The organism is Acinetobacter gerneri DSM 14967 = CIP 107464 = MTCC 9824, assembly GCF_000368565.1.
Taxonomy (GTDB): Bacteria; Pseudomonadota; Gammaproteobacteria; order Pseudomonadales; family Moraxellaceae; genus Acinetobacter; species Acinetobacter gerneri.
Genome location: NZ_KB849533.1, coordinates 18,483 through 107,756 on the forward strand (window position 1 = coordinate 18,483; position 89,274 = coordinate 107,756).

The following is an 89,274-nucleotide window of genomic DNA, read 5'->3' on the forward strand; positions in this document are numbered from 1 at the left end:
TTTGGTGAAATTGACCAATGACCAGTACTGTCAGCAATCGTGGTCACAGTATTACCCAAAGCATTGGTAATGGTCACTGTTGAGCCTGCTTCTGCTGTCCCACTTAAGCCTGCTGCATTATTTGTATCAACTGTTGGTGCATTCGGTGCTGTAAGATCAGCAAGACCTGTTGATACTGGCACACTCACATTTCCTGCTGCATCGGTTGCAGTTACGGTACCTTCAGTGCCATCTGCAATTGGATTTGGAGTGATTGACCAATGGCCTGCACTATCTGCAACCGTGGTCACCGTGTTACCCAAAGCATTGGTAATGGTCACTGTTGAGCCTGCTTCCGCTGTTCCTGCTAAACCTGCCGCATTGTTTTCAGTGACAATCGGTGTATTTGGTGCAATGGTATCTGCGATTCCAGTAGAAATTTCTGCACTGCTATTTCCTGCAGCATTCGTTGCCGTTACAACGCCTTCTGTACCATCTGTAAGAGGATTTGGAGAGATTGACCAATGACCTGCACTATCCGCAATCGTAGTCACAGTATGCCCCAAAGCATCTGTAACCGTGATGATTGAACCGGCTTCGGCTGTTCCGCTTAAGCCTGTTGCATTGTTTTCAGTTACAGTTGGAACATTAGGGACAACATTAGATGGTTTATTTGAATCTGTACTATAATTGCTATCATTGCCACTATTTACAGCAGCCGCAACACCTGCGACTCCAGCAACACCTGCGCCAATCAGCCATGGCAAACCAATCGCCATAGCTGAGTCATGATATAAAAGTGGATCAACTTCATCTATGACTTGATAATAAATCTTTTGATCCAAAGCTTGAATATCATCAAGATGCTGAATCCATAATAATTTTCCATCATCTTCTTTAAATACCAAGCTATTATCTAATGTATTATCACTATTATAATAATCATGGATCGTGAGAATTGACCCATCCTGAAAATATAAAATTAAATCATTTCCATTTTTTTCAATTTTACTTAATTCTTTAACAGAACAGTTCACCAGAACAACTGCATTTTCTTTTAGTTCATATTCTGCTTTAACCCCAGAATCCAATTCAGTATGGGAAGATTTAGAAATAATATTGACTTGGTACATAATAAAAGCACACTTTATTGTTAAAGTTTGATTGTACTTTTAATAAGTAAAGCTATAAAAAGGCTAAAAAAACCATAATAAAAACCTCTACCAGTATTCTTTTTTATTTATAAAAAACAATTAATTAAAATTTTTTTAATTTAATAATGATCATTTTTAAATATTAGTTTTTTAATCATTTTTTATATAATAACATTATGTGAATATTCAAAAATCAATACACACAAAAAATATTAAATATAATTACAACCATCCTAGTAAGCTTTTATCTTAGAATGAAAAAATATAAATCACTTAAAACTTTTTAAAATTTTCTGTTAATAAACTCACAAAATATTTATTTTATTGGTCTAAATTCATATTTTCTTCATATTTTGACTAAATTATACTTATTCATCTTCCGAAAAAAGCTAAATAATTGAATATTCAATTATTTAAATAAACTTATGTATAACTCATAAAGCTCTTTCAAAAGTCAAAAATGACCATTTCTGCGCCATAAAACAATAGCAAAAGACTCTTCTTAGACTTCATCTTGCATTGTAAAAATGAATACTTTTATCGTATTTAGAGAGATAATCAGGGTGGATAAAGATTTTTTATATAATAAATTATCACGAACTGAGAGAACACATTCCTTCCCCTTAAAAAAGGTGAAGGAACAGCTTGTGAGTAAATATGGCTCAAAACTGACTTATGCAAGAAATCTAATCTAAAGTCTCTACTATTTCAAAACCTCAGCATCAACTCATTGATCAATTGGCTTCTTCTTGATTGGTCACACGTAAAACTTCTTCTAATGTGGTTTTCCCAGCTAAAACTTTTCTCAAACCATCATCACGTATAGCACCTGCGTATTGGCGAGCGTATGTTTCCAACTCATATTCAGCAGCATTGCCATGAATCAAACGGCGCATGGCTTCATCTACAGGTACAATTTCATAAATCGCTGTACGTCCTGTAAATCCAAGATGAGAACAATGATCACAGCCATTTGGTACAGGTATTTTTAAGCTTATTTCATTTGAAACAGGTTTAAAGACATCTTTTTCAAAATCATCAGCATCACGCCAAGTCACACAGTTTTGGCATAGTGTTCTTACCAAACGCTGAGCCACCACACCGATCAATGAACTGGATAATAAAAATGGCTCAATCCCCATATCTTTTAAACGGGTAACCGCACCAATGGCGGTATTGGTGTGCAGCGTTGAAAGTACCAAATGCCCTGTCAATGATGCTTGCACAGCAATTTCAGCCGTTTCCAGATCTCGAATCTCACCAACCATGACCACATCTGGATCTTGACGTAGCATGGCTTTTAAAGCACGCGCAAATGTCATATCCACTTTGGTATTGACCTGTGTCTGTCCAATCCCTTCGAGTTGATATTCAATCGGATCTTCGGCAGTGAGAATATTTTTAGAGCCATCATTTAAATCAGAAAGTGCTGCATAGAGTGTCGTGGTTTTACCCGAACCAGTGGGTCCCGTAACCAAGATAATGCCATGCGGACGATGTACCAATTGTGTCAAGCGTTCATAATCACTTGGCATCAACCCCAAATGGGTCATATTTAAACGCCCAGCTTGTTTATCAAGCAAACGCATCACCACTCGCTCACCATGCGAACTTGGCAATGTCGATACACGGACATCCACTTCACGGCCTGCTAAACGTAGTGAAATACGTCCATCTTGGGGAACTCGTTTTTCTGCAATATCCAGTTTTGCCATGACTTTGATACGTGACACCAAAAGTGGTGCGAGTTCGCGACGTGGCTGTACGATTTCACGCAACTGACCATCAACACGTAGACGCACTGATAGCTTTTTTTCAAAAGCTTCAATATGAATATCTGATGCCCCAACTCGAATCGCCTCAGAAAGCAAAGCATTGATCAACCGTACAATCGGTGCATCATCTTCCTGATCCATCAAATCTTCAGTTTCAGGCACTTGATCAGCCAAACTTAACAAATCAGGATGGTCTTCAAGACCTGCTGCCACTTGTTGTGATTCGCCAGTTTCCCCAACATAACTCGAACTCAATAGATGATCAAATTCGGTATCTGTACAAATTTGATGCTGTGCAGCTCGTCCAAGATAACGTCGTGCTTCTTGAATTGCGATTTGTGCGGTATCCTGTTTTCTGACAATAAAAACTTGATCACCTTCGTAACGTAAAAGCACTCCATGCCGTTTCGCAAAACTATAGGGTATTTGTAATTGTTTAAGTACTTGCATTACAACTTATAATGATGATTAAAATTACTTCGAGTGTACTCTATGCTTATGACAGCGTGAAGTCTGTTTTTTGACTGATTAGAGGAATTTAAGGGTTGTCGAAAAAAACTGAACATTTAGAACCTGAGCTACCTGACCTAAAATGGTGGGGTGAGCAAAAATTTGAATTAAACCAGTCCAAAGCTTGGCAATTTGGTTCCTTGCTTTGCAGATTGACTCGCGGTCTACAAGAATGGCGCTTAGAGTATTATCGACCTCATATGCAATATGACTATGAGCAACAATGGAATGCGATCGAGGATGTGCATTTTGCCTTTCCTCAGCCAGTCCATGTTGAACGATATATGTTCAGAGAAACCCACAATACCTTTCAGCTCATGCCTCGCTTGGCTGATCGTTCAGTGGTGATTAAACCTGTCGATCCGATTTATATTCCTGCAGGACAGCGTGGTACCCTGTTTATCAGTACTCCGCTTTGGATTTCAGGTTTTGTGCAAAGTCAAAAAGAGCCCTTGTTTGATCTTCCTGTGATTTTGCCTAAAGATACATGGTTTGGACCTGATAAAAGAAATGGCGAACTGTGTTATGCAACCTCAGTCGATGGTCGTACCGAATTAAATCTATTACGTCCACGTGCATTTCGAGCAGTCACCCCCATTGATTTTCATAATGTCAGTAGCCATCAACTGCGTTTCGATAAAATGAATATCCCAGTGCCAGCCCTGCCCTTATTTTTCAGTGAAAGCACAGGTCGGCTTTGGACCTCACAAATCAAAGTGATTCATGAAGGGTCAGATCGTCCACCTCGTATACGGATTGAAAATAGAACGCCACCGTTAGCAGGTGAAGTTGAATATGTTCATCCTCCGAGAGATCCAGGCGGTATGTTATTTAACATGTTTGATTCATTCTTTTAAGGAGGCAATATGGTCGACAGCAATATCACCAAAGATATTACCAATAGCCTCAAAGGGATATTTACCAATTTCAATACTGATCGAATCAGTGAAATCGTCATTGCGCTTGCACTGTGTTTGTTTGGATTTGTTTTAGCACGAATTATTTCAAATACCTTTATCCGCACCATCGGCTCAAGACTTAATGCACATCAACGCTTGGTCTGGCGACGCGGTATTTTCTATTTTATTTTTATCTTATTTGCCGTTGCCAGTTTAAAAGAAGCAGGATTTAAACTCAGTGTATTTTTGGGTGCGGCAGGGATCTTGACGGTGGCATTGGGTTTTGCCTCTCAAACTTCGGCAACCAACTTGATCAGTGGTCTATTTTTGATTGGCGAAGGTTCATTTGAAGTCGGTGATACCATTCAACTCACGCTCATTCGTGGACATACCATTGAAGGTGAAGTGATTTCGATTGATTTACTTTCCGTCAAATTGCTCACTTGGGATAATGTCTATGTCCGTCTGCCAAATGAACAACTGATCCGTGCGCCTGTGCACAACCTTTCCAAGTTTCCTATACGGCGTATTCCAATTACGATTTCTATCAATTTTCATGAAGATATCAACAAAGTTCGTGAAGTGCTAATGGACGTTGCCAATGACTATCCACTGGTTTTGGCTGATCCTAAACCTAGACTTAGTGTGACGGCTTTTGGTGAATCATCTATAGAACTGTTATTTGCACTTTGGTGTCGTCAAGAAAACTTTATGCAAGTGAAAGATGAAATGCATGAGTTAATTCGAGATCGCTTTGTCGACAATAAAATCGAAATTCCTGTACCAAAAATTGATTTTGTTGATCGCCCAATCACACCGCATAGCGCACTTGAAAATGATGAATTGGATAACTATGCCAATGCCAAAGAAATCAAACGTGAACCCAAGTTATAACCCATAACATTGGGTTTGGATGTTATTTACCTTTCAGCTTAATTCGAACAAGTGACGGCTTGGTTGAATTAAGCTTTTTTATTATCTTAGATTAGGGTAGAGATACAACATTACTCTTCCAAATCAGCTGACTTCACGTCTTAAACTGCTCATTAAGATTACTTATCAAGATCGTTCATCAAGCCGACTCATTTCACGTCTTATATGCTCTTAAAAATAATTCGAAAATAGCTCATTAAGATTACTTATCAAGATCGTTCATCAAGTTCAGGAATCGGTGCAATATATGCGATTACCAGCATTACCGTACCTGCACCCAAGAATGAAATCACGCGCATCAATGTTCCGATATGTGATAGATCTAACAAGACCAATTTCAAAGTCACAATCACTAAAATACTGCCACCCAAAATCCACATCGAACGGATCTGTCTTTTGCTGGCATAACTCATGGTGATCAAAGCCAAACTCACCCAAAGCAAGGTAAAACTTAGTTGAACTGTGGCATCTTGCCAAAGTTCTAAGGCATTGTACGGCGTCCCCAAATAAACATGTAAAGCACGCAACAAGATATAACTACTCAACCAAAGCAAACTTAGCACGATCAATACCGCAACAATGCCTCGGTCCAAACCTGTTTTTAACTGTAACGACAACATCCAAATAAAACTGGCTAAAATCGCGATACTGACCAGATCAAATGGATTGAGTATTGGCAATAAATAGCCTTGAAAAGCTTGTACTGTAAATAATTGCGAACACACAATCCAAATGAGCATCAAGGCCAAACTACTGCGTGCTTGCCAAAAACGATTCCAATCCTCATGCTCTTTTTGCCAAAAACACCACGCAGCAAATGCCAAAGGCAATATCACGACACTGATATAAGGCATACTTGGAATCAAGCACAAACTGGTCAAACTCAAGCTAGATAAAGCACCCAGACTCAAAGCTTCTTTTTCAAAGCGAATACTAGAAACAGGTCTAAGCCAAAATAAAAATAATAACAATCCTGAAACAGCAATCCCAATCTGCTCAAAAGTTGAAGTCCAAACAATCATCCCATTTTGACTATGATCCAAAACGATAATCAATGCCAAAACAAAAACAGGAATCACCCCAATCCATTTGGCAATAAACCACTGCCCGCCCGCTTTGCAAAACAACATGATTTCATTGAGGATCAATAATAGGATACTGATGGTCAGCATGGTCATGGCAAACTGATTTTCAGTTTTAAATTGATCTAACAACAAAACCAACAACATGCTTGAAGCTGCCAACATCAACAAAGCTTGGAAAATGGTGGTCATCGTACTCAGTTGTTTTTGAAATGCTGGACGACTATTGGAAAAGACCACAACAACATAATAACAAAGGCTTAATGTCCAAAACATCAAGCGTGGAAACTCATCCAACTGCACGTAGTAATAAAAACTCGATAACCCTGCGACAACCAATAAACCACTTGCTAGATAGCGACTAATCGTTGATTGGCGGATTAAGGCAAATACATAAATCAATGCCCCTTCCATTGCCCAGCCCATGACGCTCCATTGCTCAGGCAACAAAATCGGTGGAATTAAAGCAATAAAGATCAGCATCAAACTAAAGTAACTTTGCGAAATCAGCTGAATAGATTGGTTATTTTTAGCGAAATAATAAATCACTGCATAGAGCACAGCAAAAGCCAAACTAAATCCTGCTTGCCATGCACTTTCGTGGAAATAAATCAGATAAAGAAAAATATATCCAATGATCGGCGCACCGAAAATCAGGGCGATATCTAAGGCGGGTTTAAGTTTAAATTCTTCTACATCTTTTTTCGCAATCAGTTGACTAAATCTAAAGCTGAGCCAGACAAAAACCAGCGTATGTAAGACCACTAGTCCTGCAAGCTGAAGTCGTTCATGCATATAACCGTGTAGATAAACATAGCCTGCACTGATAAAAATACTCATCAAAAAAGCAATTTGATTGAGGATTTTCCAAGGTCGAAGCGTCGTTAAAATCGCAACAGCCAAATTGATCGCCAAATAATAAGCGACAAACTCCACTGAACTGGCACTTCGCACAGGCAAAGTAAATGGTGCAACATAAGCGATGAGCATTGCCATCATTGCAAGTTCAATGGTGTGCTGTTTCAAACTCATCCACAAAGTGATGAGCATAATGATGCCGAAACAGACACTGGCTAGAGCAAAACTGGCGATCACATGATTGTAATAAGCGAAAAATAAGGTCAAAAACAACCCAGCCAAGCCCAATCCTTCAAGCGCCAAAGCAAAGCTACGGTTTTTGTTAAACATCAACCAGCCGACAAGACTAATCGCAAAACTGATCCCAGCAACGATGAGTAATTTTAAAGCCAAGCTTAATTGCCAATGTTCGGTAGCAAAACGCAGCAATAAAATCAGCCCGATCACCAAAACGATAATGGCGACTTTGAGTACGGGATTGCCTTGGAAAATCCAGTGTTTTATCTGTTCTGCCAAACCTAAATTGTCTTGGTTATTTTCAGATAAGGACGTTTTAACTTGTGTTTTGTCTAGATGAGGAATAGGTTCATTTTCAAGATCAGGCACATGTTGTTGTATTTTTTTTAATTGGTATTCGATCAAACTCAGATAAACTTCCAGTCGTCTCAGCCACCTGAGAAAAAAGAAAATCCATGCCGTTAAACCCAGACCAATTAGCCAGCTCCATTGCATAGATATACCAATCACTGCAATGATAGAGGAGATATATAAAGGAACTTTGGAGGTCAATTGCACCCGAACATTGGCTTGACGAGACATATCGGGAATCGGCTTTTGCAATTGATCAACGTATTGCATAACAGACAATACAAATGCCAATCCACAAATATAGCTGATGATATGTTGATCATAAAACCAAGCAGCAACAGCAACAATCACCAAAATCATTAACCAAATGATTCGGATTTCATTTTGCCCTTTTTGCATTATTTACCATGACTCATTCCTTTAATATTTGCATGGTACAACAACTCAGCTGATTTAAATGCAGTATTTGACTGCTATTGGGTAACAGTTATTCGGTAACAGTCGGCTTTGCAATCTGTGAAAATCTTAAAAATCACGTACAATAAAACGGTTCATAAAATTAGGAAATGCAGAATGCCACCATTTGTCTTGGTTGATGGTTCATACTTTTTATTTCGTGCCTTTCATGCACTACCACCCTTAACCACATCAACTGGTCTGCATACCAATGCAGTTCGTGGTGCAATCAATGCCATTCAAAAATTGATGCGACGCATTCAGCCGACGCATATGGCTGTTATTTTTGATACGCCTGAACCTACTTTTCGCCACAAACTTTCGCCAATTTACAAAGGCGACCGTCCAAGCATGCCTGAAGAATTGGCTGAACAAATTCCATATTTACATGATTTGATTAAAGCTTTGGGTATCCCTTTACATGTGCTTCCTGGGGCGGAAGCTGATGATATTATCGGGACACTGGCAAAACGTGCCGAAGCTCAAGGTTATCAAGTCTTAATTTCCACTGGCGATAAAGACATGGCGCAGCTGGTTACAGATAAAGTCACTTTGGAAGATAGTTTTAAAGACAAACCTATGGATGTAAATGGTGTCTTTGAAAAATTTGGCGTTTGGCCAAATCAAATCATCGATTATCTCACCTTGATGGGTGATGCTTCAGACGGGATCAAAGGTGTACCAGGAGTTGGGGCAAAAACTGCGGCAAAACTTTTAACCGAATATGGCAATATTCCCAATATCTTAGCCAATGTCGACCAAATCAAAGGTAAAGTTGGGCAAAGCCTAAAAGATAATCAAGATGGCATCAAACTCGACCACCAACTTGCCAGCATTATCTGTGATCTTGATATGGGATTGGTCTATGATGATTTAAAATTGAGCCATCCAAATGTCGATGAATTGCGCCGTTTATATACTGAGCTTGAATTCCGTAGAGAATTACAATCATTGGATCACCCAAACAATCCGAACAATTCAAATTATCAACAAACCAGTAAAGCCATCAGCCAGTCTGAACAAGCGGTTGCAAAAGTAGAAACTGATAATCAAGCCACTATCAGCAGTGTGGATGATGTACTTGGCAAAGCCAATTATCATACAGTACTGACTCAAGACGCTTGGGAAAAGTTGTTTAAACGTCTCAGTACTGAAAAACGTTTTGCCATCGATACTGAAACGACAAGCCTTGATTATCGCCAAGCCCAAATGGTGGGTTTCTCAGTTGCTTTTGATGCCAATGATGCTTATTACGTTCCACTTGCGCATGATTATGAAGGTGCGCCAGAGCAACTGAATCGTGATGACATTATCCAACAAATCAAACCAATACTCGAAGATGCAAGCGTTGAAAAAATTGGACATCATTTAAAATATGATGCACATATTTTTGCAAACCATGGCATCGAGTTTAAAGGTTGGTATTTTGATACCATGTTGGCTTCTTATGTGCTCAATGCTGTCGCAACCCGTCATGGTATGGATGATGTAGCACGTTTATATCTCAGCCATTTGACCACAACTTTTGAACAAGTTGCAGGTAAAGGTGCTAAACAAAAAACCTTTAATCAGATCGAGTTAGAAACAGCAGCGCATTATGCAGCTGAAGATGCTCATGTGACCTATCGTCTCTATGAAGTTTTAGATCGTAAACTTAAAGAAATACCACCTTTGATTGATCTTTTACACAATATCGAAATGCCTGTTGCCCGTGTTTTGACGAGCATGGAAGAAAATGGCATTGAGCTCAATTTAGATTTTCTAGAACAACTCAGTGTTGATTTTGCCAATACCATTCAAAACCTTGAAAATGAAATCACTGAACTTGCAGGTGAAAGCTTCAATGTGGCTTCACCAAAACAAGTCGGTGAAGTTTTATTTGAAAAAATGGGCTTAAAAGGCGGTAAAAAAACTGCAACAGGTCAATACAGTACCAGTGAAAGCGTTTTAGAAAAAATTGATCATGCGATTGCAGGATTGATTATTGAATATCGTGGTTTGGCAAAACTGAAAAGTACCTATACTGAAGGTCTATCTAAACAAGCCAATACTGAAACACATCGTGTACACACCAGTTATCATCAGGCATTAACTGCGACAGGACGTTTATCGTCTACTGATCCAAACTTACAAAATATCCCTGTTCGTGAAGAAATTGGACGCCAAATCCGTAAAGCGTTTATTGCGCCTAAAGGACGTGTCTTACTGGCAGCCGATTATTCACAAATTGAACTGCGCTTAATGGCACATTTCTCTCAAGATGAAGCTTTAGTCAATGCCTTCCAACATGGACAAGACGTGCATCGCCGTACCGCTTCCGAAGTTTTGGGAATTGCACTAGAAGATGTCACCAGTGACCAACGTCGTCAAGCAAAAGCAGTCAACTTTGGTTTACTTTATGGTATGTCAGAATTTGGTTTGACACGTCAGCTTGGTTTTAGTCGTGAAGAATCTAGAGCCTATATTGGTAAATACTTCCAGCGTTATCCAGGTATTTTAGAATACATGGAATCTACCCGCCAAATCGCCCGTGAACAAGGCTTTGTCGAAACCATTTTAGCGCGTCGTCTCTATACTCCAGATATTTTGGCGAGCAATAAAATGATCAAGCAAGGAGCTGAACGTGCTGCGATCAATGCCCCGCTTCAAGGCAGTGCTGCGGAAATTATCAAATTGGCGATGATCGCTGTGGATAAAATATTACCAAAAGATCAAGCTAAACTGTTACTACAAGTGCATGATGAATTGGTGTTTGAAGTCGATGAAGCGATTGCTGATGAGCTTGCAACAAAGATCCAAACTACAATGCAAAATGTCATCGAAATTTCAGTTCCTTTAGTCGTTGAAGTCGGCAAAGGATTGAATTGGGATGAAGCACACTAAACTTTTTATATAAATCCAAAATAAAAAAAGCAGATCTTGAGGGATCTGCTTTTTTTTATGGGAAATTGCACATTTTAAAATGTGTTTAATGTCCGATGTAATATCTTAAATTATTCTAAATCTTCGTCTTCATCATCATATACATAGGTCATACAACCCCAACCATCATATTCACCACCGAATTGATGCGCGATTTTAGTGAACCATTCTTCTAAATCATTGATATCGGCATAGTCCAATTCCATATTGATATGAACACTTAAAATCCAAAAATTTGGATCAGTTTCTTCATCGAGATACATGGAAATTTTTTGTTCTTCAAGCAATAAATAGATTGCACATTTTTCAGCTTGATCTTGTTTTTCAAAAGCAATCGAATATTCAACCTCATGTGGTTCGGTCAAATCACTACCATCTTCTTGCATTTGCCACAGAATATCACCGTTATCATTATCAGGAAATTGCTCAAAATCACGTGTCATGGGTGTGTCCTTATTATGTATGGGTCAATGAATGAAAAATGAAGCATAAGAAAATCATTTGAAATAGATTAGCAGACTTTTGTGACAATTAAAGAGATCAAATAGTATGCAAATATGTATATAAATTATTAATTGAAGTTATACGGTAGTTATAAATCATATTTTTGTTATCAACCATATGTCGATACGCGCTAAGGTCATCCGCAACTGTTCGAGGCAGGACTCTATCAATTTAAGAATGTTTCTGCGAACAATTGAATCATTTGACGCAAGTGAACGAGTTTTGCGCTGAGGAAAGTACTCCTCAAGGTGGTTTTCTTGCGCAGTACACTGCTCATTTTCCCGAAAGAAAAGTAGGTCCAGCGGAAGGCTAATCTCTAAATTTAAACTTTAGATAGAAGACCCCGTTGTAACACTCAACATCTTAATCTTTAACTTAAAATCAAAAAGGTACTGTAGCTTCAATCTTGATACTTTCACCCGATAAAGGCTGAGTAAAAGCCAAAAGACTCGCATGTAAAGCCATACGATTTAATGGACTAAGCTTAGGATTTGGATGATATAACTTGTCGCCCGTGATCGGATGACCAATATATTGCATATGCACACGAAGTTGATGAGACCGTCCAGTAATCGGTGTTAAACACACCCGACTAATATCTTGATCGGTAGAATATTCAATTAATTTATATAATGTTTTTGCTGCTTTGCCTAGCTCAAAATGCACAATCTGACGCGGGCGATTTTCCCAATCGGTGATCAATGGAACGTCCACACTGCCTTGCTCTTCAAGTTGACCTTGCACCAACGCAATATAATTTTTTTCAACTGTGCGAGCTTGAAACATTTTGCTGACCGCAACTTCGGCATCACGATGTTTAGCAAACATCAAAATACCAGAAGTCGCCATATCTAAACGATGGGTAATTTTAGCATTTGCAAATTGCTCAACCACACGCAGATAGGCACTATCATGATGCTCTGGCAAACGTCCAGGTACTGATAGCAAACCCGCTGGCTTATCAATCACGACCAAATCATCATCTTCATATAAAATAACCAATGGATCCGTTGGTGGCTGATAGACAAAATCGTCTTGAATAGGCATGGTGATAGGAAACTTAAAAAATCAGTTTGGCAAAATAACAATGCCTTAGATCAGTGTCAATTTTTTAAAACTTAAATGATGGGAATATGTGATTTGAAATGATCATGTGAAAATGCTTTGAATTATTATTGGATTTTATTCTTTAAAATTTTTTAGGGTGTCAAGGGACAACATTTTGTTTTACTTCAACGATTAACACTTTGTAAGTTTTAACCTTTAGCCTATAAACTCTTGATCTATAGCGTCCTAAGCCGAATCGAGACCTTTTGGGCGAGTACTATACTGACTTTATAAGCAACGGATAGCATCTACTCTTTTCGATCCCCATCACACCCTTGAGATATATAATAATCAAATCGCTACGGGATTATTTCCCTAAGATCTAGGCTTTTTCCAAGTTTAAGAAAATTATTTTCATAGATTTATTATTTTTTGGGAATATTTTTCATTACACTAAAAATAATGCTGATTCATTGCATTTTTACAGATTAAATGGAAAATATTTCTTCTAGCCCTAAGGTTATTTGAGCAATATTCATAGTCGATTACACCGCTACAAACTGCATTAATTGGATCAAATTGCCACATGTATCATCTAAAACAGCGATTTTGACAGGTCCTGCCAAGGTGGGTTCTTGGGTAAATTGCACCCCTTGCGCTGATAATTTTTCATACTCCAGTTCGATATCCTCTACTTGAAAGGATGTCGCAGGAATGCCATCTGCTTTGATGGCTGCCTGATAAGTGTGTGCAGCAGGGTGTACATTGGGTTCAAGTAATAATTCTACACCTTCGACTTGCTCTGGTGAAACTAAAGTCAGCCAACGATACTCACCTGCGGGAATATCATGTTTGATCTGAAATCCTAATTTTTCGGTATAAAATTGCAATGCTCGTTCTTGATCATTTACAAAGAGACTGGTCACATATATTTTCATATTATTGATGCTCTATAAGCTTGAGAAAACTTTTCTCGTGAAAGATCTAACATTTTTTATAACATGGAAAGAAAGATATCGTGTTGGTCTAAAGCGATGAATCTGTATTTTTAGTTTTTGTCTTTTACTTTTTGTCTTTTACTATTCTAAATTTTTATAATTTTTCTTTTTCTTTTTCTTATATTCAATCTTAAAAAATCTTTTGGGTGGTAGGAAAAACAACTGTTTTACTTCAACTATCAAAACTTTGTAAGTTTCAATCTTATAGCCTATAAACTTTTAATCTATAGCGTCCTAAGCCGAATCAAGACCTTTTGGGTATGTACTACACTCACGTTGTACGCAACTGGCAGCAAGCTACTCTTTTCGATCCCTTTCACCCTTGAAATAAATATTAGCGAATATCCTTCGGGATTATTTCCCTAAGATTTGCTGATTTTCAGCGATTTCAGGATTTTTTTTCGCCAGACTTGATCAAAACAGGATTTTTTCCCGCATGCATGAAAATTACGATTATTTATTGCATTAAATATGACTTTATAGAGATTTTTTATGCTTCGACTACTCCACAAAATCTAATTCATCAAAATCTTTGATTTGTGATAAATAAATCGGAGCGATCTGAATGTTTGTCCATTGTTCTTTAAATTTTGGCTCTGCTTCATCATCTTTAACGATATTGGTACGTAGCAACTTTTTACCCGTCAATAAATTTACGCTGATTTCACTTTCAATATAAGGTCCATGATTGTTGGATTGTTCATAGCCAATCAGTCTGAGATCTGTATTTTCAAGTCTAAAATTATAATCCCAATAGCCATATCGGCCATGCCCATAATGGACATGCAATCGATTTTTTTCGACAGTGACCCAAAGTTCTGGGGCAAAATATACTCCACCGTCTTCATTTTCTGAGGAGAAGCAACTGAGATTTTTCAGGATCTGTTTATATTTTCCATTTTCATTGAGCAATACGATGATGCCACGGCGATTACGATCCAATTGCCCCCGATCTTCATGATTTATAATGGCTTTAGGATCAGTCGCTTTAACGATTAGAACCAAGTCTTTTTGACCATCTTTGTTGAGATCACCTTCTATCGCTTCGAATAAGTCATATTTTGCAGGAATATATGCTTTGTATTTGATCTTGTCTTTTTCTAGTTTGATTTGTTCTGCACTCGGTGCTTCGGCAAAAGTCGTTTGAGAAATAAAGCTTAGGCTAAGGATGACCGCAACTAATATTATTTTCATCAAAATCGTCCTTATTGGTTGAGAAAATATTTTCTAAGCAGATATGAAGCCACAAAACTCATCGCAATTGCTGTGGCACCAGCCATCATGTTGAGGATTACTTTCATTAGATTCGATAATGTTGAATTGTATATTTTCAAGTTCATTGAAAATGCAAGCGCACCTAAAGCTCCACCGATTGCCCCTCCAACCAAGACCAACAATAATGGCCATCCACACATCAGATAAACTTTTGTAGGATATTTATGTTTTCCGAACCAAGTTGTTTTTTTATCTAATGACATACGTTACTCTTTATAGTCTTTTATTTTTCATGTACATATTTAAATGTTGATTATAAATCAACCACCCCAAAAAACATTTTAAATCATATATTTTCACTAAACAATATGGTGCATTATAAAGTGTGTACCACATTTTCTTGCTTTCTCTTTCTAATCCATCTTACTGCTAAAAATATACAAATGATCACGGCAATCGCCACAACCACAGGCAGAGCTATAGCTAAAACAGAAAGTACAGCAGCACTGACCCATTCGGTGGTTGAAACTACAGGATTTGCCAAACCGCCCGTTGTTGCTGTAGATACCCCACGAGCAGCCACAGTACTCATTTGCACTGCACCTGCTGTACCGCCACCCACGATAATCGCCGCTGCCCAACTGGCAAATTGCGACATTTCACCACTGCTTACCGCCATCGTAGTCAATGTTCCAGCTATCATTGCAGCAGGAGTCGCAACAGTATCCAAAAGATTATCAACCCAAGGGATATAGTAAGCTGCGATTTCACATAGGGTTGCTACAGACAATGCGATACATACCGATGGTAGCGCAAGCCAATGAAAGCCTTTTGAAGGTTCAAATAGTCCTGTCACAGCACCGATGCTCATCACCAACAATGGAACAAACACCCGAAAACCACATGCAGCGCTTAAGCCAATTCCGATACACAAACCTATGATTGTTTCCATCGCGATCTTCCTTTTTGCTGATTAGTTTTTGTTATATGGATATATGTTAAGGATATGGATAATATTAAGGTAACAAAAAAGCCCTATGGGTGATAGGGCTTTTTTTAAAACAGAGAATAGCTGTTTTGTTTGTGCTGCTTAGGCATTCTTGTTGTTGAATTGATTGCCAAGGCATTTGGTACACGGTGGTAAACGATCAGTACCAATTTCTAAGTAGACGCGATGTCCACATTGGACGCAAAAATAGAAGCCTGTTCCGGGTTTTTGACCAGCAGTAACCATTTTTGTTCTCCATAGGTTTTAGAAATGGTAAACCTAGTATAACCCTATTGTGATGAATGTCTATTGGTCATTTCGCCAATTGATGATGGCATAATTGCAAGGAATGATTTCGAGGGGAAATTTTGGTACTTATACTGGTTTTATGATCCAGTTTTCGATTTATTAAATTATTTTGTCATTTTTACATGTTCAAAATATGCTGAATTGCTTTTCTTAAATACTCTAACTTCTAAGATTAATCATCGAGTGGCATTCCATCTTCCCCAAATTCAATACCTCGCTCTTTCAATTTTTCACATGCAGCATGATGAACTACACCTCGTTTATTCATTTTGGGTTCTAACAATCTTCGTAATGTCATCTCGCTAACATTGGCATGATTGACCACTTCTATACGAACACCCCAAAATCTATCGTTTGCAAAGCGGTCGAGTATCTCTGCATCTGCATCAGGATTCATGGCGGCTGTGGCTCGAATCGCTTGATTGGGATCTGTTAAAAAAGGTTCGAGTTCGGCTGTGTTGGCTGCACCACATGCAGCGATATAGCGACGTTCTTCTTCGGCTTTTTGTTCAGGGGATTTTTTGGGCACGGGTGCTCCTTTTATATTTTTGTCTTGTACTTTGTTCTATTGGCATTAACTGATCTGCATTTGGAAATTTCATATCAATATAAATCCTCCCCAACCCTCCTTTAAAAAGGAGGGCGTTTCCCCCTCTTTATTTAAGACGGGTTAGGTGTGGTTTTAAAAGCTGTTTAATTAAATCTTATTCAATACAGAAATATCGTAAAATAATCGATTAATTACAGTTGATTACTCCAATCATTTTACCTGCGCTATCCACTTGATAAGCGGCGGCACCGACCAATAAATCGTACTGAAATAGTATCTCCATTCGCTGATTACCTTCAGCCAATAGCAGAGTATTCATCGTTGCATAACCATCAGTGATTTTATCCAAAGCCTGTCCATTGAGTTTCACTTTATATTCGTATTGATCACTTTTGATTGATAAATCTTCGCCCTGTTTTTGAATTTCACAGATAGATTTATTCTTCTGTACCAGTTTACGACTGACAAAATCTGGCATTAAAGTTTCAGTACAATGGGTAACAAGTTTAGTATTCCCCTGATACGCAACGCCGCTACAAGCGCTATAATTGATTTTTAATCGTACATAATCCTCAGGTGCATAAGGGATTGCACTGATTTTCCCTTCTTTAATTAATGGAACTAATCCATTGTATCCATTGAAAGAAAGTGATTTATTGACCGACTCTTTCAAACTCTCCAATAAATCATAATAGTTTGAATTTAATAAATTTAACTCATCGTCTAATTTATATTGTTTTAACTTTAATTCATTTTTTACTGCATTATTTGCCTGCTCTACGTCCTGAATACTTAGCTGATCAGCAGAGGCATACCAATCCTCTGGTAACTTTTTCGTTGCATGTATTATTAAAATACTCGTCAGCGGATTAATTTTTAATTTTTCATCTGCTTTAGTGATATATGAATAATAAACATCATTTTTAGTTTCAGCTTTGATTTTACAAGGCAACTGACTTTTATCTATTTCACCAGCCCAATCACCATAAATATCTGTAACTGTGGATGTTTTAAACCCCGTGTTATTCAAACACTTTGCTTCTATTTTTGCATTTCCTTGATTAAAAATATCTCCAAACGTATAGAGCGTTCCATTAATTTTCGTATATTCAATACTTGGTTTAGGATTAGGTTTAACCTCCAAATCTGGGCTTGGCTGAGGTGAAGGATTAACTGTAGTCTTTGAATCGGTTTGGGCAGAAGAGGTTCCCCCGGAACCTCCACCACAAGCAGTAAGTAATGAGACAAATAGCAGCGATGAGCCTAATTTGAATAGTGATTTAAAATCTGGGAGAGATGTTTGTTTGTTCATATCCATAACTTTTTGGGAGAGAAATTGTTTGTTTTAATTAATAAAGGTTATGTTTTATGATAAAAAAAAGCTCCTGTAAATACTTACAGGAACTTTTTTAGATATTTTTTTATTTAAACTTATTACTAAGCCACATTCCCTTCCAAGAAGTCCTGTGCAAAGCGTTGCAAAACACCGCCCGCTTCATACACATGCACTTCTTCTTCTGTATCCAAACGACACGTTACAGGTACTTTCACGATTTCATTTTGACCATTGGCATTTGAACGCTCAATCACCAAAGTTAAATCTGAACGAGGTGCGATATTACCAATCACGCTATAAAGCTCAGTACCATCCAGTTTTAAAGTTTTACGATCCGTACCCGCTTTAAACTCAAGCGGAAGTACGCCCATACCCACCAAGTTAGTACGGTGAATACGCTCAAAACCTTCAGCCACAATCGCTTCAACACCTGCCAAACGCACACCTTTCGCAGCCCAGTCACGACTCGAACCTTGACCGTAGTCTTTACCTGCGATCACGATCAATGGTTGCTTACGATTCATATAAGTCTCGATCGCTTCCCACATACGCATCACTTCGCCTTCAGGCTCGACACGTGCTTTTGAACCTTGTTTGATCGTACCATCTGAACGAACCACCATTTCATTGAACAATTTCGGGTTTGCCAAAGTCGCACGTTGTGCAGTCAAATGGTCACCACGGTGAGTTGCGTATGAGTTGAAGTCTTCTTCTGGTACACCCATTTTCGCCAAATATTCACCAGCAGCCGAATCCAAAATAATCGCATTCGATGGAGATAAATGGTCAGTGGTAATATTGTCAGGCAAGATCGCAAGTGGTCGCATGTTCGATAAAGTACGTGGTGCAGCCAATGCACCTTCCCAATACGGTGGGCGACGGATATAAGTACTTTGTGGACGCCAATCATAAAGTGGGCTTGCCGCTTGGACACGCTCACCCAAATCAAACATTGGGATATAAACTTTGTTGAATTGCTCAGGTTTTACAGCAACTTTCACCAATGCATCAATTTCTTCATCTGATGGCCAGATATCTTTTAAGTAGATTGGGTTGCCGTCTTTGTCATTGCCCAATGAATCTGTTTCGATATCAAAACGAATCGTACCTGCAATCGCATAAGCCACCACCAAAGGAGGTGATGCCAAGAATGCTTGTTTTGCATAAGGATGGATACGTCCATCAAAGTTACGGTTACCTGAAAGTACCGCAGTTGCATACAAATCACGATCAATGATTTCTTGTTGAATCACTGGATCAAGCGCACCAGACATCCCATTACACGTGGTACAAGCATAGGCTACGATACCAAAGCCCAGTTTTTCGAGATCATGCAATACGCCAGCTTCTTCTAGATATAAAGCAGCGGCTTTAGAACCTGGTGCAAATGAGGTTTTTACCCAAGGTTTACGAACTAAACCAAGCTCATTAGCTTTACGTGCAAGCAAACCTGCTGCAACTGTATTACGTGGATTTGATGTGTTGGTACATGAAGTAATTGCCGCAATGATGATCGCGCCATCTGGCATTAAACCTTCAGCTTCTTGAGCACGAGCGGCTTCTAAATTGCCTGCAATGCCTTTTTCTTTTAGATCGCTTGTCGATACACGAGCATGTGGGTTCGATGGACCTGCAATATTACGTGTCACTTTAGACAAATCAAACTGAAGAACACGTGGATACTCAGCCTGTTTCATATCCGATGCCCAAAGACCGATTTCTTTGGCATAAGCTTCAACCAATTTCACTTGCTCAGCTTCACGACCGGTCAATGTCAAATAATCAATCGTATTTTGATCAATATAGAACATTGCAGCAGTTGCGCCATATTCTGGTGTCATATTGGAAATCGTCGCACGATCACCGACTGACATGCTGTCTGCACCTTCACCAAAGAACTCAAGGTATGCACCTACGACACGTTCTTTACGTAAAAATTCAGTCAATGCCAATACGATATCGGTTGCAGTGATCCCTGCTTGACGTTGACCAACCAATTCCACACCGATAATGTCTGGAAGACGCATCCAAGATGCACGACCAAGCATGACATTTTCAGCTTCCAAACCACCCACACCCACAGAAATAACACCAAGCGCATCGGTATGAGGTGTATGAGAGTCAGTCCCTACGCATGTATCAGGATAAGCCACACCACCACGATTTTGGATCACTGGAGACATTTTTTCCAAGTTGATCTGGTGCATGATGCCGTTACCCGCTGGGATTACATCGACATTTTCAAATGCAGTTTTAGTCCACTCAATAAAATGGAAACGGTCTTCGTTACGGCGATCTTCGATTGCACGGTTTTTCTCGAATGCATCAGGATCAAAGCCGCCGTATTCCACAGCCAAAGAATGGTCAACGATCAATTGAGTAGGTACAACTGGATTGACTTTTGATGGATCGCCACCTTGATCTGCGATCGCATCACGGAGTCCTGCCAAATCCACCAAAGCGGTTTGTCCTAAAATATCGTGACATACCACACGTGCAGGATACCAAGGAAAATCGTGATCTTGTTTACGTTCGATCAACTGCTTTAAAGATTGTTCTAAAATGGCTGGATCACAGCGGCGAACCAACTGTTCTGCTAAAACTTTTGAAGTATATGGGAGTTTTGCATATGCGCCTGGCTGGATATCTTCTACGGCTTTTTTAACGTCGTAGTATTCGAGCTGGGTTCCTTGCAGCGGTTGACGGTAATTGTTATTCATAGCTTACCTTGCCTCTTGAATGTTTTACTGCGTGTTTATTGTTGAAGTTACAATCTGTATGCAGGCATAGTACACTGCCGAAAACCCATTTCCCAAATCGTTTATATTTCATAAGCTTAGATATAAAAAACGGGGTTTTGGAAACAATTAGTAACAATTGCATTAAAATATTTAAGCGAAATGTGCTTTTTTTGAAAAAATAGCGGAAAATAGCCCTAATTCTTTAGTATTAGATTTAAGATAAGCGAGCAGTTCATGAGCAATTTATCGTTTTCATCATTCACTTTAAACGGCACTGATGCACAAAAATTCCTACAAGGGCAAGTGACTTTAAACGCTGAAGCAATGCCTGAAAATGTCTCCCGTTATACCGCTATTTGCGATTTGAAAGGTCGTATTCACTTTGGTTTATGGCTAAAAAAAATCAATGCTGAATCTTTTTTCATCGTGACCACACAAGATCAAGCAGAAGAATTTGCAAAACATATCAAAAAATATGGCGCATTTTCCAAGATGAAACTTGAAGAAACAGGTACAGTTTTTCCAAGTTTAAATGCTGATACAACTGATTTTTCTGACAGTCAAACTGATATTTCTGCTTGGGAAATTGCAGCGATCCAAAATGGTCAAGCCTATATTGATCAAGCGATTGAAGGTGTATTTCAACCTCAAGAATTGCGTTTGCATCAACGTGAAGGCGTGCATTATGACAAAGGTTGTTATCTCGGTCAGGAAGTGATTGCTCGTCTTTGGTTTAAAGCTAAACCGAAAGCTTGGTTACATGCCATTCAAGGTACAGGCACTGCCCCATCTCAAGCTGAGCAGTTGAATAAAGGCGTACAAGTGGTCAATAGCACTGCCTTTGAAAATGGTTATATTGCCCTTGTGGTTGCTCGTCCTGAGGCTTTGGCAGAACTTGAAGTGACCGTTTTAGATTTGCCAGAAAGTTTAAGTAGTGATGTGGCTAGACCGCAGTAAATCAATAGATTTTAAAATGTTGTGATAAAGTAGCCTCTAAGTTTAGGGGCTTTTTTATGACTGAAAAATTATACTATTGGGCGGAAAATTTAGAAGGTTATATTTCTGATAATGAACAGGATTATGATCAAGTTATAGAAATTAAACGTCTTAATTAAAAACTATAAAGTCCCCTTCTCCCTCACATAATAAATCACACCGCTCTTATCATCGGAAAAATAAAATGATTTTTCATCAATTCGATAAATATCACAAGGACGACCATAGACCTTTTTACCCACTAAAAAGCCATCCATAAAAGTTTCAAGTTTCTGCCCTTTACGCATAATCACAATTTTATAACCATGCCCAATAGATGCATCCGTTGAACCATGCAACGCAACTAAAAATGAGTTTTGGATCGCACTATCGCTACTGCTCTGATCAAAATAATCAAAGCCAAGTGCGGATGAATGTGACGGGAAAGAGGCATAAGGCGCAGGTACATTTTTACAGCCAGATCTTCGTTTAAATTTTGGATCAGCAAAAACTTTAGCATTTGATACATAGCACGACGGCCAGCCATAATCAGCATCAGCCTTAAGTGCATAAAAAGTTTCATCAGGCTTGCCATGACCGAGATGATCGACACCTTGATTGGTCGCAAATAAAAAATTACCGATCCATTTCAAACCGACTGCATTGCGTAAACCTTGCGCATAAATTCGTTGTTTTGAACCATCAGGATTCATTTCCAAAACTGTTGCACGAACTGTTTCTTTTTCAGTGCAGGCATTGCAACTTGAACCGACTGAAATATAAATTTTGCCATTTCCGCCAATAGCGATAGTCCGAGTCAGATGCCAGCCACCATATTTATAACTCAAACCATAATCAGGAAATGTCGCTAAAACTTCGGCTTTGGCTGTAGATTTTAGTTCCCCTCGGCTAAATTTTCGGCGTGTAAGTTGATGTGTTTCAGCGAGATATAACCAATCTTGACCATCAGCATCCGTATAAAACTGTATCGAATTTGGATTTTTTAAACCTGTCATATACGGGATGACTTTCGCAAATTTACCTGTTTCAGCATTCCATTGATCCAAAAGATAAATCGTACCTTTTTGATTATCACTCAAATCATGCATATCGCTCACAAACATTCTTCCATCAGGTGCTTTGGCAAAAAATCGCACACGCTTTAAGCCCTCAGCTGCGGGAATGATCTCGTAGTTTGCTGGCAGATTGAGAGAAAATTGTTTACCACTTTTTAGATTGATTTGATGCGGTACAAGTTTGGGTTGTTCTGCTAAAACGCTCATCGAACAACATAAACTTATCCATAAGATTAAGAATATTTTCATCATTTTCGCCCGTCTCAATTGATCTTTTGGCAACATTTTTTTAAACAATTTTCAAAAAAGCAGCTTTGTTTTTATCTTGCTCGCAATTTCATTATGTTTATATAATACACCAATCATGTGTTATCGCGGCTGCTGAACCCCGATCAACTCATGAGTTTTTAAAATAATGGATACTTACAATTCACTTTTAGATCAACCTCAAATCCAACAACAGCGCCCAGAACGTAATCGAGCTTGGCGACGTAAAACTAAATATTTACACCGTGGTCGAGATCGTCAACAGACTGCACGATTTTGGAAGCCTGAAAAGAATTTTAAACTTCTTTATCAACGCTCATTAAAACAAAAAAGAGCAATGCGCTTAGGTTTTGAATATCCGCGTATTTCTCCACAACAAAGACGGCTCAATGCCCAACAAGACTTTTGGAATGAAACTGTTTGAACTATCTTTTTATCTGTAGTCGAAACCAGTGGCGTAGCCCGACTGCTGAGCGTATCTTTGCAGTCGGCTATGGTCTTTCAACACGTTCTGCGGGCACAAGTCGCCATGCCAAACACACGATTTCTCAAAAGGATATTGCTTGGGCAGACCGCATTTTTGTCATGGAACATAAACACAAACAAAATATCAAAGAAAAATTTCCACAATTGCTTCATCATAAAAAAGTGATCGTACTCGACATCGCTGATGATTATCAGTACATGGATGAAGCACTCATTCAAATATTAAAAGACTCGATGCAACCCTATTTAGATTAAAATTCAAATAGAATTTCTAAATTTAAAATACCAACAACATTTCTACATTTAAAAAACTCTTATTAAAAAATCAGGCGCTCAAGATGTTATTTGATCATTATAAAAAAATATTTCTAGTATTTATATTCATCAGCTTAACTATCATCACCCATGCTGAGATACAGCCAGAGCTATTACAGCAACTTAAAAATGAAAATGTCGTTGATACCACGCATACGCTGACTGACAATCAAATTGGACGGTTAAAACAGCAAAATGAACAGCTATATCAGCAAAAGAAAATTGATCTAAAAATTTTGATGATCCCATCGACGGGTGATCTAACCATTGAGCAATATGCTGATCAGGTTTTTAACAGCATTAAAATAGGTCATGCAAAACTCGATAATGGCTTACTTTTGGTTGTCGCTAAAGATGATCGTAAAATACGTTTAGAAGTCGGTTATGGGCTTGAAGGCGATATTCCAGATATCCAAGCGGCACGTATTATTCGGCATATCATGCAACCTGAGTTTAAAAATGAAAATTATTATCAAGGCATCAGTGATGCTCAACAAAGTATTGAAAAATTAAGCAATGGATTTGTGATTAACGATCACGGAAACTATATCAATCATCAGATTTCGCAAGCGGCATCCTTTTTTTTCACTTGCTTTGAATTGTTATTCGGTGTTCTCATCGCTTGGCTTTGGTTTTATATCTATGACCATGCCTATGGAGATGCTAATGATAGGAAACGTTTAGCATTTGTGCAGAGTATATTATTTGGCTTCATCGTCATTTTTTTTATGTGCTTAATTTTTAAGATAAATTTTTGGTCATTTTTGGGACTCTGTTTACCTACTGCTCTGCTCAGTGCCGTTCTCTTTGCAAAAATACATACACGACCTTATTTTAATCACATTGTATTGGGGGCGATCGCCATATTATTTTCTTTTCTACTGATTTATCTCATCTTTTGTTATTTATTTAAATCCGATGCAGGCACTGTTTCAAATGACTTTATTCATATTGCATCACCCTTCTTCAGTGTGCTTCCAGGCATCCTCATTTTCTATATCATAGGCTTCATTTTTAAGAAAGTTTTTGCTCGAAAGAAAAAACCACCGCACCGACTACCCGATCCATTTCCAAATAATCCACCTAAGTCAGATGCTACCTCATCAAGCAACTCTTCTTCTTCTTCAAGTAGCAGTAGCAGCGACTCTTCTTCAAGTAACAATAGAGATTCAGGAGGTAGTTCTGGTGGTGGCGGTGCTTCTGGGGGATGGTAAGCTTTCGGCTTTACTATCGCTTCAGTTAAAAATCGTGAAAGAGTTTATTCATATCTTTGACAACATATTCTTTAAAATGAAAGGCACGTGCATGTTTTGCATCAAACTTTGCAAGCTGACCATTTTTTTCAAAGATATAAACTCGATCGTCTTTGCTCACCAAAAATTCGCCAGCCAATTTCATCAATAAAGCATCTATTTTTACATCATCTGCAATGCTCTCATCTTGATTTACTTTGTCATAATTACGCTTGATGCCTTTGATAAACATGGCTTGATACTCTAATAACTTCTAAATAAATTTCAATGAATTGTAAGGGAAATGAGTCACAGATGAAATATCATTTTTAGCTTTAAAACGATCAATATAGTGGCTCTCATATTTGCACAAGATTCTAACTTTAAGCCCGCTAGAAAATCTCTACACAGCAACACGTATTGTGATCTTCAAATAAAACTTTATAATCCAAACCAAGCCATGTTGCTTAAATTTAAATCTAAAATAACGCTTATTTTGATCAATCTGCTACTTTTAGCAAACTACGACATTGCGTCATCCTCTTCATATAATGCCAATTTAACTGAGAAAAATTGCAATTTAAAAAATAAAAAGGAGAAATATGAAAACAATCAAAGTATTAAGATGGTCATATCTTTTCCTTTTTATTTTCGTGGCTTTTTGCTTATTTTTTGTCTACAAAATTTCTCATCGGGATTTTTCGTCTGAACTAGAATATTCTCGTGAAAAAAAACAAATTGATTCAAGTATTTTCTCAGCCTATAAGGGGCAAATTTACGCCTCAGTTCCGAGCAATGGCGACTATCTCATTCAACAAGCAGATCTTGCGACATTTCACCTCATTGATCAAAGCTACCAATCTCGACACGTCGCTGCCGATAAAAATCATGTTTATTGTGGCAATTTGATTTTAGAAAAGTTAAATCCCTCAACGACCACCGCCATCGGCAATGATTATTTAAGTGATGGTCAAAAGACTTATTATTGTTCTGGAATGACCATCAAAAATCCTGACTTGGGTATCGTGGCTGAAGTTAGTCAATTGGTGTTAAATCTTTTTGGCTTATATGATAAACCGCAAACTTGGATTTACCCTTTCAAAGAAGTCGCAAATATTCAGCAATCATCTAACATGAACGGATTGGTGACCAGCCAAAATCAAGTGCTCTTAAACGGTCAAGAACTCCCAAAAGCCAATGCACAAAGCTTAAGAAAAATTAATCGTTTATATGCTGATGGCGATACTCGACCAAGTGAGGTTTATACAGCTGACGGCCGACATGTTTATGCAAAAAATACGCTGCTCAACATGATGGATAGTGCTGATTTGTATAGTTTAGCGATTGATGCGCAAAACCAAGATGAATATTTGATCGAGCCAAAGTCGGGTATGGTTTATTTAAATGATTTTTCATTTGATCCATCACATGCACCTTACCGTATTCTTTCAATGCATGGCGCACATGCAAATCATACTCTTTGGCTCAGTAACGATGGCATCTATTTTTATGATCGAGAAGACAAAAAAGTCCGACGTGCTGCTGATAATGTTTTTAACAAATCAAACTTTACGGAAATTGCGCCTTTGATCTTTTTTGATGGGAAAACCCTGTTATACCTCCAAGATAAACAAGTTTGGGGAGGTAACAAAAATCCTGGTCTTAAATCCCGCTCTACCGAGATCTTGCAACTAGATGAACCCATGACAGGCCAATGGAAAAAAATAGGCGATGTAAATTATCGCTATGGTCAAGTTTGGCAAAATGGTTCAACGACTTATTACTTTGATCAGTTGGGTTCAGGTCAATCCATCAAACAGACCATTTATAAAATAGTTGATCCGACACTACTCGTAGAGTTAAGCAATCCAAATATTCGTACCGATGATTTGCGTGAAATTTTAAGCTCAAATCGAGTCGCTATACCTAAAAGTAAAATGGTTGCTTTCGCCAAAACGAGATACTCCGATGGACACATTTGGGCAGTGCTTTTTCCCGTAATTTTTCTTGGAATTATTAGCATTATTTTCTGGATCATGCGGCAATTTAAAATCAATCCTAAACCATTTGATATTGATGAAAACTATTTACAACTCAACAATATTTTCTCCAAAAAAATTGCTTTAGCTGATATTGATTGTGTGTATTTTACAAAAACATATATGCCTAGAAGTCGCGGTTATGTTGGCAGAATATGTGTACATCAGAAAAATGGTAAAAAGACTAGAAATCTCATGTTTCAAGCAAAAATGAGTTTATTCGCATCCAGTGCAGAGGAAATGGATGCATATATTTTAGAGATGCAAAATTTGTTGAAACAACACAGCGTAAAGAGTCATTTTGACCAAAATTGATTTGTTGTAATTTTGCTTTATCTACAAATTTCAACTATGAAATGTCATGTTAATTCGGCACTATAAAAACATTGTTTTTTATGAGAAATATGATGAAAACTCGCTTCGCTGCCCTTGCATTGAGTTTGTTTACGTTTACTACTGCGCATGCAGATATTCAAACTTTACAACAAAACTTAAAAAAGAATTATCCTGACATTCCAGTTAAAGCTGTCAATCCGACGGCAATCAAGGATATTTACGAAGTTTATATGGGCGGGCGAATCGTATATACCAATGATGAAGCGAAACTATTTTTCATCGGTAATTTGATCGATTTAAAAAATCAAAAAAACATCACAGAAGAACGTGAACAAATTCTAAATAAAATTGATGTTTCTAAACTGCCTTTAGATAAAGCAATCAAACATGTCAAAGGCGATGGCAGCCGTACTTTATATATTTTCAGTGATCCTGACTGCCCGTACTGTCATCGTTTAGAGCAAGAATTGACCAAAGTAGATAATGTGACCATCTATTTATTCTTGTATCCAATCACCAGTTTACATCCAAATGCTGAAAAGATTTCTGAGCAAATTTGGTGTTCAAAAGACCAATATAGTGCTTGGGAAAACTATATTTTAAACAAGAAAATGCCAGCAAAAGTTGCCAAATGTGATACCCCGATTCAGCCTTTAGCTAAACTGGGTGAAGCCTTAGAAATCGACGGCACGCCAACATTTTTCTTAAAAGATGGTAGCCGTATCTCTGGCGCAAAAAGTGCAGCAGATATTGAAGCATTATTTAAAAATGTAAAATAATAATCATTGATCAGATGGTTTATATTACTGATAGGGCATACGATTTTTAGTATGCTCTTTTTGATTGGTTCGTTTTTAAAATAATAAAATCAAGTATTTGTTATATACTATTTTTTCATGTTAATAATATTCTAATTACAACAACAATATATTCCTTTAAATATTATATATTTCAACAAATCTCCTTATTTAATACTAAATTTTGACAAAAATAGACATAAATTGATCAAGTTATACAAATCACTTGTTTACATTCAAGATTTTCAAATTATGATAAAACTATTTCCAATCCCAATTAAATGGATTTAAGGTTTTAAAAAGGTAACGTTATAAAATGAAAAAAATTCTTCTCGCAACACTTATTGCTCTTTCATCAAGTACGGCTGTTTTTGCGGCTGATGCAGCTGCGCCTCAAACAGGTCTAAACCCTGCATTTGCTAAAGTTGAACAATATATTCAAGCTCAAAATTTTACTGCTGCTTATCAAGAACTTGATAAACTTGGTAAAGCTGGAAACGCTCAAGCTTTGTATAATCAAGCTTATTTAACCCAAGTTGGTAAAGGTACGACAAAAGACGAGAAAAAAGCACTGCAACTTTATCAACAATCAGGTGATAAAGGTTATCCAGTTGCCAATTATGTTTTAGCTCAAGCTTATGGTACAGGTAGTTTAACTGCGCCAAAAGATGAGAAAAAAGCTCGTCAATATTTAGAAAAAGCATCAAATCAAGGTTTTGATGATGCAACGGTAGAACTTGCTGTCATGTACTTTGCAGAAGGTACAGATCAAAGTAATAAACTTGGTTTAGCTAAACTTGATCCTTTAATCAAAAAAGGTAACTATCAAGCGATCCATGCTAAAGCCTTATATGACATTACTACTGGCTTAAAAAATAAAAATGAAGCAACAATTAAACAAGGTTTAGATTCAATCAAAAATCTTGGCTCTAAAGGTTATATTCCTGCGCTCATGGCAATGGCAAATATGTTAGCGCGTGGTGATATTGTTCAGCAAAACTTACCAGAAGCACGTAAGATCTATGCTGCTCTAGCTCAGGACAATGTTCCTCAGTCTAAAGAAGCGCTTGCTGCAATTGATAAAATGATTGCTGAACAAGGTAAGGCTGCACCAGCGCCAAAAAAATAAGTTCTGATTAAAAGATCTGTTTTTAAAGGCATTTGTTTTGTTGAAATATTCAATCTAAGCAAATGCCTTTTTTATATTCACTTTCACATTTTTTATTATTCATTACGATAGAAAAATAACGATAAGATTCAAACAATCACCACCAATAAGCGATCAATCCACTAATCACCATAAAGCCAAAAACAGTACTAATCACCAATGGTGTTAGAGATTTTTCATTTAAACCATATACTTGCCCTAAGATCCCAAACAATGTTGGCATCGGTAATGCTGCGATAATCGTTCCTGCATACACCATTTCTTGACTGACATTGGTTAAGTAACTCAGCCCTAAAAACACCAGTAAAGGCATGACAATATTTTTAAGAAATACCAATAAAATGCTTTGAATATTGACGTATTGGATACTTAAACCAACTAAACCAGCACCAATGACAAAAAGTGCCAATGGCGAAGCCGTTTGCCCCAATAACATAAAGACTTGATCAATATTTTTAGGTATATGCAATTGCAGCATTGCGCAGAGCATTCCCAACACGACAGACAAGAAAATTGGATTTTTAAGCAGCGTAAAAATAGTGTTTTTGATTAAATCACTGAGCTTTGCCTGCTTTTGTAAACCTGCTTCTGCCAAAGCCAAAACTGTTGGTACTAACATGACACTTTCAATAATTAAAATCATTGAAATATAAGTGGTTGCTTGGCTTGCACCAATCAATAAAGTCAAAATGGCTGTACCAATAAACCCTGTATTGGACATTGCCCCGCCCATAGCAAGCACCGAGGCATCTGTAAAATTTTCTCGATAAAATTTTCTGAAAATATAAACGCCTATGGCATACAGAAAAAATGTGACGCCTGCATAAACTGCAAAATATGACGGAAACCAAATATCTTGAAAATTTTTACTGGAAAGTGCGTGAAAAAGCAAAGCGGGTAAAGCAATTTTAACCACAAATAAGCTCAAAACTTGAATCTGATCTTTTTTCAGTAAATCAATTTTGACACTAAAATAACCAGATAAAAGCAATAAAAAGATCGGTACAATCACCGCAAAAACCATCGAGCTACCTTTACGAATTTCATAAAAATCAAGCATAGGAAATAGGGCCTACAACCCTAGATCCTAAGTGAAATTGCTTTAAATTTTAAATACTTTTGGGGAATAACTTTTTACTCAAAATGAACGCTAATCAGAAATCAAATTGTGTAAATAAGTCTTTTAAACCATGAGGTTGGCAACGTAAGTATTGAGGTGCTATTGCGATCTGTACACCTAGTTTTGCAGCAGCATGCCAAGGCCAGCGTGGATCATATAAAATCGCACGGGCAAGTCCAATAGCATCGGCTTGCTCATTTTGTAAAATGGCTTCTGCTTGTTCTGCTTCCGTGATTAAACCGACTGCGATTACTGGAATATTCACATGCGGTTTAATCTTTTCTGCAAATGGAACCTGATAGCTCGGTTCTAATTTGATTTTTTGGTCACGATGCAAGCCAGCGGTAGAGACATGAATATAAGCGGCGCCTGCCTTTTCTAAATGTTTGGAAAGTTCAATACTCGATTGGAGATCCCACCCGCCTTGCTCATCCATCCAATCCGTCGCTGAAATACGTACCCCGATTGGATAATCAGCAGGCACAGCTTTTTTCATTTCAGTTAAAGTTTCAATCAACATACGCATGCGATTTTCTAAAGAACCGCCATATTGATCTGTACGTTGATTGGAAAGTGGTGACAAAAATTGATGCATCAAATAACCATGTGCACCATGAATTTCAATGATTTCAAACCCTGCTTCAACAGAACGTTGTGCTGCTTTGGCAAAATCAAGTTGAACTTGTTTAATTTCTTCAAGCGTTAGCGCATGAGGCGGAACATCATCCTCATTAAATCCTATTTCACTTGCTGAAACTGTTTGCCAACCATGTTGTTGCTCAGGTTTGATCTGTCCACGACCTAACCACGGCTTATCTGTAGAGGCTTTACGTCCAGCATGTGCCAATTGCACACCAAAAGGCATCGGTGAAATTTGTTTGATTTTCTCAAGGAGTATTTTTATTTTATCTCGCTGAGTATCATTCCATAACCCAACATCTGCAAAACTGATGCGTCCATTTGCTTGTACGGCAGTCGCTTCAATCAAACACAAAGCCGCACCTGACAATGCATAATTTGCCCATTGCTGCTCATGCCAATAACTGATTTCACCTTCATCCGATGCAGAGTATTGGCACATTGGCGCAATAATAATTTTATTGTTTAAAGTAAGAGTACCGAATTTTATTGGCTCAAATAACTTTGACATTTTCCCTATTTCCTCTTTATATCCACTCTTACAGATGGTCACTGACTTAATTTTTTGCTTGCTGGGTCTAGGCTGGCAAAGGTTGTTCTGATTAAGTCTGAAATATACAGTTGCTCGTTCAGCATTTGTGAACTCAATTGCATGATTTGAGATTTATATCTGGAAAATCACGATTGTATGCTTTAAAAATTTAACCTATTTTCATGACAATTTGCAAAGTATTGCGCTGTTTTTCTATATTTTTTTCATTTATAGATTTAAATAAAAAAGCACTGAGTTTTTTCAGTGCTTTTAGGCTATTTAAAATTACAAGATTTATATTCTAATATTCAATCTAGAATTGTTTAGTGACACTTACACCAGCACTAAAGTTTCGTCCTTCAGCAGGTTCGAAATAACGTTTATTACTTTCATTCACGATCACTGAACCGATATAGTTTTTGTCAAATAAGTTGTCGACACGTGCATAAGTATTAAATTTCCAATCTTTTAAAGCCCAAGCATAGCCAAGGTTTGCAGAGAAAATCGTATAGCTTGGTGCAGAATCAGAATTGATATCATTGACATAAATCTTATCTGCATAACGTGCATCAACACCAGCATATAAGCCCTGCTCAGGTTTCCATGTCAATCCTAAATATGCCTGATTTTTGGCAATACCCGGAATGTAATTGCCTGCAGGAATTTTCTCAACGGTCCCATCAGCTTGAATGTCAGCATCAAATTTTGCATCTAAATAGCTATAGCTGGCTTGGGCAAATAAATCACGCCAAAGGTTTTTGTTCCAAGTAAATTCTGCTCCTTTACGCTCAGTTTTATCGGCATTGCGATATGTAGAACGCCCCCCCTCACTGCTTGCTGCAACGATATCGTTTTTAGTTTTGATATCAAATACAGCCAAGGTGAAATCGCCTAGACGATTCGATGATTTCAAACCAAGCTCATAAGTATCACTGCTTGCAGGTGAAAGATTGAATGCATTGGCAGCATCACTTCCCACTGCGGCATAAGACATTTCTGTAAATGTTGGTGTTTCAAAACCTTTGGCATAACTTGCATAGGCCAACAATTCAGGGAGAATTTGCCAGCTTAAAGCAGCAGATGGCAATACCTTGTCATAATTAGTTTTACCGCTGTTATCGCCATTTAAGCCCACGATATAATGATCTTCGGTTTTAAAATGCACATTGCTATAGCGAAGCCCTGCATCTAAAGTCCATGTCGGTAAAAAATTCCAAGAGGCTTGTACATAAGGGTCAATATTCCACAAAGTATTGTCTTCATCACGGCGTGTTGCCCCCTTGATGCCCAACGTATCGCCTGCAAAACTGTTAAATCCTTTACGATCTTCAGTCATTGCATCTAATGCAAGCCCTGCGCTCAATTTTGTATTTGGTAATAAATCTTTGCCTGTCCAGCGTAGATCCGCACCATAATATTGACGGTCAAAATCAATCACACCACCCGCTTGATAGGGCTTCGTTTTTTCAGTCAAAGGATTGGTCACTTGAGATATTTTGGGAATGGATTGATATTGGGTAACAGAACGCTGTCCCATATAAGCCATTGCATAGAGATCATTTTGATCATCTAAAGGTTTATCCCAAGTCACACCTGTTTGTATTTGTTCGATTTCTTTTCTGGCATTGTAATCTAATACATTTTTAACCACTTGTTTGGGATTGGCTTGCCAATCGCTACGAGTCAAACCACCTGGATCTTGTGCAGAAATATTCACATAATTGGTGATCCAATTGATCTTTGAACCATCATCCAGATTCCATGTCAATTTTGCATTATTTAAAACTTTATGCGCTGCACTATGATCACGATAACCATCTGTATCAAAATACGATGAGCTAACCACATAAGCTGGATCATATTGATTATTAGAGCCACCTTGTAAAACCAGTCCCACGTGGTTGCGTTGATTACTTCCCCCAGCATAATTCATGGTAATAGAATCTCTGCCCTGACCTTCTTTGGTTGAAGTTAAAATCGTTCCGCCAGAAGAGTTGCCATAGAGTGAAGAAAATGGACCTGTTAAAACTTCGATATGATCTAAACTAGACAAATCAATATTGGACGTTTGACCTTGTCCATCAGGCATCGTTGCTGGAATGCCATCAACATATAAGCGCAAACCACGCACACCAAAAGTCGAACGCGCGCCAAATCCACGCATAGAAATTTGTAAATCCTGCGCATAATTTTCACGATTATTGATTTGTAAACTCGGAATGCCTTTGATGACTTCTGTCAAATTGACATCAATATTATTTTGTTGCTTTGCCGCATCTACTCGATAGACCGAAGCAGGCGTTTGCATATATGAAGTATCAGTACGAGTCGCCTCCGCGATAATCGGAGGAATTGCAGTAACAGCTTGTTCATCCGTTTCTGCATAAAGGTTTTGACAAATACATGCACTTAGGCAGAGCAATGAAGAATTAAAAGGGATATTTTTAAATCGTTGTTTACTCTGCATAAGTTTTCCTTTGTTTTAGAATATGACTTTAGACCCCAAACCGATCACCAAAGCATTATCAACTTTATTGGTTGCACCCGGATGAACAACGTATTGGACCAATGGACGTAGCATCAACCATTTTGCAGGATAATAAGAATAGTTCAATTCTAAATTGTATTCCGCACTTTCATTTAATGGTGTTTTGCTGGTGCCAACACGAGTACTATTCACATAATCTCTATAGCGATCATTCACGTGAACACGGTTTACTGCAAAACCAAGGATATCATTTGGATGGTTGTCAAACAAACCGATATATTTCAAACCAATTTGTTGAGAATTATCCACTTGAGTTGTGGTGCGATCATGGAAAGTGAAGTTACCAAAGCTATGTAAGCCACGGCGACCTTGACCTGCTGAAGTCAATTGCTGTTCAAACGTAATCCAACCGCCATAAGAACGATCTTCACCAACTGAACCCGCTTTATGTGCAACATCATATTGATTTTTCGCTTCATCAGCAGTGTTGTATAAAGTACCGACACGATAGCTGCCTGGTAAGTCATTGATTAAGCCTTGTTTAGGCGACCAAACCACTTCCGTTAAGATATTTACACCATCCGCATTTTTAGTGCCAAGATTCCAACCTTTTAGCTCTAAAGCATTGTCAGGGTTGTATTCAAATACACCCATTTGTGCAAATAATTCTGGATTGATTTGGTACTTAACACGCGCACCCCATTGTGAAACAGGTGTGTTATACCAGAGTTTGCCTTGCCATTTACCCATTTGCGCCGCACAGAATGCATTGCCTTGGAAATCACAAGCCATAACGTTAAATTCTGTGCCCAATCCCATACGACCGACACGCACACCCAAACCATTTTCAAAGTTTTTATCGATGTACAATTCACTTAAACGAGAACGTGAATTACCACGACCATAATTGGCTTGAGAATTGGCAAATTGTGGCGCAAGTGGATCTTGGATGCCACGAAGCGTTGTACTTTCACCTTGACGATCTGTGATTGCTAGACGAATCGTCGTCGCATCCCAACCTGCCAATTTTGACATGTCAAAAGTAGCCCCAACCAAAGCTTGCATCGCAAACGTTGGTGCACCTTTAGGATGATAACCACCATCTGCTAGATAAGAAGTATCGGTCGCGATATTGGCATCAAATTTAATCCCTTGCTCAGCCAGCTCAGTACGATGACCGTTCCAGTCCCCTGTCAAGGTTTGTCCGTTTAAATCAAATGCTTTCTCAGCATGTGCTTGAGACATAAAAGTTGCAACTGCAACAGATAACATCTTTAAAGTAATCTTTTTCATAGAAAACCTAATTCAATAAGGTGTTTGCGCTTTCATATATTTGTCATTTTTAATTAATAGAATAATCACGATTAAAGTTTCATGAATTTTCCAATTTTAAATGACTGGCGATTCTCGTAATGGCTAAGCAAAAATACTCTAGCTATACAGATAATTAACGAGAAAATTACATATTTTTTTACTTTTAACTACCGTTAAATTTTTATAAATAATAAAACTTTAAGTTATAAATAACATTTATTATTGATAAATATTTATTTACTGAAAAAGATTTTATAATTTATTCCATATTTAACAGATAAATACTCACAATCATATAAATTAATGCAATAGACTCTGTGAAAAATCGTTCAATTTTTATCAAATTTTCCAAATAAAATTCGCTACTTTTCACTTAATACAAGCGTTTAAAAGCCTATTTATCAATCATATTTATCTAAGCTTCGATTAAAATCCATCCGCTAAATCTCTAGCTCTATTTAAATCTTACTCAGCATTGTTTTCCTTATGACGTCCTATCACATGATCTTATTTTCCTTTTGCCAAATCCTTCCTTGTTTAGCTGATTCTCATTTTTTAACACAGGATAAATTTTTTATATAAACAATATATACCAAATAATGAATCATTGTTCATTATTTTATTTTAGATTATTTCGTGCAATATTTCTAAACATCGTTATTTTAATTAACTTTACTTTTCACATAAACTTTATAGATATGTTGTTCTTGCTTACAATGTATTGTTGATTATTTTTTATAGACTTCAGAGATTTTTATGCCTGAGTTACCCGAAGTTGAAACCACAAAAACCAGCCTATTACCCCTGCTCAATCAAAAGGTCATCTCGGTTCAAGTCAGAGAATCTCGCTTACGTTGGCCTATACCCGAAAATATCACCCAATTACAAGGGCAAAAATTACTCAATTTAACCCGTCGCTCAAAATATATTTTGGCTGAATTTGAGAGCGCTACCATGCTTTGGCATTTAGGAATGTCCGGAAGTTTCAGACTTTGTGATCACAATACCGAACTGCGCAAACATGATCACTTGATTATCCAGTTTGAAGATGCTGAACTTCGTTATCATGATCCACGGCGTTTTGGCTGTATCTTATGGCTCGATGACGCAAATCAAACCAAACTGATTGATACGCTTGGACCTGAGCCTTTGAGCGATGAATTTAATGCCATTTATTTGGCTGATAAACTTAAAAATAAACAGGTCGGTACAAAAGTCGCGATTATGGATAATCACATTGTGGTTGGTGTCGGCAATATTTATGCAACGGAAAGTTTGTTTAATCTCGGCATCCACCCTGCTCAGCCTGCTTCATCTTTGAGTTTTGAACAGGTAGAACAATTGGTCATCGAGATTAAACGGATTCTAAAAATTGCAATTGATCTTGGTGGTTCAACCCTGCGTGATTATAGTAATGCAATGGGTGAAAATGGTTATTTCCAACAAACGCTCTTGGCTTATGGTCGTGCTGGTGAAATGTGCGTGAACTGTGAAACCACACTTGAAAATATCAAGCTTGGACAGCGAGCAAGTGTATTTTGCCCGCAATGCCAAGCCCTCAAACGTGTAAAAAATGAAGTCAAAATACCGAAAAAGACAGCTACTCGCACAATTAGCAAATCAGGGGCTAAAAAATGAAAACTGCAATCGTTCGACATATTTTAGTCAAAGACAAAGCCTTGGCTGAACAGCTTAAACAAAAAATCCAATCTGGTGCTGATTTCAATAAAATTGCCAAGCAATACTCGACGTGTAACTCCGCTAAGCGTGGTGGAGAACTAGGTGAAGTAAAGAAAGGACAACTGGTTCCTGTGATTGATAAATTGGTTTTTTCAGGCGCTGAAAAAGTACTGCATGGACCGATTAAAAGTCAGTTTGGTTTTCATTTACTCGAAATCAAATTCCGTATGGATTTTTAAATGGCATTCCCCACAAATCATGGGGATTTGTTTTCGAAGTTCGCCACAAAATCTGCATATTGATTGATATGTGTTCTAAAAGCTTCGGCACGGGTGGTGAAGTAAAATATTTCCGATCCACTTCGTACGATTTTTTCTGGAGACTTACCATTACAGTAACCACCCATTGAATCAACTGCCGCTTGCAAAGTGGTAAAATGCTGTGCCGCTTTATTTTCATCATCAAAACTGAACACCAATAAAACAAAATCTGGATAAGTATTTTTCCCTATTGGCTTTGAACTTTTCGCTAAATATGAACGAATTCCATCCCCTTTCACATAAATAATCTTATTCTTTACGCAATCTGCTTCCGACCATGAGCGACCATGTTCTTTTTCTACGATTTGAAAATGGTCCAAGGCAAGTTTATTTTCTAAGGCTGTAAAAAGTGCTGTATTGGCAGGCACATTTTGCACAGCAATCGTTTCGTAAGTGGTTTGTTTATTTGGCAATTCAAATACATCATGCATTTTTGCATTTTGATGCTCAGCTTTATTTTTTTCTTGTTGATGCTGAGGCTCACTGCATCCAACCATCCCGACTAGGCAAGCTAAAACTAAAAAAGATTTATTCAAAATTACTCCATTTTTCATTTGATTTTAGTGAATTTCCCAATAGACATATTAGCTCTTCATCACATATACCCAAGCATGCTGAATCTCACCCGACTCTAAATATCCTACAACCTGTACTCGCTCGTATTGAAAACCTTCAAACTCATCCAACCTTTGCCAATGATCTTGGAGCTGATCTGAAATGAGAAAATAACCCTTTACTTTAGGATCTTCGGGGTTAAGTACAATTGCTGGCAAACCCAAATCAGGTCCCCAATCCAAGGTATGCACCACACCATTTACATAACCTTTTTGCCAAGTTCCGAGGATCGGCGCAACAATATGGTGGTTTTCACGATCAGGGCATAATGTGCCATAAGTAAATAGACAATCCACTGGACTTCTCAAAAGATAAAAATATGCTCTCTAACGTTTTTAATGTAAATCAGCAAAATTGTCCAGAAATTACAGGCGATAAACACTAATCATATCGCTAATTTGAGTTAGGTTTCGCGCCTGTATTTACTTTATAGTTTTCAACCAAATCAGAATATTGCTGTATAAATACCGTATATTCTGGCTTAGGTGTAGTGAAATAATAGATCTCATTTCCATTGACCACAGCCATATTCGGTGATTTGCCATTACAAGCATTGCCACCAGAAAGTAATGCATCATTTAAAGTTTTATAGTTATTTTTAGCATCTTGTTCATTTGAAAATTCAAATACTAACAGCATAAATTCTGGATACTTATTTGGATGATCTGGCAAGGCAACCGTTCTCGTCACTGTATAGCGACGCATTCCCTCACCCTCAACTTGAATGATACGATTGCGATCACAGTCATTCAAAGTCCAAGTGTGGATGTCATCTTCAGACTCTAAAATAAAATTGGATGCTTGTAAGTTTCGATCAAGCTCTTCAATGAGTTGTTGATTATCAGGCATATCCTGAGTTTGCATTTTTAAATATTGAGTTTTTTCATTTGGCATTTGATCCGCTGACAAATAGCTTTCCTGATATCTTTGCGGAACATCTTTTTTTTGCTGTTGATCTTTGCTGCCTTGATCTGGATTTGAACATGCTTGAATCAAAACTGCCATCAAAATGATGCTCATTTTTTTCATATTCCAATCCCTTATTCTATTTCAAATAAACTCATTCATTTTAAATGATTTTTACAGAAAATAAAAACGGCACATCATGTGCCGTTTAAAAACATCATTACGTTTTTATGCTTGTGGGCGACGTTTTAATTCATCACGGATTTCACGTAAAAGTTCAATATCTTCTGGTGTAGCAGCAGGTGCAGCTTCAGCAGGTTTACGTACACGGTTAATCATTTTAACCATCAAGAATACAACCCATGCCAAAATAAGGAAGTTCAAGAAGATTGTAATAAAGTTACCGTAAGTTAAAACGTTAACTCCAGCTTTTTGCAACGCATCCAATGATTGTAGATTATCAGGGTTCTTGCCTAGTACGAAAAATTTTTGGGTAAAATCAACACCGCCACCTGTGATTACAGTAATCAACGGCATGATAATATCTTTTACTAATGAATCAATAATTTTACCAAATGCACCACCGATGATTACACCGATCGCCATGTCCATCATATTGCCTTTGACAGCGAATTCTTTAAACTCTTGAATAATGCTCATATAAGCTCCAGTTAGATCATATTTATTTTTTGTGTGACGAAGTATACATTTTTCGTATATTCATTTCTGACTAATTTACGCTCTTTTATAATTTTTCCTATATATTTTTGTTACTTTTATAAAAAAACCGCAATTTGTTTACAAATTGCGGTTAATTTATTAACTAAATCTAAAAATAGAATTAATTAATGTAGAAACTTACATACCACGTGAAGCACGTTTACGTTCGTTTTCAGTTAAATAACGCTTACGGATACGAATTGATTTAGGTGTTACTTCTACCAATTCATCATCTTCGATAAATTCAAGCGCTTGTTCTAGAGTATATTCGATAGCAGGAACAAGTGTTAATGCATCATCAGTACCAGATGCACGAACGTTTGTTAATTGTTTTGCTTTAGTTGGGTTAACAACCATATCGTCTGAACGAGAGTTAATACCTACGATCATACCTTCATACACTTCTAACTGTGGACGGGCAAATAGACGACCACGATCTTGGAGTGTAAATAAAGCGTAGCCCAAGCACACGCCTTGAACCATAGAAATCAATACACCATTTTGACGTTTTGCTACAGTACCTTGTTTTGCAGGACCGTAATGTGCAAAGCTTGATGTCATGATCCCTGTACCTGAAGTCATAGTCATGAATTCAGAACGGAAACCAATCAAACCGCGTGAAGGTACAGTTGCTTCAATACGGATACGGCCTTTACCGTCAACTTCCATATTGGTCATTTCGCCTTTACGATGACCCATTTGTTCCATTACAGAACCTTGGTGCTGTTCTTCAACGTCAAAAGTCACGTTTTCGTACGGTTCTTGCATTTGACCGTCGATTTCTTTCATGATGACTTGTGGACGAGAAACACCCATCTCAAAGCCTTCACGACGCATCGTTTCGATCAATACAGAAAGGTGAAGTTCACCACGACCTGATACTTTGAAACGGTCTGGACTGTCAGTATCTTCTACACGTAATGCAACGTTATGAATCAACTCACGATCAAGACGTTCACGGATATTACGTGAAGTTACAAATTTACCTTCTTTACCAGCAAACGGTGAGTTGTTTACTTGGAAAGTCATCGAAACTGTAGGTTCATCTACAGACAATGGCGGTAAAGCTTCAACAGTTTTAGGATCACAGATTGTGTCAGAGATATTTAAAGCATCAATACCTGTGATACATACGATATCACCTGCCGCAGCTTCATCAACATCAATACGCTCTAAACCGTGGTAACCCATGATTTTCAAGATACGACCGTTACGTGTATTGCCTTCTTTGTCAATTACAGTAACAGGAGTATTGGTTTTTACTGAACCACGTTGAATACGACCAACACCGATTACACCTACGAAACTATTATAGTCAAGAGATGAAATTTGCATTTGGAATGGACCATCAACATCTACTGCTGGTGGTTCAACGATGTCTACAATTGTTTCAAACAATGGAGTCATGTCTGCAGCTAATTCTTCAGGAGCAGGACCTGCTACACCACGAAGACCAGAAGCATAAACGATTGGGAAATCCAATTGTTCATCAGTTGCACCTAAGTTATCGAACAAATCGAATACTTGGTCGATAACCCAGTCTGGACGAGCACTTGGTTTATCTACTTTGTTGATGATTACGATTGGTTTCAAACCACGAGCAAACGCTTTTTGTGTTACGAAGCGAGTTTGTGGCATTGGACCTTCTTGTGAATCGACAAGAAGAAGTACGCAGTCAACCATTGACATTACACGTTCAACTTCACCACCGAAGTCAGCATGTCCCGGGGTGTCCACGATATTGATACGGTAAGTTGTATCAGTACGTTTATCTAACCAAGTGATTGCTGTGTTTTTCGCAAGAATGGTAATACCACGTTCACTTTCGAGCGCATTCGAGTCCATGACACGTTCGATTTCGCCCGCGCGATCACCGAGTGCACCTGATTGTTGTAAAAGTTTATCGACAAGAGTTGTTTTACCGTGGTCAACGTGCGCAATGATTGCGATGTTGCGGAGATTCTTAATATCTGACATGTAAATTCGATACGCCTAAAATTTGAGGGCAAATTATACAAAAAAATACTACCTTTTAGTAGTGACATTTTATTGACAGTTACAAGTTTTTTTGATGAATAGCATGTTTTTCGTTTTGTAAAGTAGTGTAACTCGATTAGAATAGCTGCATCTTGCTGCTGTATATCCCCCTCATGTCCAATTCAAACACCTCTCCTGATCAATCAAAATCGATCGATCTTGTCTATGGTTTAAACGATAAACCAAAACCATTCATCGCTTTTTTTGCTGCATTGCAACATTTATTGGCGATTATTGTCCCAATTGTGACTCCTGGTCTTTTGATCTGTTTGGCACTCGGTGTGTCAAAACAAGATACCAATATGATTTTATCAATGTCATTGGTGATCTCAGGTGTAGCAACTTTTCTACAATGTAAAAAAGTTGGTCCGTTTGGTGCAGGTTTATTAATCGTTCAAGGAACGAGTTTTAACTTTATTGGTCCTATGATCGGGATCGGTAGCGCCATGGTTGCTCAAGGTGTCCCTGTTAAAGATGTCATGGCTGCGATATTTGGTGTAGTCATTGCAGGTTCATTTATTGAAATGGGCGTGTCACGCATCCTACCATGGGTGAAAAAACTGATTACCCCGCTTGTCACTGGGATCGTGGTGTTATTGATTGGTTTAACGCTAATCAAAGAAGGTCTGGTCAGTATGGGTGGTGGCTATGAAGCCATGAAAAATAATACCTTTGCGAGTACGGATAACTTGATTATGTCTTGTACTGTTCTTGCGATTATTATTTTACTGAACCGTATTCGCATCGTTTGGGTTAAAAGCTCTGCAATTTTGATTGCGCTTGTCATCGGTTATATCTTGGCAGGCTTCATGGGCTATCTCAACTTTGCTGGACTTAAAGAAGCACCGCTTATTCAAATTCCTACACCGATGCATTTTGGAATTAGCTTTTCTTGGAGCTTGTTTATTCCAATGGCATTTATCTATCTTGTGACTTCTTTGGAAGCCATTGGTGATGTCACTGCCACTTCTAAAATTTCCAATGAACCTGTCGATGGTCCAGTTTGGATGCAACGTATTAAAGGTGGTGTATTGGTAAATGGTGCAAACTCTTTCTTGGCAGGTATTTTCAATACTTTCCCAAGTTCAGTATTTGCACAAAACAATGGTGTCATCCAATTGACAGGTGTTGCGAGCCGTTATGTTGGTATCTGGATCGCTGTCATGTTGGTCATTCTTGGTCTATTCCCTGCTGTAGCGGGTGTTATCCAAGCTGTACCTCAAGCCGTTCTTGGTGGTGCTGTGATGGTGATGTTTGGTGCTGTGGCTGCTTCAGGTATCAATATTTTGTCAGGTATCCAACTTGATCGCCGCGCATTATTGATCATTGCTATTTCTTTGGCACTCGGTTTAGGTGTTGCGCAAGTTCCACAAATTTTAGAACATTTACCAGAATTACCTCGCAATATCTTTAGTTCAGGTGTTGCTACTGGTGGTATTGCAGCTTTGATTTTAAATCTGCTTTTGCCTGAAGTTAAAAAGTAAGACCGACTCTGCTCTGTCTTATTTTCCAATATAAAAATTTGTATGTTTTATCATTTTTAGATTTTTTCTTTATAATTCCAAAGCTCCCTTTGATCAGGGAGCTTTGCTTTGTATTAAGCTTAGGCTAAATATCTAAATTGCTTTATATTTAAGCAGGTAAAGCGAAGGTTTTATTGCTCAAAAAATGGTTTAAATTTTGAAGCAATCAAATCCTAAAAATTTATCGATATATCTTTCATTCAACCACATTGAGATAAAATCATGGATCCAAGAAGTGAAGTTGTCATTCGGCAAAAAGACTATTTAAAAGGTCGAGTGCTCTTGATCAATGCTCCTGCTGATCACATGATCAATGATCTAAATGATGACTGCACAGCAAGCTTTTGGAGTTGGAATTATGCCGACCATCAAGCACAGCTCAATCTAAATGCTGAAGCTTTTTTTTCGGTTGAATATCCTGCGCAAACATTTGATCAAGCCGTTATTTTTGTACCCAAATCAAAAGAATTACTTAACTACATCCTGCATGTTGTTGTCAGCCATTTTCAAATCGGCCAGTCTATTTTTTTGGTCGGTGAAAAAAAAGGTGGGGTTGAACGCGCAGCCAAACAGTTACAGGCTTTTGGTAAATGCTTAAAACTTGATAGCGCACGTCATTGCCAGTTTTGGCAACTCATTTTAGAAAAAACTGAAGTTTTAAAACCACTCGAAGCTTGGCTTAAAACGTATGAAGTACAAGTCAATGATAATCTTCTGAAAATTTGCGCCTTGCCAGGTGTATTCAGTCAAGATCATTTAGATATTGGCACCAAAGTTCTGCTCCCTTACCTAAAAGAAGTAAAATCAGGTAAAATCGCCGACTTTGGCTGTGGTGCAGGAATTATCGGAAGTTATTTGGCAAAATTGCATTCAAGTAATATGATTCACGCACTAGATGTTGACGCATTTGCATTGGCATCCACAAAAATGACATTTAAAGTCAATGGTATTCCTGACCAACAACTTGTTTTACAAGCTGTTTCAGGACTGGATGATGCACCGTTTGAACTCGATGCCATTGTCAGCAATCCGCCTTTCCATCAAGGGATTCATACCGATTATGATGCGAGCGAGGGCTTATGCAAAAATGCGAAACGGCATTTACAAGCCTCAGGCGAACTCTGGATTGTTGCCAATCGTTTTTTAAATTATCCAGTTTTAATAGATCAAAGTTTTGGTCAAAGTACGGTTATCACTGATCAGCAAGGTTTTAAGGTGATCTATGCCCGTGCTGAATAACAATAGAGTTAAGGAATCGCAATGAGCGAAACAAATCATCCGGAACTCAAGCGTAAGCTTGGCGCCCGACACTTAAACATGATCGCCATTGGTGGTTCGATTGGTACGGGTTTATTCCTTGCCTCTGGTCAAACTATTGCAAATGCAGGTCCCGGCGGTGCATTACTTGCTTATGCATTGATTGGTGTCATGATCTATTTCTTGATGACCAGTTTGGGCGAACTTGCCACGCACAATCCAACTTCAGGCGCATTTTTTACTTATGGTAATAAATATGTCGAAGAAGGTTTTGGTTTCGCATTAGGTTGGAACTATTGGTATAACTGGGCAATTACAGTTGCATTTGAACTGGTTGCTGTTCAGCTCATCATGAAGTTTTGGTTCCCAGACATTCCCGGATTTTGGTGGAGTGCGCTATTCCTGACCATTATTTTCGTGATCAATGCCATGACCGTTAAAGGATTTGGTGAAAGCGAATTTTGGTTCTCGATGGTTAAAGTGATTGCGATTATTGCCTTTATCATCATTGGTATTGCTGCTATTTTCAAAATCATGATGACACCGGGTGTAGCAACTTTTGGCAATTGGACCTATAAAGATGCTCCGTTTGTAGGTGGTTTCCAAGCCTTGATCGGTGTAGCGATGATTGCTGGATTCTCGTTCCAAGGAACGGAGATGGTGGGTGTCGCTGCGGGCGAATCTAAAGATCCTAAGAAAACCATTCCTATTGCGATCAAACAAATTTTCTGGCGTATCTTACTGTTTTATATCGTATGTATTTTTATCATCGGTACGCTTGTTCCTTATGATGATCCAAACTTATTACGCGCTGCTGCTGGTGATGGCAACATTGCCCTTTCACCGTTTACATTACTTTATGAAAAAGTAGGCTTTGCTTTTGCTGCAAGTTTGATGAATGCCGTTATTTTAACTGCTATTCTTTCTGCGGGTAACTCAGGCATGTATTCTTCGACTCGTATGTTATTTGACATGGCGCGTCATGGCCGTGCGCCGAAAGCATTCGCTCGTTTGGATAAACGTGGCGTTCCATTAAATGCCTTATATGCCACAACAGCAATCGCAGCACTATGTTTCTTAACGACATTTATTGGTGAAAAAGAAGTCTTTAACTGGCTCCTCAATATGTCTGGAATGTGTGGATTTATTGTTTGGTTAGGCATTGCGATTTCACATTATCGCTTCCGTAAAGGTTATCTTGCGCAAGGCTATAAGCTCGATGATTTGGCTTATCGTGCAAAATTTTTCCCATTTGCCCCGTGGTTTGCATTTATTTTATGTACCATCATTATTTTAGGGCAAAACTACCAAGCATTCTTGGGCGGAAAAATTGATTGGCTCGGTATCTTATCAACCTATATCAGTATCCCATTATTCCTCGTGATCTGGCTTGGTTATAAGTGGAAACACAAAACCAAAGTCATTTCTTATCAGGAAATGGATGTAAAACCAGTGATTGTTGATAAAGAATAATTATCAATTATTGAGTTTAAATTTTAAGTTTTTAAGCGATCTTCGGATCGCTTTTTTTATGAAAATATAGGGTCTGTTGACATTTCAAATTGGTTGCGACGCTGAGTATTTTTTAGATGATATGAGGCGCAGATTGAGAAATTTAGTGATCTAAATGATCAAGCTACAACGAAATAACATCAAAAAATACTCTCGTCCCACAGGGTTGTAGCTAAAATTATCTCAGGCATCGTTACGAAATTTGAAAATGGTCTCGCCATTCTCTGTATTTCGTGCCTTGCCTGCTCAATTTTAGCCAACAACGCAATTCAGTTGTGAAATGTCAACAGACCCTAAAATATGAACGCTCATTTTTTGATTTATTTTGCATAAAATGCTGCTAAAACATTTGACAAAAAAAATTCCATGCCTAAAATACGCACAAATTGATTTATTTAAATCCAGATTATTGAGGAGAACATCATGCTATTTACAGGAAAACAATTATTTTAATTTAAGCAGATGTCAACTCACGGACACTTGCTTAGAAAAAAGTGTCCGAATGCCAAGATTCAAAGCCTAGCATTCGCTAGGTTTTTTTATGTCATCAATATTTTGACATTTTCGGACAAAAACAAAAAATGAGAGAAATGCTAGAGAAACAATTATGGGCATACAAATGATCTTGAACGCCAAAGCAGAATATGGTGTTCCAGTTAAAATTTATACAAAAGACGTAGATGAAGAAAGTCTTACTCAACTTCGAAAAATGTCGCAATTGCAATTTATTCATTCGCATATTGCAGTTATGCCAGACGTACATTTGGGCAAAGGTGCAACTGTAGGCAGTGTGATTCCGACTAAAAATGCCATTATCCCTGCTGCAGTTGGTGTGGATATTGGCTGTGGTATGAACGCATTACGTTTAAGTTTGAAAGCGTCACAGTTACCAGACAATCTCAGCGCTTTACGCAATGCAATTGAGCGAAAAGTTCCTGTCGGTTTTGAAATGCATAAGCAAATCAAATCTAAAGCATCTACGCTTTCACCACTCGATAAAAAGTTGCAAGTCATTACCGACAAACATCCTGCGCTCAGACGTATGCTGCGAAGTTTTGACTCAACATGGCAAAAACAGCTAGGAACATTAGGTGGTGGTAACCATTTTATTGAACTTTGTCTTGATGAAAATCAAGATGTTTGGGTCATGCTACATTCGGGTAGCCGAGGTTTGGGTAATGTGATCGGGACTTATTTTATCGAGCGTGCCAAAAAAGAAGCTCAAAGCCGTTTTGGACATGTACCTGATAAGGATTTGAGCTATTTTGCTGAAGGTTCAGCCAATTTTGATGATTATGTTGAAGCTGTAGAATGGGCACAAGAATATGCTTTTGAAAATCGTCGTGAAATGATGCGATTGATTTTAGAAGCGATTCGCCCATTATTACCTCGCTTTCAAATGACCAAAGAAGCGATCAATTGCCACCACAATTATGTGCAGCAAGAAATCCATTTTGGTGAAAATGTTTTTGTGACACGTAAAGGTGCTATTCGTGCAGGACTAGATGAATATGGCATTATTCCCGGCTCTATGGGAGCACAGTCTTTTATCGTAAAAGGTAAAGGAAATCCTAATTCATTTTGTTCCTGTTCACATGGCGCAGGACGAAAAATGAGCCGAACCAAAGCCAAACACATGTTCAATCAACAAGACTTAATCCAACAAACTCAAGGTATTGAGTGCCGTAAGGACAAAGCTGTGGTTGATGAAATTCCTAGTGCATATAAGGATATTCATGAGGTCATGGCAAATCAAGATGATTTGATTGAAGTCGTACATACCTTAAAACAAGTGCTGTGTATCAAAGGCTAGATCGCATCTGTTGATATTAGGGCTATAGATATTAGGGTTTGTTGATATTACAAAATCAAATGTTCTTATTTTCAATTTACTCAAAGAAAAGAGCGATAATCAATATCGCTCTTTTCATGATGACAATATCATCAATATAAAATTCAGATTATTTACGTAACACTACACGACTACCCGTAATCTTAGCAAAGACGCGGCGGTTCATCGCACGACCTTCTTTACTATTATTATCAGCAATCGGCTGATCCCATGCATAACCAATGGTATTCATACGCGCTGAATCAATATTATATTCATTGACCAATACTGATTTGACCGCATTGGCACGTGCCAAAGACAAACGCTCATTGAGTTTACGCGGACCTGTACTATCAGTATGACCTTCAATCGTAGCAGTCGCATTTGAATATTCATTTAACTTTTCAGCAACTTTTGCAATTTCAGTTTGGTATTGTGGCTTGATGACCGTTTTATTGGTATCAAAGAATACGCGTAGTTCCATATCTAATGGTTCTACTAACTGCGGAGGTGGCAGTTTATCAGCAACAGGCTTAATCTCAATATAATCAAGCTTAGGCGTATCTTTCATTGGCTTCAAATGCCCGCCAATCACCACATTTAAACCTGCAAGAGCAGTATAATTCCAAAAATCGTCATCGATATTATACGTTGCACGAGCTTCTGTACGTAATGATAAAACTTCACTAATACGCCAGAAAGCACCAATACCAGTATTCGCTAATGTACCTTCAGAAGATTTTAGCTGGGTATCTTCAGCATAATCACCTTCGTATTTGTACTTATAATGCCCTGCCCCCAACAATACATAAGGCTTAAATCGGCTATCATAATTTTTTGTGATCAAATCACTGGTCACAAGGAAATTACCATTGATTTGTTGTTGCGTATATTGAGCATCAGTTGCCAAATTTGAATCTAAATCGCCTTTTAAGTGCGTATATTCAGCTTCAAAATTTAACCACGGCGTCAATTCAACCCCTAAAGAAGCGCCAACCATTACATCATCTTTAAAATGACCTTGATCTGATTCAAGTAAATGATCATGACCGTTATTCGCTTGTGTATCTTGCATGGTATAACCTGTCATTACAGGTGTAATCGTGACCCCAGCATGCAAAACAGAAATTGGAGAAATGGCAAATAGTGCTAAAGTAAGATATTTTAATTTCATAAAATACTCCCAATTTATAATAAAAAATAAATACTAATTAAGTAAAAAATAATTTAATTTCAAATAAATAAAATAAAAAAATATCAAGTCAACGGATATTCAAAATCAAAGTAGTACGCCGATTGTGGGCGCGACCTGATTCAGTATCATTGCTATCAATGGGAAAATTGGCTCCTTTTGCTTTGGTGATCAATTGATCAGGATTAACGTAATAAGTTTTAGATAATTCATTTTTCACAGCATTCGCTCGAGCAAATGAGACCCTTTGATTGACTGATTCTTTTCCAGAATTATCGGTATGCCCTTCTATCATTAGGTATAGCTTTGGATTTGATTTTAATAAGGTCGCAGCCACTTGCAAAACCTCAAAATTTTGAGGACGCAACAATGAGGAATTGCTATCAAAAAAGATCGAAATTCCCTTTCTCAATTCATTAGAGATCTTTTGCAAATTTTGTGTTTTTTGCTCAACTCGTTCAGCTTCTGGAGATGTGACACATGCTGACAATACACAAATAAACAACGCCCCAATCAAAAATAAATTTATATTTCTCATAACCCCACGCATAAAAACAAAATCAAAATTATGGATATTTTCTGTGAATTATATTTTTTCTTATATTGAAAAAAAGCGACTCATAAGAGTCGCTTTTTCGATAATATTCTCAAATCATTGAGATATTATTGCGCGTCTTGAACTACTGTACGGCTACCAGTGATAGTAGCGAATACACGACGGTTCATAGCACGACCTTCTTTAGTGTTGTTGTCAGCAATTGGTTGATCCCATGCGAAACCTTGAGTAGTCAAACGACTAGCATCAACATGGTATTCATTTACAAGAGCAGATTTAACAGAGTTAGCACGAGCTAAAGATAAACGTTCGTTCAACTTACGTGGACCAGTGTTATCTGTGTGACCATCGATACGAGCTGTCGCGTTAGGGAACTCGTTCAATTTATCAGCAACTTTAGCGATTTCTGGTTGGTACTGTGGTTTGATGTTTGATTTGTTAGTATCAAAGAACACACGAAGTTCCATGCTCAAGTCTTCAACTTGTGGTTGAGGAGCTGGAGCTACAGGAGCTGGAGCTGGCTCAACAGGAGCAACTTCAACTACAGGAGCAGCTGGTTTCAAGTGACCACCAAGAACTACGTTAAGACCAGCAAGTGCTGTATAGTTCCAGAAATCTTCGTCGATGTTATAAGTAGCACGAGCTTCTGTACGAAGAGACAATACATCGTTCAAGCGCCAGAAAGCACCAACACCAGCATTACCTAAAGTACCTTCTTCAGTGTTACCACGGGTACCACGATCGATATCAGTGAATTTATATTTATAATGACCAGCACCTAACAATACGTAAGGTTTGAATTTGCTGTCATAATCTTTAGTGATTAAATCAGAAGTAACGATGAAGTTACCGTTGATTTGTTCTTGTTTGTATTCGCCACGATTTGGATTAGCAGGATTTTGCCAAACTTTTTCCATATCGCCTTTAACTTGGTTATATTCAGCTTCGAATTGTAACCATGGAGTTAATTCAACACCTAGCGCAGCACCAACAAATAGGTCATCTTTCATTTGACCTTCACCCAAACCACCTGCTTGAGTATTGTCAAGAAGATGATCATGACCGTTGTTGTGTTGAGAATCTTGGAATGTGTAACCGATTAACAAAGGAGTTACAGTTACACCAGCATTAGCAGCAGCTAAAGGCGCAGCAACAAGCATAGCAAGTGCGATACGACTCAATTTCATGGATATCCTCCAGAGATAACAATTGTTGTTCAAGCTCAGCCTAAAATTTCTGGCCTTCTGAGATATGTTTCTATCTCAGTTTTATTTTTTAAGCTATTCACTTTGAATCATACAAACACTTGAAATGTTTTCCAAGTGGTTGATAACTTTAATCAAGTGTATTATTGACAAAATTACTTACAATTTCCGTTGTAATTAGGTAAATTTTCACTCAATTTTTTTTTGCGAATAACTTATCTTAACCTAATAATATTTTAACAGCAAACTGCTTTGATGGTAATTTTTTTTTACCCTCGTTATATTTTTAATTTTTAACACTCTAATAATTAACATTTTTTATAGATAATTTATGCAAATAATAAACTTAAAACTGACCCGAGGGTTCTCACTACCAGAACTCATTATTTGTCTCACTATTATTGGAATATTATTCCATTTTGCCTCTCCTTACATTTACAATATTTTGTATAATCAAGAGGTTAATTCGATACTTCCTATTATTAAACAACACTTTATGCAAGGCAAAGCCAATGCATTAACACATCATTCAGAGGTTGTGATGTGCTCCACTAAAAATTTTAATGAATGTCAAGAGGACAACTGGTCTAACGGAATCATACTTTTTATCGATAATAACCATAATAGACAAGTTGATTTTAACGAAAAAATTATTTCAAAAACTCAAACTTCTTTGAAATATGGAAAATTGGAATGGCACGGCAATGCCAGTCATAAGCATGAAATTGTCTTTAAAGGCGATACTGGATTGCCGCGTGGAGTAAAAGCGTCCTTTTATTATTGTGGTATTCAGTCGCCCAAAAGCATGCAAGTCGTTGTTTATGATTTTTCACAGCCCCGCGCTGTCAATTTACAACAATGTTAAGACTCATGAGTCTAGTTTCTTGACTCATTTTTAATTCCATTTATAAGCTTTTTTTATATACTGCTGATGAAATGAGATAATCAAAATTGTTTTTGGAGAATATAAAAATGACTGACATCGTGATTGTCAATGGTGCCCGTACTGCGATGGGTGGTTTCCAAGGAAGTCTAGCAGCAAAAACTGCACCAGAATTGGGGGCTGTTGTTATTCAAGAAGCTGTTGCTCGTTCAGGCTTGCAAGGGACTGATGTCGAAGAAGTCATTATGGGCTGTGTATTACCTGCGGGCTTAAAACAAGGTCCAGCTCGTCAAGCGATGCGCCAAGCGGGACTACCTGATTCAACTGGGGCTGTAACCATTAACAAACTTTGTGGTTCTGGTATGAAAGCGGTCATGCAAGCTGCTGATGCGATCAAAGCAGGTTCTGCTGAAGTTATTGTTGCTGGTGGTATGGAATCAATGACCAATGCACCTTATCTACTACCAAAAGCACGTGGTGGCTATCGCATGGGGCATGGTGAAATCAAAGATCATATGTTCTTTGATGGCCTTGAAGATGCAGAAACAGGTCGTTTAATGGGTTCATTTGCCCAAGATATGGCAAATAAAAAAGGTTATAGCCGTGAACAAATGGATGATTTTGCAATTCGTTCATTGAAACGTGCACAAAAAGCAGTGAACGAAGGCTATTTTGCAAATGAAATCGTACCTATAACCGTTTCTACTCGCAAAGGCGATGTTGTTGTTGATAAAGATGAACAACCGTTCAATGCCAACATCGAAAAAATTCCGTCTTTACGCCCTGCCTTTGCAAAAGATGGTACGATTACTGCTGCAAATGCCAGCTCAATTTCTGACGGTGCATCAGCATTAGTCCTTACTACGAGTGAAAATGCCGAAAAACGTGGTTTAGCACCACTTGCAAAAATTGTTGCTTATGCTTCAAATTCACAACACCCTTCTGAATTTACCATCGCACCAGTCGGAGCAATCCAAAAAGTTTTAAACAAGACTGGTTGGAATGTTGCTGATGTGGACCTTTGGGAAATTAATGAAGCTTTTGCTATGGTTACGATGTGCCCAATTGATGAGTTTGGATTAGACGCTGAAAAAGTCAATATCAATGGTGGTGCATGTGCCTTAGGTCATCCTGTTGGCTCTACAGGTTCCCGTATTATCTTAACCTTGATCCATGCACTTAAACGTACTGGCGGTAAAAAAGGTATCGCTGCATTGTGTATCGGTGGTGGTGAGGCAACTGCTGTCGCGATCGAATTGCTATAAGCTTTAAAATTTTCAAAAAAGAGAGATACCCTATCTCTCTTTTTTATGTTTTTTTAAACAAAATTACAAATGAGCATCTTTATTTTAGTGTCTAACTGTTAAATTAAATTTTTACAATAACAATTCGGATGATTCACATGCAGCTCAACCATTATCTTAATTTTCAAGGCGAGACTGAAGCCGCATTTTTGTTTTATAAATCTGTATTTGGAGGAGAATTTTCATTTATAAAGCGCTATAACGAACTTCCAGAAGCAAAAGTCACAACACAAGAAAAAGATTATATTTTACACGTGTCTCTACCTATCAACGAATTTACAGTTTTAATGGGTTCTGATACTAGTGAAGAGTTTTGTGCACAAAACAATACCCCTTTCATCAAAGGTAATAATCACTACATCTCCATCAATCTAGATGCTCATGAAGAAGCTGAAGCGCATCGATTATTTTCAGCACTATCAGTCAATGGTCAAATTGAAATGGCTTTAGATAAAACCTTTTGGGGTGCATTATATGGCGCATTTACAGATCAGTTTGGGGTGAAATGGATGGTCAATTGTCAGCTCAACGTAAATGAATAATTGGATAAATAAGTATCGTCATTTAAGTTTTGGAAACTTTTAAAAAATAAATAGCATGCCCATTCACACAAACTATCATTTATTTCGGACATAAAAAAAGCACTGCATAAGCAGTGCTTTTTTGTGCAATCTGAATATATTACTTTTTCTTTTTCGGTCCAAGTAACATACCCATTTGACGACCTTCCATTTTTGGCGCTTGTTCAACTACACCATATTCAGCTACATCAGCTTCAATTTTTTGCAATTGAGCAAGACCTAACTGTTGGTGAGCCATTTCACGACCACGGAAACGCAAAGTAATTTTTACTTTGTTTCCTTCTTCCAAGAAACGGATAATTGCACGCAACTTAACGTTGTAATCACCAACATCTGTAGCAGGACGCAATTTAATTTCTTTCACTTGAACTTGATGCTGTTTTTTCTTCGCATCTTTTTGCTTTTGTTTCAAGTCAAACAAATGTTTGTTGAAATCCATGATTTTACAAACTGGTGGCTCTGCATTAGCAACGATCTCAACAAGGTCAAGATCAGCTTCTTCTGCAGCACGCAACGCTTCAGCTAATGAAACGATACCTTTTTGTTCACCGTCAGCGGCAACAAGGCGTACTTCTTTTGCACGGATCTCGTCGTTAAGTGCTGGACGGTTGCTTTTACCACCTTGTTGTTGGTTACGGTCAGGCTGTTTAATCTTTCTTACTCCACAATGTACCGGCCACGTTCGGCAACGGCTGCTTTCACTAGGTCAACAAATGCATCAATTGACATAGTACCTAAATTTTTACCAGAGCGAGTACGTACGTTTACTGTACCTTCCTCTACTTCACGATCCCCAAGTACCAATAAGTATGGAATACGCTCTAAAGTACGCTCACGAATCTTAAAGCCGATTTTCTCATTTCTCAAGTCTGAAATTGCTCGAATTCCATTTTCTTTGAGTTTAGCAACAACATCTTCACATGCAGCTGCTTGAGAATCAGTAATATTCATGACACATGCTTGTACTGGTGCCAACCATGGTGGCATAAAACCAGCATAATGTTCAATAAGTATACCAATAAATCGTTCAAAACTTCCAAGAATCGCACGGTGTAACATCACAGGATGATCGCGATCATTGTCTTCTGTTACATAAGAAGCATCTAAACGTAATGGTAAATTGAAGTCACACTGAATTGTACCACACTGCCAAATACGACCTAAGCAGTCTTTCAATGAAAATTCAATTTTCGGACCATAGAATGCACCTTCACCCGGTTGTTCTTCCCATTCGAGACCCGCTTCATCTAAAGCATCTGCCAATGATTTTTCAGCAACATCCCAAAGTTCATCAGCACCTACACGCTTTTCTGGGCGAGTAGAAAGCTTCATTTGAACTTCTTCAAAACCAAAGTCTTTATAAACATCTAAAGTCAGTTTGATAAAGTCAGCAACTTCTTTACCAATTTGTTCTGAAGTACAGAAAATATGCGCATCATCTTGAGTAAAACCACGTACACGCATAATGCCGTGTAAAGAACCTGATGGCTCATTACGGTGACATGAACCAAATTCAGCCAAGCGAATTGGAAGATCACGGTAAGATTTTAAACCTTGGTTAAACACTTGAACGTGACAAGGACAGTTCATTGGTTTTACTGCGTAGTTACGGTTCTCAGAATGAGTCGTAAACATATTTTCAGCATAGTTCGCAGCATGACCAGATTTTTCCCAAAGTGAGAAATCCACGATTTGTGGTGTTTTCACTTCAAGATAACCATTGTCTTGCTGAACTTTACGCATGTATTGTTCAAGAACTTGATAAATAGTCCAACCATTTGGATGCCAGAACACCATACCCGGTGCTTCTTCTTGCATATGGAACAAATCAAGCGCTTTACCAATTTTACGGTGATCGCGTTTTTCAGCTTCTTCGATACGTTTGATATATGCTGCTAGTTCTTTTTTATCAGCCCAAGCTGTACCGTAGATACGTTGTAATTGTTCATTTTTAGCATCACCACGCCAGTATGCACCAGAGATTTTAGTGAGCTTAAATGATTTTAAGAATTTAGTGTTTGGAACGTGCGGACCACGACACATATCCACATATTCTTGGTGATAGTACAAGCCCATTTCAGTTTCATCAGGCATATCTTCAACAAGACGTAATTTGTAGTCTTCACCACGAGCAGTAAACACTTCAACAACTTCAGCACGAGGAGTCATTTTTTTGATGACATCATAGTCTTGGCTGATGAGCTGTTTCATACGCTCTTCAATCGCAGCCATGTCATCCAAAGTTAATGGTTTTGGCATCCAGATGTCATAGTAGAAACCTTCATCAATGACAGGACCAATCACCATTTTCGCTTCTGGAAATAATTGTTTTACCGCATGACCCACCAAATGCGCGCAAGAGTGACGAATGATCTCAACACCCTCTTGATCTTTAGGGGTAATGATTTGCACATTCGCATCTTCGGTAATTAAGTCACATGCATCAACTAAGCGACCATTTACTTTCCCTGCAACCGTATTTTTAGCAAGACCAGGCCCAATACTTTGAGCAACTTCCATAACGGAAACAGAATGATCGAAACTTTTTTGATCGCCATTTGGCAATGTGATAATAGGCATAATAAAAAATCCTTAAGGAGTGATGCCCCTTACACGAGGGCATGTCACCGCGAGATTATGATCGAGGATAAGCCTCAAGATAAAATCGGTGGAACAAAAATTTAAAGTGTGACAAATTTTACACCCTTAACCGCGCTTTATAAACCTTTGCTTTGAAAATAATCGACGGATTGATGATTTTTTTATAATGAGAATTACTCTCTAAAGGTACTCCATTTCACAAAGTGGCGATCTTGATACACCCATAAATGTGAAAATTGCGGAATAATTGACTCGCTTTGACTTGGTCTAAGGAACACAAAATCATCTACTTTTATGGGATGATTCTTGGGAACATTCACCAATTCTTGATTGCTACTTCTGCCATATAATGGATGTGGATGACTACCAATAGGATAAACATAATCAGCCAACCAATAGCCGCCATAGATAAACAAGGCTTTATTTTTATGTGGAAATTTATTCAAAAATGGCATTCCCGGAAGTTCTGTATACGGCAGTTCTTTTAAAACAGGGCTCGCGATCCATAAAGCTGCTTGTATGGGCGCTAAGTCATCCAAATCAAAATCACTTGGCTTGACGAGCATTGAACCAAACGAAAGATCATTACATACACTATGTTTCACGTGGAAACAAAAGCTCGGGCTACCTCCGCCATTAAAGCAAAGTTGCTCATGCCAAAGACTTGGGTACTGTGTTCTAATCATTTCAATATATTTAAAATAGATTTCTTGTGATTCTTCAAAAGCTTTATCCGCTTTTTTTATTATTTTAGGCAGTTTATTGACATGTGCATCATAGCCCATCAAACCTGACAATGTTAAATACTCTGGATTCTGTTGAATCAGACTAAGCATATCAGCTAAATCTTCATCTGAAGCAACGCCCCCTCTATGTAAACCAACATCAATTTCGATATTGATCTGCAATCTTAGCTTTTCTTGCTGCGCAAAATTTAGATACTGATTCAGCCTTGTTTTAGTATCAACTAACCATTGAATATTCACATTTTTATACTGAGAGTTTTCCTTATAAAATGATATAACAGCGTGAATCGGCATGGGCTTCCCAAGCAAAATATCAGCCTCTGGAAAATCTTCTACTAGACTAATCAGTTGTGGTAAATGAAAAACCATAAACCGCTCTGTCTGAAAACTTTCACTTAAAAGTTTCAATAAATCTAAGCTCGCAAGAGATTTGACCACCAAACGTGGTTTCAAATGTTGAGCAACTGACAATTTTCTTTGTACATATTGAATGTTTTTCTGCAACAGCGCTTGATCTAAAATCAGTCTTGGCACAGCAAGCTGCTGTGTCTTTAAATCATGTGAAATTTGCTCAAAATATTCATCCAACATTGCATTCACCTCTATATTTTAATTTTCAGATAAAAATAATTTTTCTAAATATGGATTTAAAAATTTTGCTTGAGGATCTAAGGCTGCTCTAAGTTGTAAAAAATCATCCCATCTTGGATATAAATCACGTAATTTATTTGTGGATAAAGTATGCATTTTCCCCCAATGTGGTCGCCCTTTATATCGCTGTAAAATAGGCTCAACGACATCAAAAATTAAACGTGGATCTTGTTTATGATATTGATGAACAGAAATCGAAATCGAATCTTGCTGATAAAATGGACTTAGCCAAATATCGTCACCTTGTACAAAACGAAATTCTAAGGGGAAAAATGTAGCGACATGCTTTGCTCGAAGTGCATGCAATACTTCATCAAGACATTCTAATCCTTGATCCACAGGTATCTGATATTCCATTTCATTAAATTTTGTATTTCGTGGTGTAGGGAAAATCTTGCCTGACCAATCAATAAAAGTGGTCGATTTCACAAAAATTCCCAAGAGTTTTTGTAAGTATGGATTGAGCTTAGGAAAGCTTTTGGTTAGCTCAGAACACATCGTAAGTAGCGCATCTTCAGAAGGCCATGATTCAGTCCGTGGAATAATATCCAGTTCAGTTTCATCCAAAGTCTTCAACATTAACTGATTTTGGTAGGAAAATATAAAGCACTCTATATGCCGATGCTGTTGTTTCCATTGATGAATATTTTGCTTCATTTGATCTAGTGAGCAAAGTTCAATATGTTCTTTTAATTTATAACGCGCTTTGTTTTGCATGGTAATTTTGGTCAAGATACCAAAGCTTCCCAAAGCGACTCGACCCGCTGTGAAAATCTCAGCATTTTCATGTGAAGAACACTGTAATAACTCCCCTGTTGCCGTCAGCAATTCGAATGACTCAACATAAGCCGAAATACATTTTAAATTTGCGCCCGTTCCATGAGTCCCTGTTGAAACTGCGCCTGCTAAACTTTGTTGATCAATATCACCCTGCTGCATCAAAGATTGATTGATCGGATCGAGATATCTCGGCAAATTAAACAGTCTTGTTCCAGCAAAAATAGTACTTTGACAGTGTGCTAAATCAGATTTTTCTACACCAGAAATATGATCTAAAGAAAGTAAACTCTCATCCGTACAAACCAATGGCGTAAATGAATGTCCTGCACCTACGACTCGAATTTTTGGATTATTTTTAACAATCTCTTGTAACTCAGCAATATTTTCAGGATACAAAATCTGTCTCGGATTGGAACTTTGCAATCCCGACCAATTTGACCAATGTTGTGACTGCTTTTGTTCATGCATCAAAGCTCTCCTTGGCTAACTGCAGTTCTTAAACTTCCATGATTAGTGCGCTTTGCCAGCTCATGTTCTGGCACTTTGCTAGGTCGTGTACTTCGATCCAACTCTCGATCTGGGACAGCCCTTAATAATTGCTCGGTTAAACCTTGATATTTGTATTGAATCGCAGCCAAAGTCCATTGACCAAATAAGGTATGTCCACCTTCATAAGCTTGTTGCTGATATTCTTCATTGGTGGTGATATACCCCATATAATCATTGCAATAAGAACATAACCATACATTTGAAATTTCATGTTTTTCGCTTAGACATTTTCGTACTGTTTGTAGCAGTCTTTGCCCTGAAATCGTGGTAATTTCTCCTGGGCAACAAATCAAAGCTAATTGTCCAATTTTGATAATTTGTAAAGGTACGATACTGGGTACTAATGGGCTCTCAATGATTGCCCCCACCTTAACCTGACGATTCATTTCACTCGCTAAGGGATCAGTCACACTCGGCAATGTCCCGATATTTCGACCAAAAATTTTCTTCGACCCAGCTTCGATAAAAATATGCTTAGCACCTTGTGAAGCAAATAAATTTTTATAAAACAAATAGTTAGGAGCATTTACATCTTTGAGTTTTTTATATTTATAACGGTTTGCAACCACATTCATTGCCTTAACAACAAAAGTAGACACCCCTTTACCATCTACAGGCGTCCCAGCCGCAAATGCCGTACCATGACAAGGTATGCTGGTTCTGGCATCCATTTCACCTTGAGCAAATTCGGCAGGTATTTCAATATTACTCAAATCTACATAGCAAAAAACTGCATCAACATTTCCCTTTACTTTTACTGTTTTATTTTCAAAAGCGGTAAAAGCTAATTGGCTTTGTAAACAACCATTTTTCTTTGCATATTCATATTCTTTTTCACCTTTAATTTGTTGGCGAATTTTATTTTGATGAGGTCCATGAAAATGTGGTGAAACATCACCTGCTGTTGCTTGTGCAAAGATTGTCACGGGATTTTCGATACCTTGTTGCTTCAATAAAGCTTCAGCATCTTGCGCCGCATATCCCTTATTATCACCATCATGTGCATTGAGAGAATTGCCCAAACAGGTCGCATGTACCCCAAAAAAAGAGATAAAAGCCTGTAAATTCCCCTGCCGATAAAAACCGATTAATTGCATTTCACGGTTCAAAGCCAAATGAGTTTCATGTTCTGATCTTGGCTCGACTTCTGGATTTTGGTTATAAGCATCTAAGGAACGATTCCAAGCGACAGGAGTCGCTGTATCAAAACTTTGCTGACAAATTGCAATTTCCGTCTCAGATTGATGGCTTAAAGCATTTTCAACACTCGATACAACCGCAAGTACAATGGCATCCAAATGCTCGGGAACAAAACCCGGTGTAGGCATATTATACAAGGCTTCATAAGCGCAGCCGCCTGGACCAGAATGCGTATGTGTTGCCGTTAATACAAATTGATTTTCATTAAATTGTTCACCTAATTTTTCTTGTAATAATTGCTGTGTTTTTTGGCGCATTGCGGCAGTGATACAACCAAGATCTAAACAGCAAAAGATCAATAGATTTTGTTTTTCATCCAAAATTGTAAAACTTCGAACATATAACGCAGTACGTTTTTCAAATGCACGATGTGACCACATCCCATAACCAAACATGGCATAGCCTTTGGGTTGTATTTGTATTTCTTGCTTATCCCATCCAACTAGATACATGATTATTTCCCTTTTCCTTGATTCTTTTTTTAAAATTGCTAAGAGAATCCGATTGAAAGTTAATCAAAATTATGCGATACCTCAAAGGGTAAAACGAACATATTTTTGGGGGGCAAAACGGACTTATGCCTAAATTTTCACAACATTATTCGTCACATCATTTTTATGTTCCTCCTGCGATTCTCTCAGGATTAATTCATTTTGCGGAACAGCATCAGCTTGCTTATCAACATTGGTTTAGCCGATTCAATCTTGATATTTCGCAGATTAGAAACTTGCAATGTTTCGTGACTTTTCAACAGCTTTGTCAAGTAATCAAATCCGCCATAGAAGAAACCTCTATCACATCACTGGGTTTACATATTGGTCGTAGTGATGGACTCATCTCGATGGGAATTTTAGGTTTTGCGATGCAAGCTTGTAAAACCGTGGCTGAAGCCATGCACATCGGGCTGCATTATCATCGTATTTCAGGTAGCGTTCTGGACTTAAATTTCCATGAATATGATGATTATTGTGAACTTGAAATCTCACCGAAAATCCCAGATCCGATACTTTTTGAGTTTTTCTGTGATGAAGTCCTGAGTAGCATTTTGAGTTGCTATATTGCGATGGTGGGCGATCAAGATGATCTATTAAGTATCGAAATCAATTATAAACCTAAACATTTTCAGGAATATAATAGCATTTTCAACTGCCCTATCCATTTCAATTCAAACCGAAATGTAATGCGTTTCGATCGCAAATTTTTAAATAAAACACTTAAATCTTATAGCCCTGCAAACTATGCAACTGCAATTCAAATTTGTGAACAAACACTTCAGCAAATAACTCAAATCAACCAAGCCAGTTATGCTGAAATTTTAAAGCAATTGATTGAACAAAATTTGCCAGAACGATTTGATATGAAACAAGCGGCACAACATTTAAAAATCAGTGAACGACATCTTCGTCGTCAATTACTTGAAGATGGTTTAAGTTTTCAGCAAATTCGCCAAGATATTTTACAATGTAAAGCCAAGGAAATGTTGTTGAAAAATCACACAATAAGTGAAATAAGTCAACAACTTGGATTCAGTGAACTCCGTGAATTTAGGCGTGCATTTAAGCGTTGGACAGGCGCTGCACCCTCGATTTATAAACACAATTTACAGGTTTAACACAGTGTTTAAGTAATGCATTAATTTCAAATATAAATATTTAAAATCAATGTATTAACAAAATACATCGAATACTCGACTAAAGAATAAATGAAAGATTGCGAATAAATGCTTATCTTTTTACACAGGAAATAGAAAAATTATACATGGAGTTTTAAAATGGTCAGTGCTTACGACGAGTTACCTCGCACCCCTGCAAATTTTGTTGCATTATCACCTTTACGTTATTTGGAACGTGCTGCATATATTTATCCAAATCAAGCAGCGATGGTTCACGGGGCGAGAACAATTACTTGGCGTGAAAAATATCTGCGTTGCCGCCAGTTTGCGCATCAGTTGCAAAATTTGGGCATTCAGAAAAATGATACTGTTTCAGTTTTACTTCCAAACATTCCAGCTATGATCGAAGCACATTTTGCTGTGCCTATGGCTGGGGCTGTTCTAAATACTCTAAATACCCGTTTAGATGCCAAAACTATTGCATTTATGCTCGAACATGCGGAAACCAAAGTGCTTTTGGTTGACCCAGAGTTTGCAGCGCTTGCTCAAGAAGCAATTGCATTGGTTTCACAAGAAATTTATGTGATCGACGTTGCTGATGCTGAGTATGAGGAAAATGATACAACTCCACGCATCGGACAAGTCGAATATGAAGACTGGCTCAAAGGTGGCGATGCAAATTTTGAATGGCATTTACCAAGTGATGAATGGGATGCGATTAGTCTAAATTATACATCTGGAACAACGGGCAATCCGAAAGGTGTGGTTTATCATCATCGTGGTGCTTATATCAATGCAGCAAGTAATATCATTGCTGGAGGCATGACACCACGTTGTACTTATCTTTGGACCTTACCGCTTTTCCATTGTAATGGTTGGTGTTTTGCTTGGACGATTGCAGCCAATGGCGGAACCAATATCTGTCTACGTAAAGTTGATCCAATCTTGGTCTACAAACTGATCGACCAATATAAAGTCGATTATTTCTGTGGTGCGCCAATTGTATTGTCAATGCTGATCAATACACCTAAAGACCAGCAAATCAAATTTGATCATCGTGTTGAGGTTATGGTTGCTGGCGCTGCACCTCCTGCAGCGATTATTGAAGGCATGCATCATATCGGCATCCAAGTCAATCATGTCTATGGTTTGACTGAAACCTATGGTCCATCAGGCATGTGTGCAGCTCAAGCAGGCTGGAGCGATTTGTCTATTCAAGAACAAGCACAGTTACATTCTCGTCAAGGTGTACCGTATCCTTTGCAAGACAGCATGCGTGTTCTTGATCCAGATACCATGCAACCTGTGCCAAATGATGGGCAAACCATGGGCGAAATTATGTTCCGTGGCAACATTGTCATGAAAGGTTATTTGAAAAATGCTCAAGCCACTGAAGAAGCGTTTAAAGGTGGTTGGTTCCATACTGGTGACTTAGCCGTTTGCCAACCTGATGGCTATGCAAAAATCATGGATCGTTCAAAAGATATTATTATCTCTGGTGGTGAAAATATCTCATCTTTAGAAGTTGAAGAAATTCTCTATACTCATCCATCTATCATGACCGCCGCTGTGGTCGCAAAGCCAGATCCACGTTGGCAAGAAGTGCCTTGTGCATTTATTGAATTAAAACAAGGGGCAACGACAACGCCTGAAGAAGTTATCGAATTTTGTAAACAGCATTTAGCGCGTTATAAAGTGCCGAAAGATGTGGTTATTGCAGAGATTCCAAAAACATCGACTGGAAAATTGCAGAAATTTGTACTTCGTGAATGGGCAAAAGAACGCTCTATCGGTGAGTTTGGTTAATTCTTTTTGCTATGGAAATGCAATTCAGTTTTTTAATTGCATTTCCTAAGCTATTAGACTTCTTTCATAAATTAAAAAATGATCAGTTATTTAGGTAAAAAGTATCATACGCTCACATTTGCCGTGAGTAATTTAATTTACTTTGCGTAGATAATCTTTCTTACTTTGTTTTCGGACAAAGTAAGCAAAACCATTTGTCGAACAAATGGGCATACATCCCTGTAGCCCTTGTCCGACGGACGGCATCCTGCCTTAATTGCAAATTTTATTATGTTTTGAAGCAAAATGATTAGGGTATAAATTTGAGTAATAAATGACTTATGCAAGAACTCTGTTCTTCTTTACTTTTAAATTTTCTATGTTCTTTTTTAATTCTTCATATTGATACATTATTTAGCAAAAACAACGATCCTTAGAAGCTATAATTTTTTCTGCTAGGAGTTCATCTTCCTTTAATACTTAAAACACAATTTTAAAAAATATTTGAAAATACACTGAGACATCTCATTGAAACCGAAGCTCATTGAAAAATTAAGCACTCACCTCGAACTTTCTCCTAAACAAGTTTTTCTGTGTTTACTCTATGTTCCCATCATTCCAACAATCGCTTTTTGCTTATACATTCTTATTGCTGCGCTGGGTAGCCTCATCCTCAGTCAAAATATTCTTGAGGATTTGACTCATTTTTTTGCCGATGACGGATATTTAGAGGCTATTGGAATTTTCTTATTAATCCTCATTTTCGTTACTGTATTTTATTATGTTGTGATTATGATCTTTGCCTATTTTTCACAAATCTTATTTTCCAAGATGAAAAGAGTGAATTTTTATACAATTTCAATATCAAGCTTAATTTTAGCTCTGTGTATCACAACATTATTAGAATTTAGCTTTCCGCCTTCATTGAATGGTTTGGCATTTATAAGCTCGATTTGTTTATTTTATTCAAGTACTTTCTGGTTTTTTGCCTATAAACAACATATTCGAAATATATTCAATCCTCAATCCAATTAAATCCAAACAACTCATAGCTGATGTAAAAAATAGAATATAAGCGCATATTTCACCTTAACAATAATGTGAAGCCCAATATACAAAAGCGACCCGTCGGATTAATACTGAGCAGTTCAGAGTTTTAAATCCTCCCCAACCCTCCTTTTTCAAAGGAGGGAGCTTATCTTTTCTAAAATATATCAATCACCGTCGGTTCCTCTCATTTTCAAAGAAGAGAACGCTATCCAAATGAATTAATAACAACGCACAAAGATCCAAATCAATAATTTTAAACATAAAAAAGCGACCTATTGGATTAATACTGAGCAGTTTAGAATTTTTAAATCCCCCCCAACCTTCCTTTTTCAAAGGAGGGAGCTTATCTTTACTAAAATATATCAATCACCGTCGGTTCCTCCCATTTTAAAGAAGAGAACTCGATCCAAATGAATTAATGACAACGCACAAAGATCCAAATCAATAATTTTAAACATAAAAAAAAGCGACCCATCGGATCGCTTTTAGAGAAATATTTACTTTGCCTTTCCTTGCTCGGAAAGCAACGCAACTTGTTGCACATAATTTAAAAATTTAAGTTTAGATTCTGCCAATTCTTCTTCGGTAGGCTCTAAAGCTAGATCACGATGAATACGAAGCACATGCTGACGCAAAGTGTGAGCTTCAGCAGCATTGTATGATTTACAAAATTCTTTAATCGCAGGATCACGTTGTTCGAGCATACGAGCAACCCAACGATCCAATTGCGCTAGTTTTTTTGCACCTTGTTTAGGTGTCAAATAAGACAAAATCATTGCCTCATCTTCATTGCGAAGTAATTTGCCAACACGCTGAAATTGACGACGACGTGCTTCAAATGATGTGATCAATTGCACATCAAGCAATGCTTCGATGAGACGTTCTTCTACAGGTAAATCTTCAATTTGCTTTTTTGAAAGTTCTGCCAGTTGTTCACCTAAAGCAGCCATACGTTGTACGGCTTTCTTTTGTTCGGTTTTACTTGCACGTCCTTCTAAAGATTCAAAATCATCATCAGTAAAACGTTTGGGACGACGTGCCACGATTAATCTGCCTCGTAAAATTTAGCTGCAAACAGTGCAAGGACTTCAGACAAAGCCTTTTCTTCATCGGGACCATCAATCACTAAACGTAAAGTGGTTCCCTTACCTGCACCGAGCATGAGTAAAGAAAGAATATTTTTTGCATCCACCAGTTTCTCACCTTTACCAATTTGAATCTTCGATTTAAATTTGGTGGTGACTTCGATGAGTTTACCAGATGCACGCGCATGTAATCCTAATTTATTAATTACGTCAACAGTTGTGTCAATCATGACCAGTGCTTCATTTCTCTATGTAAAACTTGAATAGTCCATTTAGACTCGAGTGCTTTTTTCAGTTGATCTACGATATAAACCGAGCGATGCTGACCGCCAGTACATCCGATCGAAACAGTAATATAGTGTCGATGCCCTTCGGCAAACGCAGGTAACCATTTATCTAAAAGATGATAAATGTCATCAAACATTTCTTGGGTTTGCTCACTTTCCTGCAAAAATTTTTGAACTGGCAAATCCAAGCCAGAGTATTTTCGAAGTTCAAGATCCCAATGCGGGTTTGGCAAATGACGAACATCAAAGACAAAATCAGCATCCAAAGGGATGCCATGTTTATAACCGAAAGATTGTAAAATTAAAATAAGTTTATCTGACTGCCCCAACTTCGACAACAGCGTATCTTTTAAATCATGTACGCTTTTATCAGTTGTATCAATATGCACTGTGGCACGAAGTTGAATCGGAAGTAATAATTGTTTTTCTTCCTGAATACATTCGTTCAAACTTTGAAAACGACTAGACAAAGGATGAGGACGACGTGATGCACTAAAACGTGCAATCAATTCCTGATCTTGGGTTGTGAGGTAAATAACATCTACCTCACCATGTTTCTGCAATAGTTGAAAAACATGATCAAAACCCTGTAAATCTTCTTTAGTGCTTCGTACATCTACACCCAAAGCAAGTTGTTCAAGATTATTTTCATGATCAAGTTTTTCTACAATTTCGGGCAAAAGTGCCAACGGCAAATTATCAATGCAGTAATAACCCAAATCCTCAAGTACCTGCAAAGCAGATGACTTCCCTGAACCAGATTGTCCTGTCACGATAAGTATGCGTTTCATGGCATGGCGATCCCAAAAAAGGTCTAAGAAGAATATTTAACCTGCAAATTATCAATCAAACGAGTTTTCCCGAGTTTTGCAGCAATAAACAATACAACATCTTGGTCGAATTGATCAATCTTTTGTAAGCTAGGACTACGCGCTTCAATATAATCCACAACAAAACCAGCATCAGTTAAATTTACACGGATTTTTTCCAAAACATCTGACAATGCTTGACCGTTATGCAAATCAGTTTCTGCTGTTTTTAACGTCTGATAAATCGTTGGTGCTGTTTTACGCTCTTGTTCTGAAAGATAACCATTTCGAGAACTGAGCGCTAAACCATCTTCAGCACGAGTAATCGGAACACCAATCACATCGATCGGCATATTGAGATCACGGACTAACTGTTTGATCACCGCCAATTGCTGAAAATCTTTTTGACCAAAAAATGCATAATTTGGCTGAACGATATTAAACAATTTAGTGACGACAACAGCTACGCCATCAAAGTGACCCGGACGTTGTAAACCACAAAGATCATTGGTAATTTCGCCGACACTAATGTTGGTCAAACGTGGATGATTGCCATACATTTGTTCAACTGATGGTGCAAAGACAATGTCACAGCCCACTTCAGCCAAGAGATGACTATCATGCTCTAAAGTACGTGGATAATTGTCAAAATCTTCATTAGGTCCAAATTGAATTGGATTCACAAAAATACTAACCACTACAACATCACAAAGCTTGCGTGCTTCACGAACAAGATTCAAATGTCCTTCATGCAGATTACCCATCGTCGGCACAAAACCAATCATTTTTCGTGACGCTCGAGCTGGATTCAGCGATGCAGATAATCCTTGAATAGTAGTTTCAGTTTTCATGTTTACAGCTCTACTTGGAAAGTATGTTCTTTGGCAGGGAAAGACTGATCTTGAACTGCAGCATGGTATGCTTTGAACGCATCCAAAATAGCCGTTTCACCTGACTGTTCTTTCATAAAATTACGCACAAAACGTGCTACACGGCCAAAGGTCAATCCCAGCATATCTTGTACCACCAAGACTTGACCATCCGTTTCAACTCCAGCACCGATACCGATTACTGGAACTTCTGGAAATAATTCTGCAATTTCTTTGCCCATTTGGGCAGGTACGCATTCTAATAACAAAATCGCAGCACCCGCCTCAACAACAGCTTTACAATCAGCAATCAATTGATCAGCGGCTTCACGAGTTTTGGCTTGCAATTTATAACCACCAAACACATTGACGGATTGAGGAGTTAAACCTAAATGCACACAAACTGGCACACCATTTCGAGTTAAAACTGCCACAGTTTCAGCTAACCAAGCGCCGCCTTCAACTTTGACCATCTGTGCGCCAGCTTGCATCACTGTTCTAGAGTTGATCAAGGCATCATTTACAGTGGCATAACTTAAAAATGGCAAATCACACAAAATAAATGCATGTTGGTTGGCACGGCGTACAGCAGCAGCATGATAAGCCATATCAGCAACAGTCACAGGCAAAGTCGAATCATGACCTTGAATCGCCATTCCCAATGAATCGCCAATTAAAATTGTATCAATTTCTGCAATTTCCATGGCTTTTGCCATGCTCGCATCATAACAAGTTAAACATGAAAATTTACGACCTTTCGCTTTAAAGTCTTTTAAATTACTTAAACTAATCATGATGTTATTCCTCTATCCATAGAATCTTTGCAATGAAAATAATTTATTCATTGATCCAAGATTCGTCGGCAAGCGCAGTTAAAGTCGCATGCTGTGTCAATTCTAAATTTGCTAAAGACTGACCCGCAATCTGTATTGTAGGATCCAAATCTAAAAGTGGTATGACAACAAAATCGCGTTCTAAAATACCCACGTGTGGTACTGTAAGCCGCTCATTTTGAATATTTTCCTGCCCATAAAGCAGTAAATCTAAATCTAAAGTGCGTTCACCCCAACGACGTAAACGTACACGCCCAGATTCATTTTCAAATCGCTGTAACTCATCCAACAACGCTAGAGGCTCAAGCTCTGTGACCAATTCTGCGACTGCATTAAAATAATTGGGCTGATCTTGAGGTCCCATAGGCGGACTTTGGTAAAGTTTAGACACACGAACTTGCCCTAAACTTTGCAATTTTTCAATAGCTTCTTTCAAAATTTCTTGCGAATCGCCTAGATTACTGCCTAGACCGATGTAACTCACGACACTCATTGAGTCGGTCCAAAGATAACTTTCGCAAGATCACGCTGAACACGTTTACGTTTTAAAATCGGATGATCAGCTTGAATCGATTCGACCTGACCTTGTTGATTGATAATCGTCGTGAGTTGTTCACTTTGTTCATGATTTCGACTACGACGACTACGTCTACTACGCGTTTCAGATTCTTTCACCAACGGCTCAATCACAGTGCTGGCTTTTTTATCTTGATTCTGCGTTTCAACAGGTACAGCTTCATCTTGCGCTTTACGGCGATTTTTTGCTCGTTGACGATTATAACTACTGATGGCACGTTCTTTTTCATCCGTGCTCATATTTTGGTAAGCATCCCACCAAGCACCCATGCCTTGTGTCGTTTGATCACCTGATTTTTCACGCAAAAGCATAAAATCAAAACCAGCACGGAAACGTGCATGCCCTGCCAAAGCTTCAATTTGTTGTGGTTTCGGTTGCAACAAACGACTTTGCATTTCCCAAACTTCACGTACAAATGTTTCAGCAAAACGAGGAATAATGGTACGCGTTGCTTGTCGTTTCAATACATCTAAACCTGCTTGCGCACGAGCTTCTGCTGCAACGACACCTTTTGCAGTATAAAAATTATAGCGTTCTAAGAAATTTTCCCAGAGCAATACCGCATAGAAAAATGCAGGATTAATGGTTTTACCAATTTGAATACGTTGATCCGTATTTTTCGCTGCCAATTCTATAAATTTAGTAATTTGAGTTGGAACTTCAGCAAACAGTTGTCGCCATACACCAAACTCGATCAACATCGGCATGATGCGGTACAAATGCCCCATGGTAAATAATTTTTGTGACTCATCATATAAACGATGTGGTGAGACATCACGTAAAAGCTGAGTCATTTCAGGGGTAAATACTTTGAGAATCGCTGGGTCAATGTCAAAATTGAGTTTGGCTGCAAAACGTAAAGTTCGCAGCATACGAACTGGATCTTCTTCAAAGCGTAAAGCTGGATCACCTAATAATCGCAATGTCTTATTTCGAATATCGTCTATCGCATTGCAAAAATCTAAAACAATACCTTTGCGTGGCTGGTAATACATTGCATTGATCGAAAAATCTCGACGAGAGAAATCCTGTTCGATCGTACCCCAATTATTATCACGCAAAATCATCCCTTGGGCGGAGGTGACTGCTTTTTTAGGTGGTGCACGGAAAGTTGCAACTTCAATTAACTCTCGCCCAGAATAAACATGAGCCAATTCAAAACGACGTCCAATAATTCGGCAACGACGTCCAAAAACTTCTTTTACTTGTGAAGGTGTAGCATTGGTTACCGCATCAAAATCCTTGGGATTTAGCCCAAGCATCAGGTCACGAACCCCTCCACCAACTATATAAGCTTCATAGCCAGCTTTCGTTAGAGAATCAATAACATCTAGGATGGAAGAAGGTAATTGGGCGGTGGATAGACCACACTTTGACGCACGCAAAGTTTGCAAAAGACACTGTCTCCTACGTCGGGACGTAAAAAATCATAATTATGCTAATAATATCGCTAACCTTGTGAAAGGGCAATTTGATTATTTTATTCTATTCAAGTTTATTTCAATACAAACTTTAGAATATCGTCCGCTATAAAGATAAAAGTGCTTTATTTTTTTCCAATAGTTTCGGGCCAATCCCTTTAACCTTTTGTAATTCTTCAATAGTTTTAAATCCACCCGATTGATTACGATAGTCAATAATGGCCTGTGCTTTCTTTGCACCCACACCATTTAATTGTTGTAATTGTTGCTGATTTGCAGAGTTTAGACTGATTTTTCCACTCATGCCTTGAGAAGCATAGGCAGAATCTTTGGATTTACTCTGTCTTTTTTCATGTATTTGTGGTGTTGAAAGATAGTATTGGTCTGATTTTTCTTGTTTTAAACGCTGATCTTGCGCCTGTTGCCGCGCTTTCCACGCTGCATAAGCTTGATCTGATTTTTGATCAGCAAAAGTAGGATAGGAAAAATTTAAAATGATCAATAAAGCCATTAGACAAAGTAGGAGCTGTTTAAAAGCTGACTTGAGCATCGCTAAAGATAGATACGACACGCTGTTCCCCATAAAATTTCAAATCGTTATAAATATAAAATTGCTTTTCTTTCATATTGATGCTTAAAAGTATCTTTTTATCCGTTTCAATCGTTGGTGCCTAAAACATCGATAAATTTTAAATAACTCTGAATTTTTCCAACAGCACCAAAGACGTAAATTCTCTTATCATTTGACTATAAAAAGCACATATTATTTTCGATAAACCCAGCCCATGTGCTTATTTATACCTTGCTTATTTGCCTTGTTGGTTAGCCTTTAGAAAAACTTTGGCTTCATCCCAAAGCTGATCCATTTCCTCTAAGCTCATTTCTTCTAATTTTTTATGGTTTTGTCTAGCCTGATCTTCGATATAGCCAAAACGTGCTTTAAATTTATCAATCGTTGCCAACAATGCCTTTTCACTGGAAATATTGAGCTTTCGTCCCACATTGATCAATGAAAATAAACAATCACCAAATTCATCTAATATTTCATCTGAATTTTCCGATTGTAGCGCCTGTCTAAACTCAGCCAATTCCTCTTCGACTTTTGCATAAGCGCCATTTATATCTGGAAAATCGAAACCTATTTTGGCGACATTTTTTTGAATTTGCTCTGCCTGTACCAATGCTGGTCCATGCTTAATCTCATTCAAACGTGACTGTGGCTTACCCTTTTTTTCTTGAATTTTAATTTCTTTCCATAACGCTGAAACCTGTTCAGGTGTTAAATCTTGAAATTTTTCTGCTTCAAAAACATGAGGATGGCGGCGAATAAGTTTTTGGCTAATTGCCTCGACCACATCATCAAAATCAAAATCCCCCTGCTCTTTATACATCTGAGCCTGAAACACAACTTGCAGCAACAAATCGCCTAGTTCATCACGAACTTCATCAGGATTTTTGCCACGAACAGCAGCTTCAACTTCATAAGCTTCTTCGATTGCATAAGGTGTTAGACTTTCCGGAGTTTGAGCTTTATCCCACGGACATTTTTCACGTAATTCTTGCATGATTTGGAGAAGTTTTTGCATGGAAATATCCGTCGATTTAAAAGCTAGACTATTATAACTATTGCCATTATTAGCACAATTATGTAAAACACTTGAATGAATAATCCGCAAACAAAATAAAAAGGAAAGATTATGTCGCTCAATATTTTCATCACAGGGGCAGCTCAAGGTATAGGAGCAGCAACAGCTCAGTTATTTGTAAAACATGGATTTAAAGTTGGGATTTACGATAAAAATATCGCTCAAGCGACGACACTTGCTGAGCAATTAGGACAAAATGCACATGCAGGTTTCCTTGATGTTAGCGATGAAACAAGCTGGAAAAATGCACTGAATGATTTTATAGAATGGGCTGGGGAGCTTAATATTTTAATCAACAATGCAGGCATTTTATTTTCAGGAGCTTTTGAAAATACAGCATTGGATCAACATTTACGTACGATCGACATCAATGTCAAAGGTGTTCTCATCGGTTGCCACAGTGCATTTGAATATTTAAAAAAGGCGCGTTTTGCTCGTATCATCAATCTATCTTCAGCTTCTGCTATCTATGGACAAGCGGATCTTGCCTCATATTCTGCCAGTAAATTCGCAGTCCGTGGTCTGACCGAGGCTCTAGATGTCGAATGGCAAAAATATGGCATTCGGGTACTGGATGTAATGCCATTATTTGTGCAAACAGCAATGGTCAAAGATATGGATGCAGCTTCGATTCAAAAAATCGGGGTAAATCTTTCTCCACAAGACGTTGCCGAACAAATCTTTAAACTTGCAAAAAGTCCAAATCATTTGCTGACTCCAACCCATACACCTATTGGGCTGAAAACCAAAGTTTTATATCAACTGTCTGCATTGAGCCCTCAAATAATCAATCGCTTGACTAACCTTTATTTTAGCAAACGCGCTTGATTGATTTTTATCATGAAATCATTTTATGTCATTTATTGGGAAATATAGAAAAATTTCCCAATAAAAAATTCGTTCATTATCAATGACTATAATTTGTTTTTTAAATAGAATCCGAGAACACTTCCTCCAAGTGTTTATATTTTAAAAACTATTCTATTAGCGAAATAAATTATGAAAAAATTACTTATTTGTGCCACTGTTGCATCTCTTTCTTTCCCAGTTTTGGCTGCTGATGCAACCACAAAACTTAGCTCTACAGAGCTTAAAGCCATGGACTGTGCAACCTTGTCTGTAGAAAAAGCAGATGCTAAACGTGCACTCGATGGCGCTGACAAAAACATTGCAAATATCAATGCCCGTGCGCAAGATCCGTCAGCTAAAGTTAGTAAATGGGCTGGCATCGCTAGCGGTGCGATGGGTGCTTTTGGTAAAGGTGACTCTAGAGCAAATCAAGTTGCCACAGCACTTGCTGGGCCTGAAGATACTTCAGATGCCAACAACTTAGAAGCTCAGCAAAAAGTGAAATCTGTTTCTCAAACCAATATGGAAAATATTGCGGTTTATCAAAAATCTAAAAAATGTAAAATTTAATTTTTAATTTAGAAATAATCCTTAATCTTATTTTGCTGTCTTTGCATAAATTTTATGAAGAAATAGCAAATATTAAAAAGCCCACTTGATGAAGTGGGCTTTTCCTTATGATGAATTCAAGCGTTTAGTTACCTTGCACTAAACGGCGGGCACTGATAATACCCGGTTGTTGCTCCAAACGAGCAAGCAAGCGAGACAACTGTGCCAAACCTTTGACTTCAATCAACAATTTCATATTTGCAATACCATCCGATTCGGAAATCGTATTGACCTGACGAATATTGATTTGATCTGAGAAGATCACTTGAGTTAAATCTTTCAGTAAACCACGACGATCATAAGCTTCCACCACGATTTGTACGCTTTGACCACGGGTAGGCTGCATTTCCCAATCCGCTTCTACCGCACGCTCAGGTTCAAGCTTGATCATGCGAAGATAATCACCACAAGCCACTTTATGGATGCTCACACCACGATTCAGCGTGATATAGCCACCGATTGATTCACCATGCACAGGTTGGCAACATTGTGCGATATGCAATTCAACATTGTCCAAACCATCAATCAAAATACCGTGAGCAGAAAGTGTATGACTTGCTCTTGGGTTGAGTGTTGGTTTTAAAACTAGCTCAGGCTCGTCTTGATCCAAATGCATGTGTCGATTGACCTGATTGATCAAGGCATGCAGACTGATATCTCCACTCACCAAAGCAACCAAGATATCATCACCATTTTTCACATTAAAATGTGGACAATAATCATTTAAATCAATACTTTTGGGATGAATTGCCAAACGAGCCAATTCTTTGTTGAGCAAATCACGCCCAACTTCAAGGTTTTTACTGCGATCTTGTTGTTTAAACCAATGACGCAACTTGTCACGAGCACGTGCTGTTTTGATATAACCCAAAGAGTTAACCAACCAATCACGATTTGGTTCACGGTCTTTCTTGGTTAAAATCTCAACTTGTTCGCCTGTCTTCAAAGTATAAGTCAAAGGCACATAGCGCTGATTGACACGTGCTGCATAGCATTTATTGCCCACTTCAGTATGGACATGATATGCAAAATCTAGAACTGTCGAACCACGTGGCAACTCTTTAATGTCACCATCTCGGCTAAAGACATAGATTTTTTCAAAATCTTCAAAATCTTGGAGTTGATCAAAATTCTCAGTTTCATCCTCATTTGGATGCGCGCTCGTTTCAGTGCGTTCTTGATAATGTTCAAGTACCGCGCGCAAAGAATGTAGACGATGATTAAATGAATAGTCAGTGGATTTTGCACCTTCTTTATAATTGAAGTGTGAACAAACCCCAAGTTCCGCTTCTTCATGCATCTCTGTAGTTCGAATTTGAATTTCCAGAGATTTATTTTCAGCAATTACCGCTGTATGTAATGAGCGATAACCATTGGCTTTAGGATTGGTAATATAGTCATCAAATTGGTGAGGAATGTGTCGCCAAATTTGATGCACGATTCCCAAAGCATGGTAACACTCAGGAATAGAATCAACCAAAACACGAACTGCACGAATATCATAAAGCTGATCAAAACTTAGATTTTTACTCTTCATTTTGCGGTAAATCGAATAAATATGTTTTACACGACCCGAAATCTCAGCATGAATTCCATGATCTAATAATTCATTTTTGAGTTTATCAACAACAAATTGAATATATTGTTCACGTTCCAAACGCTTTTCATTTAAAAGTGACGCAATTTCTTTATAGCGTTCTGGCGCTAAATAACGAAAAGCAAGATCTTCCAATTCCCATTTTAGCTGTGCAATCCCTAAACGATGCGCAAGCGGAGAATAAATGGTTAATATTTCACGTGCTACACGTTCTTGGCGCTCTCTAGTAGAAGTTGCCAATTCACGTAAAGCATGAGTACGTTCAGCCAATTTGATCAATACAACACGCACATCTTCCGTGACCGAAATCAGCATCTTGTAGATGCCATTTAAGTGTTCACGTTGATTGTTATTGAAATGATCTTCTAAACGTTTATTTTTTTCGATCAGTTCAGACAGTTTACCCATTGCCAAAGTGCCTTCGACAAGGTTAAAAATCTGCACACCAAATTTTTGTTTAATTTCATCAAGCGTTGTAAGTCCTTCACGAACGCTTCGATAAAGTACAGCTGCTGCTAAAGTATCTTCGTCAACTTGCAAATGCGCAAGAATGTCCGCAATACCAATGCCCGTTTTAAAAGTGTTGATATGATGTGAAACTGGCGTTTCTAACTCTTTTTGTAATACGAGCTTGGCTACTTCTTCTAACTGTGTAAGCTTAGCACCGTCTAAATTTGCACGAACTCGATCTAACCAAGTGGTTAGTGCAGTTTGTGTTTCTGCGGCATGCTCTACAGTCGCTTCCTCTGATAACTCGTTGAGTTGCTCGGGAAGTTGTTCACGTACTGTGACCATACCATTCTCCTTTTAAAATAAAACTCATTGCTGATCGTTTATCTCTAAATTTTTTTCAAATAAAGCAATTGATTCGACATGCCCCGTGTGAGTAAACATGTCCATAACCCCTGCTTTTTTCAAATCGTATCCATGTGCTGCCAAAATTTTGGCATCTCGCGCCAAAGTTGCGGGGTTACACGATACATAAACGATTCTTTTTGCACCAAAATTAGGCACATAATGCATTATTTCTTCAGCACCTGCACGTGGTGGGTCTATCAATAATGCATCAAATCCTTGATTTGCCCAAGAATATTGAGAAAAGTCTTTTGTTAAATCTTGTGAATAGAATTTTACGTGATTTATGCCATTTTTCAGTGCATTTTCAGTACCACGTTTTACCATCTCTGCACTGCCTTCAACTGCAACGACTTTTCCTGTATCTCCGACACATTTTGCTAGTGGTAATGAAAAATTTCCCAACCCGCAAAATAAATCTAAAACTTTTTCACCCTTTTTCAATTCAAGCAAATCGCATGCCAAGCGCACCATTTTCGGATTCACCGTAGGATTGACTTGGGTAAAATCTTGCGGATGAAAAGCAAATTCAATCGCAAAATCTGGCAATGTATAATGCAAACGCATTTCCGATTGAGCACCATCCACACGTTTTAAAGCGTGAGAATGTGGATTTTGCAAATAAAGTTGCCACTCTTTTTTTAACGCAAATTGAGTCAATTGGTTGACATCAGACTGATTTAATTTGTCTGTTAAACGTACAACCAAAGCAACATCCTGATCGCCCTTAGCCAATTCTATATGACCTATATCCGATTTGCCTTTTAGACTTTCGATCAATTGCTGCAATTCTGGCAAACTTTGATCAAGCTCTCGATCAAGCACTTTACAGGTGTGTATAGCTGCCAAATGATTACTATTGGCTTCTCGAAAACCCATAATCAATTTTTGCTTTTGCGGTAAATAACGCACCCCAATACGTGCTTTATGACGATAATCGACACGATCGGAACGCAACGGCGCTAACCAAGATTCAGGTTTTAAACCTGCAAAATGTTCGAGATGTGATTGCAATACATTGTGTTTTAATCGGATCTGCTCGTCTGGATCAATATGTTGCATATTGCATCCACCGCATGTTCCAAAATGCGGGCAAATCGGTGTAACACGATGTGGACTTGGAGCAGATAACAGCTGGATAGCATCGGCTTCTTCTAATTTTTTGGCTTGATGCGTAATTTTGGCTTGTACCACTTCCCCTGGAAGTGCATAGCGAATAAAAACCTTTTTCCCGTATTTTTCAGCAGGATGTATGCTTTCAGCCTGATCAGAAAGATTTACATTGAAAAGATCAGGACTAATAACATCAGAAGTATAGTGCGCGATCCCTCGCCCTTCATGTGAAAGTGACTCAACTTTAAATGTGTAAATTGGGAGTTGAGATGGTCGAGGTTTCGATCTCTGTTTCAAAGGGATACCTAATTTTGAGTAGAAAAATCATTCTCTGTAAATGCTGTTTCTAACGATCTTTCACGCCAGACATTGAGAAAATCTTGTTGCTCTGGTTTTCCTTGTAGATAATGAATCGTAGCTTGAATCCATAAACGATGATCATGATTTAAAAGTTGCCCTTTCAACAATAACCAACGTAAATAAATCAACCAAGTATTGAGCACATCGCCTTCACAATAACTCGTCAATTTTAACCATTGCTGAGTTTTGACATATTCAGGAACGAAATAGCCCGATTCACCACGTTTACCCGGATAACCTAGCATATGTGCAATATCATCCAATTTTTGGAAATTGCGCAGATTGAACATCGACATCACATCCATCAAATCAATATGACGATGGTGATATCGGTTCTGATAGTTATTATACCTTTTTTGCGTATCAATCTCACCCTGATCGAACAAACTTGGCGCAGATAATCCGTGATACATCGTACGATATAAAATCACAGGTAAATCAAACTGTGCCCCATTCCAACTGACAAGGGTTGGATGACGTTTATCAAAAATGGATAAAAATTTGCTGAGAATTTCTGCTTCGCTGAAGTTTTCTTTGCTAAATGAAAATAGCTTCATCGTGCCATTTTCATCAATCCAAAGCCCAGAAATACAGACAATTTCATGTAAAGGTAAGCGCTGAAAATCACTTCCAGACTCTTGTCTACGAAGTTTAGCCAGCGCCTGTTCTAGATCAGATTGTTCTAGATTGAGGTCATATAAATGCGCACCCGATTTCAAATCGGTCATGGTTTCGATATCAAATACTAAAACAGGTAAGCGCATGAATATTTTTACCTTAAAAATTTGAATTCTACAGGAAACCTAATGCTTTACAAAGTCTTAGTCTTGGACTGAAAATAAACCTGTAGATAAATAACGGTCGCCTCGGTCGCAGATGATACATACGATTACAGCATCGGGGATTTCTTCTGCAAGACGCAATGAAGCCCAAACTGCACCGCCTGATGATGTACCTGCACTAATACCTTCGGTACGAGCCAATTGACGCATGGTTTTTTCAGCTTCAATCTGCGGAATATCCATAATGCGGTCAACACGTGATGGCTCAAAAATAGTCGGTAGATATTCTTGTGGCCAGCGACGAATCCCTGCGATATTTGAACCTTCAGAAGGTTGTAAACCTACGATTTGAATATCAGGATTTTGTTCTTTTAGATATTTTGATACGCCCATAATCGTACCAGTAGTACCCATAGAGCTCACAAAATGAGTAATTTTACCGCCTGTTTGTTTCCAGATTTCTGGACCAGTCGTTAAATAATGTGCTTCAACATTGTCTGGATTGCCAAACTGGTTTAATACCAAGCCTTTGCCGTCTTTTTGCATTTGCAAAGCCATATCACGAGCGGCTTCCATACTGGTTGCTTCAATCAACTCAGCACCGTAGGCACGCATCGCATCTTTACGTTCTTGGCTTGAATTCCCCGGCATGATGAGAATCATTTTATAGCCACGCATTGCTGCAACCATTGCCAAAGCAATCCCAGTATTGCCACTTGTTGCTTCAATCAAAGTATCGCCACGTTTGATCTGCCCGCGCTTTTCAGCTTGCATGATCATATTGTATGCGGGACGATCTTTTACCGAACCTGCGGGATTATTGCCTTCAAGCTTTGCAAGTACAGTTGCTTGTGTATGACTTGCTAAACGTTGTAAACGCACGAGTGGTGTATTTCCAACGCAATGGTCTAACAAAAATTCGTCTGCTAAAAAATCAGGATTCGTATTACTCATCGTTTACACCTAAATTAAGGTGCGACTATTGTATGTAAAAATATCTTCTACTGCACATTTTTAACTAAGCTTAAAAGGATAATGATCAAACAAAATGCGATTTTTACAATTACAATACATTATCCATTTTTAATTTATTCAATAAAAATAAACAGATATTTTGCAAATAAGATCATTCAATCATGACTTAGAAATAGAAATGATAAAGTTATCTTTTTATTCGCTATAGCAAGGCTTTTATAGAGGATAAATCTTTGGACGAAATGGAATGATTTGGAGGTTTATAAAATCTTATTCATAAGAAGTCCCTTCTTCCTTTGGAAGAAGCTTAGGATGAGGGCAAATTACGAATAGAATCCCCCTAGCAAAATATGATTTTCATCTAAAATCTATTTATGTAAGTTATCTATTTATGCAACATATATGCTTAAATCGAACAGTTCATAAAATTGCAGTTTTTTGAGCTTCAGCGCATTTTTGATCTATAAAGCATGATAATATCGCCAACATGGGGAGTGAGTTGCTGGAACCATGTCAAATTTTAATAAAAAACTCTTTAAACGTTTACGCTTAAATCATGCTTATGGTCAACTCATTGCCATGATTTTTGTGCCTATCATGATCATGGCATGTATAGGTACAGCCCTCGTTTTATCTGAAACATCCAATGCCACTCGCGCTCAGCAAAATCATTTGGCTGTAGCGATTTTAAGTCGCTATGAATACACCTCTAAACAACTGATTCGTTTGATTGAAGCCAATCCACAAAAAACTGATCGTGCTCAGATTATTTTACAAAATATTTTAAATGAAAAATATTTGATGCGTGCTGCCATCATGGATGGTGCTGGACATATCCATCTTAGCACTGGCTATCTAGCAAAAAATCCGTGGCCGAGTATCCCTGCAAATCAGACTTTTTTTGGTCCGATTAAGTCTCGCCACAACAATGTTTATGGTTTGAGTTTAGGCACTGACCCTAAAACGCTTGAACCCATGTGGTTGCTGATCGAGCTGGACAATCAACCTTTAGAATTGGCGCATTATCGTGTCTTTGTAGTTCTGATCACCACAGGACTTTTCACACTTATGCTTTTGCTGCTGTGTCTGAATTTTTACTCAAGACGCTGGATCGCGCCGATGTACGAAATTCGCATGCAGTTACAGCGTTTAAATGCGGATACGCTTGATCAGCATATGGTGATCAATAGTACTGGGGAACTGCGTTTATTGCAGCGTGACATCGCCAATGTGGTAAAACGCCTGCATTTTAGCTTTTTGGAACTCAAAGAACATACCGAACAAACTGAGGATGATTTAAGACGTACCTTAGACACCTTAGAAGTGCAAAATATCACCTATAAACAAGCACGTGACCAAGCGATCTCCTCTAACCAAGCCAAGTCTGTATTCCTTGCCAACATCAGTCATGAACTTAGAACGCCACTGAATAGTATTGATGGTTTTATTCATTTGATGTTACGTCAGGGCAATCTCAGCAATGATCAAAGCTTGTATCTACAAACCATTCGCAAGTCCTCTGCACACTTACTGGCGCTGATCAATGATGTATTAGATTTCTCAAAAATTGATGCAGGTAAGCTTGAGCTTGAAACCGCTCCTTTTGATCTTGAAGAAGCTATTTTTGATGTGATGGATATGCTCTCGCCACTGGCAGCGCAAAAGCAGATCGAAATGGCTTTTTATTATGCGGATCATTTGCCAGAACAAGTGATTGGTGATGCACTACGTTTTAAACAGATTTTGACCAACTTGATTTCAAATGCCATCAAATTTACCCCCGATGGTGAAATCATTGTTCGTGCACGTATGGAACATGATGATATTGGACAATGTCTCATTCATTTTAGTGTTCAGGACAGCGGTATCGGTCTTAGTGGTACAGACCGTAAAAAGCTCTTTGAATCATTCTCTCAAGGGGATGCTTCTGTGACTCGCCAATTTGGTGGTACAGGTTTAGGGTTAGCAATTTCTAAACAACTCGTGCACTTGATGCAGGGACAAATTGGTTTTGAAGACAACCAAGAACGCGCTCCAACCGAAAAAGGTTCGACGTTCTGGTTTACTGCCATGTTCAGTGTCGATGATGAATATGAAACAGTTCATCCAAAATTTAGTGATATTCATGTGGTTTCGTATTTGGCACATCCTGCGACAGCCAATGTCTTACGCCATTATTTAGAAGACTACCAAGTTCATCATGTTGAAACACAATCTATTTTGGACTTATTTAGTCGCTTAAACTCTTTAGGACATGCACCTGAAAACACTTGGCTTATCGTAGATCATAGTGGTGATACTGAAGCATTGCTCAAAGAAATTCGTGGACGCTATACAGGAAACCTTGCTGTATATGGCTATCAAATGGCACTTGAGCCAAATATGCTACATGAATACAAAGCTCGCCCACTCTATCAACCACTGAGTCGTCGAGCAGTGATTCAACTTTTAAGCAATCAGCCATTATTTGAAGTTGAACATATTGATGACTTTAAAGAACGCAATTTGCATGTATTGGCTGTGGATGATCACTTGCCAAATCTCATCGTACTCGAAGCTTTACTCGGTGAGTTAAATGTCAAAACCACAAAAGTTCAAAGCGGACAAGAAGCACTCACAGTGATTCAACAACGCGTTGAGCAAGGTTATAAACCTTTTGATTTGATCTTTATGGATATCCAAATGCCTGTGATGTCTGGCATAGATACCACCCGAGCGATCCGCTCTTTGGAGTCAACCTTAGATGGTATGCGTATGCCGATCATTGCGCTCACCGCGCATGCGCTCGCAGACGAAAAACAAAAATTACTCAAAGTTGGTATGGATGATTATGTCACCAAGCCAATTCAAATCGAGCAAATCATTCAAATCCTGACCAACTGGACCAGTGATCGTTTTGTACAACCAACCAATAAAGTTGAAAAAACTGTATTAGTCGAAGCGCTTGATCCACAAATTTTAGATTGGAAGCAAAGTCTACAACTGGCTGCAAACAAAGAAGATTTAGCCCAAGACCTCTTAAATATGATGGTGGATAGCTTCCCAACTGAACTAGAAGAAATGCAACAACTAATTGAAATGGAAGACTTTCCACAATTAGAGCATGTCTTACATCGTTTATATGGGGCAACACGCTATGTGGGTACGCCTAAACTGCAAACAGCCACTGGCGAATTTGAACAATTTGTTTCCACCTTACGTAAAGAGCGTCGCAAAGCAGACGAACAGTTTGTGCAAGAAACAGTTCAACGCTTCGATCATTTACAAATGGTGATCCATGAAGTCGAAATTGCCGCCAAACAAATTTTAGACAAACCATAGCATTAAGCGGATAAGTGAGAAACTTGAGAATGACCAACCATTTTTAAGTTTTAATGAAAATATCAAGATTGATTTGCCGAAACGACCAGATTTATGTGACTGCCCTGTCATGCAACAAGTTTTATCGCATGCTATGCTCATTCACATGAAAAAACGAGTCTAAAAAAATGGCACTACTCAAGATAGAAAAAAATCACGGAATCGCAACAGTCAGTCTAAATCGCCCAGAAAAACGCAATGCAATGAGTTTTGCATTGCTCAAAGAACTGGTACAGACTGCCAAAAAAATCAAATCTGATAAAAGCATTCGCTGCGTGATTTTAACGGGTGAAGCCAATGTATTTAGTGCGGGTATTGATTTATCAGACTTAAATAACCCTAAAAATACTGCTTATGCCGCTTGGGAATTGATTAAGCCTGGTCAAAGCCTATTTCAAAAAGCCTTTTTAATCTGGCAAGAGCTTCCTGTGCCTGTCATCGCTGCCATTGAAGGCTACTGTTTTGGTGCAGGTATGCAGTTGGCTTTGGCAGCAGATATTCGAATCGCACATCCGAGCACTCAAATGTCTATCATGGAAAGCCGTTGGGGTTTAGTTCCAGATATGGGACTCACACGTTCAATCAAAGGCGTAATTGGGATTGATTTGGCGAAAGAACTTACCCTCACAGCACGTGTCTTTGATGCTGAATATGCAAAACAAATAGGACTCGTCACTCATCTTGATGAAAAGCCAATGCTCAAAGCTGAGCAAATTGCAGAAGAAATGTTACAGCGTTCTCCTGATGCGCTGATGGCTGCAAAACGAGTGCTTGACGCTATGGAACATCAACCGAAGAAATCACTTCGTTTGGAAAAAATTTGGCAACTTAAACTATTGGTCGGTAAAAATAGTCAAATTGCTCGTAAAAAAGACAAAAACCCAGAAGTTGAATTTTTACCACGTCAATATAAGTAAAAGCATATCTGAGTTGCTAAATACTTTTATATAAAAATAGATGGAGATGAGCTGCCGTGCAAGGCAGGATCGCTAGGCAATCGGGTTTCCGTCATCTCTACCTTTTCTAAGAAGAGCTTGTCTATGACGAGCTTTTTTTTACATATCTTTTGGAAATAAAAATAGATTTCTAATCATCATGAAGAATATGAAATGAATAATGATCATATCTTTAAACTTCTTTCATAAATTGAAAATGATCAGGTATTTGTGTGAAAAATATCACACGGTCACATTTGCCGTGAGTCATTTAATTTACATTGCGTAGACAATCTTTCTTACTTTGTTTACGGACAAATGAGAAATATATTTCGCAAGAAAACCATTGTCGAACAAATGGGCATGCATCCTGAGCAATTCTTAAAGCACTGCTTTAAAAAATGCGGAACTCCCTTGTTCGACGGGCGGCATCCTGCCTTAATTGCAAATTCTATTATGCTTTGAAGCAGAATGCTGAGAGTTTAAATTTGAGCAAAATATAACTTATGCGAGAACTCTTTTGTTTTTTATTTGATTTTAGAAAAATTTATCTTATATTTTTAAATGTTTTGACTCAGATTGATTTGATATACAGGGAAATTATTCGATGCATTTTGATAAAAGTACGAAAATCGCATTCTTAGGCATGGGGCTCATGGGCAGTCGTATGGCCACTCGCCTCGTCCAAGCAGGCTTCGAGGTAGCTGTATGGAATCGTACACAAACGGCTTGTACTGCTTTGCTGGACATTGGCGCAGCATCATTAAAGCTCAATGAAATTTCCGCTTACCCAATCATTCTCACTTGCTTATCAGATGATACCGCGGTTGAATCAGTCTTTGATCAAATCCATGATCATCTCAAATCTGGACAAGTCATTGTGGACTTTTCTAGTCTGTCTGTGGATAAAACTAAAGCACTTGCGGATAAGTCAAAACACCTTGGCGTAACATGGATCGACTCCCCTGTTTCAGGTGGTACTGCTGGAGCTGAAAATGGGACATTGGTCATTTTTGCTGGTGGAGATGCGGCACAGATTGAAGCACTCGACTTGGTTTACAATATACTCTCACAACGTGTCACACGTATGGGACAAACAGGAACAGGACAAGCCACCAAGATCTGTAATCAATTGATTGTCGCTGCCAATAGCACCTTGATCGCTGAGGCTGTCGCATTGGCAGAACAGGCAGGTGTCGATACAACTTTACTCGCACCTGCACTTGCAGGTGGTTTTGCAGATTCAAAACCGTTTCAAATCTTAGCACCACGTATGGCAACCCAAACTTTCCAACCTGTGCAATGGAAAGTCAAAACATTATCCAAAGACCTAAATAATGCAGTACAACTCGCTCAACAGTTTAATTTAGATATTCCAGTTGCAAAATTGGCACTTTCGCAATTAAAAGCACACCAAGAAAAAGGCTATGCTGAAGCAGATTTGGCAACCATCATTGAACAGATTAAAGTCTAACTATACCAAGCTAAAAGATTGATATAGATTAGGCTAGATAAAGCCATATTGAAACGAGTCTTAAGCAAGGAGCAAAGGCATGTCTAAACTCGCAGTAAACATTTCCATGATTTTTACTGAAGTTCCACTGATTGAGCGTTTTGCTCTAGCTCATGCACATGGTTTTTCACATATCGAAATCCAATTTCCATATGAACTTAGCATTGAAGACATTCAAGCCCAGCTCGAACTTTATAATCTACATATTTGCCTCATCAATGTACCTGCGGGTGATTTGATGCACGGAGGCAATGGTTTGGCTGGCATCCCTGGTCGTGAGGTCGAATTTCATCAAGCACTCACGCAAGCCATTGAATATGCCACTGCACTAAATGTCCCAAGCGTCAATATACTGGCAGGAAAACAACCTCTAGATGCAGATCTATTGCCTTGTTTAAACACACTGTCTGACAACCTAAAACTTGCCAGTCACATGCTCAGCGAATATAAAATTCAGCCTGTTTTTGAAATGATCAATGGCACAGATATGCCACGCTTCTTGGTACAAAACATTGCTCAAGCCCAAGAAATGCTTGAAGCTGTGCAACATGGCGCACTCAAAATGCAATTTGACTGCTATCACATGGCGATGATGGGTGAGGATGTTTTAGCAGCTTTAAAAGAAAATATCGAATGGATTGGACATATCCAATTTGCAGACTGTCCGGGCAGACATGAGCCTGATACGGCGCAAATTGACTTTGCTGAGATTTTTAAATGGTTACAAGATAGTTCATATCACGGCTATATCGCAGCAGAATACAAACCCCAATCACATTCAAATCAATCATTTGCTTGGAAAGACAAGTATTTTACCAACAACTTGTCTATATAAAGCACAAAAATGGCCTGCCCTGAAATTTGTATTTTCGGGGCAAAGGCGGTATATTAGACAATGAGTTATTGTCAGGAAAATATACTTCATATGAATTTAGAACCATCGCCCAGCGCTTCTAATTCTCACGAAATCTCAATGAATTCTCAAAATAGTGATGTACTCGCATGTCTTAATGTAGTACATGAAGCTCTATCAGATGTAAAAGCCAAAGACGTTATTGATATGGATGTAAGCGCAATCAGCAATGTTGCAGATGCAATTGTTATTGCTAGCGGTACATCTACACGTCATGTTAAAGCACTTGCAGATAACGTCGCTGATGAAGCACGTAAAGCAGGTTTTCGCCCTATCGGTATCGAAGGCGAACGTGATGCAGAATGGATCTTGATTGATCTTGGTCTTGTTGTCGTACACGTAATGCTACCGACTGCTCGTAAATTTTACGATCTAGAAAGTTTATGGCGCACTGCTCCAGAAGTAGCAAATGCTTAAAAACAAATGCTTAGAAAAATAAAAAAAGCGACTGAGATAGTCGCTTTTTTAATGCCCAAAATAAGTGAAATTGCATCATCTATGATTTAATCATTTTTTACTTTTAATCTAAGTCGCATCTCTTTTAGCCAGCAGATTGCTTTAAATGCAATAAATGCCACCGTAAAACTCCATAGAAACGCCACGACTACACCTACACTCTGCTCTAGTATGGTCGCTCGATTGGTCAGCTCTATAATACGATCTGTACTAAAGCTGACTGCCAAAGTTCCCCAAATCCCACAAAAACCATGAATTGTAATCACTTCACGGATATTTTTAGCATCAATCCAACGGCTCAATAAACTTGGAACATATACTGTAATAATGCCCGCAATGATTCCAACAAATCCCGCTGCATAGGCATCTATAAAACCACAACTTGCCGTGATTGCGACTAAACCACCTATAGCGGACTTAATCATGGATTCCCATGATGATTTTTTTAAAAATACCTTTGCTAACACTAAACTTGAAAGCACTGCGCCCAGCAAAGCTACAACGGTATTTATCACTACATCAATCACCTTAACTGGAATTGCAGTAATATAACCAACATTCAATCCTGACCACGCTAACCATAAAATGAAACCAGCCAAAGCAATAGATAAAATTTTATAATCATCAAACATTATGTCACGCTTGACAAGTTGTTCTTTTTGTTCTGGTTTTAATACAAAATACCCTGCTAAAACGATCCAAGCTGCAGTGGAATGCACCACAGTCGAACCTGCAAAATCAATAAAACCATAATGCTTTAACCATCCCCCATCAAAAAACAGATTTCCCCAAGCCCAACTACTAATCACTGGGAATATCAGCCCTGAAATTACCACCCCTACTGCCCAAAAAGTGAATAAAGACGAACTATTTGGAATAATCCGCCCCACCACTGTGGTCAATGTAGTCGCCATCAATGTATAAAAAAACACTAAATTCCAATGCCAACCTTGCAAAGGTTTAGAGACAAAATACTGATTATCAGCCCCTAATTTTGTCGAAATAAAAAAACAAAATACCCCAAAAAAAGCACTGCCCAATATCGCTGAAAGATAATTGATTAAAAGTCCATAAAACGATCTAGAATTTTTTTCATAGCCCCCTTCAATGATGGCAAAACCAGCCTGCATCATCAATACAAATACCCCACCTAAAATAAGTAGGTATATATTTGGTAACAGATTAAATGCGGCTAGATCATTAGGCGTATATTCATCGACTGCAAAAACCTGAGGCGAAAAAACAAGTACTGATAAATATATCAAGTATTTAAATACTTTCATCTTGTTAAACCAATCCTAATTCATCTCAAGAAATGCAGTTCAACCTCACATTTTTTTAGAAATTTGTTAAATAACCAACGATATTTTTTTATTCTATAAATAGTTTAGACAAAAAAATAGTAGAATTTTCTTTTTATTTCTGTACCAAGCAATTTTTATGTAGCCTTAACATAACAATCCTTTTCTAAAATCATCGTAAAAATTGTCATGAACTCAGCATATCAACTTTAAAACCATGATGAGTAAACTATGTTTAGGTCTATGAATAAAGCTTTGTACTATACTGTAGAATAAAATTAATATATTTTTTATCAAAACATATCATTTCATTACATCAGATTTATTAAAACGCAGATTCAAATCCCAAGTGCAACACACTTGTAGTTAGTTGAAAAAGTTAGGTGTATTCATAGAATCATTAGACTTTTTCAACTCGCAATTGGAAAGCACACAATGAAGAAATACACCCAACTTTCTCAAGATGAAAGATACGAAATTTATGCTACTTTGAAAAGTAAAAGTTCAATCGCTAGCCTTGCTCGGGAGTTAGGGCGTTCACGATCAACCATCTACCGTGAGTTAAAAAGAAATACTGGGCAACGTGGATATAGAGCTCAACAGGCAGCGAAATTTGCAAGTCAAAGACGGTACCATCCTTCATCATCCATGACAGCATTTGCCTTCGCTTATATTGATTACTTAATTGGCTTAGACTGGTCACCAGAACAAATTTCAGGTGCTTTAACACAACGCGGTTGGCTGGATGTACCTTCACATGAGTGGATTTACCAGCACATTTATCAAGATAAATCACAAGGAGGTAACCTCCATCTACACTTAAGGCATCAGAAGAAATATCGAAAACGAGGTTACAAAAACACGGATCGTAGAGGGCAAATCATTGATAAAACAAGTATTCATTGCCGAGACCAGGTCATTGATCAGCGACAACGTTTAGGAGATTTCGAAGGTGATACGGTGATTGGTAAACATCATAAAGGAGCTTTATTAACCCTCGTTGATCGAAAGAGCCTGTACGTACATATTGTTCATTTAGGGTCAACGAGAGCATCCTCTAAAACGATTACTTGTGCATTAGATCGTTTACGAATGAGCCATGCTTATAGTGTAACATTTGATAATGGAAAGGAATTTGCCGAACACAAAAGAATTACTGATGTCGGCATAGATACTTATTTTGCTGATCCTTACAAGTCTATTCAGCGAGCTAGAAATGAAAATACGAATGGTTTAATCCGGCAATATCTGCCAAAATCATCATCGTTTGATGACGTGTCAAACGATGAAATAGAGCAGATAGAATTTTCACTCAACCATCGTCCTAGAAAAACACTAGGCTGGTATACGCCAAGTGAAGTTATGGCTGGTTTTTATACTGTTGCACTTGCTGCTTGAATCCGCC

General features: G+C 38.1%; 74 protein-coding genes and 1 pseudogene. 29 read left to right on the top strand and 46 right to left on the bottom strand.

Annotation, left to right across the window (positions count from 1 at the left end; all coding sequences use genetic code 11):
- Together F960_RS00420 and gspE are read right to left on the bottom strand one after the other, a co-directional pair.
- Window positions 1-1,112 (bottom strand): Ig-like domain-containing protein (locus F960_RS00420; protein WP_004854688.1); only part of this gene is annotated, 1,112 nt, incomplete at its 3' end.
- A gap of 755 nt (window positions 1,113-1,867) precedes the next feature.
- Complete coding sequence (gene gspE, locus F960_RS00425; protein WP_004854690.1) at window positions 1,868-3,358, bottom strand: type II secretion system ATPase GspE; 1,491 nt, start codon at window positions 3,356-3,358, stop codon at window positions 1,868-1,870.
- Between the two features lie 95 nt (window positions 3,359-3,453).
- On the opposite strand from gspE, the gene F960_RS00430 reads away from it, so the two are divergent.
- Window positions 3,454-4,275, top strand: a complete 822-nt coding sequence (locus F960_RS00430; RefSeq protein WP_004854692.1) for a DUF432 domain-containing protein — start codon at window positions 3,454-3,456, stop codon at window positions 4,273-4,275.
- A gap of 9 nt (window positions 4,276-4,284) precedes the next feature.
- Entirely contained in the window at window positions 4,285-5,211 is a 927-nt protein-coding gene (locus F960_RS00435) for a mechanosensitive ion channel family protein (protein WP_004854694.1), read from the top strand.
- Window positions 5,212-5,459: 248 nt separating this feature from the next.
- Here the strand turns inward: F960_RS00435 and F960_RS00440 are convergent, their stop codons facing one another.
- On the bottom strand, window positions 5,460-8,177 hold the full coding sequence (locus F960_RS00440) for a DUF2339 domain-containing protein (RefSeq protein WP_004854696.1): 2,718 nt from the start codon (window positions 8,175-8,177) through the stop codon (window positions 5,460-5,462).
- 174 nt (window positions 8,178-8,351) lie between these two features.
- Between F960_RS00440 and polA the strand changes: the two genes are divergently transcribed.
- Window positions 8,352-11,117, top strand: coding sequence for a DNA polymerase I (gene polA, locus F960_RS00445; protein ID WP_004854699.1), 2,766 nt, complete (start codon window positions 8,352-8,354; stop codon window positions 11,115-11,117).
- A gap of 110 nt (window positions 11,118-11,227) precedes the next feature.
- Here polA and F960_RS00450 read toward each other — a convergent pair whose 3' ends face one another.
- The 10 genes from F960_RS00450 to acnD all read right to left on the bottom strand — a co-directional run bounded on the left by F960_RS00450 (window position 11,228) and on the right by acnD (window position 20,823).
- Window positions 11,228-11,599: a ribonuclease E inhibitor RraB gene (locus F960_RS00450; RefSeq protein ID WP_004854701.1), complete on the bottom strand. Its 372-nt coding sequence runs from the start codon at window positions 11,597-11,599 to the stop codon at window positions 11,228-11,230.
- 442 nt (window positions 11,600-12,041) lie between these two features.
- Entirely contained in the window at window positions 12,042-12,707 is a 666-nt protein-coding gene (locus tag F960_RS00455; RefSeq protein ID WP_004854704.1) for an RluA family pseudouridine synthase, read from the bottom strand.
- 545 nt (window positions 12,708-13,252) lie between these two features.
- A complete protein-coding gene (locus tag F960_RS00460; RefSeq protein WP_004854706.1) occupies window positions 13,253-13,645 on the bottom strand; it encodes a VOC family protein in 393 nt (130 codons plus the stop codon).
- A 561-nt stretch (window positions 13,646-14,206) separates the two neighbouring features.
- Entirely contained in the window at window positions 14,207-14,899 is a 693-nt protein-coding gene (locus tag F960_RS00465; RefSeq protein WP_004854710.1) for a hypothetical protein, read from the bottom strand.
- A gap of 11 nt (window positions 14,900-14,910) precedes the next feature.
- Window positions 14,911-15,183: a hypothetical protein gene (locus F960_RS00470; RefSeq protein WP_004854711.1), complete on the bottom strand. Its 273-nt coding sequence runs from the start codon at window positions 15,181-15,183 to the stop codon at window positions 14,911-14,913.
- Between the two features lie 113 nt (window positions 15,184-15,296).
- Window positions 15,297-15,872 carry a DUF4126 domain-containing protein gene (locus tag F960_RS00475; RefSeq protein WP_004854715.1) on the bottom strand — a complete coding sequence of 192 codons (576 nt, stop codon included), beginning with the start codon at window positions 15,870-15,872 and terminating at the stop codon, window positions 15,297-15,299.
- A gap of 138 nt (window positions 15,873-16,010) precedes the next feature.
- A complete protein-coding gene (locus F960_RS21705; RefSeq protein ID WP_004829882.1) occupies window positions 16,011-16,154 on the bottom strand; it encodes a zinc ribbon-containing protein in 144 nt (47 codons plus the stop codon).
- A gap of 235 nt (window positions 16,155-16,389) precedes the next feature.
- Window positions 16,390-16,746, bottom strand: a complete 357-nt coding sequence (locus F960_RS00480) for a hypothetical protein (RefSeq protein WP_004854717.1) — start codon at window positions 16,744-16,746, stop codon at window positions 16,390-16,392.
- Window positions 16,747-16,954: 208 nt separating this feature from the next.
- Complete coding sequence (locus tag F960_RS22880; protein ID WP_228134717.1) at window positions 16,955-18,079, bottom strand: hypothetical protein; 1,125 nt, start codon at window positions 18,077-18,079, stop codon at window positions 16,955-16,957.
- Between the two features lie 125 nt (window positions 18,080-18,204).
- Window positions 18,205-20,823: a Fe/S-dependent 2-methylisocitrate dehydratase AcnD gene (gene acnD / locus F960_RS00490; protein ID WP_004854722.1), complete on the bottom strand. Its 2,619-nt coding sequence runs from the start codon at window positions 20,821-20,823 to the stop codon at window positions 18,205-18,207.
- Between the two features lie 255 nt (window positions 20,824-21,078).
- On the opposite strand from acnD, the gene ygfZ reads away from it, so the two are divergent.
- On the top strand, window positions 21,079-21,801 hold the full coding sequence (gene ygfZ, locus F960_RS00495; protein ID WP_004854726.1) for a CAF17-like 4Fe-4S cluster assembly/insertion protein YgfZ: 723 nt from the start codon (window positions 21,079-21,081) through the stop codon (window positions 21,799-21,801).
- A 161-nt stretch (window positions 21,802-21,962) separates the two neighbouring features.
- On the opposite strand, the gene F960_RS00500 is transcribed toward ygfZ, so the two are convergent.
- Window positions 21,963-23,147, bottom strand: a complete 1,185-nt coding sequence (locus F960_RS00500; RefSeq protein ID WP_004854731.1) for a PQQ-dependent sugar dehydrogenase — start codon at window positions 23,145-23,147, stop codon at window positions 21,963-21,965.
- A 163-nt stretch (window positions 23,148-23,310) separates the two neighbouring features.
- On the opposite strand from F960_RS00500, the gene F960_RS00505 reads away from it, so the two are divergent.
- From F960_RS00505 to F960_RS21400, 3 genes are all read left to right on the top strand, one after another.
- Window positions 23,311-23,586: a hypothetical protein gene (locus F960_RS00505; protein WP_004854734.1), complete on the top strand. Its 276-nt coding sequence runs from the start codon at window positions 23,311-23,313 to the stop codon at window positions 23,584-23,586.
- Window positions 23,583-23,903, top strand: a complete 321-nt coding sequence (locus tag F960_RS00510) for a low molecular weight protein tyrosine phosphatase family protein (protein WP_004854738.1) — start codon at window positions 23,583-23,585, stop codon at window positions 23,901-23,903. The genes F960_RS00505 and F960_RS00510 overlap by 4 nt, the downstream gene beginning before the upstream one ends.
- 83 nt (window positions 23,904-23,986) lie before the next feature.
- On the top strand, window positions 23,987-25,177 hold the full coding sequence (locus F960_RS21400) for a TPM domain-containing protein (protein WP_004854740.1): 1,191 nt from the start codon (window positions 23,987-23,989) through the stop codon (window positions 25,175-25,177).
- A 25-nt stretch (window positions 25,178-25,202) separates the two neighbouring features.
- Here the strand turns inward: F960_RS21400 and F960_RS00520 are convergent, their stop codons facing one another.
- Window positions 25,203-25,448, bottom strand: coding sequence for a hypothetical protein (locus F960_RS00520; protein ID WP_004854743.1), 246 nt, complete (start codon window positions 25,446-25,448; stop codon window positions 25,203-25,205).
- A gap of 349 nt (window positions 25,449-25,797) precedes the next feature.
- Between F960_RS00520 and F960_RS00525 the strand changes: the two genes are divergently transcribed.
- From F960_RS00525 to F960_RS00535, 3 genes are all read left to right on the top strand, one after another.
- On the top strand, window positions 25,798-27,549 hold the full coding sequence (locus F960_RS00525; RefSeq protein ID WP_004854744.1) for a DKNYY domain-containing protein: 1,752 nt from the start codon (window positions 25,798-25,800) through the stop codon (window positions 27,547-27,549).
- Window positions 27,550-27,641: 92 nt separating this feature from the next.
- Window positions 27,642-28,349: a DsbC family protein gene (locus F960_RS00530; protein WP_004854748.1), complete on the top strand. Its 708-nt coding sequence runs from the start codon at window positions 27,642-27,644 to the stop codon at window positions 28,347-28,349.
- A 334-nt stretch (window positions 28,350-28,683) separates the two neighbouring features.
- A complete protein-coding gene (locus F960_RS00535) occupies window positions 28,684-29,496 on the top strand; it encodes a tetratricopeptide repeat protein (RefSeq protein ID WP_004854750.1) in 813 nt (270 codons plus the stop codon).
- 136 nt (window positions 29,497-29,632) lie between these two features.
- On the opposite strand, the gene F960_RS00540 is transcribed toward F960_RS00535, so the two are convergent.
- From F960_RS00540 to F960_RS00555, 4 genes are all read right to left on the bottom strand, one after another.
- The gene (locus tag F960_RS00540) at window positions 29,633-30,559 is read right to left on the bottom strand and encodes an AEC family transporter (protein ID WP_035373218.1); all 927 of its coding nucleotides are present in this window, start codon (window positions 30,557-30,559) and stop codon (window positions 29,633-29,635) included.
- A 130-nt stretch (window positions 30,560-30,689) separates the two neighbouring features.
- The gene (locus F960_RS00545) at window positions 30,690-31,805 is read right to left on the bottom strand and encodes an NADH:flavin oxidoreductase/NADH oxidase (protein WP_004854755.1); all 1,116 of its coding nucleotides are present in this window, start codon (window positions 31,803-31,805) and stop codon (window positions 30,690-30,692) included.
- A gap of 334 nt (window positions 31,806-32,139) precedes the next feature.
- Entirely contained in the window at window positions 32,140-34,293 is a 2,154-nt protein-coding gene (locus F960_RS00550) for a TonB-dependent receptor domain-containing protein (RefSeq protein WP_004854757.1), read from the bottom strand.
- Between the two features lie 15 nt (window positions 34,294-34,308).
- The gene (locus tag F960_RS00555) at window positions 34,309-35,607 is read right to left on the bottom strand and encodes a carbohydrate porin (RefSeq protein WP_004854760.1); all 1,299 of its coding nucleotides are present in this window, start codon (window positions 35,605-35,607) and stop codon (window positions 34,309-34,311) included.
- A 777-nt stretch (window positions 35,608-36,384) separates the two neighbouring features.
- On the opposite strand from F960_RS00555, the gene mutM reads away from it, so the two are divergent.
- Both mutM and F960_RS00565 read left to right on the top strand, forming a co-directional pair.
- Window positions 36,385-37,266: a bifunctional DNA-formamidopyrimidine glycosylase/DNA-(apurinic or apyrimidinic site) lyase gene (gene mutM / locus F960_RS00560; protein ID WP_004854762.1), complete on the top strand. Its 882-nt coding sequence runs from the start codon at window positions 36,385-36,387 to the stop codon at window positions 37,264-37,266.
- Window positions 37,263-37,547, top strand: a complete 285-nt coding sequence (locus F960_RS00565) for a peptidylprolyl isomerase (protein WP_004854767.1) — start codon at window positions 37,263-37,265, stop codon at window positions 37,545-37,547. The genes mutM and F960_RS00565 overlap by 4 nt, the downstream gene beginning before the upstream one ends.
- Before the next feature lie 17 nt (window positions 37,548-37,564).
- On the opposite strand, the gene F960_RS00570 is transcribed toward F960_RS00565, so the two are convergent.
- The 5 genes from F960_RS00570 to typA all read right to left on the bottom strand — a co-directional run bounded on the left by F960_RS00570 (window position 37,565) and on the right by typA (window position 41,846).
- A complete protein-coding gene (locus tag F960_RS00570) occupies window positions 37,565-38,164 on the bottom strand; it encodes a hypothetical protein (RefSeq protein WP_020846675.1) in 600 nt (199 codons plus the stop codon).
- Between the two features lie 48 nt (window positions 38,165-38,212).
- Window positions 38,213-38,539 carry a gamma-glutamylcyclotransferase family protein gene (locus F960_RS00575; RefSeq protein ID WP_004854771.1) on the bottom strand — a complete coding sequence of 109 codons (327 nt, stop codon included), beginning with the start codon at window positions 38,537-38,539 and terminating at the stop codon, window positions 38,213-38,215.
- 97 nt (window positions 38,540-38,636) lie between these two features.
- Window positions 38,637-39,272, bottom strand: a complete 636-nt coding sequence (locus tag F960_RS00580; RefSeq protein WP_004854773.1) for a hypothetical protein — start codon at window positions 39,270-39,272, stop codon at window positions 38,637-38,639.
- Between the two features lie 105 nt (window positions 39,273-39,377).
- Window positions 39,378-39,809, bottom strand: coding sequence for a large conductance mechanosensitive channel protein MscL (mscL, locus tag F960_RS00585; protein WP_004854775.1), 432 nt, complete (start codon window positions 39,807-39,809; stop codon window positions 39,378-39,380).
- A 198-nt stretch (window positions 39,810-40,007) separates the two neighbouring features.
- Window positions 40,008-41,846, bottom strand: a complete 1,839-nt coding sequence (gene typA / locus F960_RS00590) for a translational GTPase TypA (RefSeq protein ID WP_004854777.1) — start codon at window positions 41,844-41,846, stop codon at window positions 40,008-40,010.
- Window positions 41,847-42,019: 173 nt separating this feature from the next.
- Here typA and F960_RS00595 point away from each other — a divergent pair, with 173 nt between their 5' ends.
- The 4 genes from F960_RS00595 to F960_RS00610 all read left to right on the top strand — a co-directional run bounded on the left by F960_RS00595 (window position 42,020) and on the right by F960_RS00610 (window position 48,011).
- A complete protein-coding gene (locus F960_RS00595; protein ID WP_004854779.1) occupies window positions 42,020-43,390 on the top strand; it encodes a uracil-xanthine permease family protein in 1,371 nt (456 codons plus the stop codon).
- Window positions 43,391-43,651: 261 nt separating this feature from the next.
- The gene (locus F960_RS00600) at window positions 43,652-44,668 is read left to right on the top strand and encodes a methyltransferase (RefSeq protein ID WP_004854781.1); all 1,017 of its coding nucleotides are present in this window, start codon (window positions 43,652-43,654) and stop codon (window positions 44,666-44,668) included.
- 21 nt (window positions 44,669-44,689) lie between these two features.
- A complete protein-coding gene (locus F960_RS00605; RefSeq protein ID WP_004854783.1) occupies window positions 44,690-46,159 on the top strand; it encodes an amino acid permease in 1,470 nt (489 codons plus the stop codon).
- Window positions 46,160-46,805: 646 nt separating this feature from the next.
- The gene (locus tag F960_RS00610) at window positions 46,806-48,011 is read left to right on the top strand and encodes an RtcB family protein (RefSeq protein WP_004854787.1); all 1,206 of its coding nucleotides are present in this window, start codon (window positions 46,806-46,808) and stop codon (window positions 48,009-48,011) included.
- A 148-nt stretch (window positions 48,012-48,159) separates the two neighbouring features.
- Here the strand turns inward: F960_RS00610 and F960_RS00615 are convergent, their stop codons facing one another.
- The 3 genes from F960_RS00615 to omp38 all read right to left on the bottom strand — a co-directional run bounded on the left by F960_RS00615 (window position 48,160) and on the right by omp38 (window position 50,964).
- Window positions 48,160-49,203 carry an OmpA family protein gene (locus tag F960_RS00615; RefSeq protein WP_004854790.1) on the bottom strand — a complete coding sequence of 348 codons (1,044 nt, stop codon included), beginning with the start codon at window positions 49,201-49,203 and terminating at the stop codon, window positions 48,160-48,162.
- A gap of 88 nt (window positions 49,204-49,291) precedes the next feature.
- Window positions 49,292-49,759, bottom strand: coding sequence for an OmpA family protein (locus F960_RS00620; RefSeq protein WP_035373215.1), 468 nt, complete (start codon window positions 49,757-49,759; stop codon window positions 49,292-49,294).
- 125 nt (window positions 49,760-49,884) lie between these two features.
- Window positions 49,885-50,964 carry an outer membrane protein Omp38 gene (gene omp38 / locus F960_RS00625; RefSeq protein WP_004854794.1) on the bottom strand — a complete coding sequence of 360 codons (1,080 nt, stop codon included), beginning with the start codon at window positions 50,962-50,964 and terminating at the stop codon, window positions 49,885-49,887.
- Between the two features lie 349 nt (window positions 50,965-51,313).
- On the opposite strand from omp38, the gene F960_RS00630 reads away from it, so the two are divergent.
- The 3 genes from F960_RS00630 to F960_RS00640 all read left to right on the top strand — a co-directional run bounded on the left by F960_RS00630 (window position 51,314) and on the right by F960_RS00640 (window position 53,711).
- A complete protein-coding gene (locus tag F960_RS00630) occupies window positions 51,314-51,847 on the top strand; it encodes a GspH/FimT family pseudopilin (RefSeq protein WP_004854795.1) in 534 nt (177 codons plus the stop codon).
- A 107-nt stretch (window positions 51,848-51,954) separates the two neighbouring features.
- Window positions 51,955-53,130, top strand: a complete 1,176-nt coding sequence (locus tag F960_RS00635) for a thiolase family protein (RefSeq protein WP_004854796.1) — start codon at window positions 51,955-51,957, stop codon at window positions 53,128-53,130.
- A 137-nt stretch (window positions 53,131-53,267) separates the two neighbouring features.
- Window positions 53,268-53,711 (top strand): VOC family protein, encoded by a 444-nt coding sequence (locus F960_RS00640; protein WP_004854798.1) that lies wholly within the window; start codon window positions 53,268-53,270, stop codon window positions 53,709-53,711.
- Between the two features lie 139 nt (window positions 53,712-53,850).
- Here F960_RS00640 and infC read toward each other — a convergent pair whose 3' ends face one another.
- From infC to F960_RS00665, 5 genes are all read right to left on the bottom strand, one after another.
- Window positions 53,851-54,402: a translation initiation factor IF-3 gene (infC, locus tag F960_RS00645; RefSeq protein ID WP_081401769.1), complete on the bottom strand. Its 552-nt coding sequence runs from the start codon at window positions 54,400-54,402 to the stop codon at window positions 53,851-53,853.
- A 5-nt stretch (window positions 54,403-54,407) separates the two neighbouring features.
- On the bottom strand, window positions 54,408-56,330 hold the full coding sequence (gene thrS / locus F960_RS00650; RefSeq protein ID WP_004854802.1) for a threonine--tRNA ligase: 1,923 nt from the start codon (window positions 56,328-56,330) through the stop codon (window positions 54,408-54,410).
- Window positions 56,331-56,524: 194 nt separating this feature from the next.
- Window positions 56,525-57,688, bottom strand: coding sequence for an alanine racemase (locus F960_RS00655; RefSeq protein WP_004854804.1), 1,164 nt, complete (start codon window positions 57,686-57,688; stop codon window positions 56,525-56,527).
- Between the two features lie 18 nt (window positions 57,689-57,706).
- Window positions 57,707-58,996 (bottom strand): D-arabinono-1,4-lactone oxidase, encoded by a 1,290-nt coding sequence (locus tag F960_RS00660; protein WP_004854806.1) that lies wholly within the window; start codon window positions 58,994-58,996, stop codon window positions 57,707-57,709.
- Window positions 58,996-60,729 carry a neutral/alkaline non-lysosomal ceramidase N-terminal domain-containing protein gene (locus F960_RS00665; protein WP_004854809.1) on the bottom strand — a complete coding sequence of 578 codons (1,734 nt, stop codon included), beginning with the start codon at window positions 60,727-60,729 and terminating at the stop codon, window positions 58,996-58,998. The genes F960_RS00660 and F960_RS00665 overlap by 1 nt, the downstream gene beginning before the upstream one ends.
- Window positions 60,730-60,854: 125 nt before the next feature.
- Between F960_RS00665 and F960_RS00670 the strand changes: the two genes are divergently transcribed.
- Complete coding sequence (locus F960_RS00670; protein ID WP_004854812.1) at window positions 60,855-61,889, top strand: AraC family transcriptional regulator; 1,035 nt, start codon at window positions 60,855-60,857, stop codon at window positions 61,887-61,889.
- 159 nt (window positions 61,890-62,048) lie between these two features.
- Window positions 62,049-63,695: an acyl-CoA synthetase gene (locus F960_RS00675; RefSeq protein WP_004854815.1), complete on the top strand. Its 1,647-nt coding sequence runs from the start codon at window positions 62,049-62,051 to the stop codon at window positions 63,693-63,695.
- Window positions 63,696-65,221: 1,526 nt separating this feature from the next.
- Here the strand turns inward: F960_RS00675 and yjgA are convergent.
- The 9 genes and pseudogenes from yjgA to mazG form a co-directional block, all read right to left on the bottom strand.
- Entirely contained in the window at window positions 65,222-65,767 is a 546-nt protein-coding gene (gene yjgA / locus F960_RS00685) for a ribosome biogenesis factor YjgA (protein ID WP_004854819.1), read from the bottom strand.
- A gap of 2 nt (window positions 65,768-65,769) precedes the next feature.
- Entirely contained in the window at window positions 65,770-66,039 is a 270-nt protein-coding gene (locus tag F960_RS00690) for an HPr family phosphocarrier protein (RefSeq protein WP_004854821.1), read from the bottom strand.
- Window positions 66,036-66,887 carry an RNase adapter RapZ gene (rapZ, locus tag F960_RS00695; RefSeq protein ID WP_004854823.1) on the bottom strand — a complete coding sequence of 284 codons (852 nt, stop codon included), beginning with the start codon at window positions 66,885-66,887 and terminating at the stop codon, window positions 66,036-66,038. Before rapZ ends, F960_RS00690 begins: the two co-directional genes overlap by 4 nt.
- Window positions 66,888-66,910: 23 nt before the next feature.
- Entirely contained in the window at window positions 66,911-67,756 is an 846-nt protein-coding gene (gene panC, locus F960_RS00700; RefSeq protein ID WP_004854826.1) for a pantoate--beta-alanine ligase, read from the bottom strand.
- A gap of 2 nt (window positions 67,757-67,758) precedes the next feature.
- A complete protein-coding gene (panB, locus tag F960_RS00705) occupies window positions 67,759-68,568 on the bottom strand; it encodes a 3-methyl-2-oxobutanoate hydroxymethyltransferase (RefSeq protein WP_004854828.1) in 810 nt (269 codons plus the stop codon).
- Window positions 68,569-68,611: 43 nt separating this feature from the next.
- Window positions 68,612-69,100 carry a 2-amino-4-hydroxy-6-hydroxymethyldihydropteridine diphosphokinase gene (gene folK, locus F960_RS00710; RefSeq protein ID WP_004854834.1) on the bottom strand — a complete coding sequence of 163 codons (489 nt, stop codon included), beginning with the start codon at window positions 69,098-69,100 and terminating at the stop codon, window positions 68,612-68,614.
- 145 nt (window positions 69,101-69,245) lie between these two features.
- Window positions 69,246-70,578 (bottom strand): annotated as a pseudogene (gene pcnB / locus F960_RS00715) (polynucleotide adenylyltransferase PcnB); the annotation flags it as partial.
- A gap of 133 nt (window positions 70,579-70,711) precedes the next feature.
- Window positions 70,712-71,116 (bottom strand): ComEA family DNA-binding protein, encoded by a 405-nt coding sequence (locus tag F960_RS00720; RefSeq protein WP_020846672.1) that lies wholly within the window; start codon window positions 71,114-71,116, stop codon window positions 70,712-70,714.
- 295 nt (window positions 71,117-71,411) lie between these two features.
- Window positions 71,412-72,191, bottom strand: coding sequence for a nucleoside triphosphate pyrophosphohydrolase (gene mazG, locus F960_RS00725; protein ID WP_004854843.1), 780 nt, complete (start codon window positions 72,189-72,191; stop codon window positions 71,412-71,414).
- Between the two features lie 111 nt (window positions 72,192-72,302).
- Between mazG and F960_RS00730 the strand changes: the two genes are divergently transcribed.
- Window positions 72,303-73,079 carry an SDR family oxidoreductase gene (locus F960_RS00730; protein ID WP_004854845.1) on the top strand — a complete coding sequence of 259 codons (777 nt, stop codon included), beginning with the start codon at window positions 72,303-72,305 and terminating at the stop codon, window positions 73,077-73,079.
- A gap of 171 nt (window positions 73,080-73,250) precedes the next feature.
- Window positions 73,251-73,670, top strand: coding sequence for a hypothetical protein (locus F960_RS00735; protein ID WP_004854847.1), 420 nt, complete (start codon window positions 73,251-73,253; stop codon window positions 73,668-73,670).
- A gap of 124 nt (window positions 73,671-73,794) precedes the next feature.
- Here F960_RS00735 and F960_RS00740 read toward each other — a convergent pair whose 3' ends face one another.
- The 4 genes from F960_RS00740 to cysM are packed head-to-tail and all read right to left on the bottom strand — an operon-like array spanning window position 73,795 to window position 79,370.
- On the bottom strand, window positions 73,795-76,101 hold the full coding sequence (locus tag F960_RS00740; protein ID WP_004854850.1) for a RelA/SpoT family protein: 2,307 nt from the start codon (window positions 76,099-76,101) through the stop codon (window positions 73,795-73,797).
- A 24-nt stretch (window positions 76,102-76,125) separates the two neighbouring features.
- Window positions 76,126-77,571 (bottom strand): 23S rRNA (uracil(1939)-C(5))-methyltransferase RlmD, encoded by a 1,446-nt coding sequence (rlmD, locus tag F960_RS00745; protein WP_004854852.1) that lies wholly within the window; start codon window positions 77,569-77,571, stop codon window positions 76,126-76,128.
- A gap of 8 nt (window positions 77,572-77,579) precedes the next feature.
- Window positions 77,580-78,398, bottom strand: a complete 819-nt coding sequence (locus tag F960_RS00750) for a 3'-5' exonuclease (RefSeq protein WP_004854855.1) — start codon at window positions 78,396-78,398, stop codon at window positions 77,580-77,582.
- A 57-nt stretch (window positions 78,399-78,455) separates the two neighbouring features.
- Window positions 78,456-79,370 (bottom strand): cysteine synthase CysM, encoded by a 915-nt coding sequence (gene cysM, locus F960_RS00755; protein ID WP_004854858.1) that lies wholly within the window; start codon window positions 79,368-79,370, stop codon window positions 78,456-78,458.
- A 531-nt stretch (window positions 79,371-79,901) separates the two neighbouring features.
- On the opposite strand from cysM, the gene F960_RS00760 reads away from it, so the two are divergent.
- The 5 genes from F960_RS00760 to rsfS all read left to right on the top strand — a co-directional run bounded on the left by F960_RS00760 (window position 79,902) and on the right by rsfS (window position 86,529).
- Window positions 79,902-82,712 (top strand): GacS-like sensor histidine kinase, encoded by a 2,811-nt coding sequence (locus F960_RS00760; protein WP_004854861.1) that lies wholly within the window; start codon window positions 79,902-79,904, stop codon window positions 82,710-82,712.
- A 167-nt stretch (window positions 82,713-82,879) separates the two neighbouring features.
- Window positions 82,880-83,668 (top strand): crotonase/enoyl-CoA hydratase family protein, encoded by a 789-nt coding sequence (locus F960_RS00765; protein ID WP_004854864.1) that lies wholly within the window; start codon window positions 82,880-82,882, stop codon window positions 83,666-83,668.
- A gap of 625 nt (window positions 83,669-84,293) precedes the next feature.
- A complete protein-coding gene (locus F960_RS00770; RefSeq protein ID WP_004854867.1) occupies window positions 84,294-85,160 on the top strand; it encodes an NAD(P)-dependent oxidoreductase in 867 nt (288 codons plus the stop codon).
- Between the two features lie 79 nt (window positions 85,161-85,239).
- Window positions 85,240-86,034: a hydroxypyruvate isomerase family protein gene (locus tag F960_RS00775; protein WP_004854870.1), complete on the top strand. Its 795-nt coding sequence runs from the start codon at window positions 85,240-85,242 to the stop codon at window positions 86,032-86,034.
- Window positions 86,035-86,124: 90 nt separating this feature from the next.
- The gene (gene rsfS / locus F960_RS00780) at window positions 86,125-86,529 is read left to right on the top strand and encodes a ribosome silencing factor (RefSeq protein WP_035373209.1); all 405 of its coding nucleotides are present in this window, start codon (window positions 86,125-86,127) and stop codon (window positions 86,527-86,529) included.
- An 86-nt stretch (window positions 86,530-86,615) separates the two neighbouring features.
- Here rsfS and F960_RS00785 read toward each other — a convergent pair whose 3' ends face one another.
- On the bottom strand, window positions 86,616-87,851 hold the full coding sequence (locus F960_RS00785) for an ammonium transporter (protein ID WP_004854877.1): 1,236 nt from the start codon (window positions 87,849-87,851) through the stop codon (window positions 86,616-86,618).
- 453 nt (window positions 87,852-88,304) lie between these two features.
- Between F960_RS00785 and F960_RS00790 the strand changes: the two genes are divergently transcribed.
- Complete coding sequence (locus F960_RS00790) at window positions 88,305-89,267, top strand: IS30 family transposase (protein WP_004854881.1); 963 nt, start codon at window positions 88,305-88,307, stop codon at window positions 89,265-89,267.
- Window positions 89,268-89,274: the final 7 nt, after the last annotated feature.

What these genes read in the sequence shown, in the direction of transcription:
- gspE (WP_004854690.1), bottom strand. Translation starts at nt 3,358, where the DNA reads ATGCAAGTACTTAAACAATTACAAATACCCTATAGTTTTGCGAAACGG.
- F960_RS00435 (WP_004854694.1), top strand. Translation starts at nt 4,285, where the DNA reads ATGGTCGACAGCAATATCACCAAAGATATTACCAATAGCCTCAAAGGG.
- F960_RS00440 (WP_004854696.1), bottom strand. Translation starts at nt 8,177, where the DNA reads ATGCAAAAAGGGCAAAATGAAATCCGAATCATTTGGTTAATGATTTTG.
- polA (WP_004854699.1), top strand. Translation starts at nt 8,352, where the DNA reads ATGCCACCATTTGTCTTGGTTGATGGTTCATACTTTTTATTTCGTGCC.
- F960_RS00450 (WP_004854701.1), bottom strand. Translation starts at nt 11,599, where the DNA reads ATGACACGTGATTTTGAGCAATTTCCTGATAATGATAACGGTGATATT.
- F960_RS00455 (WP_004854704.1), bottom strand. Translation starts at nt 12,707, where the DNA reads ATGCCTATTCAAGACGATTTTGTCTATCAGCCACCAACGGATCCATTG.
- F960_RS00460 (WP_004854706.1), bottom strand. Translation starts at nt 13,645, where the DNA reads ATGAAAATATATGTGACCAGTCTCTTTGTAAATGATCAAGAACGAGCA.
- F960_RS00465 (WP_004854710.1), bottom strand. Translation starts at nt 14,899, where the DNA reads ATGAAAATAATATTAGTTGCGGTCATCCTTAGCCTAAGCTTTATTTCT.
- F960_RS00470 (WP_004854711.1), bottom strand. Translation starts at nt 15,183, where the DNA reads ATGTCATTAGATAAAAAAACAACTTGGTTCGGAAAACATAAATATCCT.
- F960_RS00475 (WP_004854715.1), bottom strand. Translation starts at nt 15,872, where the DNA reads ATGGAAACAATCATAGGTTTGTGTATCGGAATTGGCTTAAGCGCTGCA.
- F960_RS21705 (WP_004829882.1), bottom strand. Translation starts at nt 16,154, where the DNA reads ATGGTTACTGCTGGTCAAAAACCCGGAACAGGCTTCTATTTTTGCGTC.
- F960_RS22880 (WP_228134717.1), bottom strand. Translation starts at nt 18,079, where the DNA reads ATGAACAAACAAACATCTCTCCCAGATTTTAAATCACTATTCAAATTA.
- acnD (WP_004854722.1), bottom strand. Translation starts at nt 20,823, where the DNA reads ATGAATAACAATTACCGTCAACCGCTGCAAGGAACCCAGCTCGAATAC.
- ygfZ (WP_004854726.1), top strand. Translation starts at nt 21,079, where the DNA reads ATGAGCAATTTATCGTTTTCATCATTCACTTTAAACGGCACTGATGCA.
- F960_RS00500 (WP_004854731.1), bottom strand. Translation starts at nt 23,147, where the DNA reads ATGATGAAAATATTCTTAATCTTATGGATAAGTTTATGTTGTTCGATG.
- F960_RS00505 (WP_004854734.1), top strand. Translation starts at nt 23,311, where the DNA reads ATGGATACTTACAATTCACTTTTAGATCAACCTCAAATCCAACAACAG.
- F960_RS21400 (WP_004854740.1), top strand. Translation starts at nt 23,987, where the DNA reads ATGTTATTTGATCATTATAAAAAAATATTTCTAGTATTTATATTCATC.
- F960_RS00520 (WP_004854743.1), bottom strand. Translation starts at nt 25,448, where the DNA reads ATGTTTATCAAAGGCATCAAGCGTAATTATGACAAAGTAAATCAAGAT.
- F960_RS00525 (WP_004854744.1), top strand. Translation starts at nt 25,798, where the DNA reads ATGAAAACAATCAAAGTATTAAGATGGTCATATCTTTTCCTTTTTATT.
- F960_RS00530 (WP_004854748.1), top strand. Translation starts at nt 27,642, where the DNA reads ATGAAAACTCGCTTCGCTGCCCTTGCATTGAGTTTGTTTACGTTTACT.
- F960_RS00535 (WP_004854750.1), top strand. Translation starts at nt 28,684, where the DNA reads ATGAAAAAAATTCTTCTCGCAACACTTATTGCTCTTTCATCAAGTACG.
- F960_RS00540 (WP_035373218.1), bottom strand. Translation starts at nt 30,559, where the DNA reads ATGGTTTTTGCGGTGATTGTACCGATCTTTTTATTGCTTTTATCTGGT.
- F960_RS00545 (WP_004854755.1), bottom strand. Translation starts at nt 31,805, where the DNA reads ATGTCAAAGTTATTTGAGCCAATAAAATTCGGTACTCTTACTTTAAAC.
- F960_RS00550 (WP_004854757.1), bottom strand. Translation starts at nt 34,293, where the DNA reads ATGCAGAGTAAACAACGATTTAAAAATATCCCTTTTAATTCTTCATTG.
- F960_RS00555 (WP_004854760.1), bottom strand. Translation starts at nt 35,607, where the DNA reads ATGAAAAAGATTACTTTAAAGATGTTATCTGTTGCAGTTGCAACTTTT.
- mutM (WP_004854762.1), top strand. Translation starts at nt 36,385, where the DNA reads ATGCCTGAGTTACCCGAAGTTGAAACCACAAAAACCAGCCTATTACCC.
- F960_RS00565 (WP_004854767.1), top strand. Translation starts at nt 37,263, where the DNA reads ATGAAAACTGCAATCGTTCGACATATTTTAGTCAAAGACAAAGCCTTG.
- F960_RS00580 (WP_004854773.1), bottom strand. Translation starts at nt 39,272, where the DNA reads ATGAAAAAAATGAGCATCATTTTGATGGCAGTTTTGATTCAAGCATGT.
- mscL (WP_004854775.1), bottom strand. Translation starts at nt 39,809, where the DNA reads ATGAGCATTATTCAAGAGTTTAAAGAATTCGCTGTCAAAGGCAATATG.
- typA (WP_004854777.1), bottom strand. Translation starts at nt 41,846, where the DNA reads ATGTCAGATATTAAGAATCTCCGCAACATCGCAATCATTGCGCACGTT.
- F960_RS00595 (WP_004854779.1), top strand. Translation starts at nt 42,020, where the DNA reads ATGTCCAATTCAAACACCTCTCCTGATCAATCAAAATCGATCGATCTT.
- F960_RS00600 (WP_004854781.1), top strand. Translation starts at nt 43,652, where the DNA reads ATGGATCCAAGAAGTGAAGTTGTCATTCGGCAAAAAGACTATTTAAAA.
- F960_RS00605 (WP_004854783.1), top strand. Translation starts at nt 44,690, where the DNA reads ATGAGCGAAACAAATCATCCGGAACTCAAGCGTAAGCTTGGCGCCCGA.
- F960_RS00610 (WP_004854787.1), top strand. Translation starts at nt 46,806, where the DNA reads ATGGGCATACAAATGATCTTGAACGCCAAAGCAGAATATGGTGTTCCA.
- F960_RS00615 (WP_004854790.1), bottom strand. Translation starts at nt 49,203, where the DNA reads ATGAAATTAAAATATCTTACTTTAGCACTATTTGCCATTTCTCCAATT.
- F960_RS00620 (WP_035373215.1), bottom strand. Translation starts at nt 49,759, where the DNA reads ATGAGAAATATAAATTTATTTTTGATTGGGGCGTTGTTTATTTGTGTA.
- omp38 (WP_004854794.1), bottom strand. Translation starts at nt 50,964, where the DNA reads ATGAAATTGAGTCGTATCGCACTTGCTATGCTTGTTGCTGCGCCTTTA.
- F960_RS00630 (WP_004854795.1), top strand. Translation starts at nt 51,314, where the DNA reads ATGCAAATAATAAACTTAAAACTGACCCGAGGGTTCTCACTACCAGAA.
- F960_RS00635 (WP_004854796.1), top strand. Translation starts at nt 51,955, where the DNA reads ATGACTGACATCGTGATTGTCAATGGTGCCCGTACTGCGATGGGTGGT.
- F960_RS00640 (WP_004854798.1), top strand. Translation starts at nt 53,268, where the DNA reads ATGCAGCTCAACCATTATCTTAATTTTCAAGGCGAGACTGAAGCCGCA.
- thrS (WP_004854802.1), bottom strand. Translation starts at nt 56,330, where the DNA reads ATGCCTATTATCACATTGCCAAATGGCGATCAAAAAAGTTTCGATCAT.
- F960_RS00655 (WP_004854804.1), bottom strand. Translation starts at nt 57,688, where the DNA reads ATGTTGGATGAATATTTTGAGCAAATTTCACATGATTTAAAGACACAG.
- F960_RS00660 (WP_004854806.1), bottom strand. Translation starts at nt 58,996, where the DNA reads ATGCATGAACAAAAGCAGTCACAACATTGGTCAAATTGGTCGGGATTG.
- F960_RS00665 (WP_004854809.1), bottom strand. Translation starts at nt 60,729, where the DNA reads ATGTATCTAGTTGGATGGGATAAGCAAGAAATACAAATACAACCCAAA.
- F960_RS00670 (WP_004854812.1), top strand. Translation starts at nt 60,855, where the DNA reads ATGCCTAAATTTTCACAACATTATTCGTCACATCATTTTTATGTTCCT.
- F960_RS00675 (WP_004854815.1), top strand. Translation starts at nt 62,049, where the DNA reads ATGGTCAGTGCTTACGACGAGTTACCTCGCACCCCTGCAAATTTTGTT.
- F960_RS00690 (WP_004854821.1), bottom strand. Translation starts at nt 66,039, where the DNA reads ATGATTGACACAACTGTTGACGTAATTAATAAATTAGGATTACATGCG.
- rapZ (WP_004854823.1), bottom strand. Translation starts at nt 66,887, where the DNA reads ATGAAACGCATACTTATCGTGACAGGACAATCTGGTTCAGGGAAGTCA.
- panC (WP_004854826.1), bottom strand. Translation starts at nt 67,756, where the DNA reads ATGAAAACTGAAACTACTATTCAAGGATTATCTGCATCGCTGAATCCA.
- panB (WP_004854828.1), bottom strand. Translation starts at nt 68,568, where the DNA reads ATGATTAGTTTAAGTAATTTAAAAGACTTTAAAGCGAAAGGTCGTAAA.
- folK (WP_004854834.1), bottom strand. Translation starts at nt 69,100, where the DNA reads ATGAGTGTCGTGAGTTACATCGGTCTAGGCAGTAATCTAGGCGATTCG.
- F960_RS00720 (WP_020846672.1), bottom strand. Translation starts at nt 71,116, where the DNA reads ATGGCTTTATTGATCATTTTAAATTTTTCCTATCCTACTTTTGCTGAT.
- mazG (WP_004854843.1), bottom strand. Translation starts at nt 72,191, where the DNA reads ATGCAAAAACTTCTCCAAATCATGCAAGAATTACGTGAAAAATGTCCG.
- F960_RS00730 (WP_004854845.1), top strand. Translation starts at nt 72,303, where the DNA reads ATGTCGCTCAATATTTTCATCACAGGGGCAGCTCAAGGTATAGGAGCA.
- F960_RS00735 (WP_004854847.1), top strand. Translation starts at nt 73,251, where the DNA reads ATGAAAAAATTACTTATTTGTGCCACTGTTGCATCTCTTTCTTTCCCA.
- F960_RS00740 (WP_004854850.1), bottom strand. Translation starts at nt 76,101, where the DNA reads ATGGTCACAGTACGTGAACAACTTCCCGAGCAACTCAACGAGTTATCA.
- F960_RS00750 (WP_004854855.1), bottom strand. Translation starts at nt 78,398, where the DNA reads ATGCGCTTACCTGTTTTAGTATTTGATATCGAAACCATGACCGATTTG.
- cysM (WP_004854858.1), bottom strand. Translation starts at nt 79,370, where the DNA reads ATGAGTAATACGAATCCTGATTTTTTAGCAGACGAATTTTTGTTAGAC.
- F960_RS00760 (WP_004854861.1), top strand. Translation starts at nt 79,902, where the DNA reads ATGTCAAATTTTAATAAAAAACTCTTTAAACGTTTACGCTTAAATCAT.
- F960_RS00765 (WP_004854864.1), top strand. Translation starts at nt 82,880, where the DNA reads ATGGCACTACTCAAGATAGAAAAAAATCACGGAATCGCAACAGTCAGT.
- F960_RS00770 (WP_004854867.1), top strand. Translation starts at nt 84,294, where the DNA reads ATGCATTTTGATAAAAGTACGAAAATCGCATTCTTAGGCATGGGGCTC.
- F960_RS00775 (WP_004854870.1), top strand. Translation starts at nt 85,240, where the DNA reads ATGTCTAAACTCGCAGTAAACATTTCCATGATTTTTACTGAAGTTCCA.
- rsfS (WP_035373209.1), top strand. Translation starts at nt 86,125, where the DNA reads ATGAATTTAGAACCATCGCCCAGCGCTTCTAATTCTCACGAAATCTCA.
- F960_RS00785 (WP_004854877.1), bottom strand. Translation starts at nt 87,851, where the DNA reads ATGAAAGTATTTAAATACTTGATATATTTATCAGTACTTGTTTTTTCG.
- F960_RS00790 (WP_004854881.1), top strand. Translation starts at nt 88,305, where the DNA reads ATGAAGAAATACACCCAACTTTCTCAAGATGAAAGATACGAAATTTAT.